The sequence below is a fragment of the Tropicibacter alexandrii genome (genome assembly GCF_003667315.2).
GTDB classification, from domain to species: domain Bacteria; phylum Pseudomonadota; class Alphaproteobacteria; order Rhodobacterales; family Rhodobacteraceae; genus Tropicibacter; species Tropicibacter alexandrii.
Window position 1 is genome coordinate 1 of record NZ_RCTZ02000001.1, and the last position, 111,537, is coordinate 111,537.

The window sequence follows — 111,537 nt, forward strand, 5'->3', positions numbered from 1 at the left end:
CTCCAATCCTGTCAGCAACAGGGGAAGTGTGACACTTCTGATTTGCAGATGTGGGACACTTTAACTTTGCGGCTACACACAAAAGACTTATAATCAGTATTTCGGGGGCTTAAGGCCCCCTTTTAAACCCGGAAAATCATTGAGAAATGGCGCAAAGTTGGCCCCCCTTCGGGCAATCAAGCGCAAACGAAACCACCGGGCAGGGGGGCCGGGTGCAAGCGCACTTGACCCAACATCTAGCGGTATAGCGTCTACAAATCAAGCCCGTTCCGTCCAACATAGGGCGAGAGAATGGCAGCGAATAGCCGACCAAGGGGCGCGGGCAAGGAACGCGGCAAGGGGATCACCCCTGAAGAGCTCCAAACCATCCAGCTACTACACCAGCGCGGGAACACTCCGACCGAGATAGCCAAGGCCATAGGCCGGGGCCGCGCCACCGTTTACCGCCTCATACAGCGCGGGGCCGTCGATCAAATCGCCATGGATTTTGACGGGGACCGGCATGAGTAAGCGAACAAAACCTTTCGACATGACTTACCGCCGCGCGGTCAAGGCGCTTGCGCTGTCTCGCGGGATCAGGGGCGCGACCCTGAACGCGCTGGCCGTTCTGCTCGACCATTGCAACGGTGACAGCGGGCAAGCCCGACCGGGGCGCGCCCGGATCATGCAGCTTGCCGGGATCAGCAGCGAAAGGACCATGGACAAGGCATTGAGCGCGCTACGCGGGGCCGGGATCATCCTGCCTATCGCCTATCCCAACGGGGGCCGGGGGCGCGCCACGGTTTACGCCTTCGGGCTTCCCGCGTGGGCCGATGAAACCACCGCAAAAAATGCGGGGGATTTGGGGCAGGAATGCGAAGAAAACCCCCGCAATATTTGCGCAAAACCCCCGCAAAAAATGCCGAAAACCCCCGCAAAAAATGCGGACCCAACAGAAGAGGACAGAAAAGAACAGAGAAACGCGGTGCGGGCTGGTCGCCCGCGTGGGGCCTTCAAGCACGTGGCCAGCGTAGCAGCGGAAACGCGCAACGGTGTGACCTTTGGCAAGCTGGTGGATCGGGAAGGATACGCGACCGCCGCGCGCCTGTGGCAAGAGTGGGCATGAAGGGGCGCTTCGCGCCGCTGAGAATGAAGGAAGGCGAAAACCGCGCGCCCCTGCCCAACTGTGGCGCGGGGGGGACGCGGGGGGGACGAAAGAAAGGCCCGCCATGCGCGGGGCAGGGCGGGCAAGGTGGGCCTTCGGGCCAGAGGGATAGGGGAGGGGATCAGGCTCGGGCGCGCCGCCGCATCGGGGGGCGCAGGAGCCACGCCGGGGCGCTGGGGGCCGGGTCGCTGACGATCTGGGGCGCGGGCTGGGGCCGCGCGTCGATGCCGTGACCCTTGAGCCATCCCGCCACGTCGAAGCCGGGGCAACCCTTGGCCGCGTACTCGTTATGGCCGCTGATGATGATTGCCGGATCATCTTCCCGCCACGCCTCGACAAAGGCCAGCAGCGCGCCCGCCTGAGCGTCCGTGAAGTGATCGGGGAACGCATCGTGAGCCGCCGCGCCGTGGCCACCGATCAGACAAACACCGATGGTTTCCAGATTGTGGCCTTTGACGTGCGCGCCGATCTGTTCGACCTCGCGCCCCTGAGCGAAAGCGCCATCACGGTCAATGATCGCGTGATAGCCGATACCGCGCCATCCGCGCGCCTTGTGCCAACGGTCGATTTCGTCGCGCTTTTCGGCGGCGCTGTGGCCTTCCATCCAGTCGGGCCGGGTGGCGCTGCAATGAATCACGATTTGGCTGATTTTCCGCATGACTTGGGTTCCTTTCAGGGGTGGCGGATGTAGTCGCCTGGGGCGAATTGAGGGAGTTTTGCCGCGTTCTCGGGGCCGATAACCTTTCGCGCGGTCTCCAAATCAACATGATCGGTGAGGCGCAGGAAAAACGACGTTTCCGCTTGTGATCGGATTTGAGCCGAAACCGCCGCGATGCGTTGGCCGATCAGACACATTCCGAAAGCCCGGTGCCGCCCCTGAAACATGATCCGGTTAAGGCCGGGGGTGGGCTTGTCCAGATAGGCCGGGGCCTCGTCGCAAATCGCGTAGATCGGGGCCGATTTTGTGGAATGTGCCCAAGCCGCATATAGCGCCGGGATCGCCTCGCCGGGATCGCCCGTGGCCAGCGTCAAGCGCCGCTCGCCGTCATACAGGGCTTGCGCGAAGTCGCGCGCGGTGGTGAAGCCTTCCCCCGCCATGGGGTCGATAACCATGATGCGTTGCGCGGCAAGCTGTTTCAGGAAGGACCGGGCAAGGGTTGTCTTGCCAGAGCCGCGCCCGCCCCAAATGGCCGTGACGCCTGACGGGTTGATCTTTTCGCCGGTCATGCTGCGAATTCCTCTTGAGGCTCGGGAAGGGTTTGGCCGGTGGCGCTGGCCTTGACGATCTGCACGCAGGCGAAGCCGTGAACACCGACCGCCGCAAGCTGGCCGAAAAAGGACGATTCCGGGGAAAGGATCATCCGCGAAAGCGTGGGGCTGGCCGCTATCAGGTTGTAGGCCGCTTCGCAGGCCACGCGCCCGCCTTCGCCGCGCGCCTGATCGCCAAGGGGGCAGGGCGCGCCCGTGCGCATTTGGACCATGCCGCCCAACATATCGTGCAACATGCCCCATTGATCCTGAAACGTGGGCAAGCTGACAAGCTCGACAAGCTCGACACCCGCCGCCGCGTCTGTTTCGTGATCCTCGGGGCCATCGGGGCCGATGATTGCCGGGGGCGGGCCTAGCAGGCTGGCCGGGATTTCGACCGCCTCGCCGTCACTCGGGACGCGGGCCAAGAACTGTTCGAGATCATCGCGCAACCGTCAATCCCCCAAGAACAGGCCAGCAAACCAGCCGCCCGCGCTGTTTTCCGGGGCCTGTGGCGCGATTTCGGGCGATTTTGCGGGGGAGGGTGCGGAAATGGCGGGTTGGGCCTCTACGGGCCGTTTTTGGGCCTGTCTGTTGATTTGCGCAAACTCGCGCAGATACCGTTCCCGGTCGAAAGCCTCGGGGGCCACGTCCAGCGCGCGGGCCAGAGATTGCCAGCGATGGGCCGGGACAAGCCGCCGCCCCTGTTGATAGCTGCGGATCGTGTTTTCCGTCATGCCGACCGCCTCGGCAATTGCCGCCCAAGACTTGCCGCAAGCGTTCCGCGCCTCGTGAATTATCGGGACCATTCCGAAACCTTTCTGCAAATTTGCAAAGTGATTTGTGCAAAATGTGCAAAGTTTAGGGATATAGGCAACCCCAAATCGAAAAATAATCGCCTCTTGATTTGCGGTTGATTTTGCAATCATTGGCCGGAATGTTTTGGACACGTTCGTTCAATGGGCAATGAAAAACAGGAGTTTGCCAAAATGTCGAAAACCATGACCACCGCCATTCTGGGCACCATCATCGGCGTTATCGCCGCCGAATTCATCATCATGAAAACGCCGGTTGGCCAATTCGTGAAATAAGCGCCGCTCTGCGCCGAATTTCGCCGTTCAACTCAATTCCCTGAAAGGATCATCTATGGCACAGGCACAAGCCGCGCCCGCAACGCCCCCGCGCCGGGGGGACCGCACCCGGATTCGCTCTGCGCATCCGGGGGGGGAAGCCACGAAACGCCTCACCCTTCCCCGCCTGACCCGGATTTCGGGCGACTATGTCAACGCGACCTTGGGCAACAAGTCGGGTTTCGCCACCTACTCAATGACGGTTGGCGATGTGACCTACCGGGCGATTACCTTCGGGATCGTCTCGACCGCCGCTGTCGCCGGGGTGACGCAGGAAATCGCGGGCAAGCACTACGTCACGACCGACAAACTCGCGGACTATCTTTCCACCGTCCGTCTGGTCGCCAATGGCGGGACCATGCAAGAACTCGACATGTCGGAACTTGTGATCCGGAACGCCTATCACGGGATCACGTTCGGGCCGGTCATGTCGGGTTTCGCCTTCCCCGGTCAAACCATGTACGCAAATCAGCGCATCGAAGATGCGTTTGCGCTCGGCACCCTCGGGATGCGGTCTCTTTCGCTGGAAATCAAGCTCGGGGCCGCGTTCTCGGAAAGCACCATGGAAGTCGTGGTAATGCCTCACGCCGTCGATATGGGCCGCTCGCCGGGCTACACCTACACGACCGAACGCCTCAACGCGACGTTCTCGGGCGCGGGCAAGCACACATACACGGATTTGCCGGTGGGCGATGATGTGAAAGACGTTTGGATTTTCGGGGCGAATATCCAGCATGTGACGCTGACAATCGACCGCGAAGTCCTGTTCGACTGCGACCGCGCGCAATATGAGGCATGGCTGACCAGCAATGGCCGCAACGTCGATGCGCTCGGCGGGAACTGGCTTCTGGACGCCCACGCGGACGGGATCGCGCGCAGCATTGCCGCGCTCGATGCCGCCGGGGAACGCCGCCGCGATGCGCGCTTCAAACTGGAAATCACGACGCTGGACGCCTCGACGCCGGTGGAATTCCTCGTCACGCACAGCGACATTTACCAGCGCATCCGCTGACCCATTGGGGGGCGGAAACCCGCCCCCCTTGTCTACATTCCAAGGGGCGAAAAATGCCTACCACCGATCCAGACTATTTCGCGCCGGGGCCGCTCGATCCGACCGGGGGCGCGTATGTGAAGCAGCGCGGGGCTTTTGATGGGATCATCGGTTTTTTCGATGGGGTCGCATCGCTCGCCAATTCAACCGGGTATATCGTCGATGAAGTCGCGGACGCCCGCGCCGCGTGGGCCGAAGGTCAAGGCGTGGTGGATGATGTGCGCCTGTCTCGTGAGGAGCGGGAACAGGCCATGGCGCTGGAAGCCCTGAAGGTTTCGCGCGGTGACAACGTGCAACTCTACATGGTCGCGGGGCTTGCCGCCGTGGCGCTGATTATCGTGCTGCGCTGATGCCGCAAGAGAAGGAAAAACAGGAAGTGTCTGGAACGCCCTTTGAACTGTCCCTTGCCTCAAACCCGGTTTCCGGGACCGGCTCGGACCTCCACCAGCAGGACCAGCTTTTCGAGTTTGGGGCCATCAACATGGGCGGGCCTGAGCCTCTGCCGTGGCACCTGAAATTGGCGAAAGATTTGGGCTACGCCGTGATTATCGCCGTCGCCGTGAAAATCATCATGGGCAAGAAAGGCAAGCTGTTCTGATGTTTAAAATTCGGATCACACAAAACCCGCTCGGGCCTGAAATCTTGGCCGCGCTCGATGCCGACGAAGCAGCCGGGGCGCTGGCCGTCTCTGAGCGTGAGGACACCTTGTCGCTTACCGTTCTCGGGGCAGGGGGCGCGCCCATGGGCTATTGCGTTTTTGGCCGGGACGCTGGCGACATGATCGCGATTTACTACACCCGCTCGCTTGTTCCGGGCCTCGGGGCCGCGATGATGAAGCAGCTTTTCGGGGTGGCGCAGGTGCTCGGGACGCCTCTCCGGGTTCACGTTGAAAGCGTGCGCGGGATCGCAACGCGCGCGCGCATGTTTGGGGCCAAGGTGGCCACCGAAGGCGTTGACGCTGACGGGATCATGCAGGGGATTTTCAGGTGAGCAGCAGCAGCAGCGAAGCGGTCGCAACGGACACGACGAATGTGGCCATGGATGAACGGACCGTGGTTGAGGAAGGCAACGCGATTGTTGAAAGCCTCATCGTGTCCAATGATGCCGCCGTGATTTCATCGGCCTTGCAGCCGATAATTGCAGCATGGCAAGGCATGGTATCCGCCAACAACCTGAACTTGGTGGAACTCACCAATATGGGCGGCTCGCTCATCGAAATGATTGACAAATCACAAGTCAAGATTTCGGACACCGCCGCCAATATGCTGCGCGAAAGCATGGACGGGTTTGAAAGCCTGTTGAGCCAAAACAAGCTGAACGTCGAATTGGTCGATGGGATTTCAAATCGCTCTTTCGACATGGGAGAGCGCGCGCTTGATTTGGTCGCATCGGTCAAGACTGGCGATTTTGCCGACCTGTCCAAGTCAGTGATGGTTTTCGCGCTGGTGGCGCTCGCAATTTCGGCTTGGGTCGTGAAGGAGAACTAAGAAAATGCAATTCGAGATTGGCCGCTTTGATAGCCGCACCCATTGCCTTGAATATGAGATTGGGCCATATGGCCGGGTTTCGCTCGGGCATGGCATCAGCAACGTTGCGCTAGTGGACTGTGACGCCGCCGCGCTGCAAATGGTCTGCGATGGGCGGGCAACCCGCCTCGACGTGGGGGCCAGCCTTCCCGCCAATGGTCATCAAAGGTTTCTGCGCAACCCCTACGCCGCGCCGGTTATCGCGCGGGTGCTGGTCGATCTGCCGACGCAGCTTTCCAGCACGCCGCGCCGGGAAACTGACGTGGAAATCTCTGCCGTTCATCGCCATTTTGCTTTCGTATCTGTTCCGGGGGTCGCGGATCGCCGCGCCGGGATCGCGTTCCTACCGCGCCGGGGGCGCTGGTCTATCTCTGCGACGATTAGCGGAAGCACGTTCCGCATCGTGAACCTGCCGCGCGCAAAGCTGGATTATATCCAGCAAATGCCGCTCGGGATGTTGCAGGCGAATGAAAATGACGCGCTGTTCGCGGCTCGCGGGACCGCGACCAAGCCTGTCGTGATCCGGGGAGGCACCTATAACGACGCGGAAACGGCTCAATGGATTGCCGACACCGGATGGAATGAAACCCCGCAAACGCTCGCGCATTTCAAGGATTCCTTCACCGGGTATGCAGACGCGGAAACCGCGCTTTGGTTCTCTGCCGTGGCAACCGACCGCTCTTTGTCCCTTAGCTTTGAACTGGTCGATATGGGCGATTGGTCGCCGGAGTGGACCGGGTGAGCGCGCGCGGGCTGGTGAAACTGGCCGTGATCGGCGGGGCGCTCTATTGGGCGGCTCGCTCGGGCTATCTCACGCAAGCCACCGATGCCGTAAACGACGCGACCGGGCTGGAACTGCCGGACCTGTCCGACCTGTTCCAAGCCCACGCGGGAACCTCGACCGCCGTGGCCGTTCTGCCGACCGCCTCACAAGACTTGCTTGCGGATTACTACGACACCGCCGAACCAGAACCAGAACCCGCCGCCGTGGCCGTTCCGACCGGATCGGGGGCCGTGTCCAAGGAAGAACAATGGCTGTTGGATCACTGGGGCGATGTGCAACCGTGGGCGCGCCGCAATCATGTTTGGGTCGCCGCGATGATGTGGCAGGAAAGCCGGGGCAACCCGCAAGCGACAAGTGTAGACGACGCGCGCGGGCTTATGCAGGTGATACCGGGAACGCAAAAGTGGATGTACGACATCGGATACAGACGGTATCCGGCAAATCCGGGGAACCTCTACACGCCGAATATCTCGATCTACTTTGGCACCTCGTTCCTTGAATTCTTGAGCAGCAAGAGCAGCGACCGAGATTGGATCACGCGGGCCTATAACGCGGGGCCGGGTGGCCAGCGTTCCAACGGGTCGTGGCCCGCAGAAACCGTCGATTACTTGGCGAAAATCAAGGCACGTTACCGCGTGCTAATGCAGCAGAAAGGGGAAGCCTGATGCCAATACCTATCGCATTGATCCTTGTGACCGCCGGGGCCGGGGCAATCGGCCTTGGGGGATATGAGGCCGGGAAGCAATTCGGGGAAGCCGCGGGGAAGTCCGTGCCATGGCTGGCCGGGTCTTTCCTCGCATATCTGGCCTATCAAGCCGCCGTGAAAAGGTAGTCCAGGGCGATGCCATATCAGGACCTATACACCGGGTTTCAGGGCAGCACAGAGCCGCCCATGTGGGCCGACCTGCCGCCCGCCGATGGGCTAGAGGAAGGCGACGGGGGCGGGCTGTTCTCGGGCCTCACGGGCTTTCTTTCCGACACCAAGGAAAGCATCAATGAAACCGTGCAAGGCGCTTTGCGCGCGCCGACCGCCTCGGGATCGCCCGACGCGGGGCAGGGCATCAGGATCGCGGAATTCGGGCTTGATGGGGTGACGCTCGCGCCAGGTGGTCAACGCCTTCTGTTGATCGGGGCCGCGCTGGTGGTGGCGCTGGTGGTGTTTCAGAAATGACCCTTGAAGCCGCCTTGCTCGCGCTGGTTTCCGCGCTGTTTTTCGTGCTGGTGGCGCTTCTGGGCTGGATCGGATCGCGGTTCTTTCGCCGCCTTGACGACCTGTCGGGATGCGTAACCAGCTTGGAAAAGTCTGTCGCCGTGATCCTGCATAAGTTGGAGTTGTGAAGATGCTGAAAATCCTAGACCTTATCGGCCTCGGGCGCGATGTGATCCAAGCCCGATCGGATCTGAAAAAGGCCGAACTGCAAGCCAGGGCCAGCATGATCCTTACCGCCGCCGATAAGGAAGGCGCATGGGAAGCCGCCGCCGTTCAAAATGCCGCAACAAGCTGGCTCGATGAATGGTGGACGGTGGTTCTTTCCTTGCCGCTCATCATGGGTTTCGTTCCGGGCTTTGATAGCATCGTCTCGCAAGGATTTGAAAACATGGGCCAAACGCCGGATTGGTATCAATGGTGCGTTGGGGCCTCGATCAGCTTTGCATTCGGGCGAAAGGCGCTTCCCGCCGTTCTGCGCAAGGGCCGCGCCGGGGCCTGACGCCTTGCAGCGTAAATAGGCCGTTAAAAACCCGTTGACGCTATATTTTGTAGACACTACAAGAGAAGGCGCAAACGAAATCACAACGGCAACGGGCAAAAGGCGCATAATCAGTATTATGTAACTAAGATAGCTATGCGCACTGCCTGCCGCGCGTCCCCCGGGCCACGTCAGCAGAGGATTGTAGGAATTTGGTACAAAAGGAAATTTCCGCAAGACACCAAACGGTGTTACAAACATGCATCCTGCCCGACGGCTTTGTATTTTAGAGGATGCGTCGTGAATACCGATATGCGCGATTACATGATCGAATTGACCAACCAGAACAGCGTCGAGTCGCTTTGGGCGATGCATTGCGCGCGCATGAAGGATTATGGGTTTGACCGGCTGATCTACGGGTTCACGCGCTTCCTGACAGCAACCTCCTTTGGCGATCCCAACGATTTCGTCGTCTTGACGAACCACACGCCCGCCTATCGCAAGGGCTTTGTCGAAGATGGCCTGTACCGCAACGCCCCCATGGTACGCTGGGCGCTGGAAAACGAGGGCCATTGCAGCTGGCGCGCGCTGGCCGAGCAGATCAACAAGGGCACGCTCGACGAAAAGGCGCAAAAGGTCGTGGCGTTCAACCTCACGCACAAGGTGCATGCAGGCTATACGATCAGCTTCAAATCCGTGTCCAGCCGCACCAAGGGTGCGATTTCGTTGACCACGCGCGCCGACATGAACCAGGATCAGGCGGATGAGGTCTGGGCCGACCATGGGCAGGACATCATCCTGCTGAACAACCTCGTCCATCTCAAGATCCTGACCCTGCCGCTGCCGCTGCCGAACCAGAACCTGACCCCGCGCCAGCGCGAAGCATTGGAATGGGTTGGCGACGGCAAGACGATGCAGGATATCGCGCAGATCATGGGCCTGACCCAGGCCACGATCGAAAAGCACCTGCGACTCGCCCGCGAGACACTGAACGTCGAAACGACCGCGCAGGCCGTCGCAAAAGCTGCATTTCACAACCAGATGTATATCATTGAGGCGTAAATACCCCAAAAATGCTTGTCACACTGGCATTGATGCCAGGGTTCACGATTCGGAAGACATGAAATTTCCGTGAACTTTGGCTCCGGGATGGCACGGTCGGGAAAACCCTACTTCCTTTACCATGGGTAAATTGGCAATGTGTCACTGTTCCGTGAGTGGTGGCTTTAGCCATTGGAGCGAAGAGGCCGCACCCTGATGATTTTCAGGCCCTGCTGTTTCTGCGCTGGGTTCGGTGGGGACATTTCTGCCCTGCCCCCAGCATTCTACCCGGGGTCCCTGCGTTTCATCCCCAATGTCTCAACCAGGGACCCCGGGCTTTCTTTCCGCTCTGGGCGCAACGAAAAAGGCCGCCCCGAAAGGCGGCCTACGTCATGTCATGTCAGGCAGATCAGCCCTGAGCGGCCTTGGCCACCTCGGCGGCGAAATCCTCCTGCACCTTCTCGATGCCTTCGCCAACCTGCATGCGGATGAAGCCGGTGATCTCGGCGCCCGCTTCCTTGGCGGCCTGAGCCACGGTGACGTCCGGGTTGATGACGAACTGCTGACCGGTCAGGGTGACTTCGGCGAGGAACTTGTTCATGCGGCCAACGATCATCTTTTCGATGACGGCGTCGGGCTTGCCGGATTCCTTGGCGATGTCGATCTGAACCTGACGCTCTTTCTCGACAACCGCCGGGTCCAGTTCGGATTCGTTCAGAGCCGCCGGGTTGGCCGCAGCCACGTGCATCGCGACCTGCTTGGCAAACGCCTCGTCGCCGCCCTTCAGCGCAACCAGCACGCCGATCTGGCCCATGCCGTCGGTGGCAGCGTTGTGCACGTAGGTGCCGATTACGTCGCCTTCGATCTTGGCCATGCGGCGCAGCGACATGTTCTCGCCGATGGTGGCGATCTTGTCGGTGATGGTCGCCTCGACGGACTTGCCGTTAACGTCAGCGGATTTCAGCGCCTCGACATCGTCGACGCCCAGAGCGGCTTCGGCAATGCCGGCCACCATGGCTTGGAAATCGGCGTTCTTGGCGACGAAGTCGGTTTCCGAGTTCACCTCGACGGCGACACCGGTGCCACCGGCGACCTTGACGGCCACGAGGCCCTCGGCAGCGGTGCGGTCGGCTTTCTTGGCGGCCTTGGCGAGGCCCTTGGTGCGCAGCCAGTCAACGGCGGCTTCCATGTCGCCATCGGTTTCCACCAGCGCCTTCTTGGCATCCATCATGCCTGCGCCGGTCATTTCGCGCAGTTCTTTTACCTGTGCAGCAGTGATCGCCATGGTTTGGCTCTCCTATCTTCGAAAAACGGGTCCGGGTGGCCCGGACAGCCACCCGTCAATGTCACGCCTTCATGTCGCTTTCGCGACAGCAGGATTACTCCTGCGCGCCTTCCAGCAGTTCCTCGGCGGGCGCTTCGTCGAGCGCGCCAAGGTCGACGCCTGCCGCTTCCATCTGGCCGGTCATGCCGTCCAGAGCCGCGCGCGAGACGAGGTCGCAATACAGCGCGATGGCGCGGGCCGCGTCATCGTTGCCGGGGATGATGTAATCCACGCCTGCGGGCGAGCAGTTGGTGTCGACGATGGCGACGACCGGGATGCCCAGCTTGTTGGCTTCGGCGACGGCCAGCGCCTCTTTCTTGACGTCGATGACGAACAGCATGTCCGGCACGCCGCCCATTTCACGGATGCCGCCCAGCGAAGCCTGCAGCTTTGCCTGATCGCGTTCCATGTTCAGACGCTCTTTCTTGGTGAGGCCCTCGGCGCCACCTTCCATCTGCTCGTCGATCTGCTTGAGGCGGTTGATCGACTGGGACACGGTCTGCCAGTTGGTCAGCGTGCCACCGAGCCAGCGGTGGTTCATGTAATACTGAGCGCATTTCTCGGCAGCGTCGGCGATCGGCTGAGCCGCCTGACGCTTGGTGCCGACGAACAGCACGCGGCCGCCCTTGGCGACGCAATCACGGATCGCAACCAGCGCCGCGTCCAGCATCGGAACGGTTTGCGTCAGGTCCATGATGTGGATGCCGTTGCGCGCGCCATAGATGAACTCGCCCATGCGGGGGTTCCAACGCTGCGTCTGGTGGCCAAAGTGAACGCCAGCTTCCAGCAGCTGACGCATGGTGAACTCGGGAAGAGCCATGCTTCTATCCTTTTCCGGTTTATCCTCAGCGAGGCTGCGACACGGATGTGCCAACCGGTGGACCGTCGGGGGCTGTCTGTCCCGGGGCCCGACCTCGCTTGCGGGTTTCGTGAGGGTGCCTTTAGGCGGTCGCGGTCCGGACGTCAAGAGGGGGCTTTGCCCCCGTCTCCCTCCGGTCGACTCCCCCAAGGTATTTCAGGACCAAAGAAGCGTTGGCCTACAGGAACACGCGCTCGACGAACCAATACGCGCCGATGCTGGCGATGAACAGCGAGGCCGGGGTGGCGACCACGCGGCGGTAGGCGTGACGGTGGTCGATCAGGGTGGCGGAGGCGAGACAGAGCAGGCTCAGCCCAGCGAGCGGCCAGAGGAAGACCGTCGCGCCTGCCCCCATGGTTTCGACGAAGCCGGGGCCGTCCATCAGCCAGCCGAGCGCGACGAAGCACAATGCCAGCACGCCATAGACCACCTGCCCCGTGCGCATGTCGACCAGACCCTTGTCGACGCGCTGTGCCAGCACGACAAGCAGGAAGGCAATGGCGATGACAGTCAACTGGCCGAATTCCACGCCGACATTGAAGCCGATCAGCCCGGCGATGAACTGGTCCTGCGGCAGGCCGAATTCCTGCAGGACAGAAGCAAAGCCCAGCCCGTGCAGCAAGCCGAAGACGAAGATCACCAGCGGCCGCCACTGGTGCAGCTTGTCCGAGACGATGTTTTCGATGGCAACGTAGACGATGGAGGCGGCGATGATCGGCTCGACGATGCTGCCGGGGATGTTCACATACCCCAGAGCGCCGAGCGCCAGCGTCACCGTATGCGCCAGCGTGAAGGCGCTGATCTGCCACAGGAGTGGCCGCCAGTGCGTCGACAGGAAGAACAGGCCCAGCACGAACAGGATATGGTCGAGCCCCATGGGCAGGATATGCTCAAACCCCACGGGGATATAGGTAAGGAAGGTCTGCAAGCCGTTCAGGGCGCTGCCGCCTGAAATGGCAATCGGGCCGGAGCTGCCTCCGTCGAGATAGCCGGTATAGCCGTCCTCGACGCCCATCTGGCGCAGGATCAGGCTGCCATAGGCGCGCGGCCACGTGATTTCGAGGGTCTGCGCGTCCTGTGGCAGGTCGGCGGTCAAGTGCAGCGTGGTTTCGCGCGGGAGATCGACATTGCCCACGGGCGGCACCTGCGTGTCGGCGACCGTCAACGCAACCGGCTGGCCATCCGCGGTGACGCCGATCTTTGCCAGCAGGTCCGGCAAGGCCGAGTCGAGACGGTCGGTCAGCGCCTCGGGGTCCAAGGCGCGCAAGGCGTCGACTTGGTCTGCTTTGTCGGTCTCGTTCGTGTTGGTTACGCCGTCCAGATCGATACCGGCCAGCAAGGGCTCGATACCGATCTGCATTTCGACCTTCAACAGGCCCTCTTCGGTCACGAAATCGGCAATGGCCGATTGGACCTCGTGCGCCTTTGCGCCCAAGGCCAGCAGCGAAAACAGTGTCGCGAACACGATGCGGATCATGCCATCCCCCGAAAATCTTTCGGAACAAGATGATACAGCGGCACCGGGCGTCAAGGGGGCACGGTGCCCGCGTCAGTCATCCAAGCGCGTACCCTGCCCCGCGCACGGTGCGCAGCGGGTCGGCACCGCCATGCTGGCTGAGCGCCTTGCGCAAACGGCCGATATGGACGTCCACGGTGCGGCTGTCGACATAGATGTCGCGCCCCCAGACACGGTCCAGCAACTGTTCGCGCGTGAACACGCGGCCCGGCTTTTCCATGAAGGTGGTGAGCAGGCGGAACTCGGTCGGGCCGAGCTTCAACTCGGCGCCAGAGCGCGTGACCCGGTGGGTTTCCGGGTCCAGCGTGATGTCCTCGTATTCGAGGGAAATCCCCACCGACGAGGGCCGCGCGCGGCGCAACTGGGCCCGCACGCGGGCCATCAGTTCCAGCACCGAGTAGGGCTTGACCACGTAGTCATCCGCCCCGGTTTCGAGGCCCCGCACACGGTCCACCTCTTCGGAGCGCGCCGAGAGCATGATGACCGGGGTGTTGCGCGTCTCTGGCCGGGTCTTGATCTGGCGGCAGACCTCGATCCCCGACAGGTTCGGCAGCATCCAGTCCAGCACCACGATATCGGGGTTTTCCTCGGCCAGAAGGATCAGCGCCTCTTCGCCGTTTTCGGCGCGGGCGACGCGAAAGCCTTCGGCCTCCAGATTGTAGGACAGGACCTCGCGCTGTGCGAGTTCATCCTCGACCAACAGAACGGTCGGCTGACCCAAGGACATGGTTTACCCCCCCTGCCCCGAAGGTGCGCTCAGCCCCGGATCGACCGAGGTCACATCCGCCTTCACGCGCCCCTCTTCGGGCTTTTCGCCGGTCACGAGGAACACGACCTGTTCGCAGATCGAGGTCACGTGGTCGCCCATGCGCTCGATGTTCTTGGCGATGAAATGCAGGTGCATGCAGGTGGTGATGTTGCGCGGGTCTTCCAACATGAAGGTCAGGAATTCGCGGAACAGCGTGTTGTACATCTGGTCGATGTCCTCGTCGCGCGCGATCACGTCCAGCGCCAGCGCCTCGTCGCGCTGGATATAGGCGTCGAGCGCGTCCTTGAGCATCAGCTGCACGTCCCGCGACATGCGCCGCAGCGACGACGCGGTGCCGCCGATCTGCGGCAGATCCGCAAGGACCGAGGTCCGCTTGGCCATGTTCTTGGACAGGTCGCCGATCCGTTCGAGATTGCCGGACATGCGCATCACCGACAGGATCACCCGCAGGTCCATCGCGGTGGGGGCACGCAGCGCGATCACGCGGGCGGCCTCGTCGTTGATCGTCTCTTCGAGCGCGTCGATGACCTTGTCCCCGGCGCGGGTCTTTTCGGCCAGTTCCACGTCGCGGGTTTCCAGCGACTGCGCGGCGTCCAGAATGGCGGCCTCGACGAGGCCCCCCATCTTCATGATCCGGGCCTGAATGCCTTCGAGATCGCGGTCGAACGCCGAGGAGATGTGTTTGTTCAATTCGTCACTCATCAGCCGATCCGCCCCGTGATGTAGGATTCCGTTCTGGGATCTTCGGGATTGGTGAAGATCTTCGATGTGTCGTCGTATTCCACGAGGTTGCCGAGGTGGAAAAACGCGGTCTTCTGGCTGACCCGCGCGGCCTGCTGCATCGAGTGCGTGACGATCACCACCGAATAGTCGCGGCGCAGCTCGTCGATCAGTTCCTCGACCTGCGCGGTGGCGATGGGGTCAAGCGCCGAGCACGGCTCGTCCATCAGCAGGACCTCGGGCTCGGTCGCGACGGCGCGGGCGATGCACAGGCGCTGTTGCTGACCACCCGAAAGGCCGGTGCCGGGCGCCTGCAGGCGGTCCTTGACCTCGTCCCAGATCGCGCCACGGCGCAGGGATTTCTCAACGATCACGTCCAGATCGGCCTTGTTCTTGGCCAGACCGTGGATGCGCGGGCCGTAGGCGATATTGTCATAGATCGACTTCGGGAAGGGGTTGGGCTTCTGAAAGACCATCCCCACCTTGGCGCGCAGCTGCACCGGGTCGACGCGGCGGTCATAGATGTCCTCGCCGTCGAGCAGGATGTCGCCCTGCACCCGGCAGATGTCGATCGTGTCGTTCATCCGGTTCAGGCAGCGCAGGAAGGTCGACTTGCCGCAGCCCGACGGCCCGATGAAGGCGGTCACGGTCTTGTCGGCGATCTCCACATCCACATCCTTGATGGCATGGGTGTCGCCGTAATAAACCTGAACGCCCTTCGCGCTGATCTTGGTGTCGGTCTGAGCCACGTCTCTCTCCGTATAATGTGGTGCGTCGTACATGTAGTCTACTCCCTTACCAGCGACGCTCAAAGCGGCGGCGGAGAATGATGGCAATGATGTTCATGGTCAGCAGGAAGACCAGCAGGACGATGATCCCGCCCCAGGCCTTGTCGTAGAACGAGGCATCGGCGCGCGCAGCCCAGGTATAGATCTGCGCCGGCATGGCCGAGTTCGGCTCGACAAAGCCGCCAACGAAGCCGTCGGGATAGCCCCGGGCGACGAAGCCCACCATACCGATCAGCAAGAGCGGCGCGGTTTCGCCCAAAGCCTGCGCCAGACCGATGATCGTCCCCGTCAGGATGCCCGGCATGGCCAGCGGCAGGACATGGTGGAACACCGCCTGCATCTTGGACGCACCCACGCCGAGGGCCGCATCGCGGATCGACGGCGGCACCGACTTCAGCGAGGCGCGCGTCGAGATGATGATCGTCGGCAGGGTCATCAGCGTCAGCACGAGGCCACCGACCAGCGGTGCCGATTGCGGCAGGTGCATGAACTGGATGAACACCGCCAGACCAAGGATACCGAACACGATGGACGGCACCGCGGCGAGGTTCGAGATGTTCACCTCGATCAGGTCGGTCCAGCGGTTCTTCGGCGCGAATTCCTCTAGGTAGATGGAGGCCGCGACGCCGATGGGCAGCGACAGCACCAGCACCACCAGCATCATGAAGAACGATCCCACCACCGACACGCCGATGCCAGCCCCGCCGGGATTGTCCACGCCGCTATCCGCGCCGGTGATAAAGCCCCAGTTGAACGCCGACTTGATGATCCCGGCCTCGAACAACGCGTCGACCAGATCGAGGTCGCTGGCTTGCAGGAAGCGCGAGTCGACCAGCGTCTCACGGGTCACACGCCCGTTGAAGTAGCCGTCCACCCGCGATGAGGCGGACAGGCCGAAGACATGCGGCTCGCCGACCATACCGGGGTTCTCGCTGTAGAACGCGCGGATGTCGCCGCCAATCTTGCCCAGCAGGCGTTCCAGCGCCGCCGGATCGGCCTGCACGTCGATATTGCGCGCGTCGAGCTGGCTTTGGATGCCTGCGATGAACAGGTCCTGATAAGCGCCGGTCTTCATCAGCTGGCTCTCGGCCTGCTCGAACTGCTCTTGCGTCAGGGTGAATTCCACCTCGACCACGGTCTTGGTAAAGGCAGGCAGGCCCGAGCGGACGATGCTGACGAACAGCACAACGAGGAAGAACAGACCCAGAGCGATGGCCGCGATCCCGTAAGCCTTGAACCGGCTTTCGGAGGCGTTGCGCTGTTTCGTGCGGGCGTCGATCGTGTGGATCGAGGACTTGCGCGGTGTCTCGTGCATGGATGCGTCGGTCATTCGTACTGCTCCCGGTATTTGCGCACGATGTAGAGGGCAAAGATGTTGAGCCCCAGCGTGATGACGAAGAGCGTCATGCCAAGGGCGAAGGCCACCAGCGCCTCGGGCGAGGCAAAGTCGGCATCGCCGGTCAGCTGGCTGACGATCTTTGCGGTGACGGTGGTCATCGCCTCGAAGGGGTTCAGCGACAGGCGCGCGGCGGCACCGGCCCCCAGCACCACGATCATCGTCTCGCCGATGGCGCGGCTGGCGGCCAGCAGGATCGCGCCCACGATGCCCGGCAGGGCGGCAGGCAGGACCACCTGCTTGATCGTTTCCGATTTGGTCGCGCCAAGGCCATAGGACCCGTCGCGCATCGCCTGCGGAACCGCGTTGATGATGTCATCGGACAGCGACGACACGAAGGGGATCAGCATGATGCCCATCACCAGACCGGCGGTCATGACGGCGGTGCCGGACTGCATGATGCCCAAGCCCTCCTTGCCGAAAACGCTGACCAGCATCGGGCCGACCGTCAGCAGGGCAAACAGACCGTAGACGATGGTGGGGATGCCGGCCAGCACCTCCAGCAGGGGTTTGGCCACGGCGCGCACCTTGGGCCCGGCATATTCGGACAGATAGATGGCGGCGAACAGCCCGATCGGCACCGCAACGGCCAGCGCCACGATCGAGATATACAGCGTCCCCCAAAGCAGCGGGATGATCCCCAGCTCCGACGAGCCACCGCGCCCAGAAAAGCTCGGCGACCAAGTGGTGCCGAAGAAGAATTCGTACCACGGATAGAGCTTGAAGAACTCGTAGGTATTGAAGATCAGGCTGAGTACGATCCCGACGGTGGTCAGCACCGCGATGGAGGCCGCCGCGATCAGCAGCGCCTTGACGCCCTGTTCGACGGTGTTGCGGGCGCGGAAATCCTTCTCGCTTTCCTTCAGCCCCCAGAGCAGACCGCCAATCGCCAGAAGGGTCACCACGATGGCCATGGCAATCGCGCCGGTGGCGTTCATCGCGCGGAACTGCTGGGCCGCGTTCAGGATCGGCTGCGTCACCTCGGAGGTCACGATCTGCCCGGCATCCTTCAGACGCTGGGTCACGTCGGTGAAATCGGCGCGCATGTCGCGGGCCTCTTCATCGGTCATGATGCCTTGGGCGACAGCGTTGTTCAGGCCGTCCGCGGTGCGGCGCACCTCGGCCATGACCAGATCGCGCGACGACCCGTCGGCAATCGCCCGATCGGGCAAGGCCCCCGAGACCACGCTGCCGACATAGATCGGCTGCACGATCAACCAGACCAGCAGCACCAGCACCGATGGCACGACGACCTTCATCGCGACGTTGGAGCCGTAGTAGGAGGGCAGAGAATGCAAATTACGCGGGTCGCCGCCCGCGCTGTCCAGCGCCCGTTTGCGCCCGATCACGTAGCCCGCCACCGCAATGGCAAGCACGATCCCGATAAGCCAGAGTAAAGGCATGCGCCCCCCGTCGTAGATTTGGAAATGACCAAAAAGGAAAAAGGGGCGGCGGAATATGCCGCCCCTTCTATCAGGCGTGACGCCTGATTACATGCCTTCACCCATGGTGACTTCGTCGGCAACGGTCTGCTGAACCTTGGCCAGCTCCGGGTCGGAGACGAGGCCGTAGTTGGCGAGCGGGCCGTTCGGGCCTGCCAGTTCGTCAGCCACGAAGAACTGAGCGTACTCTTTCAGGCCGGGGATCACGCCGATATGGGCTTTCTTCACGTAGAAGTACAGCGGGCGGGACACCGGGTACTCGCCCGACGCAATGGTCTCGGTCGAGGGGGCAACGCCGGACATGGTGGCGACCTTCAGCTTGTCCTGGTTGTTCTCGTAGAACGCCAGGCCGAACACGCCGATGCCGTTCGGGTTGGCGTCGATGCGCGCCAGTGTCTCGGTGTAGTCGCCGTCGATGTCGACCGACTTGCCGTCGGTGCGCACTGCAAGGCAGGCATCCTCGGCGTCGTCCTCGGACATGCCGCCGTCGATCATCGCCTGCATGGCACCGGTTTCTTCACAACCGATCAGCAGAACCTTCTCTTCGAAGACTTCGCGGGTGCCGTGCTTGGTGCCCGGGATGAAGGCCGCGATTTCGGCATCCGGCAGGTCGCCGTTGAACTCGGCCCAGGTGTTGTGGGGGTTGTCGACCACTTCACCGTCCTTCAGGACCTTCGCGCCAAGCGCGTTGAAGATGTCGGAGGGGGTGAAGGCGGTGAAGGCCGGGCCGGACTGCTGCGACGCGAACACGATGCCGTCATAGCCGATGCGGACTTCGATGATGTCGGTCACGCCGTTCTCGGCACAGGCCTTGATTTCTTTTTCACGGATGGCGCGCGAGGCGTTGGCCACGTCGATGGTGTTCTCGCCCACGCCCTCGCAGAAGCGCTTCAGGCCAGCGGAGGAGCCGCCCGATTCGACGACCGGCGTCGGGAAGTCGGTGTTCTCGCCGAAAGCTTCGGCCACGATCGAGGCATAGGGCAGAACGGTGGACGAACCGGCGACCTGCACGTTGTCACGTGCATAGGCGGAGGTGGCAGCGGCGGCGATGGCCAGTGCGGAAACGGTGAGTTTGACGGTCATGTCAGGCTCCTGAGTGTCTAGGATTGGTCACCAGCGTGATGACCTTGGGCCCGTTCCTATGGGCGGCACACAATGGTTTTGTGACAGCAACGTAACAGTTTGATGACAAGCCACGCGCTGCACATTTTTCGCCCAATAGGTCAACAACACATTGATAATAGGCTATTTTGCAGATGGACGGGACACGAGGTCGAATTGTCAGCTGACAATCCCCCCCGGATTTCGGCCGGTGACAGGCCGTTTCATGACAGATTTGCCGCGAATCCCCGGCTCAGCTGACCGGCAGCACCACCGAAAAGCACGACCCCTGCCCCGGCGCGCTGTCGATGCGCATCCGTCCGCGATGGCGGTTGACGATGTGCTTGACGATGGCGAGGCCAAGCCCGGTGCCGCCCTTCTCGCGCGAGCGATGGCTGTCGACGCGGTAAAACCGTTCCGTCAGGCGCGGGATATGGTGTGGCTCCATGCCCGGCCCCGTGTCGCGCACCGACAAGGTCACCGCCTGCACCCGCAGGCGCGGTTCGTAGGCGGGCGGGCTCAGCGCCACCGTGACCGTTGCATCCCGCCCCGAATACTTGATCGCGTTCTCGATCAGGTTGGTCAGAACCTGCCGCAACTGGTCGTCGTCCCCCAAAATGCGGAACGGCTCTTGCGGAAGGGACTTGACCACCGTCACGCCAGCCTCCTGGGCCAGAAGCGTCAGACCGTGCACCGTCGAGTTCACCAGCTGGATCGGGTCGATCCATTCCGTCGGACGCACCCGTTCCTGCGATTCGACCCGGCTCAGCGACAGCAGGTCACCCACGAGGCGGTTCATGCGCTGCGCCTCGGTCGACATGATGCCAAGAAAGCGTTCCTGCCCCTTGGGGTCGTTGCGCGCCGGGCCTTGCAGGGTTTCGATGAAGCCCATGATGGCGGTCAGCGGGGTGCGCAACTCGTGGCTGACATTGGCCACGAAATCGCGCCGCATGGTCCCGGCCTGCGCCAGATGGGTGATGTCCTCGAAGCAGACCAGAACGGCGCGGCCCCGCTCCAGCGGCATGGCGCGCGTCGACACCTTATAGGTGACGTCCTGCTGGCCTTCGCTGGTCAGGAAATCACTCTGGCGGGGCTGTCCATCCCGCAGGGTCGATTCGATGGAGTCCAGCAGGGTCGGCGCGCGCAGGGCGGTGATGAAATGCCGCCCCGCGATGCCCTGCCCCAACAAGCTGCGCGCCGCCTCGTTCGCCGCCTCGATCCGCTCGTCCAGCCGGATGATCAGGGCGGGCAGCGGGATCGCTTCGACGAAGGAGGCGGCGTCGGTTTGCATGTCACATCCCTTGAGAGGCGGTCAGGCCATCGTTGAAACAGGCGATCAGCGCATCGGGGTCCTCAAGGCCCACCGACACGCGGAAGAACCCCTCGGACACGCCCATCGCGGCGCGCCCTTCGGGCGTCAGCGCGCGGTGGCTGGACGAGGCCGGGTGCGAGAGGGTCGTGCCCACATCGCCCAAGGTCGGGGCAAAGGCGATGCCGGAGGCCGCCTGCGCAAAGGCATCGGCGGCGGCGCGCCCACCCTCGATCTCGAAGCTCACCATGTTGCACCCCTGCCCTTGCAGCAGCGACTGCGCGCGGCTGGCTTCGGGGTGGTCAGGGCGCGTGGGGTACAGCACCTTGGTCACGCTCTTCTGCGCGCCCAGCCAATCGGCCAGCCGCTGCGCGGTGGCCTGCGTCCGGTCGAACCGCAGGTCGAAAGTGGCAAGGCCGCGCTCGGCCAGCCAGCAATCGAAGGGGCTGGCGGTCAGGCCCATGGTCACGGCAAAGACGCGCATCCGCTCGTTCAGCGCAGGGTCCGTCGCCGCGACCCAGCCCAAAGTCGCATCGCTATGCCCAGCCAGCAGCTTGGTCACGGACTGAATGACGATGTCGGCGCCATGATCCACCGGGCGGATGGCGCGCGGCGTGGTGAAGGTGCTGTCGACCACCAGCAGAACGCCCTTTTCACGGCACAGCTCGGCAATGCCGGTCAGGTCTGCGATGCGGATGGTCGGATTGGAGACGACCTCGATCAGGACCATCTTCGTGTTCGGTTTCAGGGCCTTGGCCACCTCGCTTGCATCGGTCGCATCGCACAGCGATGTCTCGACACCGAGCCGCGGCAAGTCTTCGGCCATCAGCCGCAGCGACCGACCGTATAGCTGGTTACCACCCACCACGTGGTCGCCGGTCTGCGTCAGCCCCAACAGCACGGCCGCGACGGCGGACATGCCCGAACCGGTCACGATGCCGCCCTGCATGCCTTCGAGCGCGTCGATGCGCTGGGCCAGCACGGTTGCGTTCGGATGCCCCTCGCGCGCGTAGGTGTAACCCTGTGTACGGCCCTCGTATTGCGCATCCAACGCCGTCGGAGACTGCGAGGCATAGACGACCGACGGCTGGATCGGCGTGACGACCGGGGTGGAAACGCCAGTGATCGGGGCGACCGGGCGCTGCAAAGTGGGCTTCATCGAAGGGTCCTTTCTGAGTGCGAGTGTCTCGCGGACCCCTGTAACAGTTTCATGACAAATGCATGACAAAGGCCCGTTTGCGCCTGTCATGCTCTGTTTTGATCATGTGGTCAAACGTTCAGACCGCTTGCAGCCCCTTTGCATACCGGCTGGCGTTGTTCTGATAATGCAATGCCGAGAACCGCAGCTTTTGGATCGCGGCTTCGTCCAATTGCCGCACCACCTTGCCGGGGGCACCCATGACCAGCGAGCCATCGGGAATCTCTTTGCCCTCGGTGATCAGGGCCCCTGCCCCGATCAGGCAGTTCTTGCCGATCTTCGCCCCGTTCAGGATGGTCGCGCCCATGCCGATCAGGGTGTTTTCGCCGATGGTGCAGCCATGCAGCATGACCTTGTGCCCGATGGTGCAGCCCGCGCCGATCACCAGCGGATAGCCCATATCGGTGTGGCAGACGACGTTTTCCTGCACGTTGGTGCCCGCGCCCACATGGATCACCTCGTTGTCACCGCGCAAGGTGCAGCCGAACCAGACCGACGCGCCGGGCTCCAGCACGACCTTGCCGATGACATTCGCGTCGGGCGCGATCCAGACGTCTTCGGCGATTTCGGGGGCGACCCCGTCCAGCGTGTAGATTGTCATATCTCCCCCTCCTCGAATTCGGCCTGCAGCCCGCGCACATGTTCCAGCAAACCCGGTTGCTGGGTGCGGCGCAGGCGCGTGGCGGTGATGATGGATTTCAGCCGCGCCTCGGTCTCGTCCAGATCTTCGTTCACGAGGACAAAATCATACGAGCCCCAATGAGAGATCTCGTCCCAGCTTTTCTGCATGCGCTTGGCAATCACGTCCGCGCCATCCTGCCCGCGGCTTTCCAGACGGCGTTTGAGTTCCGCGATCGAGGGGGGCAGCAGGAAGATCGACAAGGTGTGCAGCGCCAGTTCGGAATTGGTCATCTGCTGCGCGCCCTGCCAGTCGATGTCAAAGAGAACGTCCTTGCCGTCGATGATCGCGTCGCGCACCGGGCCCTTGGGCGAGCCGTAGAAATTGCCGAAGACATGCGCATGCTCCAGCATGCCACCGTTGTTGACCGCTTTCTTGAAGTCGGTATCGGTCATGAAGTGGTAATCCTCGCCATCGACCTCGCCCGGGCGCGGCGGACGTGTGGTGGCGGATACCGAAAAGATGATCGACGGGTCCCAGGCGCGCAGACGCTTGGCCAAGGTGGATTTGCCCGCGCCCGAAGGGGACGACAGGATGATGAGAAGGCCGCGCCTGTTCATGTCTTACTCCACATTCTGAACCTGCTCGCGCATCTGGTCGATGGTGGTCTTGAGCGCAAGCCCCACCTGCGTCAGCGCCGCATCGCCCGACTTGGAACACAAGGTGTTTGCCTCCCGGTTAAATTCCTGCATCAGGAAGTCGAGCTTTCGGCCGATGGGGCCGGTTTCCGTCAGAAGAGCGCGCGCGGCGTCCACATGGGCGCGCAGCCGGTCGAGTTCCTCGGTCACGTCGGATTTCACCGCGATCAGGGCCAATTCCTGTGCGATGCGTGCCGGATCGACAGTGTCGACTGTGTCGGTGACGCGCGACAGTTGCGCGCGCAGCCGCTCGGCCTGCTGCGCCTCGCGGGCCTTGGCCAGCGCCTCGGACCGCGCGGTCAGATCGGCGATCTCGTCCAGTTGCCGGGTCAGGATCGTGGTTAAGGCAGCCCCCTCCGCGCGGCGCATCTCGGTGAATTGAGACAAGGCTGCCTTAAATCCGTCTAAAATCGTGGCTTTAAAAGTGGCCTGATCGACCTCGGCGGCCTCGCTGGTCATGAGGCCCCTGAGACCGACGATTTCGGCGGCGGTCGAGGGCGCCAGCGACAGGCCACGCTCCATCGCCTGCGCCTCGATTTCGGACATGGCCTCTAGCACGGCGGATAGCTGCGCGTGGTCCAGCCGCAGCGTGCCCTCGGCACCGTCAGAACCAATTTTCAGACTGATCTGGACATTGCCGCGCGCCAGAGATTCATGAGCCATGACGCGCACTTGCGGCTCCAAGCCCTCGATCCAGTCCGGCAGGCGCAGGCGCAGGTCCAACCCCTTGCCATTGACGCCGCGCAGCTCCCAGAGCCATTGCAGCCCCTGCCCCTGTCCGGCTACACTGGCAAAGCCCGTCATCGATTGGCGCATGTTCCCCTCCGTGCTTGCAAAGGGGGTAACGGTCCCGTCCGGGATAGGCAAGGTTTGAGAGAAGTCGTTAACCTTTGGGTCACAATTTAGGCGAAATTCAGACATGGATTTGCTAGTAAGGACTCAGCAATAAAAGTTAAGCTGGCAGGGTGGCCGTGGGGGCCCGTCCGGCCGCTACCGGAGAACCAAGGAGCGGACCGATGTTTGGCAAAGGTGGGAATGACAAGGACGTGGTGTCCATGACCGATCGCGAAAAGGCAAAGCGGATGGCACCGCTGCGGCTGGTCGAATCCTATTGGCATGGGCTGGCGGGCGAGGACATGGTGCCTTTGCGCAGCCAGATCGACCCGCGCGGCATGGAGAATGCGCTGGAAAATGCCTTTTTGATGGAGCGGATCGCCCCGTCGATGGCAAAGATTCGTGTGGCGGGCACGCATCTGAACGACCTGATGGGCATGCAGGTGGCGGGCATGCCGCTGTCGAGCCTGATCGCACCGTCGGATCGCGAGGCCTTTGGGGCTGCCGTCACCCGGCTGTTCGCCGACCCGGCGATCATCAAGATCGAACTGGAGGCCGAAGGCGGTTTCGGAAAGCCCGAGCTCGATGCCTCGATGATCCTGATGCCGTTGCGGTCCGATTTCGGCGATATGAGCCGGGCGCTCGGCGCTTTGGTCAGCCATGGCCGCGTGGGGCGCACGCCGCGCCGGTTCAAGGTGAAATCGGTGGAGGCGACACCGGCCGTGCAAAAGGGCATCGTGTCGCGCCGCCCCGTCGATATCGTCGAAGACGAACTGCCGCCGTTGCTGCGCCCCTTGACCGGGATGAGCGAGGCGAAAGCCGACTACACCCCGCGCAAGGTCGCACCGGAGGTCAAGCGCGGGCATCTGCGGCTGGTGATTTCCAACGACTGACCCTGACGCGGGCCGGGGTCAGCCTCGACCCGCGATAACGGGCGCGTGTCGCATAGGGCATGTGCGGCGCGAAGCCCGAAACACGCCAGTCTGGCTGGGACCCGGAACCAATAGGTTCCGGGCTTTTTTCTTCCCGGCCTTCATGTGAAAAATGAAAAACGCCCCGTATCTATTTGATACGGGGCGTTAAATCACACTTTGGGTGCGATCTTAACCGTTGGCGACCGCGGCCGCGTGTTCGCGGCGTGCCACCAGTTCCTCGGCCACGAGGAACGCCAGTTCAAGCGATTGCGACGCGTTCAAGCGCGGATCGCAGGCGGTGTGGTAGCGGTCGGACAGGTCCTCGTCGGTGACTTCGCGGACACCGCCGGTGCATTCGGTCACGTCCAGACCGGTCATCTCGAAATGCACGCCTCCGGGAATGGTGCCCTCGGCCTCGTGAACGGCAAAGAATTCGCGAACCTCGCGCAGCACGCTGTCGAAGGGCCGGGTCTTGTAGCCCGAGGCGGACTTGATCGTGTTGCCATGCATCGGGTCGCAGACCCATGTCACCTTGGCGCCCTCTTCCTGCACGGCCTTGATCAGGCGCGGCAGGTTTTCCGCGACCTTGCCCGCCCCGAAGCGCGCGATCAGCGTCAGCTTGCCCTCTTCGTTCGCGGGGTTCAGCTTGGCCATCAGCACCTTGAGATCCTCGGCGGTGGTGGTGGGGCCGCATTTCAGGCCGACCGGGTTCAGCACGCCGCGCGCGAATTCAACATGCGCGCCATCGGGCTGGCGGGTGCGGTCGCCGATCCAGATCATGTGACCCGAGCCTGCCAACCACTTGCCGGAGGTGCTGTCCTGACGGCACAGCGCCTCTTCATATTCCAGCAGCAGCGATTCGTGGCTGGTGTAGAATTCCACCGTGTGCAGCGTATGCGCCTGATCCCCGGTCACACCCGCCGCCTTGATGAAATCGAGCGCGTCTTGGATGCGGTTCGACATGTCACGGTACTTGGCGGCCTTTTCCCCTTCGGTGAAGCCAAGGGTCCACTGGTGCACCTGATGCACGTCGGCATAGCCGCCGGTCGAGAAGGCGCGCAGCAGGTTCAGCGTGGCCGCTGCCTGCGTATAGGCCTGCAACATCTTGTTCGGATTGGGAATCCGCGCCTCGGGGGTGAAGGCGAGATCGTTGATGATGTCGCCCCGGTAGCTGGGCAGCTCCAGCCCGTCGATCACCTCGGTCGGTGCCGAGCGCGGCTTTGCGAACTGGCCTGCCATGCGGCCGACCTTCACCACCGGCACCTTGGCGCCAAAGGTCAGGACCATCGCCATCTGCAGCATGACCTTGAACGTGTCGCGGATCGCGTTGGCGCTGAACTGGTCGAACGCCTCGGCGCAATCGCCGCCCTGAAGCATGAAGGCCTCGCCACGTCCGGCGGCGGCCAGCTGGGATTTCAGGCGGCGCGCCTCGCCGGCAAAAACCAGCGGCGGATACTTGGACAGCTGGGCCTCGACGGCATTCAGCGCCGACGCGTCCGTATAGTCCGGCATTTGAACCCGCGGCAGGCTGCGCCAGTTCGATTTCTGCCATTCCGTCATCTGTCTTCTCCGCATTTGACCTAGTGAGCGTTAACGGTGGCTCTATATCGTGAAGGAACGCCCGAGGCCAGACAGGTTTTTCGCGACATGTCTTGACGCTGACAGGCAGTTCTGACCATGTGATCCGATACCCTTCAAAGGGACCAGACCGGAGAAAGATACCCGAATATGCTGCCGCCGACCCAACGCCAGATCGTGGAAATCGACACCGTCCCAGCCAAGCCGCGACGGTTCGTCTTTCTGCTGCTGGAGAACTTTACGCTGCTGTCCTTTGCCGCAGCCATGGATTGCCTGCGGCTTGCGAACCGGATGTCGAACAAGAAGCTGTATCAATGGATGGTGGTCGGCGAAGGCGGCCAGACCATCAGCTGTTCGACCGGGACGGTGTTCCAGCTCGATGACGATCTGGGCGAATTGCATCGCGACGACACGGTCGTGGTGTGCGGCGGGGCCGACGTGCAGGCGGCCTCGACCAAGCGCATCATTTCGTGGCTGCGCCGCGAGGCACGCAAGGGCATCGCCGTGGGCGGGCTGTGCACCGCCGCGCATACCCTTGCCCGGGCCGGGCTGCTGGACGGCAAGAAGGCGACCATCCACTGGGAAAATCAGGACAGCTTTGCCGAAGAGTTCGAAGAGGTGCTTTTGACCAAATCGGTCTTCACCATCGACGGCAACCGGCTGACCACCGCGGGCGGGACATCGTCGATCGACCTCTTCCTGCAGGTCATCGCCAATGATCATGGCGAGGAACTGGCCAGCGCCGTGGCCGACCAGCAGATCTACAGCTCGATCCGCACCGATCAGGACACCCAGCGCCTGTCCGTGCCGACCCGCATCGGTGTGCGCCATCCCAAGCTGAGCCAAGTCATCCAGATGATGGAGCAGCATATCGAGGAGCCGATCAGCCCCGCCACGCTGGCCAAGCAGGTCGGCATGTCGACCCGGCAACTGGAACGGCTGTTCCGTCGCTACCTGTCGCGCTCGCCGAAGCGGTATTACATGGAGTTGCGTCTGCAAAAGGCGCGCAACCTGCTGATGCAGACCGATATGAGCGTGATCAACGTGGCCTTGGCCTGTGGCTTTGCCTCGCCCTCGCATTTCTCGAAATGCTACCGCGCGCATTACGAGACGACGCCCTATCGCGAACGCGGCGCGCATGCCTCCCGGCTGTCCGTCTGAGCCATGGCTCTGGGGCCCTACACGGCCGTGGTCGGGCCGGCGCGCAGCGGGACAACGTGGCTTTATCGCTATCTCAAGACCCACAGCACAATCGGCACCGGCTGGATCAAGGAAAACGACTGGTTCAGCGCCAAGTTCGGCCTGACTGACCAGAAGGCGGGCGACAAGCAAGACCGCGCATGGCGTCATGTGCGCGACAAGGCCGCCGCCGAAGGCCGCGCCTTGCGCCCGTGGGAAATCGCCCGCAAGGAACGCGCTGCGCTGCAAACCACCGCCGAGTTCCGCGCCTTTCTGGAACGTTGGAGCAACCCCGGCCAGCCCGTGGTCGACGTGACGCCGCGCTATGCGGGGCTGGGTGTCGAGGGGTTCCGCGATATGCTGGAGCATTTTCCAGATGCCCGCATCGTGATCCTGATGCGCAACCCGCCCGACCGCGCATGGTCGGGTGCCGCGCATCACAAGAAGCGGTTCGCGCCCGATCTGACCACCGAGGACTGCTACCAGCACCGCTTTGACGCCATGGCCGAGCATGCGGATGCGTTCAATGCCACTTTGAACCTGCTGCCCAGCCTGTATATGACGCTGCTTCAGGTCTTTCCGGTGGATCGCATCCTGCCCGTCTTCACAGAGGATCTGTTCGGCCCGGAGCAGGAACAGGTTCTGGACGAGATGACGGGCTTCATGGGCGGCACGCACAGCTACGACCCGAATTTCGAATTCACCACCAATATGGGTGAGTACCACCCGATGCCCGACGCGCTGCGTCGCGACTGCGTGCGCCACTACGCGCAGACCTACGCCTTTGCCCGCGCGCTCAAGGGGCGGCTGCCGGACAAATGGCAGCGCGACTGGGACAGGTTCATGGCACCCGAACTGACCCGTACCTACCAGCTTTAGGTGCCGTCCGCCGGGGCCAGCCGATACAGCGCGCCGTTCAGCACCGACAGGAACCAGATCGCCCCGTCCGGGCCGATCTCGACATCGCGCACGCGCTCTGTCTGCGGGCCCTTGATCTGTTCAACCTCGCTCAGCGGATCGCCGGAAAGCCTTGAGATATAGTCGAATTTCAACGAACCGACCAGCGCATCGCCCTGCCAGTCGGCGAAGATCTCACCATCGACGAAGGCCATGCCAGAGGGCGCGATGCTGGGGTCCCAGTAGTGGACAGGCTGCGCCATGCCATCGGCCTCGGTGCCCTGTCCGATCTGCGAGCCGTCATAGTTCACCCCGTAGGAAATGACCGGCCAGCCATAGTTCACACCCTTTTCGATCCGGTTGACCTCGTCCCCGCCGCGCGCGCCGTGTTCGGCCACCCAAAGCTGGCCCGCCCCATCCAGCGCCGCGCCTTGCGGGTTGCGATGGCCCCAGGACCAGATTTCCGGCAGCGCGCCGCGCTGGTCGGCAAACGGGTTGTCATCGGGCGCATCGCCGTCACGGGTGATCCGCAGGACCGAGCCATTGTGCATCGACAGGTCCTGCGCCAGATCGCCGTTGCCCCGGTCGCCGATCGTGACGAAGAGATGCCCATCGGGCGCCTCGACCAGCCGCGAACCAAAGTGGAACCCGCCCCCCGTACCCCGCGCGATTTCAAAGATCGTCTCGCCATCCTCCAGCCGCGTGCCATCCTCCGACAGGCGCGCGCGGTAGACGGCGGTCCCGGATTTGCGCCAGAACTGCGCCTTGGCATAGGTGAAGAACAGCTCGCGGCTCTGCGCGAAATCGCGCGGCACCAAGATGTCGAGCAAGCCGCCCTGCCCGTCCACCTCGATCTCGGGCAGGCCCGCGATTTCAACGCTTTGGCCATCGCGGACCGCCAGCAGACGGCCCTCGCGTTCGGTGATCAGCACGCTGCCGTCGGGCAGGAACCCAAAGGCCCACGGCTCTTCCAGACCCTCCGCGATCGGCGTTGCCTGCAAGGGGCCAAGACTCGATTCGAGCGTCTGGGCCTGCACGGGCAGAAGCGGAATGGACGCAAGGCTCAGGGCGGCGAACATTGTTTTCACGGAAGGCACCTCCTTTTTGTCAGGAATTGGGGTGAAATCCGCAGCTTGCAAGCGCCTGACCCAACGTTTCCACCTATCGACGCCCCTTTTCTTTTCCGTAACGCGGCCTTACCCTTTCGCCCGAGAACGTTAACGTTCCGAACCAGGGAGACAAAAATGAAAAAGCTGCTTCTGGCCACCACGGCCACCCTTTTCGCTGGCGCGGCCTTTGCTGCCGGTCATGGCACCGAGGCCAAAGTTGGCGTGATCCTCGGCTTTACCGGCCCGCTGGAATCGATCACCCCGATGATGGGCGACGGTGCCGAGCTGGCGCTGAAGGAAGCCAATGACAGCGGCAAGTTCCTCGATGGCGTGATGCTGTCGCCGGTGCGTGGCGATTCCACCTGCATCGACGCCGCCGCCGCCACCGCCGCGGCCGAACGTCTGGTCACCACCGATGGCGTCGTCGCCATCATGGGCGCCGACTGTTCCGGCGTGACCGGTGCCGTGCTGTCGAACGTGGCCGTGCCGAACGGCGTGCCGATGATTTCGCCCTCGGCGACGTCGCCCGCGCTGTCCACCGCCGAGGATAACGGCCTGTTCTTCCGCACCGCGCCGTCCGATGCGCGTCAGGGGCAGGTTCTGGCCGAGATCCTGACCGAGAAGGAAATCACCGAGGTCGCCGTCACCTACACCAACAACGACTATGGCAAGGGTCTGGCCGACAGCTTCCAGGCGGCGTTCGAAGAGGCCGGTGGCACCGTGACCCTCTCCGCCCCGCACGAGGACGGCAAGGCCGATTACTCGGCCGAGATCGGCGCGCTGGCCTCCGCCGGTGGCGAGGCGCTGGCCGTGTTCGGCTATACCGACCAAGGCGGCAAGGGCATGATCCAGGCCTCCATCGATACCGGCGCGTTCGACACCTACATCATGGGTGACGGCATGTATGGCGACCAGCTTCTGGCCGACCTTGGCGCCGATATGGAAGGGTCGTTCGGCACCGTGCCGTGGTCCGAGGGCGAAGGCACCGACATGTTCAACAAGCTGGCAACCGACAGCGGCCTGAACCCCGACAGCTCGTATACCCGCGAAAGCTATGACGCGGCGGCGCTGATCGCGCTGGCGATGATGGCAGGCGGCGAGGCAACGTCCAAGGCCGTGGCCGAGAACGTGCTGAACGTCGCCAACGCTCCGGGCGAGCAGATCCTGCCGGGCGAGCTGGGCAAGGCCTTTGAAATCCTCGCCAATGGCGGCGAGATCGACTATGTCGGCGCAACCGGCGTTGAACTGATCGGCCCCGGCGAGGCGGCTGGCTCCTACCGTCACTTCACCGTCAAGGACGGCAAGTACGAAACCGTCGAGTTCAAGTAATCGCTTGGACATTCGAGAGCAGCCCGGGTGTATTCCCGGGCTGTTTCAATAACTTGAAGGGCGCAGTTGAAGTGTCACATCAGGAGGGTCGCCTTTGATCCGGGTAGAGAACCTGCACCGCCATTTCGGCGGTTTCCGCGCGGTCGATGGCGCCTCGCTGGAGATCGCCAAAGGCTCGATCACCGGGCTCGTCGGCCCCAACGGCGCGGGAAAGACCACGCTTTTCAACGTCATAGCGGGCGAGTTGCCACCGACCTCCGGACAGGTCTTCATGGATGGCGAGGACATCACCGGTCTGCCGCCGCATGAATTGTTCCACAAGGGGCTGCTGCGCACCTTTCAGATCGCGCATGAATTCGGCTCGATGTCGTGCCGCGAGAACCTGATGATGGTGCCCGGCGGGCAGTCTGGTGAAAAGCTGTGGAATACGTGGTTTGGCCGCAAGCGCATCGCAGACGAGGAACGCGCGCTGCGCGCCAAGGCCGACGAAGTGCTTGATTTCCTGACGATTTCGCACCTGTCCGATCACCCGGCCGGGGCCATTTCCGGCGGTCAGAAGAAGTTGCTGGAACTCGGGCGCACCATGATGGTCGATGCCAAAATCGTGTTTCTGGACGAGGTCGGCGCCGGCGTGAACCGCACGCTGTTGATGACCATCGCCGACACGATCCTCCGCCTCAACAAAGAGCGCGGCTATACCTTCTGCGTGATCGAGCATGACATGGATTTCATTGGAAAAATCTGCGATCCGGTGATCGTCATGGCCGAGGGCAAGAAGCTGGCCGAAGGCACGCTGACCGAGATCAAGGCCAACGAACAGGTGATCGAGGCCTATCTGGGCACCGGTCTAAAGAACAAGGAACAGGTGGGATGAGCGGCAATCCCTATCAGGACGACCGGGGCAACCATGATGCCTCGGTCACCCGGCGCGGCGGCGAGGGCACGGTGGACACGACCAAGGCGAGCGGCCCGGTCACGGAGGCGCCGGGCGGGCCGTTCCTGATCGGCGACAGCATGACCGGCGGCTATGGCAAGGGGCCGGACATCCTGCATGACTGCACCATCGCCGTCGACAAGGGCGAGATCGCGGTGATCGTCGGACCGAACGGCGCGGGCAAATCCACCGCGATGAAGGCGGTCTTTGGCATGCTGGACGTGCGGCAGGGGGCCGTGCGGCTAGACGGCAAGGACATCACCAGACTGACCCCGCAGGACCGGGTCAAGGCGGGCATGGGGTTCGTGCCGCAGACCTCCAACATCTTCACCACGATGACGGTCGAGGAAAACCTTGAGATGGGCGCGTTCATCCGCACCGACGATTTCCGGGACACGATGGCACAGGTCTTTGACTTGTTCCCGATCCTCAAGGAAAAGCGCCGCCAGCCTGCGGGCGAATTGTCGGGCGGGCAGCGTCAGCAGGTCGCCGTGGGGCGCGCGCTGATGACCCAGCCGCAGGTTCTGATGCTGGACGAACCGACCGCGGGCGTCAGCCCCATCGTCATGGACGAGCTGTTCGACCGGATCATCGAGGTGGCCCGCACCGGCATTTCCATCCTGATGGTGGAACAGAACGCCCGGCAGGCGCTGGAGATCGCCGACAAGGGGTATGTTCTGGTGCAGGGGGCGAATGCCTTTACCGGCACGGGCAAGGAGCTTCTGGCCGATCCAGAGGTTCGCAAAAGCTTTCTGGGAGGATGACCGCATGAAATTCGTTTTGGCACTGGGATTTGCCCTGATGGCGGGGGGCGCGCAGGCTGGCATGTTCGTCTGCAGTTTCACCAGCGAATGTTACGAGGCCGAAGCCTGTCAGGGCAGCGCCTTTTCCATGGATGTCGACCTGCCGGACGAGGAGTCGGGACCGGCGGCCTTCTTGCTGGACACCGGCGTGGCAAATGGCGGGGCAAAGCAGATGCGCGGCACCGTCTTTGTGGGCGGCGAGGACAGCGAGGCGGTCTATCTGCTGGGGGTCGAAGGCGGTGGCAAGGCGAAGTTCGCCGTACACTACGCCGATCCGCTGATCATGGTGACCTATCACGGCACGTGCATGCGACCGGAATGACCAAGCAAATGCGAAACGCGCAACAGACGCGTGACAGCAAAGGAACAGTGACCCGATGGACTTTCTAAACGCATTGGTGACGCTCGCCAATTTCGTGCTGATCCCCGGCATCGCCTATGGCAGCCAGTTGGCGCTGGGGGCGTTGGGGGTGACGCTGGTATACGGCATCCTGCGCTTCTCGAACTTTGCCCATGGCGACACGATGGCCTTTGGCACGATGTCGGTGATCCTGTTCACATGGCTGTTCCAAAGCTGGGGGCTGAGCCTTGGCCCGCTGCCGACTGCCCTTTTGGCGATCCCCTTCGGCATCGTCGCCACGGCGGCGCTGATGCTGGGCACGGACCGGGTTGTGTACCGTTTCTACCGCGCGCAGAAGGCCAAGCCGATCATCTTCGTCATGGTCTCGATCGGGGTGATGTTCATCTATAACGGCATCACGCGGTTCATTCTGGGCGCCGATGAGCAGCGGTTCGACGATGGCGAACGCTTCATCATCCGCGCCCGGGACTTCAAGGAGATGACCGGGCTGGACGAGGGGCTGACGCTGAAGACGACCCAAGGGCTGACGGTGGTGACGGCGGTGATCGTCGTGGCGGCGCTGTTCTGGTTCCTCAACAACACCCGCACGGGCAAGTCGATGCGCGCCTTTTCCGACAACGAGGATCTGGCGCTGTTGTCGGGCATCAGCCCGGAACACGTGGTGCGGGTCACATGGCTGATCGTGGCGGCGCTGGTGGTGGTTGCGGGGACGCTGTACGGGCTCGACAAGACCTACAAGCCCTTCACCTATTTCCAGTTGCTGCTGCCGATCTTTGCCTCGGCCATCGTCGGAGGGCTCGGCTCGCCCTTGGGGGCCATCGCAGGCGGGTTTGTCGTGGCGTTTTCCGAGGTCGGCATCACCTATGCGTGGAAGAAGGTGCTGGGCTATGCGCTGCCCGATAGCCTTGCGCCCGACGGGTTGGTGCAGCTTCTGGCGACCGATTACAAATTCGCGGTCAGCTTCATGATCCTCGTGGTCGTGCTGCTGTTCAAACCCACCGGACTGTTCAGGGGGAAATCGGTATGAGCCTGACCTTGCGCACATATGTGATGTTCGCCGTCGTCATTGTATTGATCGTCGGCACGGGCTTTGTCCAAAGCTGGAACTCGGCGCTGCTGATCCTGAACATGGGGCTGGTGAGCGCGGTGATGGCGCTCGGCGTGAACCTGCAATGGGGCATCGCCGGGCTGTTCAACGTGGGTGTCATGGGCTTTGTCGCGCTTGGCGGGCTGGCCGTGGTGCTGACCTCCGTCGCCCCGGTGCCCGAGGCGTGGGCCGCGGGCGGTGTCCGGGCATGGGTGGCGGTGCTGATCGGCGCGGCCACCGTGACGGCGTCGGTGCTGGTGTGGAAGCGGATGCGCAATGCGTGGATCATGATCGCCGTGCTGATCGTCGGTTTCGTCATCTACCGCTATGTGCGGGACGCGGGCGTCGATGCGATCGAGTCGGTGAACCCGGCGGCGACAGGTTTCCTTGGCGGGCTTGGCCTGCCGGTGATCCTCGCCTGGCCCGTAGGTGGCCTGCTGGCGGCGGGGGCTGCGTGGATCATCGGAAAGACGGCCTTGGGCCTGCGGTCCGACTATCTGGCGATTGCGACCTTGGGCATTTCCGAGATCATCATCGCCATCCTCAAGAACGAAGAATGGCTGTCGCGCGGCGTCAAGAACGTCAACGGTCTGCCCCGCCCGGTCCCGAACGAGATCGATCTGCAAAACGATCCCGGCTTCGTCGAGGCGGCTGCGGGCTGGGGATTGGACCCGACCACAGCCTCGACCCTGTACGTGAAGCTCGGCTATTCGATCCTGTTTGCGGTGGTGCTGGTGATCCTGCTGGTGCTGGCGCAACTGGCGCTGAACTCGCCTTGGGGCCGGATGATGCGGGCGATCCGCGACAACGAGGTGTCCTCGCGCGCGATGGGCAAAGACGTGACCTTCCGGCATTTGCAGGTCTTCATCCTCGGCTCGGCGATCTGCGGCATTGCGGGCGCGATGATGACCACGCTGGACGGGCAGTTGACGCCGTCGAGCTACCAGCCGCTGCGCTACACCTTCCTGATCTGGGTGATGGTGATCGTCGGCGGCTCGGGCAACAACCTTGGCGCGGTGCTGGGCGGCTTCCTGATCTGGTTCCTCTGGGTGCAGGTGGAGCCGATGGGTCAGGCTTTGATGAACGTCATCACCATGGGCCTGCCCGAAGGCTCGGGCCTCAAGGCGCACCTGCTCGACTCGGTCCAGCACATGCGGCTGTTGACCATGGGGGTGGTGCTGCTCTTGGTGCTGCGCTTCTCGCCCAAGGGGCTGTTGCCGGAACGCTGAGCCGGTCCCGGGCGTGACCCGGGACCTCGGATCGAACCTGCGACACGGCCCCGGGTCACGTCCGGGGCTGCGTTGCGCCGCCGGTCATGTCGAGATGGACCCAGACCATGCGGTCCAACAGCCACAGCTTTGACAACATGGCCGTGACCAGCCCCGCCAAGGTCAGCGGCAGGCTCAGCAGGCCCAGACCGATCAACCAGACCATCGCCCCGACGCCGCTTAGCCCGGACAAGACGCGCACAACCGCGCGATGATGGGCCAGGGCAGGGTCCTTGGCGTGGGCCAGCCACAGCTTTTCGCCCAGCACACCGCGCGACATCCAGTTGTCGGTGCGGGCGGGCGGGCCGAACAGGCGCGGGTTGATCCACGTCCATAGCAGCACCAGCGCCAGCGGCAGCAGCGCCCACCACCCGATCCACACCCGCGACCAGATGGCAAGCGACAGGAGCGGCAGCACCGACAGCCGGGACCACCCCGAAAGCGGATTGCTGTGGCGCGCCCATGTGGCGTCATCCATGGCCATCAGGTGCTCGGCCCAGCGAAAACTGCGCATCAGGTCACCCCAGCGTCACATCCAGAAACATCATCAGGATCAACCCGATCATGAAGCCCACGGTTGCCCGATCCTGATGGCCGTGGCGGTGAGTCTCGGGCACGATCTCGTGGCTGATGATGAACAACATCGCCCCAGCGGCAAAAGTCAGTCCCAAGGGCAGAACCGCCGCGCTGAGGGTGATGGCAAAGGCGCCGATCACCGCGCCGACGATCTCGACCGCGCCGGTCAGGGCCGTGACCAGCAACGCTTTCCATTTCGAATAGCCAAGCCCGGTCAGGGCCACGGCCACGGCCAGCCCCTCGGGGATGTCTTGCAGGGAAATGCCCGTCATCACCGACAGCCCCTTGGCCTGATCGACGCCAAAAGCCACGCCGATGGACAGGCCTTCGGGCAGGTTGTGGATGGTGATGGCAAAGACGAACAGCCAGATCCGCGCCAGCGTCGCCTGATCGGCCCCGCCCTCTGGCCCGGATTTGAAGTGTTCATGCGGGATCTTGGCGTTGAGCAGCGCGACAAAGCCCGCGCCAAGCGCGATCCCGATGGCGGCCATGGCGGCGGCGATCCAGACCGATCCGTATTGCTCTTGCGCGCGGTCGATCCCCGGCAGGATCAACGAGAAATACGCCGCCGACAGCATCACGCCCGCGGCAAAGCCCAGCATCAGGTCGGAAGTGGCGCGGCTCATCCTCTTGCCGACCAGCGCGGGCAAGGCCCCGGCAGTGGTGGCAACGGCAGCGACGGTGCCGCCCAAGGCGGCGGTCAGAACGGGCATGGCGGCTCCTTGTCAACGGGCCGACAAGAAACCCTTAACCTGCGAAGGTCAAGCCAGCGACGTCACCCACAGGATCGTCGCATCCTCGGGCGAGACGCTGACCACGTTATGGCCCATCGTGGCGTCGTAATAGGCGCTGTCGCCGCGCTTCATCTCGATCGGTTCGTAGAATTCGGTATAGAGCCGCACGACCCCGGTCAGGACATACAGGAATTCCTCGCCGTCATGGCGTACCCAGCCGTCGAATTCCTCCATGCTGCGGGCGCGCACGCGGGCACGATAGGGCAGCATCTTCTTGCGGGTCAGGGTCTCGGCCAGAAGGTCGTGTTCATAGGTGGCCGTGGCGTGGCTTTGCCCTTCGCCGGCGCGGGTCACGGTCATGCGCCCGTTGACCTTGTCCTGCTGCGGCGGTGTGAACAGCTGCGGCACGCTGATATCCAGCCCGACGGCCAGCTTTTTCAGCGCGTCATAGGTGGGCGACATCTGGCCGTTCTCGATCTTGGACAAGGTGGACCGGGCCAGACCGGCCTGCTTCGCCGCCTGTTCCAGCGTCCAGTTGCGTTCCTTGCGCAGGTCACGCACGCGCTGCCCGAGGTCAAGCGGCTCTGCGACGGTCTCTTCGCCGCTGTCGCGGGCAATGCGGATCAGTGATTTCGGGTCCGTGGTCATGGGGGTTTGCTATAAGGGGCGGCCCTGTCTCTTGCAAGCGGGCGCTGCGGCGCCTAATCCGGGCGCATGCTGTCCGTCTTTGATCATGGGCGATGTGCGCCCTGCCCTTCACGCTTCAACATGGCCGCCCACGTGCTGGCGGCGGGCGAGGCCGTACCTGACAAGATCGCGCTGGCCGTGGTCAAGCCCACCGGCGCCGAACGCTGGAGCTATGCGCGCCTGATTGCCGCCGTGCGCGGTACGGCGGCGGGGCTGTTGTCCAGCGGGTTGCAGCCCGGTGACATCGTGCTGATGCGGCTCGGCAATACGGTGGATTTCCCGATCGCTTATCTGGGGGCGATAGCGGCGGGGCTGGTGCCGGTGCCCAGTTCGGCGCAGCTGACCGTGCATGAAGTGACCCGTATTCTGGACGATCTTGCACCAAAGGCCGTGCTTCGTGCGGAAAACGTCCCCTGTCCCGACACGGAGATCCCGGTTTACGGGCCCGCACAGTTCCGCGCTTGGCGCGACCTGCCGGGGGCGGACTATCATTTGGGCGATCCCGAACGGCTGGGCTATATCGTTTATACCTCTGGCACATCCGGCGTGCCGCGCGCCGTGGGCCATGCCCATCGCGCGATCTGGGCGCGGCAGATGATGTTCGAGGACTGGTACGGGCTGCGCGCCGATGACCGCTTGCTGCATGCAGGCGCGTTCAACTGGACCTTCACGCTGGGCACCGGGTTGATGGACCCTTGGACCAAAGGGGCCACGGCGCTGATCCCGGTGGCGGGCACCGATCCGGGGCAACTGCCCTTGTTGCTCAAACGCAATGACGCGACGCTGTTCGCTGCCGCGCCCGGCGTCTACCGACAGGTTCTGAAATCGCCGATCCTGCCCATGCCAAAACTGCGCCACGGGCTGGCGGCGGGCGAAAAGCTGTCCGAGACGATCCGCGAGGGCTGGCGCACAGCCACCGACACCGAAATCTACGAAGCCTTCGGCATGTCGGAATGCTCGACCTTCATTTCCAATGCGCCGGGGTGGGCCTCCGCCCCCGGCACGCTGGGCCGTCCACAGGTCGGGCGGCACCTTGCGATCCTGTCCGAGGGCGCCCCCGTGCCGCGTGGAGTCGAAGGCACCATCGCCATCCATCGCGACGATCCTGGCCTGATGCTGGGCTATATCGGCGCGCCCAAGGCCACGGCGGCGAAATTCGACGGCGACTGGTTCCTGACCGGCGATCAAGGCGCAATGGATGAGGACGACCAGATCACCTATCTCGGGCGCAGCGACGACATGATGAACGCGGGTGGCTATCGCGTGTCCCCGGCCGAGGTCGAGGCGGCGCTGGCCACCCTGCCCGGCATCATCGAGATCGCCGTCACCGATCTGGCCATCAAGGAAGACGTGCGCATCATCGCCGCCTTCTACACCGCCGAGACCGATCTCGACGAGGACAGTCTGAAACAGCAGGCCGCCGACCGGCTCGCCCGGTACAAATGCCCGCGCAGTTTCGTGCGGATCGACGTCTTGCCGCGCAATCCCAACGGAAAGATCCTGCGCAAGGCGCTGAAAGACCTTACCTGACGGTCTCGCACAGATCGCGCGGCTCTGATATGAGGGGCGGAAAGAGGACACAATGATTCAACTCGACATCTTTTCCGACCCGATCTGCCCGTGGTGCTATATCGGCAAGGCCTATCTCGACCGCGCGCTTGAGGCGACCCCCGATCACCCGTTTGCGATCCGCTGGTTGCCCTTCATGCTTAATCCGACGATGCCTGCGGGCGGCATGAACCGCCGCACCTATCTGGAGGACAAGTTCGGCGGCAAGGAGGGCGCGGTGCAGGCCTATCTGCCGGTCGAGGAGCACGCGAAGCATGCTGGGCTGACGCTTAATCTCGACCAGATCGAGGTGACGCCCAACACCGTCGACGCACACCGCCTGATCCATTGGGCCGGGATCGAAGGGGTCCAGACCCCGATCGTCTCGGCGCTGTTCCGGGCCTATTTCGTCGACGGGCGCGATATCGGCGACCGCGAGACGCTGGCCGATATTGCCGACAGCAACGGACTGGATGCCGCCGTCGTCTTGCGCCTGCTCGATTCCGAGGAAGACCGCCGCGAGATCGTCGAACGCGATGCCGCCGCGCGCGGCATGGGCGTGACCTCGGTCCCGACCTTTATCGTGGCCGGGCAACATGCGGTGCCCGGCGCCCAGCCTCCCGAATTGTGGGCGCGCGTGATCGCGGAATTGCGCAACGGCGCCGACCCGGCCAAATGAAGCGGCTGCGGGCCGTGACGCTGCTTGCGACGCTGGCGGTCATCATTGCCAGCGGCACGGTCTTCTTCCGCCATGCCGAGGGGTGGAGCTGGCTCGACAGCTATTTCTTCACCGTCGTGACGCTGTCGACGGTGGGCTATGGCAACCTCGTTCCGGTCACGGCGCTGGGCAAGATCGGCACGACGGTGTTCATCCTGCTGGGGCTGGGCGTCTTTGCGGTGGCGATCCAGCAATTCGGCACGTTCGCCATGCGCAAACGCGAAGAGCACACCGAATGGTTGATCGGCCGTCTGGGCAGCGAAGAGGATCATGCCGCCAACGAGGACGACCCGCCGCATCGCGCCGATCGCTCGACCTGACGCCGGGGCGGGGTTTCCCTCGCGTCCGCCCGGTGATAGCGCTGGCCCGTCGCAACCCCGGACGGTCCCATGAAAAACGCCCCTTCCCGCGTCGAATTCATCGCGATGATCGCGATGTTGTTCGCCACCATCGCCTTTTCCATCGATGCGATGCTGCCCGCACTGCCGCGTCTGGCCGAGGAATTCTCTCCCGATGCGCCGAACCGCGCGCAGTTGGTGGTGACGAGTTTCGTCATGGGCATGGGGCTCGGGACCTTGTTCACCGGCCCGCTATCCGACACGTTCGGTCGCAAGCCCGTGATCCTGTGGGGAGCGGTGCTGTATATCGCATCGGCCGCGGTGGCGAGCTTTGCGCCAGATCTGGAAACGCTGTTGGGCGCGCGCTTCGTTCAGGGGATCGCAGCGGCCGCGCCGCGCGTGGTGGCGCTGGCCATCGTGCGCGACCTTTATGCAGGGCGAGGCATGGCGCGGATCATGTCCTTCGTGATGATGGTCTTTACCGTGGTGCCCGCGCTGGCGCCCTCGGTCGGGGCCGCGTTCATCGCGTGGTCGGGTTGGCAGGCGGTGTTCTATGCCTTCATCACGTTTTGCACCGTGGCGACGACTTGGCTTTGGGTCCGCCTGCCGGAAACGCTGGCGCCGGAAGCCCGCCGCCCCTTTCGCGCCCGCGCCCTGCGCAGCGCCATGGTCGAAGTGGTCACCCATCCGGTCGTGCGCCTGTCGATCGCGGTTCAGGGGCTGAGCTTCGGGGCGCTCTTCGCGGTGATTTCCTCGATCCAGCCGATCTACGAGGTGACCTTTGACAAGGCCGACAGCTTTCCGCTGTGGTTTGCGCTGGTTGCATTGCTGGCCATGTCGTCAAGCTATCTGAACGCGCGGCTGGTGATGCAGGTGGGCATGCGGCGGCTGGTCACGCTGATGCTGAGCTTTCAATGCGTCGCCACGGCGATCTTGCTGGCAGTCCTGCTGGGCGGGCTGCGCGGCGACGCGCTGTTCCCGCTGTTCCTCGTTTGGCAACTTGGCCTGTTCTTTCAGGCCGGGATGACCCTGGGCAATCTCAACGCCATCGCGATGGAGCCGATGGGGCATATCGCGGGGCTGGCGGCGTCGATAACCGGGGCGATATCGACGGTCGTTTCGGTGCTTCTGGCGGCACCGATCGGGCTCGCCTTCGACGGGACGCCGGTGCCGCTCGCCGTCGGGGTGCTGGTGTTGTGCCTTGCGGCGCTTGGCCTGATGCGCCGGATGACACGGGTGGAGGCGCAACAGGCAACCTGACCGGCCTCAGGAGGCGGCGCGCTGCGCCTCGTCGTCGTAGACGGTGAAGGCGGCCATGTCGCAGGACAGCTTTTTCGACGCGACCGTCAGCTTTCGGGCCCGCGAGGCCATCCTGTCGCTGTTCTGCGCGGAAAGTTGCATATCCTCATCGGTGCGTTGCAGTTTCTCGTCGATGCCGGTCAACACCCCGGCGTGGTCGTCATTGTGCTCTGCAATCGCCTGCGTGAGACGTGTGGCAAGATCGATCTGCGCGGTGATGGCCTGTAACTGTTCGCCCACCGTATTGACCAGTTCCGCGCCCGCCTGCACCTGCCGGGTACTGTCGGAGATCAGCTGCTTGATGCCGTTCGCCGCCTCGGAGGTGCTTTGCGCAAGTTGCCGCACCTCGGCTGCGACCACGGCAAAGCCCTTGCCCGCCTCGCCGGCGCGCGCGGCCTCGACCCCGGCATTCAGCGCCAGCAGGTTGGTCTGGAAGGACACGTCATCAATCAGGTCGATGATCTTGGAAATCTCGGCCGAGCTTGCCTCGATGCCTTGCATGGCCTCGATCGCCTGAGCGGTCGTCGCGCCGCCAAGGTTCGCACTTTCCCGGGCGTCGCCAGCCGCACGCGCCGCCTCCTTGACCTGTTTGACGGTGCTGCCCACCGTCCCCATCAGCGAGGCCAGCGTGCCTGAAATCTCGTTCAGCGATTTCGCACGGGATTGTGTCGCCTGGCTCAGGGCCTGCATGTCGGCGGCAAGATCTTGCGTCTCGACAGAGAAGGCATTGGACACGGAATTCGCCTCCCGAAATGCCTCCCGCAGGGTGACGATCATCAGGTTGAAGTCCTCGCGGACCGAGTCGTATTGCGGTGGAAACGGCTCATGCAACTCGCAATTCAGGTCGCGCCCGGCAAGGCGGGTCAGCACCTCGCGCAGGCGACCGATGACCACGGTGGCGCTTTCTTTCGCGGATTCGAACTCGGCGCGGGCATCGGCGGACATCTGGCTTTCCAGTTCCAGTCGGCGACCGGCCTTTTCCATCTCGGCGCGGGCGTGATTGCGTTGCTGCATCGCGATCGCCAGAACCACCCCTTCGAGGACGACCAGCGCACCGTGCAGCGCCGTGCGCTCGATGTTCACCAGCAGGTCGCCGCCGGGATAGACCAGCCGCGGCATCAGCACGGTCAGGCCAAGGTGATGCACCGCGGTGATGGCACAGCCCCAGACCAGCACCGAAATGCGCCCGCCGGTCGAGACGATGGCCAGCAGGGCAAAGAACAGCATATGCGTGTCCATCTGCCACGGATGGCCCGCAAAAACCGCCGTCAGAACCATGGCTTGCGCCAGAACGGTCGTGGCCACGGCGAACTCTGCCAGGACGGAGTCGATCCGCGCCGCCAGCACCCCGAGCCCGGACAAGACGAGGCTGACGGCCAGAACCGTCGGCACCTCTGCCCCGATCAGATAGGCCGCAACCGGTGCCACCGGGGTCAGCAGCACGCTGACCATGCGCATCAGGTGCATGCCGCTGATCGGGTTGCGCGTCTTATCTTGGATCGTCATTCCCGTACACTCCACACAGAAGGGCCAAACGCGTCCCGTCCACCACCGACCAAGCCCCGGCCCGTTTCAAATCGTCCACCGGCACGACCCCCTCGAACCGGGTCAGGACCGCAAAGGGCGCCTGCACCGGACCGACAGCACGCCCGCCTGCCCGTTCCGTCATCCGGCCAGCATCGACCCAAGGCGGCACGATGACCAAGGCAAGGTCGGATGTCGGGGCCGGGGCCGCGATGACCGGCAGGACAAGGCCACCGCCCAGCCCAAGCAGCACCGACAGCCCCAACAGGGCGAACGCGAACACGTCATGTTTCTTGACTTCCATGGCATCGGGATACCCTTTGTTTCGTTGGCAGGCCGTTAATGGCCGCGGTCGAAATGTATTGCTTTAGAAAGGCTTCCCCGGCTTGGCAGACTTGGTATACAATGGTATGCTAAACCAAATCTTCATCCTCCCGTGCCACATCTGCGCGGGCCGAGGCATGCGAAAGGCTCAGACATGACGAAAATCAAGGTCGACAACCCCATCGTCGAGATGGACGGCGACGAGATGACCCGCATCATGTGGGATTTCATCAAGCAGAAGCTGATCCTGCCCTATCTCGATATCGACCTGCTCTATTACGATCTGGGCATCGAAGAGCGCGACCGGACCGAGGATCAGATCACCATCGATGCCGCTGAAAAGACGAAGGAAATCGGCGTTGCGGTGAAATGCGCCACGATCACGCCCGACGAGGCCCGGGTCGAGGAATTCAGCCTGAAGAAGATGTGGAAAAGCCCCAACGGCACGATCCGCAACATCCTTGGCGGTGTTGTCTTTCGCCAGCCGATCATCTGCCGCAACGTGCCACGCCTTGTGCCGGGCTGGACGAAACCGATCGTCGTCGGGCGCCATGCCTTTGGTGATCAATACAAGGCGACGGATTTTCACTTCCCCGGCAAGGGGCAGCTGACGATGAAGTTCGTGGGCGAGGACGGGACCGAGATCGAGAAGGTCGTGTACGACGCGCCCTCGGCCGGGGTCTATATGGGCATGTACAACCTCGACGACTCGATCCGGGACTTCGCGCGGGCCTCGTTGAACTACGGGCTGAACCTTGGTTGGCCGGTCTACCTGTCGACCAAGAACACCATCCTCAAGGCCTATGATGGCCGGTTCAAGGACATCTTCGAGGAGGTGTTCGAGGCCGAATTCGCCGAAGCCTACAAGGAAAAGGGCATCTGGTACGAGCATCGCCTGATCGATGACATGGTCGCCTGCGCGCTGAAATGGAATGGCGGTTTTGTCTGGGCGTGCAAGAACTACGATGGCGACGTGCAGTCCGACACCGTGGCGCAGGGCTTTGGCTCGCTCGGGATGATGGCCAGCCAGTTGATGACCCCCGATGGCAAGATCGTCGAGGCGGAGGCCGCGCATGGCACCGTCACCCGCCACTATCGCCAACATCAAAAGGGCGAAGCGACCTCGACTAACTCGATTGCCTCGATCTATGCGTGGACTGGCGGGCTGAAGCATCGCGCCAAGCTGGATGAAAACGTGGCGCTGCGTGCCTTTGCGGAAACGCTGGAGCGGGTGATCGTCGAGACCGTCGAGGCCGGGCACATGACCAAGGACCTCGCGCTGCTGGTCGGTCCGGATCAAAGCTGGCTGACGACGATGGGGTTCCTCGAAAAGATCGACGAGAACCTGAACAAGGCGCTGGCGGGCTAACCCTGCTGCGCGAACCTGTCGGGCAGGACCGTGCGGTGACGCAGTTTCAACGCGCGGGCCTTGACGACGTTGTGCCGGTCCAGCCGCGCGGGTTTGACCGACACGGTCTCGTAGGCATGTGCCTCTGACTCTGTCCAAGGCACGGGCGTCTTGGCCGCGAACGTGGCAAGGAACTGGCGCGTGTCCTCGCTGGCCTCGCGCCAGCCACCACCGGGCAGCCCTTTGCCCGCGCCGCGCGCGACCGTTTCGCGCACCGCGTTGGCGTCGGTCAGGGCCTCTGGATTGGCGAATTTCAGATGCGCGAGGTACAGCCCGCGCGGCATGTGAAACGGAAATGTCTCCAGCCGCTTGGGCGCCACCATGACGCCGTGCAGGCGGAACGGGATTGCGCGCCGTGCGGCGATGGCCTTGGAATAATGGCCGGAAAAGGCGATGTCACGCACCTGCCCCAGCACCGGCCCGGAGCCGGGCACCGCCTGCCCGACCACGTCGAAGCCGAGCGCGGTCAGAACCGGCGCCTCTTGCGCCTCGATGGCCTCGGACAGGGAGCCGTAGAGGTCCGGATCGAAACAGATCAGCTCATCTGCGTCGGTGCGGATCACCCAATCATGCACCTTGGCCAGCGCGATGTGGAACCCGTCCAGCATCTCGGCCCGCGCCCGGTCGAAGCCCGACAGATCGCCACGCGGCACGGTGATGATCGAGGCCCCAGGACACAGGCGCGCGATGTCGGGATCAGCGCCATGGGCAACGATGTAAAGGTTCGCGGCGCCAAGCTGTCGGGCATGATGTGCATACCAGCGCGACAGGGCCCAGTGGTCGCGGTAAACCATTGTCAGCGCACAGATCGACATCACGCCCCCCTTTTCCAGCCGACTATCACCGGTCGGCTTTTCCCTTGGCAAGGGGGTGCCCCGATTTCACGAGAACATTGTTCACCACGACGGGTGAGCGCGCGCATTATCGCCAGTGCCCAAGATAGCACAGCCCAGAATATGGCGCAATTTCAGAGGAGTAAGGCGCAACGGTTGCCGACTATTGAAGGACAGCGCTAACGCCTTCTCAAAGCGAAGCGCGGGGCGGTCATGCTGTGCCCGTAGATGGTTCAGAGACCGACGGCGATGACACCTTTCTTGCCAGCGCCGCGCAGGGTCGCGCGGCCCGGCCGCCCGCCCTGTCGGGAGCGCATGAAAAAAGGCCCCCGAAACCGGGGGCCCTTTCCGCAATTGCGAGGCGACCTATTAGTCGTTGCCGTCGGACAGCGGGAACCATGCATTGGCTTCTGCTGCCGCGATCTCGCTCGACTGCAGCACGCCGTCGTTGCTGGTGTCGATGTTGTCGAAGTTGTTCTCGACGAAGGTGCTGTAATATGCGGTTGCTTCGTCGCGCGAAATCATGCCGTCACCATCGGTGTCCATGATCACGACGTCCTGTGCGACGACGGGAAGGGCAAAACCTGCAGCGGCGATGGCGGTGGCGATAAACTTGGTCATATTTCAATCTCCTGTAGTTGACGAGCGTTGCTCGCTTCATGCCTTTCCAACAACCGCGAAAGGGTTTGGTTTCATCGACTTACCAGAAAAATAATGGCAAAAACTTTCGCGTGATGACGCAACCAATCGGCGGCTGGATCGTTCGCGCCCTTGGGCGCGTCACGCGTCAGAAAAGACGGGCCGGAGAACGAAAAAAGGCCCCCGCGAGGGGGACCTGAGTTTCGTCGACAAGGCTCACTGTTTTCACCGCCCGAGATTTTTGCCTGCGGCCTTGTCCACGCTCAGGGCCAGCGCACCGGCCCCAGAAGGGATGGGGTCCAAGATCCCCACCCAACCGTTCGATCCCCCTGCCCCGATCGGGCAAAGCACGGGGACCGATCACCCCCCCAGGGGCTCAACTACAACCCGAGGTTCCGCCGCAGGTGTTGCACTTCATGCAGGTGCCGTTGCGCACCAGCGTGTAGTTGCCGCATTCGCCACAGGCTTCGCCCTCGTAGCCCTGCATCTTGGCCTTGGTGCGTTCGTCCATCGTCATGACACCCGACGACACCGCCACGGAGGAGGTCGACATCTGGGTCACCGTGCCCGAAGACACTGGATCGGTGCCGGTCATCACACCGCCCTGAAGCACCATCAGTTCCTGCGGCAGACGCTTGCGCAGGTAGCCGGTGGAGCTGATCTGCTTGAGCACTTCCAGCGACCGCGATGCGGCGGTTTCCGACAGTTCCTTGACGTTGCTCACGCCCTCTTCCTCGCCGCGACCCAGATCGTCGAAGGATGCGCCTTCGGGTTTGACATGGGCCAGATCGGTGCGGTCCAGATAGGACACGGCCAGTTCGCGGAAGATGTAGTCGAGGATCGAGGTCGCGTTCTTGATCGAGTCATTGCCCTGCACCATGCCCGCGGGCTCGAACTTGGTGAAGGTGAAGGCGTCGACGAATTCCTCCAGCGGGACACCGTATTGCAGGCCCACGGACACGGCGATCGCAAAGTTGTTCATCATCGCGCGGAAGCCAGCGCCTTCCTTGTGCATGTCGATGAAGATCTCGCCAAGGCTGCCGTCGCTGTATTCGCCGGTGCGCAGATAGACCTTGTGCCCGCCGACGATGGCCTTTTGGGTATAGCCCTTGCGGCGTTCCGGCATCTTCGAGCGTTGCGATTTCACGATCTCCTTGATGACCACCTTCTCGACGATCTTCTCGGCCAGAACGGCGGCCTTTTCCGGCATCGAGCCGCTTTCCAACACCTCGGCGGCGTCCTCGTCATCCTCGACCAGCGCAGAGGCCAGCGGCTGGGACAGCTTGGAGCCGTCGCGGTAGATCGCGTTCGCCTTCAGCCCCAGCGAATGGGACAGCTCATAGGCGGCAAGGCAATCCTCGATCGTGGCGGCGTTCGACATGTTGATGGTCTTGGAAATCGCCCCCGACAGGAAGGGCTGCGCGGCGGCCATCATGTAGATATGCGCATCGACCGACAGGAAGCGCTTGCCCTTCTTGCCGCAGGGATTGGCGCAGTCGAAGACCTTGAGATGCTCTTCCTTCAGATGCGGCGCACCCTCCAGCGTCATGGTCCCGCAGACATGGTCATTGGCGGCGTCGATTTCGGACTTGGTGTAGCCCAGATGGCGCAGCAGGTCGAAGGTCGGGTCGTTGAGCTTGGCTTGCGGGATGCCCAGCACCTCGCGGCAGAATTCCTCGCCCAGCGTCCACTGGTTGAAGACGAAGCGGATGTCGAAGGCGGTGGCCAGCGCGGCCTCGACCTTTTCGATCTGCGCCGGGCCGAAACCATGGCCGATCAGCGAGGTGTGGTTGATGCCGGGCGCGTTGCCAAGGGTCTGGTGGCCGACGGCGTAACCGATGATCTCCTCGATCTGGGCGGAGCCGTAGCCCAGTTTCGCCAGCGCGGCGGGCACCGAGCGGTTGATGATCTTGAAGTAGCCGCCCCCGGCGAGCTTCTTGAACTTCACCAGCGCAAAGTCCGGCTCGATCCCCGTGGTGTCGCAATCCATGACCAGACCGATCGTGCCGGTGGGCGCGATGACGGTGGTCTGGGCGTTGCGATAGCCGTGCATCTCGCCAAGGCGCACCGCCTCGTCCCATGTGGCCATGGCCAGCTCGACCAGCATCGGGTCGGGGCAGTTGGCGTGGTCCAGCGGCAGCGGGTTGACGTTCAGCCCCTCGTAGCCGGTGGTATTGCCATGCGCCGCGTTGCGGTGGTTGCGCATGACCCGCAGCATGTGCTCGCGGTTGGCGGCATAGTAGTTGAAGGCACCTTGTTCGGCGGCCATCTCGGCAGAGGTGGTGTAGGCAGTGCCCGCCATGATCGCGGTGATCGCACCGCACAGCGCGCGGCCCTCGGCGCTGTCATAGCCGTAGCCCATGTTCATCAGCAAGCCGCCGACATTGGCATAGCCAAGGCCAAGCGTGCGGCTGTCATAGCTGCGCTGGGCGATCTCGGCCGACGGAAACTGCGCCATCATCACCGAGATTTCCAGCGTCACCGACCAGATGCGGGTGGCGTGCATGAAGGCCTCGGCGTCGAACTTGCCCTCCTTGAGGAAGGTCAGCAGGTTCATCGAGGCAAGGTTGCAGGCGGTATCGTCGAGATACATGTATTCCGAGCAGGGGTTCGAGCCACGGATTTCGCCATGTTCGGGGCTGGTGTGCCACGCGTTCACGGTGTCGTGGAACTGGATGCCCGGATCGGCGCAGGCCCATGCGGCATGGCCAACATCCTGCCACAGGTCGCGCGCCTTGATGGTCTTGGCGGTCTTGCCATCGGTGCGGTTGATCAGCGCCCAGTCCGCATCGTCCTTGACCGCCTTGAGGAAGGCATCGGTGACGCGGATCGAGTTGTTGGAGTTCTGGCCGGAGACCGACGCATAGGCTTCGCTGTCCCAGTCGGTGTCATAGGTCGGGAATTCGATGCTGGCATAGCCCTGCTTGGCGTAATCCAGCACGCGTTTGATATAGGTTTCCGGGATCATCACCGATTTCGCGGCGCGCACGGCGGATTTCAGCGCGGTGTTGACCGACGGGTCATAGGCGGCTTCTTCAGCCCCGTCCCAAGCCTTGATCGCGTCAAAGATGCCGTTGAGCATCTTTTCATGCATCTTCGATCCGGCGACGATCGACGCCACCTTTTGCTCTTCGATCACCTTCCAGTTGACGAATTCCTCGATATCGGGGTGGTCGACATCGCAGATCACCATCTTGGCGGCGCGGCGCGTGGTGCCGCCCGACTTGATCGCACCGGCAGCGCGGTCGCCTATCTTGAGGAAGCCCATCAGACCCGAGGACCGACCGCCGCCCGACAGGGATTCGCCCTCGGCGCGCAGCGACGAGAAGTTGGTGCCGGTGCCAGAGCCGTATTTGAACAGGCGCGCCTCGCGCACCCAAAGGTCCATGATCCCGCCCGCATTCACCAGATCGTCGCTGACCGACTGGATGAAGCAAGCATGCGGCTGGGGATGCTCGTAGGAGGATTTCGATTTGACCAGCTTGCCGGTCTTGTAATCGACGTAGAAGTGACCCTGACCGGGGCCGTCGATGCCATAGGCCCAATGCAGGCCGGTGTTGAACCACTGCGGGCTGTTCGGCGCGCCCATCTGCATGGCCAGCGTATAGCGCATCTCGTCGTAATAGGCGCGGGCGTCTTCTTCGTCCGAGAAATAGCCGCCCTTCCAGCCCCAATAAGCCCAAGCGCCTGCCAGACGGTCAAAGACCTGCTTGGCCGAGGTTTCCGAGGTGGTGGCCACGCCCTTGCGCGCGGGTTCCGAACGCCACAGGAATTCCGGCACGTCCTCTTCGGGGACCTTCACCAGTTCGACCGGCACGCCAGCCTTGCGGAAGTATTTCTGGGCCAGCACGTCGGACGCCACCTGGCTCCACTTGGCGGGCACGTCCATCTCTTCGAGGCAGAAGACGACCGTGCCATCCGGATTGCGGATTTCCGAACTGGTGGTGACGAATTCGATGCCTGCATAGGCATCTTGACCTGCCTTGGTGAAATGTCTCTCGATCTTCATCCTGCTGCCCCGTTTTTTTCAGCGTGTCCCAAACCTGTGCGCCATGCGGCAAGACAAAGAAGAGAGGCTGCGCGAGTGGCGCGCAGGTGGGCGGTTTCTGCCCGGTTCCGTTGCTCTGCTTGTCTGTTCCCGCTCGGTCTGCCCACTACATATAGTGGCGATCCCGGTTGGCCTGCACAAATTGGCTAAAAATGGCCGGCCTCGTCAACGGGTTTTTTAGACTGGTAACCATAAATCTGGTGTTGACCCCGGTGCGACCCACAAGTGTCTGTATTTGTTCTCGATTCACCCACAGAAGGTTAATGATACGTTAACTCGGCTACCGCCTTGTTTTCCTAGAAACCTCGGGTGGTTATCCACATCTGGGGACAAAAACCGGGCATTTCCCACATGTGGGCGCGCATTCTGACGCACCCCCAGATATTGTGGCCGATAGGGCACGCTCAAGCCGCAAACGCAGAATCACCAAGACCCATTCCGCTGTGCTGAACGGCTGTGCAAACCCCATATCTGGTGGTTGGCGCCTAGATCGGCACCTCGCGCGTGTGCTTGATCCGGCGCAGCGCGAAGATCGTCGAGGTGCCTGCCACGCAGTCGAGTTCCAGCAGGCGGCGCATCAGGATCGCCTCGAAATCGGCGATGTCGCGCACGACCATATGCAACATGTAGTCCCAGTCGCCGGTGACGGAATAGACCTCCATGATCGCGGGTTCGTCGTCGACCGCACGCTGAAACGCCGCGCGCGCCTCGGCATCCTGCGATTTCATCCGCACCTGGCAATAGACATCCATGCCGCGCCCGACCTTGGCCGGGTCGACCAATCGTACCGGCGGTCCGATCACGCCGCGCTCTTCGAGCGCGCGGATGCGCCGCCAGACGGTGGCTGGCGAGGTGTGCGTCGCCTCAGCCAGATCGGCGGTGCTGGCAGAGGCGTCGCGTTGCAGGATCGAAAGAAGCTTGGCCTCTGCCGCGTCGAGATGATCACTTTCTTTCGGCATTTCCCAATCCGTGAATGAAGTCGATCAAATCATGGGATAAATCCGCCAAGGTTGAAAGCCCTTTTCAGCCGGTTTCTGGCAAGATGCATCCAAAGGACATGTTCCCGAAAGGAGCCGCCCCGTGACCGATCAGACCCCGATCCTGCGCGATTACGCACTCGAAGACCGTTACACCAAGACCTCTGGCCGTGTATTCATGACCGGCACACAGGCCATCGTGCGCATCGCTTTGGATCAGGCGCGGCGCGACCGGGCACGGGGGCTGGATACGCGCGGTTTCGTTTCGGGCTATCGCGGCTCGCCCGTGGGCGGGATCGATCTGGAGATCGGCCAGAATGCCAAGCTGGTCGAGGAGGCCGGTGTCACCTTCCTGCCCGCGATCAACGAGGAGTTCGGCGCGACGCAGATGATCGGCACCCAACAGGTCGAGACCGATCCGCACAAGACTTGCGAGGCGGTCTTTGGCCTGTGGTATGGCAAGGGGCCGGGCGTGGACCGCGCGGGCGACGCGCTGAAACATGGCAACGCCTATGGCGCCTCCCCGCAGGGTGGCGTGCTCGTGGTGGCCGGGGATGACCACGGTTGCGTGTCCTCATCCATGTCGCACCAGTCCGACGTGGCCTTCATGAACTTTTTCATGCCGGTGCTGAACCCCGCCAACGTGGCCGAGTTCCTGCCCTTTGCCGAATGGGGCTACGCGCTGTCGCGGTTCTCCGGCATGTGGGTGGGGTTCAAGGCGATTTCAGAGACGGTGGAATCCGGCATGGCCTTTGACCTGCCGCCGGACCGGGATTTCGTGACGCCGGACTTCACCCCGCCCGAGGACGGGTTGCACTATCGCTGGCCCGACCTGCCCGGCCCCCAGATCGAGGCGCGGCTGGAATTCAAGAAGAACGCCGTCATGGCCTTTGCCCGTGCCAACCCGATCGACCGGGCGGAATGGGGGCATGTCGCGCGCTTCGGCATCGTCACCACGGGCAAATCGCATCTCGACGTGCTGGAGGCGCTGCGCCTTTTGGGCATCGATCAGGCGCGCGCCGCCGATCTGGGGATCGACCTCTATAAGGTCGGCATGGTCTGGCCGCTGGAACATGAGGGCGCACTGGATTTCGCCCATGAAAAGGACGAATTGCTGATCGTCGAGGAAAAGCGCGGTATCATCGAAAGCCAGCTCAAGGAATATTTCTACGACTTTCCGGGCCGCAAACCGCGCCGCATGGTCGGCAAGCGGGACGAGACCGGCGCGCGGCTGATCCCGTGGACGGCAGAGCTTGGCCCGGTGATGCTGGCCCGGCACATCGCCGACCGGCTGGCGCGCAACGGGATCGTCGATCTGACCGATCGCGCCGCGCATGTGGTGGACACGCCCCAGCCGATCACCGTGCCGGGCGCCACCCGCACGCCCTATTTCTGCTCGGGCTGCCCGCATAACAGCTCGACCAAGGTGCCCGAGGGCTCTCAGGCCTTTGCCGGGATCGGCTGTCATTTCATGGCGTCGTGGATGAACCGCAACACGACCTCGCTGATCCAGATGGGCGGCGAAGGCGTGAACTGGGTGGCGCGCTCGCGCTTCAACGGCAACCGGCATGTGTTCCAGAACCTTGGCGAGGGAACGTATTACCATTCCGGGTCGCTGGCCATTCGTCAGGCGATTGCCGCAGGCACCAACATCACCTTCAAGATCCTGTTCAACGACGCCGTCGCCATGACCGGCGGGCAGGATGTGGACGGGCCGATCAGCGTCGAGGCGATCGCCCGCTCGGTGCTGGCCGAGGGGGCCAAGCGCGTGGTCATGGTCTCCGACCAGCCGGACGCCCTGCCCCGCGTGCCCGGCGTGCAGGTCTATGACCGCAGCCAGATGGACCGCGTGCAGCGCGACTTGCGCGAGATCCCCGGCACCACGGTGCTGATCTATCAACAAACCTGTGCCACGGAAAAACGCCGCTTGCGCAAGCGCGGCAAGATGGACGACCCCAAACGCTTTGCCGTGATCAACCCGCTTGTCTGCGAGGGCTGCGGCGATTGCTCCGTGGAAAGCAACTGCCTCAGCGTCGAGCCGCTGGAGACGGAATTTGGCCGAAAGCGCCGCATCAACCTCAACACCTGCAACAAGGATTTCACCTGCCTGAACGGCTTCTGCCCCAGCTTTGTCACCGTCGAGGGCGCGACCCTGAAAAAGGCCGCCGCCACCGGCGATGCGGCTTTCCGACGGCTATCGAAGGGGCTGACCCCGCCCGATCTGCCATCGCTCGATACACCTTGGGATATCGTCGTGACGGGCGTCGGCGGTACGGGCGTGGTGACGGTCGGCCAGTTGATCGCCATGGCCGCCAACCTGGAAAACAAGGGCGCGAGCGTGCTGGATTTCATGGGCTTTGCCCAGAAATTCGGCCCCGTCATCAGCTATATCCGCTTGGCCCGCGACGGCGCGCAGGTCAATCAGGTGCGGGTGGAGCCCGCCAGCGCCGATGCGCTGATCGGCTGCGATATTGTGGTCTCCTCCTCGCCCAAGGCGTCGCAGACCTACCACGCAGGCACGCGCGGCGTGGTGAACACCTCCGTCATGCCCACCGGTGATCTGGTGCAGAACCGCGATGCCGACCTGAAGGCGGGAACCCGTTTGCAGGCCATCGCCGAGGCCACGGGCGATCTGCGCGCGCTCGATGCCAATGCCCTGTCCGAGGCGCTCTTGGGCGATACCGTCTTTGCCAATGTGCTGTTGCTGGGCGCGGCATGGCAGGCGGGACTGGTGCCCCTGTCCTACGAGGCGCTGATGCGCGCCATCGAGTTGAACGGCGTCAAGCCCGACCTGAACAGGCGCGCCTTCGATTGGGGGCGGCTGGTGGTGGCAGACCCCGCAGGCGTCGAGAGCGCCGCCGGGCTGAGCACCCCGCCTCTCCAGACGCTGGACGAGCAGATCGCGCGGCGCGCGGCCTTCCTGACCGATTATCAGGACAAGGCTTGGGCCGATGCCTATCGCGGCGCCATTGCCCGGCTGCGCGAGGCCGAGACGCGCACCCATGGCAGCGCCGGGCCGCTGACCGAGGCGGCGATGAAGGGGCTGTTCAAGCTGATGTCCTACAAGGACGAATACGAGGTCGCCCGGCTGCACACGCAAACCGGCTTCGTCGACGGGCTGAAGGACCGCTTTGACGGGGATTTCACACTCCGCCACCACCTCGCTCCGCCGATGCTGCCCGGTCGGGACGCGCGCGGTCGCCCGGTCAAGCGCAGCTTTGGCCCGTGGATCAGGCCCGCGATGTCTGTCCTTGCGCGCGCCAAGCGGTTGCGCGGCGGCTGGTTCGATCCGTTCGGCCACAGCCATGAACGCCGGGTCGAACGCGCCCTGATCGCCGAATACCGCAAGGCGCTGGACAGAATGTGCAACGACCTGTCGGACCGGGACGCGGCGCTGGGCCTTCTGACCTCGGTGATGGAGGTGCGCGGCTTTGGTCCGGTCAAGCTGCCGGTTGCCGAAGCCGTGTTGGATCGGCTGAAGGCGTACAACGCCACCTCGGGCTGACAAAACGATCACTTCCGCGTGCGGCCCTGTCCCGAGGTGCTTTCGCGGCGCAGTTTTGCGCTAGGGTTCCGGCAAAGGACACCTTCGACCAAGGGAGACAGCCACATGACCCAATCCCGGATCGACCGCCGGACCTTTGTCGCAACCGGGGCCGCGTCCCTGCTGACCTGCGCGACCGGCCTCGTCTCGCCGCTGCACGCGCAGGGCGTTGCCCCGACCCGATCGATGCGCGGCGGCGCGAACAACTATCGCCCCGGCGCGCCTGTCGTCGAGCGGATCGGCGGCGGCGGCTTTGTGATGTCGGGCACCGTGCGCCGCGCGGGCGATGGCGCGCCGCTCGAAGGGATCCGCATCCAGATCTGGGCGCACACTACCGAAGGTCGCGAACGCGACCCGCACAGCCATGGTGCGACGCTGACCAATGCCGATGGCGTGTTCCAGCTGGAGATGCCGCAGATCGTACCGGCCTTCGGCCAGCCGCACGGCCACCTCGCCTATGACAGCGGCGCGTTCAAGACGGTGTTCCTGCGCCCCGTCATGCCAAGCGCCCGCGACACCAGCCTGCAGGCGCATTTCGTGCTGGAACCCGCCTGACCTTGGGCCGTCTGCGCGCGCCCCTTGCGTGGCTGGCGCTGGTGGCGACGATTGCCGTGCCGCTGGGCGTCGCCGCAGGCAGCGACTACCTCGCCTATCGCGGCCCCGTCTACATCGTCGCAGGCTTTGCCGGGATCTTGGCGCTGGCTTGTCTGCTGGTGCAGCCCCTGCTCGTGGCGGGGGTCATGCCGGGCGTGCCAAGGCGCATCGGGCGGCGCTGGCACCGCTGGAGCGGCGCGCTGTTGATGGCGGCCGTTGCGGTGCATGTGGGCGGTCTGTGGATCACAAGTCCGCCGGACATGATCGACGCCCTGACCTTCGGCGCGCCGACGGCCTTTTCGGCCTTTGGCGTCGTGGCGATGTGGGCGCTGGTGATGGCGGCCCTGCTCGCCGTGGCGCGCAGGTCGCCGGGCCTGCGCCCGCAGGTCTGGCGGCTGGCGCATGGCGCTGCCGTGGCAGTGGCGGTGGCTGCAAGCGTGCCGCATGCCCTCTTGATCGAGGGCACGATGGGCACCCTGTCCAAGGCGGCCCTGTGTGTTGCGGTCGTCGCCGCGCTGGTCTGGGTACTGGCCCGGCTGAAACCATGGACAGGAGTGATACGCAGCCGTTCCGGCCCGACAGGCCGGTGATCGCGCCGTGTGCCCTCAGGCCTGCGCCTGCCAGCGGCCCCGTTCCGCGCGCACGATGCCATGCCGGTCCACCTGCAACTGCGCGGTGTGTCCGGCCTTGGTATCGATACAGTCATAGGCATCGGGCGCGGTGTGCCGAAAGGTGACGTACCGCGGGACGAGCCGCTGGTTCGCAACATCCAGCCGTGCCACCGTCAACTCGGCGTCCTGACCGACCGCCAGCCCAAGGCGGCGGATCGGCAAGGTAAACCACGCGGGCGTGAAGCCGAGGTCGATGTCATGCGCCCCGGTCACCTCGGGCATTGCGGTTCCGTTCAGGGTCCAGCTGTCATCGGGCGCGCGCCGCACGAACAGGCGCGAGCGTGCGCCGATGCGGACGCGCCGCGTGGTGCCGTCGCCGCGCGCGCGCAAGCGGTAGCGCAGGACATCCCAGCCAGCATCGGTCGAGGACCCGTCGATCAGATAGCCGCCCTCGGCATCGGCAAAGCGGCAGGCATCGTTGCCCTGCCCATCCTGTTTCACCCACAAGACGGCATGTGTTCCCGCGATCATGGCATTCCCCTTTTGCACCAGACTAGCATGGCGCAAACGCCGCGCACCGGAAAATGTTGCGCGGGCGGTCCGGCGGGGACCACCCTTGGCCGCCCGAACAAAAAACGCGGCCCCCTTTCGGAGGCCGCGCCTGCGCCGGACAGAACCGGGCTGTTTACATCTTGCCGATCGTCCAGAAGAACGTCTCGCCCGAGCTGTCATCGACACCGTCATTGTCGGTCGAGACCCAGCCGTTGCCGTCCGCGTCGATGGCAAAGCCTTCGACCTTGTCGACGATATAGCCGTTCCATGCTGCCAGATCGGGGATCAGGTCGCGCACGACTTCCTTTTCGACCATGGGCAGCTCGCCACCCAGCGGCGCGGGCGTCAGGCCGTCCAGCGACACGCGGGTCAGTTGCTTGACCTTGGCATTGGCGCCGATCTGATTGTCGCGCTCGACGATATACAGGTAGCCCTCATGCGCCGTGATCTCCGACAGGCCGACCCACCCGGTTTCCGGGTCTTCGGTCGGGTAGGTCACCGCGCCCCAGTCACCGGTTTCGGTGTTGTAGGCCACCAGCTTCACGTCATTGCCCGCATCGTCGCCCCAGTTGCGCTGGATGGCGATCCACAGCGTGTCACCGACGCGGGTCACGCCCTCGGCGCCGAACCGCTTTTCGACGGCCAGCAATTCGGCCGGAAAGGCGACCTCTTGCTTGATCTCGCCCTTGGCATTCACATGGTACAGGCCATGCGGCACCATGCGGTCGGTGCGGCCTTCGGAGGCGATCCAGAAACCGCCCTCGCCATCGGTGGTGATGCCTTCCATGTCCAGCTTTTGCGCCGGATGACCGCCACGGGTGACGTCGATGGCGCGGGTGATGCGCGCAGGCGTCTGGCTGGGATCGATGACGAAGATGCGCGGCTGATAGCCGTAGAAGCTGTCATTGACCGCGTAGATCAGGCCCTGATCGGCAACCATGCCGGAAATCGCACCCCAACCGATCAGCTCATCCGCGCCTTCGGAGGTCAGCGTCGGATAGGCGGCGGGCGCCTGCTGGTATTCGAAGATCATGACATGCGAGCGCACGCCGCCATCCTCGATCAGGTCGGCCTCGTTCGCGACGGCCAGCAGGTTGCGCTCCGGGATGGCGATGGCGCCTTCGGGCGCGATGCCCGAGGGCAGCAACTGGGTGAAGACCGGGTTGGCCGGGTCGGTCACGTCATAGACCGAAATCGTCGAGGACCGCTCGCCCAGAACGAAGGCATAGGTGGTGTCACCGAAGGTGGCGACCTCCATGCCCTCGGGTTCCACACCCTTGGCATCCGACCGCTTGTCCGGGTAGTGGCCCGCCTGAATCACCGGCGTTTCAAACGCGTTGGTCGATTCCCAGACCAGCGTGCCATCCTTGTGGAACACGGTCGCCCCGCGCGAGCCACCGTCCATGTCGCCCTCGTTGGCGATCATGAAGTGATTGTCGTCGATCCATTGCAGGCCATCGGGCTCACGCAGGCGGCCCGGCTGGCTTTCGGTGAAAAGCAGCGCAGCGCGCTCGTCGGTGGCGTCGATGCCGTCGAGATCGACAGCCCCGGCCGAGAACTGGTTCATCACCGTGCCGTCGGCACCGATGATGACGATGGCGTTGTTTTCCTGAAGCGTCACGGCGATCTCGCCCAGCCCGTTGATGTCGACGAATTCAGGCTCGGGGTCTTCGGGGGCGATCTCGGTCAGGCCGGTCACGTCGATCGTCTTGAGCGTGTCGCAGGCCAGCGCCTCGTCCTGGACACCGACGGTGACCATGAAGCCCGCGGGCATTTGGCCGACGCGGCCATCGCCCAGATCTTCGTCGCGCTCGTTTTCGATGGCGACGGCGATCAGGTCACCGGCATCAGTATGATCGGTCGAATCCGGCTGACCGCCGAGGTCGCATTCGCCGGTGATTTCGAGGCTGCCCATATCCACGGCCAACAGCTTGCCCGACGGCTCGACATAGGAGGCCGAGGTGTTCACGGCGACGAAGGCCGTGTTGCCGATCACCGTGACCGAGGTCGGCTCGCCGCCCACATCCACGTTGCCCTTGGGCTGCGGGTTGGCCGGGTCGGTGATGTCGATCAGGCCGATGACGCCAAGCGGGCTGTCGGTATAGACCAGCGTCATGCCATCGGCAGACGCACCGATGATCTCGGCCGAGCTTTCCTCGGCTGCGCGCGCGCCATTGTTCAGCGGCGTCGCAAAGCTGGAAACGCGGTTGAAGTTCATCTCCTGCGCCTGTGCCGCGGCAGCGGTCAGGGCAAGCATGGAGACCATCGGAAGGGAGATCTTTGCCATTGGGTCAGCTTTCTGGGTTTCGAACGTGTCGCGCCGGTCTTGCCCGGGCCTGTAACGGCGACGTGACATATCGGTGAAACTTTGCTGACACCGCGTCACCCAGTATGCGAACCCGCGCCGGGGATTCTCGGAAAAATTGTCGAAAACACGTTGTTTCCAAATAGGTTAGAGGATTGTTGCGGCGACAGTCGAGACGGCATGTTACAGCGGTCGCGACAGGTTTCGACCCTCCGGCTGACGCGCGGGCCACGCCATGTGGCCCTGCGCCTTCCCCGCGGCCAGATGCCGGCCTGTCGCGCAGCCGGTTCGATCCGGCGCGCAAAGGTGTTTGCGACGGGGGCTTGTCTTGCCAATTCAATCGACGATCGGGCTGACGGATCCGGCGGTATCGCTGGGTTTGACCGCAGCGACGGACTATACCACCAACCTGCCCTTCATCGACCTGATGAAGACCGCGCGCGATCCGTTCTTCGGGTACGAGAACGCGCAGTATTTCGGCGACTATCTCGACGCGGACGGCTGGGCGCATACCGTGCCCGATACCGGGCCGATCACCTATCACTTCGACTGGGGCAGCTTTGCCGAAACCGACCCCTCCGGCGCGCTGCTTTACCCGCAACTGGTGGCGAACCAGTCCGGCACCTATGTGCTGGAATTCCACGGGCAGGGCGCCATCGAGATCCGCACCCCGACCGAGACCTTTCGCGATGACGATGGCGACGGTCGGATCGAATTCACGATCCAACCCGAAGAGATCGACGAATCCGGCACATCCACGACCTATTTCGGCTTTGACATCGTCATCGGCGCCACTGGCGCACCGGGCAATTACGACCCCGCCAACCCCACCCATCTGCGCGATATCAGCCTTGTGCGCGCCGAACATGAGGATCTGTTTCACGCGGGCGCCGTGTTCAACCCGGAATGGCTGGAGGTGGTCGACGACGTCCGGCAGGTGCGGTTCATGGACTGGGCGCAGACCAACGACTCGACGGTCGAGACCGCCGCCGACCTGCCCCGCCTGAGCGATGCCAGTTGGGCAGGCGGCGTGCCCATCGAGGTACAGGTGCACCTGGCCAACCAGATCGGCGCCGATCCGTGGTTCACCATTCCGCATGGTCTGGACGCGGCAGGTACACGCGCGCTGGTCACCTATGTGCGGGACACGCTCGACCCGGCGCTGGTCCCGACGTTCGAGTATTCCAACGAGGTCTGGAACCCGATCTTTGCCCAGAACGCCTTTGTTCAGGACCGCGCGGTCGAGTGGTTCGGCGACGATGCCTATCTGGCCGACCCCGCGACCGGGCAATACGTGCTGGACGGGAGTGGCGCGCCGCTCGTGTCCTATTACGCTACGATCAACGCCCAGATGATCCTTGCCACGCAAACCGCGCAGATCGTGTCGGAGGTCTATGCCGACACGCCGGAACTGGATTACATCAACACCATCGGCCTGAATACCGGGCTTGGTGGCAGCGCCGACGTGATGGCGCAGTACCTGTTCGCCCCGCTCTGGCAAAGCGCGCAGATGTCGGACCTGCCCGCCTATGTGCCACCGCACACGGTGTTCGACACGGTGGCCGCGACCTCGTATTTCGGCGGTGGCCTGCTGGATCAGGACCTCGAAGCGTTCCGCGCCGCCATCGACGACCCCGACACCGACATCCAGACATGGCTGGCCGATTACGTCATGGGGCGCAACGCCGATTTCGCCGATCCCGAAACCGGCGAAATCGCGATCACCGGATCGGTCCCGCATCTCGTCGGCACTCTGCAGGCCATCGCCGACAGCATCGCCGCCGAGGGGCTGGACCTTGGCCTGACCCTGTACGAGGGCGGCCAGCACCTGATCCATGAAACCCCCGGCCTGTGGGAAACCGGCGTGGACGCCGCCGGAAACACGGTCATCGCCCCGATCCCCCAATACGACGCCCTTCAGGCGGCGCTGCTGGACTTCGTCCGGGGCGCGCGCATCGTCGAGGCCTTTGATGCCTTGGCCGAAAGCTGGTTCCAGATCGGCAGCGGCGCCTTCGTGCAATACGGCGATGTCAAGCTGCCGGGTGAAAGCGGGGCTTATGACCTGCTCGCCCATCACGACGACGCGACCCCCCGGTCCGAGGCGATCCTCGACCTCAACGCAACGCAGCCGGTGCTGTGGGAGGACCGCGCGGGAGCGCATTTCCAGCACGGCCTGCAACCGGATCTGGACGGGGCCGAGGTCTATCCCGGACTGACCGACCTGTCGGGCAGCGACCTGATCGAGGGCACCTGGGCCGAAGACCTCCTGTATGGCGGGGCTGGTGACGATACCCTGATCGGGCATGACGGCACCGACACCCTCGCAGGTGGCGCGGGCGACGACCAGCTACAAGGCGGAACCGGCGACGACCTGCTGCATGGCGGGGCGGGCAATGACCTGCTGCGGGGTGGCAGCGGGCGCGATGCCTTCCGTTTCGACGGTGGCTTCGGGCAGGACACGGTCGCTGATTTCGACATGACTGCGGATAGCCTGTTTCTCGATGGCACCGCGCTGGACCTGTCCGCCCTGCCCGAGGGGCTGACCCTCGCGCAAACCGATGCCGGGACCTTGCTGTCTGGCGCGGGCGGCACGATCCTGCTGCAACCGGCCGACCTGCCCGCGCCGGACCTGACCTACGGCCTTACGGGGCCGGATGCGCAACTGTTCGAGGTCGATCCCCACACCGGTGCGATCCGCTTTCAGGACTGGTTCACGCCCGACGCCTCCGACCCGTGGGACAGCGACGAGGACAACCAGTACGAGGTCATCGTGCTGGGTTTCGACGCCGATGGCAGGCAGGTCGATGAAAGCGCGCGGACCATGACGGTCTCGACCGATGGCATCCGCTGGCAGGACGCGCCGGATGCACAGCCGCCGACCGAGGTGACCTATGCGCTGACCGGGCCGGACGCGCAGTTGTTCACCGTGGACCCGGCCACCGGAGAGATCGCCCTGCAAGACTGGTTCAGCCCCTCGCTGGACGATCCGTGGGATGCGGATGGCGATCATACCTACGAGCTTGCACGCGTTGCGACCGCAGCGGATGGCAGCGCCACCGACGTACCGCTGCGCATGGTCGTGACCGAGGCCGGGCTGGACTGGCGCGACGCCGCGCCCGAGCCAACGCCCGAGGCCAGCTATGCGCTCTCGGGTCCGGATGCCCACCTGTTCACGGTCGATCTGCGCGGCGGCGAGATCGGCCTTCAGGATTGGTTCATCCCCTCGCCCACCGACGCATGGGACAGCGACGAGGACCACGTCTATCAGGTCACCCGCCTGCACCTTTCGGGGGACGGCACCGAAACCGGTCGCGATGACCTCGAAATGGCGGTGACGGCAGAGGGCACCCTGTGGCGCGACGCGGGCGCCGCGCCCATGACCGCCAGTTCAGACGATCTGCTGGACAGCATGACCGCGATCGAGGACCCGCCCGAGGAGGAGGAGGCCGAGATCACCGAACCGCTTTTGTTCTGACAGGTGCGACCAGCGTCACACCCGGTCGACCGGGACGGATGCCGCTCAGGCACCGCCGCCCATGACATCCGGCAGGGCCCGGCGAAGGTGGGCTGCAAGCGCATCGACTTGCGGCGGGTTGCCCCGCCTTGCATGCATCAAAAGGCTGATCTCGGCCAGTCCAGCGGTCCAGTCGGGCAGAAGTCGGCTCAGCCGCCCCGATGCGACATCCTCGGCGCAGACATAGGCGGGCAAAGCCACCACACCCAGCCCGTCGGCGGCGGCCTGCTTCAGCGTGACCATGTCATCGCTGCGCAAACGCACCGCGAACGGAATTTCGGCGCTGCGCCCATCGGGTCCCTGAAGCGACCACGACTCGCCACCCGGGCGCCAGCCAAGGACAAGGCCCGGCACCCCTTCGAGGTCCGCCGGAGCGGCCTGCGCCCCGAATTCCCGCACGAGGCCGGGCGAACCGAACAGGTGCCACGCGACCTCGCCGATGCGCCGCTGGATCAGGCCGGAATCCGGCAGCAGCCTCGCATGCCCCCGGATGGCCAGATCGATGCCATCGCCGATCATGTCGGCATAATCGTTCGACGCCTGCACCCGCAGGACGACGCGCGGATGGTCGGCCAGAAAGCCGGGCAGAACCCGGGCGAGCGCGAACTGCGCCACCCCGACCGAACAGGACAAGGTCACGCTTCCCTCCAACACGCCGCTGTCGCGCCGCACCGCCGCCTCGGCGGCCCGCATGCTGTCCAGCGCCGCCCGGGCGTGCCGATAATAGGCCGCCCCTGCCTCGGTCAGGGCAAGCCTACGTGAATCGCGGTTCAAAAGCCGCGTGCCAAGCGCCTCTTCGAGCGCCTTCACCTGACGGCTGATCCGCGATTTGGGGATGCCCAAAGCCCGGGCCGCCGCCGAAAATCCCTGCTGCTCGACAACATGCACAAGGTAGCTCGCTTGGTTGAGGTCCATGTTCTTGCCCCTCCCGCAAGGCGTGTCGTTCCAATTATGGAACGTTGGGTTCCGAAAGGCACGGATTTTCGGCTGATCGTTGCACACGTAAGTTCGGAGGCAGCACAGGAGGCCCATATGACCATTCAACGCAGCAACATGACCCAAGCGGACGGAACGGCGATCACCGCCATCCAGCATGCCGAAAGGCTGACCCGTGGCACCGGCTTCGAGGCGCAAAGCTTCGTCCATCGCCAATTGGACGGGCTGATGGACCCGCTGATCATGGTCGATCACTTCACCATGACCGAACCGACCTTCGCACCGCATGCCCATGCCGGGTTGTCGGCGGTGAGCGTGCTGTTCGAGGACAGCACCGGAACCTTCCGCAACCGGGATTCGCTGGGCAATGACATCGAACTTGCCCCCGGCGACCTCTACTGGCTCAAGGCCGCGCGCGGTGCCGTGCATGACGAAGCCCCAACCCCGGGGTCGCGCACCCACGCGCTGCAGATCTTCGTCAACCTGCCCGCCGAGCAAAAGCTGGACGCGCCCGCATCGCGCCACGTCCCCGCCGCCGAGATGCCGCTGATCGAAGGCCCCGACCACCGGGTGCGGGTGATGACCGGCCACAGCAACGGCGTCATCGGTGCCGCCCCGCCTGCCCTGCCGCTGACCATCCTCGACATCGCCCTGCATCCGGGCGGAAGCTTCGCCCATCGGGCCGATCCGGAGGACGCCACATGGCTACACCTGATCCGGGGCGAGGTCGAGGTCGAGCTCGACGGAACCCGCCACCGGCTGGGCCATGACATGGCGCTGGCGACGCATGGGGCGACGGATATCCGCCTGCACAGCGGCCATGGCGGTCAGGCTGTCCTGCTGGGCGGGCAGCCTCTGCGTGAACCCTTCGTGCAGAAAGGTCCCTATGCCATGCGCGATGCGGACCAGCTGGCTTGGGTGATCGCCGCCCATGCCGCGGGCGAACTCGGCACGCTCGACTGAACCGCCGCGCAGCTGCCCCCCACGCAACCCCTTCCCCTGACCCGGAGACCCACCATGAAAATCCTCGCCTTCGCCGCAAGCAATTCCGCGACCTCGATCAACAAGGCGCTGGCGGAATTTGCCGCCACGCTGGTCCCGCGCGCCGAGATCGAGATCCTCGACCTGCGCGATTTCGACCTGCCGCTCTACAGCGTGGATCTTGAGACAGAGATCGGCATCCCGCCCGCCGCCAAAAGGTTCCTTGACCGGATCGGCACCGCCGACGCGATCATCGTGTCCTTCGCAGAGCATAACGGATCCTATACCGCCGCCTACAAGAACCTCTTCGACTGGGCGAGCCGCCTCGACCAGAGGGTGTTTCAGGGCAAGCCCGCCTTGTATCTTTCGACCTCCCCCGGCCCCGGTGGCGCGGCCAGCGTTCTGGCGCAGGCCAAGGGATCGGCCCGGTTCTTTGGCGCAGACGTGAAGGCAGCGGTGTCCATCGGCAGCTTTCATCAGGTCTTTGATCTGACATCCGGGCGCGTCACCGATCCCGCCATCTTGGCCAAGTTGACGGAGGCGGCCGAAGCCCTGACCCTACAGGCCGTCGCCTAAGTTGCGCCATTGCGGACGGATCACCCAAGGGGTGGTCCGACCGGTTCAGCGCACAAGAGCCGGGACGATCAGGTCGGCGATGCGCGCCGAGCCACGCGGTGACGGGTGGATGCGGTCTGCGGCAAACAGCGACGCATCGTCGGGCGTGAACACGTCGTCCATGTCGACCAGCGTGACGCCGTCATCCGCGTCCGCCATCCGGCCCAGCCGCTGTTCGAGGATCTGGTAGGGTCGTTCGCATGGCCCACCCGCATAGCGCGGCGAGGTGTAGTAATCGGCCCAGACCACCCGCGCGCCCCGGCTGCGCAGATCGGCCACCAGCGCGGGGATCGCGCCTTGCCGGCCATCCTCCGAGATCAGCCGGTCCACCACCGGCCCGCAATCGGAGCAATCGCAAGCGTCGCTCAGGTCATTGGCCCCACCGTTCAGCACGATCCAAGGCGCCTGCACCCCGCGCAGCTGTGCCGGGATATTCAGCGGTCCGCGCCCGCCAGTCAGTTGCGCAAGCGGCAGCGACACGTCGCCCACCGGCTCGCCCAGACGATCCGCCAGCACATCCGCGACCGAGGCCCCAGCGATCCGGTTCCATGCCATGACCGAGTCCCCGGCGACGACGATCCGCGCATCGTCGGGCACGCCGCGCCCGCAGGCCGCAAGGATCAGGTAGATGAGGATGAGACAGCGTTTCATGCTCAGGAACTAAGCCGGGCGCGACCGGTATCAACAGATAGGTGCGCGGCGCGGCAGGCCGGGCATCGGAACATGGAAACGGTGATGCGTCTTCCAGACGTTGCGAACCGCCCGGGCCGGATTGGGACCCGCGACGAAGATGCATCGGCTAAGTGATTGATCTTGGTGGGTGATGAGGGACTCGAACCCCCGACATCTTCGGTGTAAACGAAGCGCTCTACCAACTGAGCTAATCACCCGTGGCGGTCCATTTAGCCGAGCCGCGCGCCGCTGGCAAGTCGCTTTGGACCGGATTTCATCCGATCCGGATCACCCAAACGGGCCCCGCCAAAAGCAAACAAGGCGCGCCATGGTGGGCGCGCCTTGCGGGAATTCTGGTGGGTGATAAGGGATTTGAACCCCTGACATCTTCGATGTGAACGAAGCGCTCTACCACTGAGCTAATCACCCGGTGGAGCGGCTTCTAGACTCACTCTGCGGCGTGTGCAAGAGGGTCGTCGCCAGAATTTTCATCTTCCTGCGGCTGACGCACGCGGGCGTTGATGATCTGGCCGTGATCGCCCTTTTTCATGCGCGTCACCTTGAGCTTGCCGAAGGGGCGCAGGTTCAGTTCGCGCCCCTCGGACAGCGCCTCGCCCAAGATGGCCAGCGCGGCCTCGATGGCGGGCTTGGCGTCGCGTTTCTTGACGCCGCTGCGCTCGACCGCCAGATCGACCAGCTCGCGCTTCTTCAATTCCGGCTGGTCTTCGATTTCGAGAAACTCGACCGGAGCCGGTGCCTCGGGGGTCTCGGGTTCTGCGGTCTCCGTCACCGGTTCTGCAAGCGCCGCCTCGGCCAGTGCCTCGGCCAAGACCAGATCGGCTTCGCTCGGCGTGCTGCTCTTGCGCGCAGGTTTGCGGGGGGATGTGGTACGGGTCGACGTGCCGGTCCGGCGCGTCGTCTTGGGTGCGGTAGCCATGGCTTGCCTCTGCTTTTGCCTCGATGTGCCGTCTGTTGAACGCGGCGTGGTGTTTTCACCTGACCTCTTGCGTAAACCAAAACGCGACAGATTTCCAGCCACTTGCTTGACTCCCCCGGATTTCCGGCAAAAATTGTGCTGCATCAAACAAAACTGGGGACATAAATGAAAAAGATTGCTGCTGCCGCATGCATTTCCGTTCTGAGCAGCCCGGCGCTTGCCGGCGGCTATCCGGACCTGAACGTGGAGCCGCCCGTCATCGTGCAAGACGCCGCCGCAAGCTCGGCCCCGTCGGCGATGACCGTGCTGCTGCTGACCACGCTGGTCGTTTTCGGGGCTGCCGCCTCGCAATAAGCCAACGCCGTCGCGGGCCATGGGACCGGCGCCAAGCGTCGGCTGAACAAAGTCCAGCGAGGCACGTTTGCCCGGAATGAAAAAGCGCCGCGCTCCCTTGGGAACGCGGCGCCTGTTTTTTGGGCAAAGGGCCTTTTGTCGGCAAGGCCTTAATGCGCGGTGGCGCTGGCCTCTGCCCCGTCCCGTTTGGCTGCTGCCGCGGCGGCGGCGGCTTCCTCTGCCTCTTCGTCCCATTCGATGGGCTCGGGCTTGCCGACAAGGGCCAGTTCCAGCACCTCCGAGACGTGCTTGACGGGGATGATCTTCAGCCCCTCCTTCACGTTGTCGGGCAGTTCGGCCAGATCCTTTTCGTTCTCTTCAGGGATGAGAACGGTGGTGATCCCGCCGCGCAGCGCCGCCAGCAGCTTTTCCTTGAGCCCGCCGATGGCAGACGCGTTGCCCCGCAGGGTGACCTCGCCGGTCATGGCGATGTCCTTGCGCACCGGCAGCCCGGTCAGGACCGACACGATGGCCGTGACCATGGCCAGACCCGCCGAAGGGCCATCCTTGGGCGTCGCGCCATCGGGCACGTGCACGTGGATGTCCATCCGGTCAAAGCGTGGCGGCTTGACCCCGATCTGCGGCGCGATGGAGCGCACATAGGACGAGGCCGCGTCGATCGACTCCTTCATGACGTCGCCGAGCTTGCCGGTGGTCTTCATCCGACCCTTGCCCGGCAGGCGCAGCGCCTCGATATGCAGCAGATCGCCGCCGACCGAGGTATAGGCCAGCCCGGTCACGACACCGACCTGGTTCTCGTCCTCGGCCAGACCGTAGCGGTGCTTTTTCACGCCAAGGAAGTCGTCGAGGTTCTCGGGCGTCACTTCGACCTGCTTGTCCTCACCCTTGACGATCTTGGTCACGGCTTTCCGCGCCAGCTTGGCGATGTCGCGTTCGAGGTTCCGAACGCCCGCCTCGCGGGTGTAGTAGCGGATCACATCGGTCAGGGCCTCGTCGGTGACCTTGAACTCGCCCTTCTTCAGGCCGTGGTTCTTGACCTGCTTGCCGACGAGGTGCCGCTTGGCGATCTCCAGCTTCTCATCCTCGGTGTAGCCCGACAGCGGAATGATCTCCATCCGGTCGAGCAACGGCCCGGGCATGTTGTAGCTGTTCGAGGTCGTCACGAACATCACGTTGCTGAGGTCGTATTCCACCTCAAGATAGTGGTCCACGAAGGTCGAGTTCTGTTCCGGATCCAGAACCTCCAGCATGGCCGAAGCCGGGTCGCCACGAAAGTCCTGCCCCATCTTGTCGATCTCGTCGAGCAGGATGAGCGGGTTCGTGGTCTTCGCCTTTTTCAGCGACTGGATGATCTTGCCCGGCATCGAACCGATATAGGTCCGGCGGTGGCCGCGAATTTCGGACTCGTCACGCACGCCGCCAAGGCTGATGCGGATGAATTCGCGCCCCGTGGCCTTGGCCATCGACTTGCCCAGCGAGGTCTTGCCCACGCCCGGAGGGCCAACGAGGCACAGGATCGGCCCCTTCAGCTTGGCCGAGCGCGCCTGCACGGCAAGGTATTCGACGATGCGTTCCTTGACCTTGTCGAGGCTGTAGTGATCGTGATCGAGGATCTCCTGCGCCTTATTCAGGTCCTTCTTGACGCGGGACTTGGTGCCCCACGGGATCGACAGCATCCAGTCGAGATAGTTGCGCACCACGGTGGCCTCGGCCGACATGGGTGACATGTTCTTGAGCTTCTTCAGCTCGGCCTCGGCCTTTTCCTTGGCCTCTTTCGACAGCTTGGTCTCGGCGATCTTTTCCTCAAGCTCGGCGATTTCGCCCTCGCCATCCTCGCCATCGCCAAGTTCCTTCTGAATGGCCTTCATCTGCTCATTCAGGTAATACTCGCGCTGCGTCTTCTCCATCTGGGTCTTGACGCGGGTCTTGATCTTTTTCTCGACCTGAAGAACCGACATCTCGCCCTGCATCAGGCCATAGACCTTCTCCAGCCGCTCGCTGATGCTGAGCGTCTCAAGCAGGTCCTGCTTTTGCGGCACTTCGATGCCCAGATGCCCGGCCACGAGGTCGGCCAGTTGCGCGGGCTCGGTCGCCTCGCCCACGGCAGACAGCGCCTCTTCGGGGATGTTCTTCTTGACCTTGGCGTAGCGTTCGAATTCCTCGGCCACGGTGTGGACAAGCGCCTCGATCGCGGCTTGATCGCCGGGCATCTCGGTCAGATACTCGGCCTTCGCCTCGAAGAAGCGGTCATTGGGCAGGTATTCGCTGATGCGCACACGGCTTTGCCCCTCGACCAGCACCTTGACGGTGCCATCGGGCAGCTTCAGCAGTTGCAGCACGTTGGCCAGCACACCGGCCTTGTAGATGCCGCCGGTGTCCGGATCGTCCACGGACGGGTCGATCTGGCTGGCCAGCAGGATCTGTTTGTCGTCGTTCATCACCTCCTCGAGGGCGCGCACGGATTTCTCGCGGCCCACGAAAAGGGGCACGATCATGTGCGGGAACACCACGATGTCGCGCAGGGGCAGCACCGGGTAAGAGGGGTTGAGAGGCTGTTTCATGCTCGCGTTTCCTTGGTCTTGGCAAGACGGTCACGCCCCGCTTTGCGGCAGCGACACACCGTCTCCGGTCATGAAGGCTTGAGATGGGGTCTTTGCCGCGCATTTCAAGCGCAGAACCCATGGCCTGATCGACAGAATGGCGAGGTTCCCGGGGCTTCGCAAGTGCGCTTTTCGTCCCTTTTGAGACAGGGTGAACGCCACGAAAACCTATTGCCGCGGCAGCGCATTGATACACAATTGATTGTATCAATATGGCTGCGAAAGGCATAAATTCTCCTGTATTTCTGGAATTATCCGAAATCACTGTATATCAATTGTCACAAAGACTACACAGAACGGGCTTACACGCCCCGCATGACGCCCGCCAGAAACGGAGCCCAGGATGCACACAGCCCGCCAAAGCGCCAGCCGCCCGATCCGCGCAACCCGCGCTTTCGTGACCCTCGTCACGAACTCGGATTTCGCCCGCGGGGCGCGGGTGCTGATGAAATCGCTGATCCGCACCGGCACGCGCGCCGATCTGGTGGTCATGCATACCGACGCCGTCACCGAGGCCGACCTCGCGCCCCTGCGCGCGCTTGGCGTGCGGCTGGTCCGGGCCGAACACCTGCCGCTGTCCGCCGCCTTCAATGCCGCCCATGCCCGCGACCGGCTGCATGGCGCGGCGCCGTTTACCAAGGGCACCAAACCCGCCTTTCACACGCCGCTCGACAACTTCATCAAGCTGCGCCTGTGGCAGCTGGATTACGACACCTGCGTGTTTCTCGACAGCGATACGCTGGTCGTGCAGAACATCGACCGGCTGTTCGACTACCCTCAGTTCAGCGCCGCGCCCAACGTGTATGAAAGCCTTGCCGATTTTCATCGCATGAATTCCGGTGTCTTCGTCGCGAGCCCCTGCGAACGCACCTTTCGCGACATGCTCGACCGGCTCGAAGGCCGGTTCTGGAAGCGCACCGACCAGACCTTTCTGCAAGAGATGTTCCCCGACTGGCACGGCCTGCCGATCTTCTACAACATGCTGCAATACAGCTGGATCAACCTGCCCGATCTCTGGGATTGGGATCACGTGAAGATCGTCCACTACCAATATGAAAAGCCATGGGAAAAAGGACATGCGCGTGCTCAGCAACTGCGCCCGTTGATCGACCTTTGGCACGCCTATGAACAAGATCGTGCGCCCAATCTGCCGCGCGCCGCATGAGGATCGCCTTGACCGGCGCGGCCGGCCTTGTCGGGCGGTTTCTGGTGGGCGGCCTTGATGGCCACGTCGTCACGCTTGGCCGACGCGGAGATATCGCATGGGACCTGACCGGCCCGGCCCCGGACCTGCGCGGCTTCGATGCGCTGGTGCATGCGGCCTTTGCCCATGTGCCCGGTCGCTATCGCGGCGGCGAAGGCGATGACCCAGACGGCTTCCTGCGCGCCAATCTCGACGGGACCCGCCGCCTGTTCGACGCCGCCGCGCGGGACGGCGTGACCAAAGTCCTCTTCCTGTCCTCTCGCGCCGTGTTCGACGGCTGGCCCGACGACCTCCCCTTGACCGAAGACCGCGCCCCTCGGGCCGCCTCGCTTTACGGACAGGTCAAGGCGCAGGCCGAGGCGCATTTGCTGGCGCTACCGGTCCAAGGCATCGCCCTGCGCGCCACCGGCATCTACGGGCCGGGGGCGGATCACAAATGGGCCAGCCTGATCCGCGATTTCCTGAGTGGCAGGGACGTCCCGCCAAGGCGCGGCACCGAAGTCCATGGGCAAGACGTGGCAACGGCCTGCAACCTGCTGTTGGACAGAGATTTTTCCGGCGCGGCGCACGCCTCTGACTTGCTGCTGGACCGCCGCGACCTGCTCGCCGAGATCAAGACCCTCACCGCGTCGACATCAGCCTTGCCGGAGCGATCAAACAAGGCGGTCAACCCGTTGATATGCCAAACGCTTCCCGAACTGGGCTGGCGCCCCGGCGGCTTCGCGAGGCTGCGCGCCGACGCACCGGCACTGCTTCAGGCGGCCTTGGACTGACTTTCGGCGATTGCGTCCAGCATGGCCCGGATCAAGGCTTGCTGTTCGTCCGAGAACCCCTCGGCGACATGACCTTCGCCTTGGATATCGCCAAGATCGAACAGCTGCGCATCCTGCGGAAAGAACGCCCTGCGCACCGCCTCGTTGCTGTCCTCGTAATAGCGGACAATCTCGCGCGCATAATCGTTGGGCATCAGCCGCGCGCGCGACCCGGAGACGTCGCAACGCGACTGGATCGCCTGACGCATCTTGCCCACGTCAAAGGCGCCGGTCTTCTTCATCAGCTTGAGCACGGTCAGCAACTCGACCCCGGGCGAGACGTTGGACTGCGCCGCCCCCTCTTGATCCGGCAGATCAAGAACGCCAAGCAAGCTCATGAAATCGCTCACAACATCGCCATCCTTCAGGCGATTTTTCTCAAACCGGCGCACGTGAAAGGTCGCGTCCGGAAAGGCCGACTGCCAAGCGGTCAGGATGCGGTTGTAGTCGCCATAGGCATCGCGCGTCTTCTCGAAGAAACTGACGAAAGACCCGCCATACCGGCCGGTCTTCACGCGCTGGCGGTAATGGCTTTCATGCCATTTGTCTTGCCGCCGCAGGTAGATCACGATGTTCAGGGGCATGCGTGTCAGGCTGGGCACCACCTCCTTCAAGAGGTCCAGATCGACACCGTTGGACACGAACATCTCGGAGGACAGCACCACGTGCCGCGCGGTCGCGGCGGCAATGCCCGCCTCGGCCCAAGCCCCCAATTGACGCACCGCGTCTGGCTTGCGCTGCCGCATCGCCTTGGGGAGGCGGTTCAGGGAGGATCGCTTGCCCAGCCCGATGAAGGACACGCCCTGCTCCGCCAAAAAGCTCGCATGGTTGCGCCCGAAATGCTGAACAGAGGTCGAACCGGTTTTTTGTGTCCCGATATGCAACCAGATTTCCGCCATGTGCCTGCCCCGATCTGCCGCCGTTTCGCAGGCAAGTTTAACGAGAAAAATGGCGGTTTCCGGTACAATATTAAGGATACGTGAAGATTTCCGCCTAAAGTGGCAAAATATCCCCGTCCGCACGCCGCGCGTGGAATTCCGCCTCGAACGCGGCAAAGCGCCCCTTTGCGATCGCCTCGCGCATGGACTGCATCAACTCCTGGTAGTAATGCAGGTTGTGCCATGTCAGCAACATGCCGGCGATCATCTCTCCGGCGCGATAGACGTGATGCAGGTAGGCGCGGCTGTAGCTGCGGCAGGCCGGACAAGTGCAGGTTTCGTCCAAGGGGCGCGGATCATCCGCATGGCGGGCATTCTTGATATTGACCTGCCCGCGCCGCGTCCACGCCTGCCCGGTCCGCCCCGACCGCGAGGGCAGCACGCAATCCATCATGTCGACGCCGCGCTTGACCGCTCCGACGATGTCGTCGGGCTTGCCCACCCCCATCAGGTAACGCGGCTTGTCCTCCGGCAGCTGGCCCGGCGCGAAATCGAGGCAGCCGAACATCGCCTCCTGTCCCTCGCCGACAGCCAACCCACCAATCGCATAGCCGTCAAAGCCGATCGCCCGCAGCGCCTCCGCGCTCTCGGCGCGCAGATCCTCTTCGAGCCCGCCCTGCTGGATGCCGAACAGCATGTGCCCCGGTCTGTCGCCAAAGGCATCGCGCGACCGCTGCGCCCACCGCATGGACAGGCGCATGCTCTCCTCCAGCCGTCTGCGATCCGCAGGCAGTGCCGGGCATTCGTCGAAGGCCATGACGATATCCGAGCCCAGCAAACGCTGGATCTCCATCGACCGCTCCGGGCTGAGCATGTGCTTCGAGCCATCCACATGGCTGCGAAACGTCACCCCCTCCTCGGTCAGCTTACGCAGGGAGGACAGGCTCATCACCTGAAAACCACCGGAATCCGTCAGGATCGGCCGCTCCCAGTTCATGAAGCGGTGCAAGCCCCCCAGCCGCGCCACCCGCTCGGCCCCGGGCCGCAGCATCAGGTGATAGGTGTTGCCCAGCAGGATGTCGGCGCCGGTCTCGCGCACGCTTTCGGGCATCATGCCCTTCACGGTCGCAGCCGTCCCCACCGGCATGAAGGCCGGGGTCCGGATCTCACCACGCGGGGTCGAGATCACCCCGCAACGCGCACGCCCATCCCGGGCCTTCAGGTCAAACGATGTCAAAGCCATGCGCCGCCAATACCCCCCGCCCGACGCCAAGAAAAGCCCCCAGTTTCTTCTTGGCCAAAATACCCTCGCCGAAGGCGTCCTTCCCCGCAACAGGCGCAGCCCCCGGACCGGATCACAACCGCGCCACAAGCGCCCACCCGAGGCCGCAAGGCCGAGATGTCTGCGCGCGTGAAACGCGCACAATTGGATCACCCCCCGCTTGCTCCCGCCGCGCGCCCGCGCCACTGTAGCGCCATGAGCAGAACCCCAACCTACAAGGGCGGAATCGCCGCCGTTCTCGCCCAGTACGAGGGCCGCCGCGACGCCTTTTCCTATGCCAAGGGCGAAGCCCTGCCGCCGCTGGACACCGACCTCGCCGCTCTCTCGCACGCTACGGTCGCCGACCCGGACACGGACCCGGCGTTCAAGCCGCCATTCCGGTCGTCCTTTCACCGCAAATGCCACGCCTTGCGCAGCGAACTTCAGGGCAATAGCGAACTGACAGTCCTGCATGGCCTGCTGATCGCCCATCTGCGCAAGCGCACCTTCCCCGATCACGCCCCCGCGCTGTTCCAGCGTCTGTGGGCCGAACAGGGCGATCACCTGCTCACACAGCTCGATCAGCGCTGGCTGGTCTCGGCCATCACCACCTTCGGCGATCACGGCACCACCACCACCCAGCGCAGCGTCGGTCTGGCGCTGACCACGTTTTTCGGGATGATGAAGCTGTATGAATCCGAGCGGCTGCATTCCGGCCTGACCCCGGACAAGCCCTATACGCTCGACAAGGTCCGCGCGCCCCTGCCGATGGAAATGGACGCCTATTCGCTGACCAATGGCGGGCTGGACGTCAACATGATCGGCAGGCTCTGGCAGGAGGCCGAGGATGACCCCGTCATCGCCCCCCTCGCCCATCACCTGCTCGACCTGCTGATCCATGACGACCGGACCCTGTTTCGCCGCTTGATGACCATGCGCGCGCGCAAGCAACGCCAGATCGACGCCAAGGCGCACGGGGCCAACATCGCACCCGTGCCCGCCGACAGGCTCAACTTGAGCAAGGACACCCTGCGCTGGGGCCTTGTCAGCACGATCAAGGCGCCCCTGCCCGCCATCGCCCGCTGGGCCGCCCACCACATCGATGCGGGCGCCCATGCGCTGCATATCCATCTCGACGAGCCCGACGCAGCAACCGCCGCCTTCCTCAGCCGCCACCCGAAAATCCACGTCACCCAATGCGATGACGCCTATTGGAGCGCGCAGAAAAAGCGCCGGATGGACCAGCACCAGCTGCGCCAAGCCTTCAACGCCACGCGCACCTTGCACCGTGTCACCGAAGACCTCGACTGGCTCGGCCATATCGACGTGGATGAATTCCTGTTCGGGACCCCGATCACGCCCGCTCTGGCCAGCGTCCAGCCCGCCATCGCCATGGCCCGCGTGCCCCCGGCCGAGGCGCTCGCCACCGACGGCACGCCCACGCATTTCAAGCTGACCCACAAGCAGGCCGAGGTGAAGAAATCCCTGCTGCAAGAGGTCTACCCCACCTTCGGGCTGCATCTTTATGGCGGGTTCCTGTCGCATACGGCGGGCAAGGTCTTTGCCCGCACCGGCATTCCCGACACGCGGCTTGGCATCCACGGGCTGAAATACGCGGGCGAGGATGTCACCAACCGCGCCAAGCCCGCAGGCCTGTATCTGGCGCATTTCCATGCGCCCAGCTGGGAACATTTCCGCGCCCATCTGGATTTCCGCCGCGAGCGTGGATCGTATCGCGCGCGCTCCGAACGGCCCGAACTGGGACAGGGGGAACTCTTCACCTTCCTGCTGGGGGAAGGCGAGGACGCGCTGCGGGAGTTCTTCGACGAGGTGGTGGCCGACAGCCCCAAGCTTCGCGCGCGCCTCGACGCGCATGGCATGTTGCTGACCCACGACTTCGATTTCGACGCCACGACGCGCCGTGTCTTTGGGGAACTGCCATGACCCTGTGGGGCACCGTCACGACGACCAATGCGCCCTTGCGCGACGTGCTGGACTTTTCTGCCTGGCATCTCGAACTCGGCGCGCATCGCGTCTACCTCTATCTCGATCACGACGACCCCGGCGCCTGCGCGGCGCTCGACCACCCCAAGCTGCGCATCGTCCACACCGACGCCGCATGGTGGGCCAAACGCAACGGGCGGCCCGACAAGCATCAGGCCCGCCAATCCGCCAATGCCCGCCACGCCAACAACCGCAAGCCCGAGGTCGACTGGCTGACCCATATCGACACCGACGAATTCCTGCTGCCTGCGTCACCCGTGGCCGAGCAACTCGGCCAATTGCCCGCCGAAGCACTTTGCGCCCGCATCCGCCCGGTCGAGGCGCTTGCCCAAGGCGATGCCAGCCCACCGGGCGAGACGTTGTTCAAGGCCTTCCATCTTGATCCCAAAGCCCGGCAAGAGGCGGCGCAGGACTGCTTTCCCACCTTCGGCGCGCATCTGTCCGGTGGATTCCTGAGCCACGTCGCGGGCAAGCTGTTCTTTCGCCCGACCAAGGGGCTGCAGATCAAGATCCACAATGTCATCCTCGATGGCGAACAGAACCCCGGCCAGCAGGACTTGCCCGGCATCGAACTGGGCCATTTCCACGCCGCCGACTGGGATCATTTCCTGCGCGCCTATCGCTTTCGGCTGGCGCGGGGATCGTACCGGGCGGAGCTGAAATCGCAGGTGCGCCAGCCCGGCGCGCTCAACCTGCACGACCTCTTCGCCATGATCGAGGAGGAGGACGCCCTGCGCGCTTTCTTCGACGAAGTCTGCATGGCGAACCGCCCGCTGGTCGACCGGCTGCACGCCCATGGTCTGCTGCGCCGTCACCAGATGCCGCTCGATCTGCTGCGGCGAAAACACTTTCCCGGCATCAATCCGGATTGAATCCGCGAATTGTCGCCGAAAAGGAAACCCTACGCCGCAACAATTGCCGCAGCCCGACCACCCTTGATTGACTTTTCACGGTTTTTTCCGTAAAGGCGGCCCACGGGGATGTAAGCGGCGGGACGCCGGGCCAGACGGGCCACCCCGAACCAGACGCGCGGGCCAGGTACAGTGTCCGCATCGAACGGATACATATGACAAAATTCTCTGATCTGAATCTCAGCCCGAAAGTCCTGAAAGCCATCGAGGAGGCCGGTTACGAAACGCCGACCCCGATTCAGGCGGGTGCGATTCCCCATGCGCTCGAGGGCAAGGATGTCCTTGGCATCGCGCAGACCGGCACCGGAAAGACCGCGTCCTTCACCCTTCCGATGATCACGAAGCTCGCCCGGGGCCGCGCCCGCGCCCGGATGCCGCGCAGCCTCGTTCTGTGCCCGACGCGCGAACTGGCCGCACAGGTGGCCGAGAACTTCGACACCTATTCCAAGCATGTCAAACTGACCAAGGCGCTGCTGATCGGCGGCGTCTCGTTCAAGGAACAGGACATGCTGATCGACAAGGGCGTCGATGTTCTGATCGCCACGCCGGGCCGCCTTCTGGATCATTTCGAGCGTGGCAAGCTGCTGCTGACCGGGATCGAGATCATGGTGGTCGATGAGGCCGACCGGATGCTCGACATGGGCTTCATCCCCGATATCGAGCGGATCTTTGGCCTTGTGCCCTTCACCCGCCAGACGCTGTTCTTCTCGGCCACCATGGCGCCGGAAATCGAGCGTATCACCAATACCTTCCTGTCGGCCCCCGCCCGGATCGAGGTGGCGCGTCAGGCTTCCGCATCGGAAACGATCACCCAAGGGGCCGTCGTCTTCAAACCGTCGCGCCGCGACCGTGAGGGCAGCGAAAAGCGCGCGGTTCTGCGCGCCCTGATCGATTCCGAGGGCGAGGGATGCGACCGTGCCATCGTCTTCTGCAACCGCAAGGTGGATGTGGACATCGTAGCCAAGTCGCTGAAACAGCACGGCTATAACGCCGCGCCGATCCATGGCGATCTGGACCAGAGCCAACGGACCAAGACGCTGGATTCGTTCCGCGAGAGCGAGCTGAAGATCCTCGTGGCCTCGGACGTGGCCGCGCGCGGTCTGGACATTCCCGCCGTCAGCCACGTCTTCAACTTCGACGTGCCCAGCCATGCCGAGGATTACATCCACCGCATCGGCCGTACGGGGCGCGCGGGCAGGTCGGGCAAGGCCTATACGATCTGCGTGCCGCGCGACGAGAAGTATTTCGACGCCGTCGAAAAGCTGCTTCAGAAAGAGATTCCGCGCCTCGACAACCCGGCGGCCATCTCGGCGCCCTCTGCCTCCGAGGATGAGGTGGAAAAGAAGCCGACCCGCACGCGCAGTTCCTCGCGCCGCTCCGACAAGTCCGAGAAATCCGACAAGACGGAAAAGGCCGACAAGCCCGAAGCCCGCAAGCCCGACGCGCCCAAAAGCGACACCCGCAAGAGCGACAGCCGCAACGAACCGCGCCGCGACAGCAATCGCGACCGTGGCGGGCGCGACAGCAACGTGGTCGGCATGGGCGACCACCTGCCCGATTTCATCGCGCTCAGCTTCGAGCAGCGGCGCGCCGGCTGACAGCCCCACATGACAAAGGCCGCCATGCGTAATGCATGGCGGCCTTTTTAGTTCGGCATGAAACTGCGCTCAGACGAGCCGCGCATCCATGGTGATTTCGCAGGACAGCAGCTTGGAAATCGGGCAGTTGTCCTTCGCGGTCTGCGCCGCTGCAAGGAATGCGTCCTCGCTGGCATTCGGCACTTTCGCGGCCACGGTCAGATGGACCTTCTGCACCGCAAACCCGTCGTTTTCCTTGTCCAGATAGACCTTGGACGTGGTCGAAATCTCGTCAGGCACCAGATCGCTGTCGCCCAGAATCATGCTCAGCGCCATCGAGAAACAACTGGCATGCGCCGCGCCGATCAACTCTTCGGGGTTCGTGCCGGGCTGGTCCTCGAAACGAGTGTTGAAGCCGTAGGGTTGATCCTTGAGGGCGGTGGACTCGGTCGAGACCGTCCCCTTGCCAGATTTCAAATCGCCGCGCCATTTTGCGGAACCGGCCTTCTTGATCATGGATGCGCTCCTTTCGTGAACGTAAAGTCTTCATCACCGGGTCAACGTTTACGCGGGCGTCATGTTCCATTAGGCGAATATTCATACCCCCTTCCCTAAAGTCACATCCAGCACGCGGGCTGGATCTGTCATGGTATGGGCAATGGACAACAAATGGCAGGACACGCGACAACACCGGCGTTTCTACGTCGCTCTGCCCGCCATGGCGATTCAGGACGGCTATGCTGTGCCGGGAACGGTCAGCAATATTTCAGGCGGCGGGGCGCTGTTCGCGCTGAATCCGATTTCCAATGCGGCGGTCCGAACCGGTCCGCTGGAACTGGATATCGCGGGTGTCGCCCGCGTGCCGTGCCGTATCCGATGGCGCGCGGCCTATCGGTGCGGGGTCGAATTCACCGTTTCCGAGCAGATGCACCATTTCGTCGAGACGCGGCTGAACCGCTTGGCCAAGTCGCTGGGCCAAACCGCGCCCAGTGACGCGCAACCAGCGGCGGTCGATCCTGTCCCGCCGGTGGACCCTGTCATCGCATTGGCCGAGCCTGATCCTGGCCTGCGGCGCAGCAGGCAGCGCCACGCGGTCCGGATACAAGGGCGCCTGCATCAGGACGGCTATGCCATGCCCTGCACAATCACCGACATTTCTGCCGGCGGTCTCCGCGTCCGGTTCGATTCGGCCATCGCCCGCGCGCTCCGGGACAAGCGGTCGCGCGTGGACGTGACCGAATTCGGCACCTTTCAGGCAGAGTTCCGGTGGCGCAAGTCGGATGAGGCTGGATTGAGCTTCGTCCTGACCGACCGGCAGGCCCACCAATTGTCGGAAACCTTGGCCAAACGCTTTGCCAAGGGGCGGGCCCCTATGACAGACGGCTGATGACCACGGTGACCTCGGGCTTCTTGCCGATCTCGTTCAGGGAACTGTTGCGGACGATGCGGCGCAGCCCCTCTTCGAGCTTGTCATCATCGGCCAGCGTCCGTTTGTCGGCGCGACCGATGAACTGGGCCAGATCCTCCTCCAGCACATCGACAAGCGGTGCGTTGCTGCGACCGATCTCGGCCAGCCCCATCACTTCGCACCACGGCTCACCCAAGGCCTCGTCATCCTCGTCAAGGATCACCGTCACCACGACATGGCCGTTCAGAGCCATGCGGATGCGGTCGCGCACGATGCCGTCCAGCGCACCAATTTGCACCGAGCCATCCAGATAGGTGCGCCCGGTCTCGATATACTCGGCCACCTTCGGTTCGTTGCCCGTCAGGTCGATCATCATGCCATTGACCGCCAGCACACCCGCGCGCCCCTTGGACTGCGCCAGCTTCACATGCTCGCGCAAGTGGCGGTGTTCGCCATGCATGGGCACGACGATCTGCGGCTGCACCACGTCCTGCATGGTTTCCAGATCGGGACGGTTGGCATGGCCCGACACGTGATAGGCATCGCTGTCGGCGACCACGTCCACACCCTTTTCCGAGAACTGGTTGACGATGCGGATCACGCCCCGCTCGTTGCCCGGAATGGTCTTGGAGGAGAACAGGAACAGATCGCCCTCTTTCAACTCGATCCCGTGGAACTTGCCGCGCGCCAGCTGCGCCGTCGCCGCGCGCCGTTCGCCTTGGGAGCCGGTGACGATCAGCATCAGGTTGTCGCGCGGCACGCTGCCCGCATCCTCGACGCTGATGGTCTTGGGGAAGTCGGTCAGCACGCCGGTTTCCACCGCCGCCTCGATCATCCGCCGCATCGCCCGCCCCAAAAGGCAGATCGAGCGCCCGGCCCGCGCGCCCGCCTCGGCCAAGGTGCGCACCCGCGCCACGTTCGAGGCAAAGGTGGTCGCCACGACCATCTGCGGCGCATTGGCCACCAGCTCGGTCACGTTCGCGCCGATGCTCGACTCCGACCGGCCCGCATGCGGGGAAAAGATGTTGGTGGAATCGCAGACCAGCGCCTTGACCCCCGGTTTCGCAACCTCGGCCCAAAGCGCCGGGTCCCACGGCTCGCCCACAAGCGGCGTCTCGTCCAGCTTGAAGTCGCCGGTATGGATCACGCGGCCCGCAGGGCTGTCGATGACCAGCGCACTGCTTTCCGGGATCGAATGCGAAATCGGCAGGAAGCCCAGCGTGAACGGCCCCAGCTTGACCGTCTCGGGCCAGGGCGAGCAGGTCTTCACCGACTTGCCGTCGACACCGTATTCGTTCAGCTTGTGCCGCGCGATATTGGCGGTGAAGGCCCGCGCATAGATCGGCGCGCCCAGCTGTTCGAAGGTATGGCCAACCGCGCCCACGTGATCCTCGTGCGCGTGGGTGATGACCACCGCCTCGATCCGGTTGCGGTTCTCCTTGAGCCAGGTGATGTCCGGCAGGATCAGGTCCACGCCGGGCGTGCCGTCCATATCCGGAAAGGTCACGCCCAGATCGACGACGATCAGACGCTCTTGCCCCGGTTTGCCGTAGCCGTAGACGTAGCAATTCATGCCGATCTCACCGGCCCCGCCCAGGGGAAGATAAATCAGTCTTTCGCCGCTCATTCGCTCAACCTCTTGTTATAGTTATAAATCACGGTCAGGCCGTGCATCGTCAGGTCATCCTCGACCTTATCAAATAGCTCGCTTTGTGTATCGAACAAAGGTGCAAGCCCCCCCGTCCCGACAACTTTCATCGGGCGACCGTACTCGGCCTTGATCTTTTCGGTGATGCCGCCGATCAGCCCGACATAGCCCCAGAACACGCCGGACTGGATGCAGCCCACCGTGTTGGTGCCGATCACCTTGTCGGGCTGGGTGATATCCACATGCGGCAGCGCAGCGGCGCCTTGGTGCAGCGCCTCAAGCGACAGGTTCACCCCCGGCGCGATCACGCCTCCGACATAGGCGCCATCCTCGGCAACCACGTCGAAATTCGTGGCCGTGCCGAAATCCACCACGACCACATCCCCGCCATGGCGGTCGAACGCCCCGGCCGCATTGGCCAGACGATCCGGTCCCACACCCGTCCCGGCATCGACCCGCGACGGATGCGGCAGGACGCATTCCGGCTTGCCCACCACGAGGGGACGGCAGCCAAAGAACCGATCCGCAAAGACGCGAAGGTTCCAGACCACGCGCGGCACGGTCGACGAGATGATCACGTCACTGATCTCGGCATTGATGCCGTAATGGCCGACAAGCGTCGAGTACCACGTGAAATAGGCATCCGCCGTGCGCGAATGATGGGTCGACGTGCGCAGGGTGCAGAGAAACTTCTCCCCATCCCAGATGGAAAAGACCGTATTGGTGTTCCCGCAATCGATGCACAGCAGCATGGTCGGCGCCTTTCAGAAATACACGTCCGCGGCGGCGATGGCACGCGGACCTTCCGGGGTCTTTATGACAAGATTCCCCGCCGCGTCCACCGTCTCGAAGGTCCCCACGGTCTCCTCCCGGGCGGTGCGGGCGGTGATGACCTCGCCCAGTCGCGCAGCCCGCGCCAGCCACGCCTCGCGGATCGGCACGAACCCATAGGTGACGAACGCCTGCTCGCGCGCGGCATAGGCCTCGGCCAGACGGTCAAGAAAGGCTTCGGGCGTCACCCGGACACCCAACTCTTCGAGCACCGAGACGGGGCGCACCGCGCCCGCCTCCACCTGACCGGCCTCCGGGGCTGAAATCAGGTTGACCCCGATGCCGATGCACAGATGCCCCGCGCCCCCCTCCAGAAGAATGCCCGCCACCTTGCCACCATTCAGCAACACGTCATTCGGCCATTTCAACGCCAGTCCCGCCTCGGTTCCACCGATAGCGGCCAGCGCGTCGCCCAAAGCCAGCGACGCCACGAAGCTCCGCAAGGCCACCACCGGAGGCGCCTCAGCCGGACGCATCACCAAGGTTGCCGCGAAATTCCCCTCGGGCATGACCCAAGCCCGCCCGCGCCGTCCGCGCCCCGACGTCTGGCGCAGCCCGAGAATCCATTCCGGCCCCGCCAAATCCCCGGCGATCCGCGCCGCTTCGGCATTGGTGCTGTCCACCTCGCGCAACACGCGCCGTCCATATCCCTCGGGCCACATGCTTCTTTGGTCCTCAAATACCTCGGGGTTTGGGGCAGAGCCCCAACGCGCCGAAGGCGCAAACAAAAAAGCGACGCGCCCGAAGGCGCGTCACCGTCAGATCAATCCGGCGCAGCCTCAGTTGACCAGCGCCACGGCAGCCGCTTGGGCAGCCCCCTCGACACCGAACATGTTGACGATGCCCACCAGCATGATCACCGCCGACCCCATGAGGAAGCCCATCAGCACCGGCGACCGACCGCCATCCAGCGCCTCGTCGGGCTCCTCGCCGAAATACATGTAGTAGACGATCCGCAGGTAGTAATAGGCCCCGATCACCGAGGCGACCACACCCGCCACCGCCAGCCAGGCCAGACCCGCATCATAGGCCGCGCGCAGCACTGCCAGCTTGGCAAAGAAGCCAAGGAACGGCGGCACACCGGCGAGCGAGAATAGCAGCACCAGCATGGCCAGCGCCTTGCCCGGCTCCTTGGCCCCATACTGACCCAGCGCATCGATGCGTGTCACCGGCTGGCCATCGCGCTCCATCGACATGATGAAGGCAAAGGTGCCGACATTCATCGTCACGTAGATCGCCATGTAGACCAGCATCGCGTTGACACCCAGCTCGGTCCCCGAGGCAAGGCCCATCAGCGCATAGCCCATATGCGCGATCGAGGAATAGGCCATCAGGCGCTTGATGTCGGTCTGGCCGATGGCGGCGATGGCACCGATGAACATCGACAGCACCGACAGCAGCGCCACGACCTGCGACCAATCGCTGACCGCATTGCCAAAGGCGTCATGCATCACGCGGGCGAACAGGCCCATCGCAGCGACCTTGGGCGCGGTGGCGAAGAAGGCCGTGACCGGGGTCGGCGAGCCTTCATAGACGTCCGGGGTCCACATGTGGAACGGCACCGCCGAAACCTTGAACGCAAGGCCCGAGGTCAGCAGCACGAGGCCGATCAGCAACCCGACCGAGATGTTCTCTTCGGTCGCGGCGGCGATGATGCCCGAGAACTGTGTGGTGCCCGCAAAGCCGTAGATCAGCGAGGCACCGTACAGCAGCAGACCCGAGGACAGCGCGCCCAGCACGAAATACTTCAGGCCAGCTTCCGTCGATTTTGCGCTGTCGCGGCGCAGCGAGGCGACGACATACAGCGACAGCGATTGCAGTTCGAGGCCCATGTAAAGCGACATCAGGTCGCCCGCCGACACCATCATCATCATGCCGACCGAGGCCAGCGCAATCAGCACCGGGAACTCGAACCGCAAGAGGCCGCGGCGCTGCATGTAGCCCTCGCTCATGACCATGACCGCGGCGGCGGACACAAGGATCACCACCTTGGCAAAGCGCGAGAACGGGTCGTCGTTGAACATGCCGTAGAAGGCGGCGTTCGACCCTTCTCCGGTCGTTCCGATCCAGAAGGCCAGCACCAGCATCAGCGCCGAGGTGGCCCAGACCATGGTGCCCGCCAGCTTGTCCTTGCCGGAATAGACCGCGAGGATCAGCGCCGCCATGGCATACACGGCCAGTACGATTTCCGGCAGGATGATATTCAGATCAGCCGAGATCATAACCCCGCCCCCTTAATGTTCTGCTTCGGCGGTCTGCACGCCAGCGGACAGGTCCGCCGCGGCAACAGCCGTGTCAACGTGTTCCACCAGCGCCGCAACGCTCGGCCCGATCCGGTCGAGGATCGGCGCCGGGTAGACGCCCATCCAGATCGTCATGACCACCAGCGGCGCAAAGATCGCCTTTTCGCGGGTCGTCATGTCCTTGATCGTCTTGAGGCTTTCCTTGATCAGGTCGCCCATGACCACCCGGCGATACAGCCACAGCGCATAGGCCGCCGACAGGATCACACCCAGCGCAGCACCCGCCGCGACCCACGTATTCACCTGGAAGACACCCATCAGCGTCAGGAATTCCCCGACAAAGCCCGAGGTGCCCGGCAGGCCGACATTGGCCATGGTGAACAGCATGAAGATCAGCGCATAGGCAGGCATCCGGTTGACCAGACCGCCATAGGCGTCGATTTCGCGCGTGTGCATCCGGTCATAGATCACCCCGACACAGAGGAAGAGCGCGCCGGAGATGAAGCCGTGCGAGATCATCTGGAAGATCGCGCCATCGACACCCTGCTGGTTGGCCGCGAAGATGCCCATGGTCACGTAGCCCATATGGGCGACGGAGGAATAGGCAATCAGCTTCTTCATGTCCTCTTGGACCAGCGCGACGAGCGAGGTGTAGACGATGGCGATGACGCTCATCCAGAACACCAGCGGGGCCAGCAGGTCGGAGGCAACCGGGAACATCGGCAGCGAGAAGCGCAGGAAGCCGTAGCCGCCCATCTTCAACAGGATGGCGGCCAGCACGACCGAACCCGCCGTCGGCGCTTGCACGTGCGCGTCCGGCAACCAAGTGTGCACCGGCCACATCGGCATCTTGACCGCGAAGGAGGCAAAGAAGGCGATCCAAAGCATAGTCTGCAAGCCGCCCAGCACGTGCACGCCCAGCACGGTGATCCCGGCGGTCGAGAACTCATGCGTCAACAGTGTCGGGATGTCGGTGGTGCCCGCATCCGCATACATCGCCACCATCGCCACCAGCATCAGCACCGAGCCGAGGAAGGTGTAGAGGAAGAACTTGAACGAAGCATAGATGCGGTTCGCGCCGCCCCAGATGCCGATGATCAGGAACATCGGGATCAGGCCAGCCTCGAAGAACAGGTAGAACAGCACCAGATCCAGCGCCATGAACACGCCCAGCATCAGCGTTTCCAAGAGCAGGAAGGCGATCATGTATTCCTTGACCCGCTTCTTCACGTCCCAGCTGGCAGCGATGGTCAGCGGCATCATGAAGGTGGTCAGCATGACGAACAGGACGGAAATCCCGTCGACGCCCATCTTGTAGTTCAGGCCCATGATCCATTCGCCCTCTTCCACCATCTGGAAGCCGGTGTTCGCGGCATCGAACTGGAACAGGATGAAGAGCGAGATCACGAAAGTCGCGCCCGTGGCGATCAGCGCCAGCCATTTCGCATTGCGATCGGCGGCCGCATCCCCCCCGCGCAGGAACAGCGCGAGGATCAGGGCTGCCAGCGCGGGCAGGAAGGTGACGATGGAAAGCAGGTTGCTCATTAGTGCGCCCCTCCGCTGAGCGTCATCCAGGTGATGAGCACGGCGATGCCGATGACCATCGCGAATGCATAGGTAAAGATGTAGCCGGACTGTGCCTTGCCCGCGAGCCGGGTGAAGAACGGAACGATCCCCATGGCGACACCATTGATCGAGCCGTCGATCACGTTGGTATCACCCTTCTTCCACAGGATGCGCCCCAGCGCCTTGGACGGCTGGACGAAGAGGAAGTCGTAGATCTCGTCGAAATACCACTTGTTCAGCAGGAACAGGTAGAGCGGGCGCTGTTGTTCGGCGAGACGCTTGGGCAGGGCCGGGTTGACGATGTAGAACCAGTAGGCCGTGGCCAGACCGATCAGCATCGCAACGAAGGGGCTGACCTTGACCCAGACCGGCGCGTGGTGCGCATCGTCCATGACGGTGTTGTCCGGCGCCATGAAGATCGCGCCCTGCGGGGCCATGCCGTGATCGGCTGCGGCAACCGCCTCGCCGTGGTCGGAGGCCTCGCCGTGATCGGCGGCGGCTTCCTCGCCATGGCCCGCGTCGGCGGCACCGTGACCTGCATCCGCCTCGGCGTGATGCGCCGGGATGCCGAAGAAGCTGTTGACCTTGTTATGGTCGCCGAAGAACGAACCATACCAGACCATGCCGGAGAAAACCGCACCGAGTGCCAGCACACCCAGCGGCACCAGCATGACCATCGGGCTTTCATGCGCGTGGTCATGTGTATGCTTGTCGCCGCGCGCCTTGCCGAAGAAGGTCATGAAGATCAGGCGCCACGAGTAGAACGAGGTGAACAGCGCCGCGATGACCAGCATCCAGAAGGCATAGCCGCCTGCGGTGCCCGCCCATGCGCTTTCGATCACGGCGTCCTTGGACAGGAAGCCGGCGAAGCCGATATGGGTCAGCGGGATGCCGACACCGGTGATGGCCAGAGTGCCGATCATCATCGCCCAGAAGGTATAGGGGATCTTTTTCCGCAAGCCGCCATAGTTCCGCATATCCTGTTCATGGTGCATCGCGTGGATCACCGAACCGGCGCCAAGGAACAGCATCGCCTTGAAGAAGGCATGCGTGAACAGGTGGAACATGGCGACCGAATAGACGCCGACGCCTGCGGCCACGAACATGTAGCCCAGCTGCGAACAGGTCGAATAGGCGATCACGCGCTTGATGTCGTTCTGAACCAGACCGACCGTGGCGGCAAAGAACGCCGTCGTCGCGCCAAGGAAGGTCACGAACATCATGGCGTTCGGCGCGTATTCCATCAGCGGCGACATGCGGCAGACGAGGAAAACACCCGCCGTCACCATGGTCGCGGCGTGGATCAGCGCCGAGACCGGGGTCGGGCCTTCCATCGCGTCGGGCAGCCATGTGTGCAAGATCAACTGTGCCGATTTGCCCATCGCACCGATGAACAGCAGCAGCGCCACCACCTCGGTCGCGGTCCAGTCCGCCCAGAGGAAGGTCAGCGTGCTGTCCGCCAGTTCAGGCGCGGCGGCAAACACGTCGTCGAACTTGATCGAGTCGGTCAGGAAGAACAGCGCAAAGATGCCCAGTGCGAAACCGAAGTCGCCCACGCGGTTGACGATGAACGCCTTCATCGCGGCGGCGTTGGCCGAGGGCTTGCGGTAGTAGAAGCCGATCAGCAGGTAGGAGGCGACCCCCACCCCTTCCCAGCCAAAGAACATCTGGACGAGGTTGTCAGACGTCACCAGCATCAACATGGCGAAGGTGAAGAAGGACAGGTAGGCAAAGAAGCGCGCGCGATAGCTTTCCTCGCCCTCCTTGAAGTTCTCGTCATGCGCCATGTAGCCGAAGCTATACAGGTGCACCAAGGCGGACACCGTGGTCACGACGATCAACATGATCGAGGTCAGGCGATCCAGCCGGATCGACCAGTCGGTGCTCAGCGTGCCGGATTCGATCCAGCGCAGGATCTGGATATGCTGGGTTTCCGGCCCGTGGGACAGGAACACAATCCAGCTCAGCGCGCAGGCCAGGAACAGCAGGCCGGTGGTGATCCACTGGGCGCCCCGGATCGACACGAACCGCCAGCCGAAGCCGGCGATCAGGCTGCCCACGAGGGGCGCGAAAAGGATGATGGATTCCATCGCGTCAGCCTTTCATCACGTTGACGTCTTCCACGGCAATGGTGCCGCGGTTGCGGAAGAAGCAGACGAGAATGGCAAGGCCGATGGCCGCTTCCGCAGCGGCGACGGTCAGCACGAACAGGGTAAAGACCTGCCCCACCAGATCGCCCAGATGGGTCGAGAAGGCCACGAGGTTGATGTTCACCGAAAGCAGCATCAATTCGATGCTCATCAGCAGGATGATCACGTTCTTCCGGTTCAGGAAGAGCCCGAAAATCCCGATGACGAACAGCGCGGCCGCCACCGTCAGGTAATGTTCCAATCCGATCATCTCATCGTCCCTCCGGGTCGTTTGCCCGTTTCAGTTCCGTCTCATCGCGTCCCGGGCGAAGACCCGGGACCTCATGTCTTGTCCCGGCCCGACCGGGAGGTGCCGGGTCAGGCCCGGCACGGGGTCACCAGCGCCGAAGGCGCAGCAGCCCCAGTTTGTGTTCCGCCCAGACCCGGCCCGCATCGGGCAGCAGTGTCAGTGCGCGGCGCAGGACCCAGGCCCCGCAGAGCAGCTTGAGCGCCCAGAAAGCCGCGTAGGCCGCAAGGCCCCAAGGCGAGAGCAAAAGCTCCCACACCGCGGTCATTACAGGCCCTGCCCCGGTTTGACGTCCTTCAGCTCCATCGCCAGTTTCGGGTCGCGCATCATCTGCGCGACGACGTTCTGACGCTTGACATCGGTGCGGTGGCGCAGGGTCAGGACGATCGCGCCGATCATCGCGACCAGCAGGATCAGGCCCGACAGCTGGAACAGCAGGAAGTAGCGGTCATAGAGCAGCATGCCGATGGCCTGTGTGTTCGGCATGTCGCCCGGGATCGGTGCCTGCATCTGCGACGCGGCCATTTCCGAGGCTTCCCAGACACCAAACGCCATGGCCAGCTGCATCAGGATCACGAGGCCGATCAGCAAGGCCAGCGGCATGTAATTGGCCATCTCGGCCTTCAGCTCGGCAAAGTCGACATCCAGCATCATCACGACGAAGAGGAACAGCACCGCAACCGCGCCCACATAGACGATGATCAGCAGCATGGCGACGAATTCCGCCCCCATCAGCACGAACAGCCCCGCCGCCGACAGGAAGGCAAGGATCAGCCACAGCACCGAATGCACCGGGTTGCGGCTGATGACCGTGAACAGGCCCCCCGCGATCACGCCCAAGGCGAACAGGTAGAAGGCAAAGACCATCATGTCTCATCATCCTTTTTGTCGGCCATCACCTCGCGCGCCAGTTCCATGGCGCGGGTCATGGCGGGTATGCCTGCGAACATCGACATCTGGGCGATGGTCTCGGCGATCTCTTCTTCGGTGGCGCCCGCCTCCATGGCGTGGCGCACGGTCATGCGAAACGGCGTTTCCGCCTGCGCGCCCTGCATCGTCATGCCGGCAAGGGTCAACAGCAGGCGCGTCCGGGCGTCCAGACCGTTCTTGGACACGCCTTTGCCGAACCACATCTCCATCATGTCCTTGGACATGGTCGGCCACATCTTCTCAAATCCCTTGGGATCGAACGACGACAAGGCCGGGTTGAAGGCCTTTGCCATCTCCTGCGCCTGTTCCATCATCAGTTCAAAGGGGGTCTTGTCAGCCATTCCCGGTCCCCTTTTCCACGTTATCGGCCCAGCGATCGAGCCGCGCCGAAAGCCGGACAAGCGCCGCTTCGGCGCGGTGTATCCGCGCCGCCACCAGCGTTTCCAGCGCCTCGGCGCGTTTCTCGATACGGTCGATCATCTGTACGGCGCGTCGATTTCAAGGTTGCGGGCGATTTCGGCTTCCCAGCGGTCGCCGTTCTCCAAAAGCTTGGTCTTGTCGTAGAACAGTTCCTCGCGGGTCTCGGTGGCGAATTCGAAATTCGGCCCCTCGACGATGGCATCCACAGGGCAGGCCTCTTGGCAGAAGCCGCAATAGATGCACTTGGTCATGTCGATGTCATAGCGCGTGGTGCGGCGCGAGCCATCGGCGCGCGGTTCCGCGTCGATGGTGATCGCCTGCGCGGGGCAGATCGCCTCGCATAGTTTGCAGGCGATGCAGCGTTCCTCGCCATTGGGATAGCGGCGCAGCGCGTGTTCGCCGCGGAAGCGGGGCGACAGCGGCCCCTTTTCATGCGGGTAGTTGACGGTGGCCTTGGGCGCAAAGAAATACTTCAGCCCCAGCTTCATGCCGACCCAGAAATCCTGCAGAAGGAAATACTTGGCGGCGCGGGTATAGTCGATATTTGCCATGGATCACATCCCTGCCCAGCGAGCCCAGAACCCGCCGAAGATTTCGAATTTCGCGGCGAAGCTCACGAACACCACCCAAGCCAGCGAGAACGGCAGGAAGACTTTCCAGCCCAGCCGCATCAACTGGTCGTAGCGGTAGCGGGGGGTGATCGCCTTCACCATCGCGAAGATGAAGAAGAAGAACGCCATCTTGGCAATCATCCACAGTACGCCATCCGGCAGGCCCGGGATCGGCGACAGCCAACCGCCGAAGAACAGCAGCGAGGTCAGCGCGCACATCAGGAAGATGGCGATGTATTCGCCCGCCATGAACAGCAGGAAGGGCGTCGCCGAATATTCCACCTGATAGCCTGCCACCAGTTCCGATTCCGCTTCCGGCAAGTCGAATGGCGGGCGGTTGGTTTCGGCCAGCGCCGAGATGAAGAACAGGAAGACCATCGGGAAATGCGGCAGCCAGTACCAGCCGAAGAAGCCCCAGCCCGTGTCCTGCGCCTGCACGATGTCGCCAAAGTTCATCGAGCCGGTGGAGATGATCACGCCGATGATGATCAGACCGATGGAGACCTCATAGGAAATCATCTGCGCGGCGGACCGCAAAGACCCGAGGAACGGGTATTTGGAGTTCGACGCCCAGCCGCCCATGATCACGCCGTAGACCTCAAGCGACGACATGGCGAAGACATAGAGGATCGCGACGTTGATGTCCGAAAGGACCCAGCCATCGTTGAACGGGATCACCGCCCAGGCGATCACCGCCAGCACGAAGGACGTCATCGGCGCCAACATGAAGACCGGGCGGTCCGCGCCTGCGGGCACGACGACCTCTTTGACGACGTATTTCAGCGCGTCCGCCACCGATTGCAGGATCCCGAAGGTCCCCACCACGTTCGGCCCCCGGCGCATCTGCACCGCGGCCCAGATCTTGCGGTCCCCGTAGACGAGGAACAGCAGCGAAATCATCACGAAACCAAGCACAGCCAGACACTGAGCCAGGATTATGACGAAAGTGCCCAGGGGCGTTGAAAGGAATTCGGCCATCAGATCCTCACACCATCGGTATTCCGTTCTCGGCACAGGACAACGCGACGACTTCGGCGTCGATGGTCTTGAGCCCGCGGGGCAGCGCCGGTGAGATGGTGTAAACCGCATCTCCCCGCCAGAGGCCACCCTCTTCGTATACATTTGTGCGCAAATGACGCGCAAAGCCGTAGCCGCGGATCAGCGCATATTGCGCCGCCGCACACTCGGCATAGTCATTCACGTCCGCATTGCTGCGCGCGCCGCGCATTTCCACGTCGAATTGCACGAGATCACCTTCGAGCAACTTCGTCTTGATGCCCTGATAGACCGGCGTGAACGGCTGTTTCGCCTGCCCGGTGTCCGAGCAGGCGGCCAGACCGGCGGTCAGGGCCAACATGGATATGAGCGCGCGTGCGGTCACTTACTCGGCAGCCATCGGGGCGTTGGCGCGGTCCTTCATGCCACGCGAGAGTTCCGCCATCAGTTCCGACGCGCGTGCGACCGGGTTCGTCAGGTAGAAATCCTTGACCGCGTAGCGGAAATCGGCGTCGCCCAGTTTCCCGGCCTCCAGCGGCCGCCAGTCGTTTTCCGGCACCTCGTCGATATTGGCCAGATGCGGCACGTCCTTGATCAGGGCGGTGCGCAGTTGTGCGAGGCTGTCCCACGGCTGTTGCGCGCCGATCTCGGCCGACAGCGCCCGCAGGATCGCCCAGTTTTCCTTGGCCTCACCCGGTGCAAAGCCAGCGCGCAGCGCCAGTTGCGGACGGCCTTCGGTGTTCACGAACAGGCCGTTTTCCTCGGTATAGGCGGCGGCGGGCAGGATCACGTCGGCGCGGTGTGCCCCCCGGTCGCCATGCGAGCCCTGATAGATCACGAACGCACCCTCGCCGATCTCGACCTCATCCGCGCCGAGATTGTAGATCACGTCGGCCTCTTGCACGGCCTCCATGCCACGGTCGTTGACAGCGCCCACGTCCAGAGCACCCACGCGCGACGCGGCGGTGTGCAGCACCATGAATTTCGACGACCCGGCAGCGGCGGTCTGCATCGCGGTGCCCAGAACGGCGGCGCCATCTGCCTCGTTCAGGGCGCCTTGGCCCACGATCATCACGCCCCGGACACCGTCCTTGTCGGAATGATCCATCTTGGCCAGCTCGGCCAAAGCGGCGCGGCCCGTGCCCAGTTCGATCACGTCATAAGACAGATCGACCGGGGTGCCGATGCGCGCGACCTTGGCCCCTGCGGCCCAAGCCTTGCGGATGCGGGCATTCAGCACAGGCGCTTCCTCGCGCGGGTTGGTGCCGATCAGCAGGATCATCTGCGCATCGTCGATATCCTCGACCGCAGCCGTCCCGACATAGGCCGAGCGGTTGTCCGCAGGCAGCTTGGCCCCGTCGGTGCGCGATTCGACGACACCACCCTGCCCCTCGACCAACTGTTTCAGCGCATACGCCGCCTCGACCGGGGCGAGATCGCCGACCAGACCGGCCAGCTTGGACGCGCCCTTGATCTTGTCGGCGGCCACCGACAGCGCCTCGGGCCAAGTGGCGGGGCGCAGCTTGCCATTCTCGCGCACATAGGGGCGATCCAGACGCTGGCGGCGCAGCCCGTCCCAGACAAAGCGCGTCTTGTCGGAAATCCATTCCTCGTTCACGCCGTCATGGTTGCGCGGCAGGATGCGCATGACTTCGCGCCCCTTGGTGTCCACGCGGATGTTCGACCCAAGCGCGTCCATCACGTCGATGGTCTCGGTCTTGGTCAGCTCCCAAGGACGGGCGGTGAAGGCGTAGGGTTTCGAGACCAGCGCGCCCACCGGGCACAGGTCGATGATGTTGCCCTGCATGTTCGAGTTCAGCGTCTCGTTCAGATACGAGGTGATCTCGGCATCCTCGCCCCGGCCCGTCTGGCCCATCTGGTGGATGCCCGCGACCTCGGTCGTGAAGCGCACGCAGCGGGTGCAGGAAATGCAGCGGGTCATGTGGGTCTCGACCAGCGGGCCCAGATCCAGATCCTCGGTGGCGCGCTTCGGCTCGCGGTAGCGCGAGAAATCCACGCCATAGGCCATCGCCTGATCCTGAAGGTCGCATTCGCCGCCCTGATCGCAGATCGGGCAGTCGAGCGGGTGGTTGATGAGCAGGAACTCCATCACCCCTTCGCGGGCCTTCTTGACCATGGGCGAGTTGGTTTTCACCACCGGCGGCTGGCCTTCGGGGCCGGGGCGCAGGTCGCGGACCTGCATCGCGCAGGACGCGGCCGGTTTCGGCGGGCCACCGACGACCTCGACGAGGCACATCCGGCAGTTCCCGGCGATCGACAGCCGTTCGTGATAGCAGAACCGAGGCACCTCGACCCCGGCCTCTTCGCAGGCCTGGATCAGGGTCATTGCCCCGTCGACTTCGATTTCGTTGCCATCGATGATGATCTTGCGCGTATCGGACATGCCCGAGCCTTTCCAGTTCATTGGCTGGCAGCGCCCATCCGCAGATGGGCCGCGGTCGCGTGCGTTCTATCGCGACAGTTCCGCCAAGGCCAGAGCAATGGGACCCGAAAACATGGAAAAATCGACGCGGGGCCAAACTGAAATATGCCACCGTCTGAATATCAGGCAAATTGGAAAGCCAAGCGTTTCCCGACACTTGCCGGAAAACGCAAGATTATTACCAAGGTAATTTGGTCGGGATTAGTGCAAAAGCCGTCCGATCGCGCTGCCCTTGGCGATTTCGCCCTGCCCGAAGGCGCACAATTCGGGCGTCTTCGCCGCGTCGACCCCTTGGGTCCGCAACCAGCTTTCGGCCTTGGCGCGCATCCGCTTCTTTTCCGATTTCGAGCCGGTATAGGCGTCGATTTCCGCATTGGTGTAGCCGAGCGCCCGCGCCCGCGCGCGCAGGTCATTGATGGTCGACCACGCACGGATCATCCGCGCGTCGATTCCGTCGCATTCCTCGCGAATCTCGTTCGCGATGGCGATCATCATCAGGGCGTTGTCGATCTCGGCCACATCCCGCAGCGGTGGTTTGGCGAGGGCCGGGCCCGCGAGCGCGACGCTCAGGGCCAGGGTCAGAATCAGGCGCATGCTCGGCCTCCTTCAGGTTTTCGATTGCGCCGATCTGGCGTCGCAGCCCCCGGATATTCAATATCAGGACGCAAACCGTGCCGGGATGGGCGGAAATCCACGGATCGCTGCGCCCGGAAACGCGAAAGCCCGCCGATCGCGGCGGGCCCACAAGGCGGATCGGGCCGCGGTTCAGCGGTCGCGGCAGGTGCCCATGAAGGTCACGGAGTCATTTTCCAGCCCCAGCGCCTCGCGCGGGGTGTCGGGGCCGACCTCCCAGTCGATGTCCGAGGTGCCGTAATACTTGATGCAGTGGATCTTGCCCTGATGTTCGGCGGCGGCAACCGCCCCGTCGAGCGATTTTGACACGCCGTTGACGGTCGAGACGAAATGCACCGGCTCCTTGCCGGTGGTCGCCCGTGCCTTGCCGCGGAAACGCTGCCCGTCAAACGTGGTGCGCTCGGCCTTGGCGAACGACCCGAGACCCAGCCGACTGCACCCCGAAACGCTGCTGACGGAAACGGCCAAGGCCGCGATCAAGACAAATCTGAGCATCGAAATCCCTTTCCTGCAGTTCGGACATTCTCTGCCCTCCCCGGCACGAGGTCAAGTCGCCCCGCCTCATGCGCCGAACAAGAAACGCATCACCATCGCAAACAAGAACAGGAATGTGAGCCAGACCAGCTTGTTTGGCTTTTTCGCCGGGGGTGCTGGCGGCGTCTCGCGCACCATGCGCTCCAACGATGTCTCCTCGATCTGGCGCGCGCCCCAGTCGCCGGCCACCGGAACGGCTTCGGGCGCGGTCTCGTCCATGTCGGGCCTCGCCCACGGGCCCTCGACGGTGTCGGCCACCGGGTGATCCGTCGCGGTCTGCCACGGCGCCTTGCGCGCGGGGGCGGATTTCGGGCGGTCAGGAACCTGCGCACGTTCGGGGGCGGCCTGCCACGGCGCGGCCTCCGGGGCGATGTCATCCTCGATCAATCGAGCGGATTCAGCATCATAGGCGACCGGCTCCGGATCGGGCCGGTGCGCGACCGCGCGGCCCGGATCGAACCCGCAATAGGGGCAGGCATCGCTGCCCGCGCGAAGCGGTGTCCGGCACCGCTGACATTTGCGTCGCCCGAAGAACCCCATGGACGGCCTCACCCTTTGTGCCGAACCATGTTATCCGCCTGCGGTCCAGAAGCAAGAAAAGACCTTTGCGGCCCGCCCGGCCCGGCACGACTTGGTCCCCGGCCAAGACCGTGGGCCGCCCCGCGTCGCGGAACAACCCGGCAGGTCTCATGGTTTGCTCCATAACCAAAGGAGGATTTTACCATGGCCGACAACATCAAAAGCCGCCCGCTTTCCGAACGCGAGAAGATCGCCGAGGAGCAGACCGAGAAATTCGAGCAAAAGGATCAGGTCGGGCGCAAGAAGCATCCCGAAACGCATGAGGACATCTCCGAAGGGATGCCCGAGGCAGATCAAGAGAACCTGAAGGACGTGACCAAGACCGAGTGACACGTCCCTGCGGGACCGCGCCGGACATGGCGTGGTCCCGTTTTGTTTGGCGTCATTTGACCCAGCGGAAGACCGTCTCGCCCCGGCTTTCGAACTGCGTGCGCCCCTGCACCACGATCCCGGTCGTATAGGCCGTCATGTCGTTGGGGTCCTTGGGCATGTAGATCGTGTAAGAGATCGGCGTGCGGAACGAGGTGTAATTGACGAGGTAGGAATTCGACTCACGCACGCGACCATTGGCCTGCGTGCAGACGATCTTCGTCCCCGCGATATTGCCATCGATGCGGAACGTATCAGCCCCGAGGAAACGCCCCTTTTTGATGGTGGCGCTGCCGTCGCTGACGACGGTGCAGGATTCGCTCTTGGCGGAGTGGATCGCAAGGCCGAGACGCGAGTCGCCGGCCCCATCATGCGAGACGGAGCCATCGGAACAACCAGCCAGCACGGTGACCAGAATAAAGGCGGAAGGGATGAGACGCATGCGGAGGCCTTTCAACGTTTGATTGAGTGCCTCGTATCGCGGTTGTGCGATGGCCGCGAGAAAGTCGTGGAAATTCAACAGAAGTGATGCTGTTCGGCATCACATGCTGGTATCAACGGCTTTTCGAAAATGCCTAACCGCCGGTGCCCGTCTTGCGCAGATGGGCGGGGTCTGGGGGCCGGGCTCAGGCGGCATGCCGCAGCCCGGATCAGCGTCCGGACCGCGCATCGCGCCGCCTGCCCGTGTCGTCTGTCTTATTCAGCGGCAACCGCGCTGACGCGTCCGGTTTTCTGCGCCTTGATCCGATCCTCGATCTCGTCGCGGAAATTGCGGATCAGACCTTGGATCGGCCAAGCCGCCGCGTCGCCAAGCGCACAGATCGTGTGGCCCTCGACCTGCTTGGTCACGTCCCACAGCATATCGATTTCCTCGGGGTCGGCGTTGCCGTTCACAAGGCGCTCCATCACGCGCATCATCCAGCCGGTGCCCTCGCGGCAGGGCGTACACTGGCCACAGCTTTCGTGCTTGTAGAACTTGGCCAGACGCCAGATGCCCTTGATGATGTCGGTTTGCTTGTCCATCACGATCACCGCCGCCGTGCCAAGGCCAGAGCCCAGCTCGCCGCGCAGATAATCGAAATCCATCACCGCATCGCGCATCTTTTCACCGCGCACACACGGCACGGACGAGCCGCCGGGGATCACCGCCTTGAGGTTGTCCCAGCCGCCGCGAATGCCGCCGCAATGCTTTTCGATCAGCTCCTCGAAGGTGATCGACATGGCCTCTTCGACGACGCAGGGCCGGTTCACATGGCCGGAGATCGCGAACAGTTTCGTGCCCGCGTTGTTCTGACGGCCAAAGCCCGCGAACCACGACGCGCCGCGGCGCAGGATGGTCGGGACCACTGCGATGGATTCGACGTTGTTCACCGTGGTCGGGCAACCATACAGGCCCGCGCCCGCCGGGAAGGGCGGTTTCATCCGGGGCATGCCCTTCTTGCCTTCGAGGCTTTCGAGCAGCGCGGTTTCCTCGCCGCAGATATAAGCGCCCGCGCCGTGATGCAGGTACAGGTCGAAATCCCAACCCGAGCCAGCGGCATTCTTGCCCAGAAGGCCCGCATCATAGGCCTCGTCGATGGCGGCCTGAAGCGCCTCTTTCTCGCGGATGTATTCGCCGCGAATGTAGATGTAGCAGGCATGCGCCTGCATCGCGAAGGACGCGATCAGGCAGCCCTCGATCAGCGTGTGCGGATCGTGGCGCATGATCTCGCGGTCCTTGCAGGTGCCCGGCTCGGATTCGTCGGCGTTCACGACCAGATAGGACGGGCGACCGTCGCTTTCCTTCGGCATGAAGGACCATTTCAGACCGGTGGGGAAGCCCGCACCGCCCCGGCCCCGCAGACCGGAGGCCTTCATCTCGTCGATGATCCAGTCGCGGCCCTTCTGGATCAGACCAGCGGTGCCGTCCCAGTGTCCGCGCTTCTTCGCGCCGTCCAGGGTGCGGTCATGCATCCCGTAAATGTTGGTAAAGATCCGGTCCTGGTCAGCAAGCATCTCTCAGTCCTTGTTCTTCTGGCTGGCACGCCAGAGCCCGTACATCATCCAGAAGGCCCACAGAAACCCGGCGCCAGCCGCCAGATCAAAGAAGGCCCGCGCGCGCTGGCTCCAGTCCAGCGCTGCGCCCAGGGCATTGGCGATGACCCAGACGATGCCCGTCCCGGCGATCACCAGCGCGATGGCGCGCTTGCGCCGGTCGAGGTCGTCAGAATCCGCCATGCCCTGCCTCCGCCCTTATTTACCCAATTCCACGGCCTGCGCCACCCATCCGTTGCCGGATGCACGGCCTTTGACGCCGGGAAGGTTCTCATCCATCCACGCGACGTTCTGATCGGTCCATTTTGCGATCTGGTCAAGGTGGAAGATACCCATTTCATTGAGCGTTTGAGCCAATTTCGGGCCAACGCCGGTCAGCACGGTCAGATCGTCCGCCGTGCCTTGCGCCGCCTTCAGCATGGCGGGCTGGACGGGGCCACCCTCTGCCGCGGCGGTCGCGACCTCTTGGGCCGGTTCGGCCACTGCGTCGACCGTTTCAGCGGCGGCTTCTGCGACCGGTTCGGCAACCGATGTCTCGACATGGCTCACGTCATAGGCGATCTCCTTCGCCACGACCTGCGCCGCCTCGATTTCCTCTTCGAGGTGCTTTGCGGAAATCTCGGCCACCTCTTCGGCGGTCTCGCCGCTTTCCACGGCCACCTTCACCGCGGCCACGCCGAACGGTGTGCAGATGGAGCCATAGGCAGGCGCCATGCCCTGAAGGCCCTGCCACGGCATCATGGCCAGCTTCATCATGCCCTGGGTCGCCTGCATGGCGAATTCCGTCTGGAAGGCCACCATCTTGATAAACGGCGAAAAGTCCGGGGTCATTGCGAAATACGGGGATTTGGTTGTCACGTCATTGCTCCATAGCTTGACAGGGCGTGGCCCACCCACGCCCGGAACAGCCCCGTTCCTCCCCAACAGTGCTGCCTCAGGCCTGACACAGCCTGCGCGGGCATGCAAGCCAAAGCGATGTCGCAGGGACCTTCGGCGGTTCCCTGCGACCATTCATGCCTGACACTTGGTAAAATCAGTAGACTTTGCCGTCCTCGACGCGTTGCGAAAACTCGGTCTCCGCCCCGGTCATCAGGATCTTGGCCTGACCGACCCAGTCATCGCGGGTCACGCGGCCCTTGAAGCCGGTCAGGTTGGCATTGACCCAAGCGATTTCCTGATCGGTCCAAGCGGCGATCTGGTCAAAGTGATAGATCCCCATGCTGTGGCACAGCTTTTCCAGCTTGGGGCCGATCCCCTTGATTTCCTTCAGGTTATCCGGACCACCTTCACGCGGAGCGTCCATCATGGCGGGCTTTTCGCCCTCGCCCGTGCCCTCAAGCTTGCCATCCTTGTCGAAATCCTCGGAAGTGTCGCCGGTCGTGGCCGCCGCATCACCGCCCTCGTATTTCCAGCTGCCCTTGCGCGACGCGAGGTCCGCCTCTCCGGCCAGCGGTTTCGAGGGCTTCAGGCCAGAGCCGCCTTCGGGCGCCTCAGAACTGGGCTTGGCGTCGGTGGGTTCAGCGGGTTCCGTGGTCTCAGCAGCCGGTTCCGCAGGCTCGGATTTGGCGGCTTCCGGTTCGGCCGGCTCGGCTTTTGCCGCATCCGGTTCCGCACTTTCGTCCGCGCCGTCGCCCTCATATCGCCACGAGCCTTTGCGCGAGGACAGCTCGGCTTGCCCGGCCAAGGCCTTGGACGGCTTCACCTTGTACTCCCCATCGCTTGAGGCCTGCGGCGTCTCGGCCTCGGCGGTTTCCCCGTCATCCGAGGTCTCCGCCGGTTCGATATCGCTGTCATCCGCGCTGGCCTCGGCCTCGACCTCGGCGCTTTGCGCTTCGGCCTCCTCCGCCTGCTTCGCAACCTCGGCGCGGGCTGCCTGCGCTTCACCGGCGGCCGCACCCGGCTTGACCTCATCGGGCACAAGCGCGCCCATGCCGCCTGCGCTGCCGGGCACTGCCGTTTCGCGCGGGGCTGGCTTGGGCAGTGGCGCGCAGAACAGCCAGTTGAAAAGCAGCCCCAGAAGGGCAAAGGCCAATCCGCCGAGGATGATCGCCGTCAGCACCGATTTCTGCCCCGCCACGACCAGCATCACGATGGTGAACAACCCCATCAGCGCCGCTGCGCCCCAGCACTTGGCCGAACATCCGCTGTTCATGTCATTCATCCCTCATCCCTCCCAATGAATTGACTTTTCGTTGAGTCAACTATTGCGTGGTGAAGGCCAAAGGGCAAATGCGGAAATCGCCCCTGCCCCGACACTTTAGGCGTAAAACAAAAGGCCCGGGCAAAACCCGGGCCTTCGTTGCACAATTTGCGACCGATCAATAGACGTCGCCATCCTTGACCCGGTTCGAGAAGTCGGTCTCGCCGCCCCCGGCGAGGACCTTGGCCTGCGCGACCCATTCGTCGCGGCTGGCACGGCCCCGGAAGCCTTCGAGATTGGCATCGACCCACGCCAGTTCCGCCTCGGTCCAAGCCGCGATCTGGTCGAAATGATAGAAGCCAAGGCTGTTGAGCAGCTTTTCCAGCTTCGGGCCGACGCCCTTGATCTGCTTGAGATCGTCGGGTTTGCCGTCGCGCGCTTCGGTCAAGCCAGCGGGCTTTTCGCCCACATCGTCCGCCTCGGCCGCAGGGGCCGTGGTTTCGCCGGACGGCGTCGACTTGCTGTCGGGTTTCGCCTTGGGCTGGGCCTTGGCCTCGCGCTCGTCGATGCCGGTCTTGTCGACGGGTTCACCGGCAGACGGCTTGATCTTGACCTCGCCGCCATCCTCGGCGCGGGAGCCGGACTGGTCACCCCAAGGCGCGCGCAGCGGCACCTCGGTGCCGTCGATGCGCTTGACCGTGTCGCCGATGTCATGTGCCAACTGGGCGCTGGCGTTCAGCGTGATGTTGGCGTTGACGAATTCCGTCAGCGAGGTCAGGCCGCCCTCGGGCTCGGCACCAAAGCGGCTGTTCTGCGGGCCGACCTGCGGCACCTCGCCCTTGGCCAGACGGTCGAGCAGGTCGCGCAACCCGTCGGCGGTCAAATCCTCGTAGTAATCCTTGCCGATCTGGGCCATCGGCGCGTTCGTGCAGGCCCCGAGGCATTCCACCTCTTCCCACGAGAACTTGCCATCGGCGGACAGGGCATGCGGCTTGTCGGCGATCTTTTCGCGGCAGACGGCGATCAGGTCCTCGGCGCCGCAGATCATGCAGGACAGGGTGCCGCAGATCTGCACATGCGCGACCGAGCCGACCGGCTGCAACTGGAACATGAAGTAAAAGGTCGCAACCTCGAGGGCGCGGATATAGGCCAGATCGAGCATGTCGGCGACGTGTTCGATGGCGGGACGGGTCAACCAGCCCTCCTGCTCCTGCGCGCGCCACAAGAGCGGGATGATGGCGCTGGCCTGACGCCCCGCCGGGTACTTGGTGATCTGCTCCTTGGCCCAGGCGAGGTTGGCCGGGGTGAATTCGAAGCTCTCGGGTTGCTCGTGATGCAGCCTGCGCAGCATGCCGTCTCTCCGTCTTACGTCAGGGACAGCCGCCCCCGGTTCATCCAATCGCCCGTATCGGGGGCTGTCCGCAAGTAGGATGGGTGATCACCCATCCTACCTCATGTCACACGTCCTTGGGGGCACAAGCGCCGGTGATCAGGCGCACGCCGCCATTCTCCAGCCCGACGGCCTGCTCTTGGGCGACGCGGTATTGCGCCACTTCGACGACCTTCTCGCGGGGCAACCCGGTTTGCAGTTCCACCGGCAGGTAATCGCTTTCGCCGACGAGATCGCAGCCGATCGAGGCCACCGCCGCGTCGAAATTCGCCAGATCCGCCTCGGTCACGTCCTTGGGCGCCATGACACACCCGGCAGTCACCGCGAGGGCCGCCATTCCGCACACGATCTTCTTCATGGTCATCCCTCCTGCCCGTCCGCGCTCAGCGGTCGATCTCGCCGAACACCACGTCCATGGTGCCGATGATCGCCGCAACGTCCGCCAGTTGGTGGCCAGTCGCCACATGGTCCATCGCCTGCAAATGCAGGAAGCCGGGCGCGCGCAGCTTGGCGCGATACGGCTTGTTGGTGCCATCGGCCACCAGATACACGCCGAACTCGCCCTTGGGCGCCTCGACCGCGCAATAGACCTCGCCCGCCGGAACGTGGAAGCCCTCGGTATACAGCTTGAAGTGGTGGATCAGCGCTTCCATCGAGGTCTTCATCTCGCCGCGCTTCGGGGGGGTGAACTTGCCGCGGGCCAGCACATCGCCTTGGCCCTCGGGCGCGCGCAGCTTGGCAATCGCCTGATGGATGATCTTGATGCTCTCGCGCATCTCGGCCATGCGGCAGAGATACCGATCGTAGCAATCGCCATTCTTGCCCACCGGGATCTGGAAGTCGAACTCGTCGTAGCATTCATAGGGCTGCGCGCGGCGCAGGTCCCAAGCCAGCCCCGACCCGCGCACCATCACGCCGGAGAAGCCCCAGTCGTTGATCTCTTCTTCGGTGACCACACCGATATCGCAGTTACGCTGCTTGAAGATTCGGTTCTCGGTCAGCAGGTCGTCGATGTCCTGAAGCCGCGCCGGGAATTCATTCGCCCAGGTCTCGATATCGTCGATCAGCTTCGGGGACAGATCCTGATGGACGCCACCGGGGCGGAAATAGGCCGCGTGCAGACGCGCACCGCAGGCCCGCTCGTAGAATTCCATCAGCTTTTCGCGTTCCTCGAAGCCCCAGAGCGGCGGCGTCAGCGCACCCACATCCATGGCCTGCGTCGTGACGTTCAGCAGGTGGTTCAGAATACGCCCGATTTCCGAATACAGAACCCGGATCAGCGAGCCACGGCGCGGCACCTCGATGCCGGTCAGCTTTTCGATGGCCAGACACCAGGCATGTTCCTGGTTCATCGGTGCGACGTAATCGAGCCGGTCGAAATAGGGCAGGTTCTGCAGGTAGGTCCGGCTCTCCATGAGCTTTTCCGTACCGCGATGCAGCAGGCCGATATGCGGGTCGCAGCGTTCCACGATCTCGCCATCCAGCTCCAGCACCAGACGCAGCACGCCGTGCGCCGCGGGGTGTTGAGGCCCGAAATTGATGTTGAAGTTGCGGATCTTCTGCTCGCCCGTCAGGGCGTCTTCGAAACCTTTGGAGCCGTCCATCATTTGGATTTTTCTCCGTCTGAGAGTGCTATTAGCCACAGAAAGACAATTATAGCAATGTTGCCGACCCACAGGAAAAAGCAAAGTAAGCTGAGGTACTTGCTATATCCATAACGGGGCATAATCTTCCAGAATGCGGCAACAGCCAACAAATTAAGAGCGAGCAGAATCACACCCGGGAGAAGAAGTGATAGGAGACCTATCCATCCAATTTCTCCTTGGCTCATCATTTCGCCTCTTTTTCGTCACCCGGCAGCACGTATTTTGCGCCTTCCCACGGGGACATGAAATCGAACTGGCGGTATTCCTGAACGAGGCTCACCGGCTCGTAGACGACGCGCTTCTGCTCTTCGTCATAGCGCACTTCGGTGTAGCCGGTCGTCGGGAAGTCCTTGCGCAGCGGATAGCCGCGAAAGCCGTAATCCGTCAGGATGCGGCGCAGGTCCGGGTGCCCCGAGAACAGGATGCCGAACATGTCGAACACCTCGCGCTCGAACCAGTTCGCGCTGGGATGCACCGACACGATCGACGGCACCATCTCATCCTCGCGAACAGACACCCGCAGGCGGATGCGCTGGTTCTGGTACATCGACAGGAAGTGGTAGACCACGTCGAACCGCTTGGCCCGCTCGGGGTAGTCGACGCCGGTGATATCCACCAGCGAGGTGAAGCGGCAGGTCGGATCGGTTTTCAGGAACTCGACGAAACCGGCGATGTTCTGCGGGGCGACATCGACGTTCAGCTCGTCATGGGTCACGTCCCAGGCGATCACGCAATCCGGGCGCTTCATCTCGATATGGGTGCCAAGTTCGTTCATCGTGTGATCGTCCCCGTGCGGCGGATCTTGCGTTGCAGCGCCATGATGCCATAGACCAGCGCCTCCGCCGTGGGCGGGCAGCCCGGCACGTAGACGTCGACCGGCACGATGCGGTCACAACCGCGCACCACCGAGTAGCTGTAGTGATAATAGCCGCCGCCATTGGCGCAGGACCCCATCGAGATCACATAGCGCGGTTCCGGCATCTGGTCATAGACCTTGCGCAGCGCCGGGGCCATCTTGTTGGTCAGCGTGCCTGCCACGATCATCAGGTCGGACTGGCGCGGCGAGGCGCGCGGCGCGGTGCCGAACCGTTCCAGATCGTAACGCGGCATCGAGGAATGCATCATCTCGACCGCGCAGCAGGCCAGACCAAAGGTCATCCAGTGCAGCGAGCCGGTGCGCGCCCAGTTGATGATGTCCTCGGTCGAGGTCAGCAGAAAGCCCTTGTCCTGCAACTCGCGGTTCAGCGTCTGGGTCGCAACCTCACGGTCAGGCCCGGCGGTGTTCGCCCCGGTCATCACTCCCATTCCAGTGCCCCCTTCTTCCATTCATAGGCAAAGCCCGCGGTCAGCACCGCAAGGAACACCATCATCGACCAGAAGCTGACCATCGACATGTCTGCAAAGGTCACGGCCCATGGGAACAGGAACGCGATTTCCAGATCGAAGATGATGAACAGGATCGACACCAGGTAAAAGCGCACGTCGAACTTCATCCGTGCGTCGTCAAAGGCGTTGAACCCGCATTCATAGGCGGACACCTTCTCCGGGTCGGGGTTGCGCACCGCCAGAACGACGGCCGCGAGGATCAGAACGATCCCGAGGCCGATGGCGACGGCCAGGAAAATGAGGATGGGAAGGTATTCCCGCAGCATCTCTTCCACGAGGCGGCTCCTTCGGAGTGAGGGCGCGGGCGCGCCCGGATCGCAAGTCTGCGCCTGACTTATCCCCGGTACGTGTCAGGGTCAACACGGCGCGCACCTGTTCAATGGATTGATTTCGGTGACAGTCCCGGCGGGTCTTCGGGCATTTTTTCTTTGCGCACAAGGGTATAGGGCGACAATGCCTTGATTTCGCGCAAAATGCCGCGCGGATGCGTCGCGGTCAGCCCTTCAGCGTGACGATCATGACATAGGCCGCGAGTCCCGCCATCACCAAGGTGATCGGAAACCACAGCGCCCGTTCGCGGGGGGATGGCGTGATCCCGTTGAGGATACAGGTCACCACGCTGACCGCCAGCGCCGCCCAGCCTGTCCAGCGCGGCCAGCCGAGCCCGGGAAACCCCGCCGCGCTGAGCATCGCCAGCCCTTGGAACAGCAGCACCGGGATCGACACCGCCGCCACGATCCGGCCCCTGACCGGCAAGGCCCCCTCGTGCTGGCCGCCTTGCGTATAGGCGCCCAAAGGCGCGCCCGCGATCAGCGCGACCTGAAAGAAGGCAATCGCCAGACAGCCCGTCGCATATAGATGTGCGATCTGGATCAGCACGCGCGCAAGGCCCGCGCCATCTGCGCCGCCTCCGCGATCAGGGCGCGGTCCAACCCGGTGTCAAAGCCCTTGTCGGTCAGCAGGTCATACACCTTTTCCGTGGCCACATTGCCCGCCGCGCCGGGCGCGTAGGGACAACCGCCCAAGCCCCCCACGGCGGCGTCGAAGACCCGCACCCCCTTGTCCAGCGCCACCTCGATATTGGCCAGCGCCATGCCGCCCGTGTCGTGGAAATGCCCGGCCAACTGCGCGGCGGGCATCTCTTCCAGCACCGCGTCCAGCATGGCCGCGACCGCCTCGGGCGTGCCGCGCCCGATCGTGTCGCCAAGGCTCACTTCGTAGCAGCCCATGTCGCGCAGGGCCGCCACGACCCCGGCCACTTCGAATGGGTCCACCGCCCCGTCATAAGGACACTCGACCACGCAGGACACATAGCCCCGCACCGGCAGGTTCGCGGCACGCGCCGCCTCGACCACCGGCTTGAACCGGTCGAGCGCCTCGGCGCGGGTGGCGTTGATATTGGCCTTCGAAAACCCTTCGGAGGCCGAGCCGAACACCGCGACCTCATCGGCGCCCGCCTCAAGAGCGCGCTCCAACCCCTTGAGATTCGGCGTCAAAGCGGCATAGCGCACGCCCGGCGCACGGGTGATGCCCGCCAAGACATCACCGCTATCGGCCATTTGCGGCACCCATTTCGGGCTGACGAAGCTGGCGCATTCGATCCGCCGAAACCCGGCCCGCGACAGCAGGTTGACCAGAGCGATCTTGTCCGCCGTGGCGATCTGCGCGGTTTCGTTCTGCAAACCGTCACGCGGCCCGACTTCGAAGATCTCGACCCGCTCGCTCATGCCTCGGGCACCGGATAAAAATCCTGCGCGTAGAACCGCTGTGCGCCTTCGCGCGCCACACAGCGCTGAAAAGAGGGCCGGTCCTGAATGCGCGCCCAATAGGCTTCGAGCTTGGGAAATTGTGTCATGTCAACGTAATAGCGCGTGGCGAACAGGTTGAAGCCGAACATGATATCCGCCGCCGAAAAGCCCGATTTCAGCAGCCAGTCATGTTCCATCCGCGCTTCCATCCCGGCCAGCGTCTGGCGCAGCCGCGCCACGTTCAGCTTGACCACGATGGGCGAGGGTTTCGCCGGGGGCCGCAGGAACACCATTTGCAGGTTCAACTGCTCGATCAGGCTGGCCATCGTTTCCGCATAGTGCAGCCATTGCAGGAATTCGGGCCGTTCCGGGCTGTTCACGGGGCGGTTCAAGGCCGGGGCGTAAACCTCTGTCAGGTATTCGATAATCGCGCCGGATTCGGACATCTCCAAGCCGTCGAACTCGATCGCCGGAATGCGCGTCGCGGGCGAGACGCGGCGCAGGTCGCTTTGCGCCATCTCCTTGGTGCCGATGCGGTGCTCGATCACTTCGAGCCCGCCAAAAACCTCCTCGCCGATCTCCTCGATCAGCCAAAGCACCCGGAAAGAGCGCCCATATTGAACGTGATGCAGCTTGATCATGCCTCTTCCTCCAACCGGACCAGCGGCGCGCCCGCCTCGACCTGATCTGCCTCTTGCACCAGCACCTCGGCAATCACCCCGTCGCGGGCCGCCACCATGGTGTGTTCCATCTTCATCGCCTCCAGCACGGCGAGCCGGTCGCCCGCGCTGACCTGTTGCCCGGCATGGACATGGACAGAGACAACCCGCCCCGGCATGGGCGCAAGGGTCAGGTCATCGCCGGCCATCGCCGCCGCGTCGCGGCTGAGCGGGTCGATGATGTCGAACCTGCGGCTCTGCGCGCCGAACAGCGTCACCGACGCGCCATCGGTGAACACCTCCGCCCCCGGTTGCCCGTCGAACCACCAGCGGGTGCCGACGCGGCGCGCCTGCACGTCGGTCCCATCGACGACAACCGTTGCCTCATCCGGCCCGAGGCTGCGCAGGATCAAGGCGGTCTCCTGCCCGTCATGACCCAACGCGACCTGCCGATTGAGCGGCGCCCACAGGCTGAACCCGGTCTCCCACCCGGTCGCCCGGTCCAGCCCCAGCGCCACCAGCCCGGCTTGCGCGATTGCCTGCACCGAAACCGGCTCCACCGCCGTCAGCGCCTCGATATCCCGCGCGATCAGCCCGGTATCGACCGCGCCCTTGGCAAAACCCGCATGCCGCGCCAAGGCCCCCAGAAAGCCAAGGTTCGTCACCGTCCCCGCCACCTGCGTTTCCGAAAGCCCGCGCACCAGCCGTTGCAAGGCCACCTCCCGCGTGGGCCCATGCACGATCACCTTGGCAATCATCGGGTCATAATGCGGGCTGATCTCGTCGCCCGTGCGCACGCCGCTATCTGCCCGCACGCCTTCGGGGAAGGCCAGATGCGCCAGCCGACCCGTCGCGGGCAGGAAGCCTGCGGGCACGTCCTCGGCATAGAGCCGCGCCTCGAAGGCATGGCCGGTGATGGTCAGGTCCTCCTGCCGCATGGGTAGGCTTTCGCCCGCCGCGACCCGGATCTGCCATTCCACCAGATCGACGCCGGTGATGGCTTCCGTCACCGGGTGTTCCACCTGAAGGCGCGTGTTCATCTCCATGAACCAAAAGCCGTCCGTCCGCAGCCCATCCGAGCCATCCACGATGAACTCGATCGTGCCCGCGCCCTTGTAACCGATCGCCTCGGCGGCGCGCACGGCCGCCGCGCCCATGGCCTCGCGCATCTCGGGCGTCATGCCCGGCGCGGGGGCCTCCTCGATGACCTTCTGGTGACGGCGCTGAAGCGAACAATCCCGTTCGAACAGATGCACGGCACGGGTGCCATCGCCAAAGACCTGCACCTCGATATGGCGCGGCTGGGTGATGAATTTCTCGATCAAGACGGCGTCATTGCCAAAGGCTGTGCGCGCCTCGGCCTTGGCCCGTTCCAGCGCGTCGATGAAATCTTCGGGCCGTTCGACCAGCCGCATCCCCTTGCCGCCGCCGCCCGCCACGGCCTTGATCAGCACCGGGTAGCCGATCCGGTCCGCCTCGACCTCTAGCCGCGACGGTTCCTGATCCTCGCCCAGATAGCCAGGGACAATCGGTACGCCCGCCTCGTCCATCAGGCGCTTGGCCGCGTCCTTCAGCCCCATCGCCCGGATCGCCTTGGCAGACGGGCCGACAAAGGTCAGCCCCGCCGCCTCGACCGCATCGACGAAATCGGGGTTCTCCGACAAGAAGCCATAGCCCGGATGGATCGCCTGCGCGCCGGTGGCCTTGGCGGCGGCGATGATCGCATCGCCCCGCAGATAGCTTTCAGCAGGCGACGCCCCGCCCAGCGACACCGCCAGATCGGCCATCTCGACGTGTTTCGCCGCCGCATCCACATCGGAATGCACCGCCACCGTCCGCAGGCCCATGGCCCGCGCTGTCTCGATCACCCGGCAGGCAATCTCGCCCCGGTTGGCAATCAGGATCGTGTCAAACATGGGTCTTTTCCTTCTTGCGCCTTGCATTCGTCAAGTGGCGTTGCGTGCGCACATCCAGCGCCACCAACGTCACATCCAGTTCAGTGTCCGCAACAGCGTCGACGGCAATCTGTGCTGCCAGATCGTGCGGAAACCCGTAGGCCCCGGTGGAAATCGCCGGAAAGGCAATGCTGCGACACCCCGCCTGCGCCGCCAATTCAAGGCTACTGGCATAGCAGCGCGCCAGCACTTCAACCTCGCCATCATCGCCACCGCGCCAGATCGGTCCAACCGTGTGAATGACGTAACGCGCAGGCAGATCATACGCCCCGGTCAATTTCGCCTCCCCCGGCGTGCAACCGCCAAGCGTCCGACACTCTGCCAAAAGCCCCGGCCCCGCCGCGCGATGGATCGCCCCGTCCACGCCGCCCCCGCCCAAGAGCGACCGGTTCGCAGCATTAACAATGGCATCCACCGACAGCGTCGTGATATCCGCCCTGATGATGTCAAACGGCATATTATTCTCTCCTCGCCCCGGCTTCTTTGGTCCAGAAATACCTCGGGGGTGAATGCGCGTCAGCGCAGAGGGGGCAGCGCCCCCAAATTACATCCGGAACACGCCAAAGCGCGTTTCCTCAACGGGTGCGTTCAACGCCGCCCGCAGGCTCAGCGCCAGCACGTCGCGCGTCTTGCGCGGGTCCACGATCCCGTCATCCCACAGCCGCGCCGAGGCATACAGCGGATGCGACTGGCGCTCGAACATCTCGATGGTCGGGCGTTTGAACTCGGCCTCGTCTTCCGCCGACCACGCCTGCCCCGCGCGCTCCAGCGCGTCGCGTTTCACCGTCGCCAGCACCCCCGCCGCCTGCGCGCCGCCCATCACGCTGATGCGCGAGTTGGGCCATGTCCACAGGAAACGCGGCTGATAGGCCCGCCCGGCCATGCCGTAATTCCCCGCGCCGAAGGACCCACCCACCAGCATCGTCACCTTCGGCACCGACGTCGTGGCCACCGCCGTGACCATCTTCGCCCCGTGGCGCGCGATGCCTTCGTTCTCGTATTTCCGGCCAACCATGAAGCCGGTGATGTTCTGGAGGAAGATCAACGGGATGCGCCGCTGCGAGCACAGTTCAACGAAATGCGCGCCCTTGGACGCCGCCTCGGAAAACAGCACGCCATTATTGGCGATAATCCCGCAATCCATGCCGCAGATCTTGGCGAACCCCGTCACCAGAGTCTCCCCGAACCGCGGCTTGAACTCGTCGAAATAAGAGCCATCCACCACCCGCGCGATCACCTCGCGGATGTCATAGGGCGTGCGCAGATCGGCGGGGACGACGCCGAGCATGTCATCCGGGTCATAGCTGGGCGCTTCGCCGGAAAGTAGGATGGGTCCCGACCCATCCCCCCCCAAGGACAAGACCGCGCGCCGGGCCAGTGCCAGCGCATGCGCGTCATCCTCGGCGAGGTAATCCGCCACGCCCGACAGGCGCGTATGCACATCGCCGCCGCCCAGATCCTCGGCTGTCACCACCTCGCCCGTCGCGGCCTTGACCAAGGGCGGACCGGCCAGAAAGATCGTCCCCTGCTCCTTCACGATGATCGTCACGTCCGACATGGCAGGCACATAGGCGCCCCCCGCCGTACAAGACCCCATAACCACGGCGATTTGCGCGATGCCCTTCGCGCTCATCCGCGCCTGATTGTAGAAGATCCGGCCAAAGTGATCGCGATCTGGGAAAACCTCGTCCTGATTGGGCAGGTTCGCGCCGCCGCTATCGACCAGATAGATGCAAGGCAGCCGGTTCTCCTCGGCGATCTCCTGCGCGCGCAGGTGTTTCTTGACCGAGATCGGGTAATAGGTCCCGCCCTTCACCGTCGCGTCGTTGCACACGACCATGACCTGACGGCCCTGCACCAGACCGATCCCGGCGATCACGCCGCCACAGGGCGCGGCCCCGTCATACATCCCGTGACCGGCAAAGGCCCCGACCTCCAGAAACGGCGAGCCCGCATCCAGCAGGTTCGCCACCCGGTCGCGCGGCAGCATCTTGCCCCGGCTCAGATGCCGGTCCCTCGCACGCGCCCCGCCCCCTTCGGCAGCGGCTTCGGCCGCCTCCTGCACCATGCGCAACGCCTCCAGATGGGCGTCGCGATTGGCCTTGAACGCCTCGGAAGACGGGATCGCCTGCGAATTCAGTCTCATTCCTTGGATAACTCCTCCAGTTGCGCGCGCAATGCCCGCGCCTCGACCCAGCGTTCCGTCACCGTCATGAAGGTGCATTGGCTCAGGTCCATGTCGTCCGGGCAGCCCGGCCAGCGGATGCCCGCCTTGAGCCCCCGCTTCAGGCTGCGATATTCGGATTGCTCCAGCATCAGTTCCTTGGGCGCGCGCGCTGGCAGCGCCTCGATCACCGCGTCGACCTCGCCGCGCAGGCGCGCTTGCAGCGGATCGAGGCATTCGGCCAGCACGCCCTCGGCGGCCACGCAGGTGAAATACGCCGTCTCGGCGCAGGTATATTCCGCAAAGCTCTGCCCCGTGCCGCGTTTCTCGAGGCAGGTTTCCAGCGTGGCAAGCCCACTCTCGGCCCATGCCCCCTGCCCGATCAGCAGCGCAAATCCCAAAGAGGCCCCAAACAGTCGGATCATGATTGTCTCTCCAAAGCTCGGACGCGCCGAAGGCGCATAGGCCCCGGTCCGTCCCATCCCCCGGATCGCGGCCCTGGCAGGGGTCACGCGATCCACCATCGGGGCAGGCTCTGGTCGTGTCGCCGAATCCCGCCCCGTCATGGCAGGCAGGATTGCCTTACGAGCCGGGATGGTAAAGGCTCTG

At 63.7% G+C, this 111,537-nt stretch carries 115 protein-coding genes and 2 tRNA genes; 41 read left to right on the plus strand and 76 right to left on the minus strand.

Annotated features, from left to right (window positions below; translation table 11 throughout):
* The first annotated feature begins 291 nt into the window (after positions 1-291).
* A complete protein-coding gene (locus D8Z78_RS25340; RefSeq protein ID WP_121630103.1) occupies positions 292-510 on the plus strand; it encodes a helix-turn-helix domain-containing protein in 219 nt (72 codons plus the stop codon).
* A complete protein-coding gene (locus tag D8Z78_RS00010; protein WP_128910540.1) occupies positions 488-1,105 on the plus strand; it encodes a hypothetical protein in 618 nt (205 codons plus the stop codon). The genes D8Z78_RS25340 and D8Z78_RS00010 overlap by 23 nt, the downstream gene beginning before the upstream one ends.
* A gap of 160 nt (positions 1,106-1,265) precedes the next feature.
* On the opposite strand, the gene D8Z78_RS00015 is transcribed toward D8Z78_RS00010, so the two are convergent.
* From D8Z78_RS00015 to D8Z78_RS00030, 4 genes are read right to left on the minus strand one after another with little or no spacing between them, the layout of a single operon-like run.
* Positions 1,266-1,802 carry an N-acetylmuramoyl-L-alanine amidase gene (locus tag D8Z78_RS00015; protein ID WP_121630101.1) on the minus strand — a complete coding sequence of 179 codons (537 nt, stop codon included), beginning with the start codon at positions 1,800-1,802 and terminating at the stop codon, positions 1,266-1,268.
* Between the two features lie 14 nt (positions 1,803-1,816).
* Positions 1,817-2,371 (minus strand): AAA family ATPase, encoded by a 555-nt coding sequence (locus D8Z78_RS00020; RefSeq protein WP_121630100.1) that lies wholly within the window; start codon positions 2,369-2,371, stop codon positions 1,817-1,819.
* Entirely contained in the window at positions 2,368-2,844 is a 477-nt protein-coding gene (locus tag D8Z78_RS00025) for a hypothetical protein (protein WP_121630099.1), read from the minus strand. The genes D8Z78_RS00020 and D8Z78_RS00025 overlap by 4 nt, the downstream gene beginning before the upstream one ends.
* Positions 2,845-2,847: 3 nt before the next feature.
* A complete protein-coding gene (locus D8Z78_RS00030) occupies positions 2,848-3,342 on the minus strand; it encodes a helix-turn-helix domain-containing protein (protein WP_128910541.1) in 495 nt (164 codons plus the stop codon).
* Between the two features lie 196 nt (positions 3,343-3,538).
* Here D8Z78_RS00030 and D8Z78_RS00035 point away from each other — a divergent pair, with 196 nt between their 5' ends.
* The 11 genes from D8Z78_RS00035 to D8Z78_RS00080 all read left to right on the plus strand — a co-directional run bounded on the left by D8Z78_RS00035 (position 3,539) and on the right by D8Z78_RS00080 (position 9,633).
* Positions 3,539-4,534, plus strand: a complete 996-nt coding sequence (locus D8Z78_RS00035) for a hypothetical protein (RefSeq protein ID WP_121630097.1) — start codon at positions 3,539-3,541, stop codon at positions 4,532-4,534.
* Between the two features lie 53 nt (positions 4,535-4,587).
* Positions 4,588-4,923, plus strand: coding sequence for a hypothetical protein (locus tag D8Z78_RS00040; RefSeq protein ID WP_121630096.1), 336 nt, complete (start codon positions 4,588-4,590; stop codon positions 4,921-4,923).
* Entirely contained in the window at positions 4,923-5,171 is a 249-nt protein-coding gene (locus D8Z78_RS00045) for a hypothetical protein (protein WP_121630095.1), read from the plus strand. Before D8Z78_RS00040 ends, D8Z78_RS00045 begins: the two co-directional genes overlap by 1 nt.
* A gap of 44 nt (positions 5,172-5,215) precedes the next feature.
* Positions 5,216-5,563 (plus strand): hypothetical protein, encoded by a 348-nt coding sequence (locus D8Z78_RS00050; RefSeq protein ID WP_128910542.1) that lies wholly within the window; start codon positions 5,216-5,218, stop codon positions 5,561-5,563.
* Positions 5,560-6,060 (plus strand): hypothetical protein, encoded by a 501-nt coding sequence (locus D8Z78_RS00055; RefSeq protein WP_121630093.1) that lies wholly within the window; start codon positions 5,560-5,562, stop codon positions 6,058-6,060. Before D8Z78_RS00050 ends, D8Z78_RS00055 begins: the two co-directional genes overlap by 4 nt.
* Positions 6,061-6,064: 4 nt before the next feature.
* Entirely contained in the window at positions 6,065-6,841 is a 777-nt protein-coding gene (locus tag D8Z78_RS00060; protein WP_121630092.1) for a hypothetical protein, read from the plus strand.
* The gene (locus tag D8Z78_RS00065) at positions 6,829-7,548 is read left to right on the plus strand and encodes a lytic transglycosylase domain-containing protein (RefSeq protein WP_128910543.1); all 720 of its coding nucleotides are present in this window, start codon (positions 6,829-6,831) and stop codon (positions 7,546-7,548) included. Before D8Z78_RS00060 ends, D8Z78_RS00065 begins: the two co-directional genes overlap by 13 nt.
* A 176-nt stretch (positions 7,549-7,724) precedes the next feature.
* The gene (locus D8Z78_RS00070) at positions 7,725-8,054 is read left to right on the plus strand and encodes a hypothetical protein (protein WP_121630090.1); all 330 of its coding nucleotides are present in this window, start codon (positions 7,725-7,727) and stop codon (positions 8,052-8,054) included.
* Complete coding sequence (locus tag D8Z78_RS24455) at positions 8,051-8,221, plus strand: hypothetical protein (RefSeq protein WP_164932847.1); 171 nt, start codon at positions 8,051-8,053, stop codon at positions 8,219-8,221. Before D8Z78_RS00070 ends, D8Z78_RS24455 begins: the two co-directional genes overlap by 4 nt.
* Before the next feature lie 2 nt (positions 8,222-8,223).
* Positions 8,224-8,592, plus strand: coding sequence for a hypothetical protein (locus tag D8Z78_RS00075; RefSeq protein WP_128910544.1), 369 nt, complete (start codon positions 8,224-8,226; stop codon positions 8,590-8,592).
* A gap of 291 nt (positions 8,593-8,883) precedes the next feature.
* The gene (locus D8Z78_RS00080) at positions 8,884-9,633 is read left to right on the plus strand and encodes a helix-turn-helix transcriptional regulator (RefSeq protein ID WP_121630122.1); all 750 of its coding nucleotides are present in this window, start codon (positions 8,884-8,886) and stop codon (positions 9,631-9,633) included.
* A gap of 388 nt (positions 9,634-10,021) precedes the next feature.
* On the opposite strand, the gene tsf is transcribed toward D8Z78_RS00080, so the two are convergent.
* From tsf to D8Z78_RS00150, 14 genes are all read right to left on the minus strand, one after another.
* Positions 10,022-10,897 carry a translation elongation factor Ts gene (gene tsf / locus D8Z78_RS00085; RefSeq protein WP_121630088.1) on the minus strand — a complete coding sequence of 292 codons (876 nt, stop codon included), beginning with the start codon at positions 10,895-10,897 and terminating at the stop codon, positions 10,022-10,024.
* A gap of 94 nt (positions 10,898-10,991) precedes the next feature.
* Complete coding sequence (gene rpsB, locus D8Z78_RS00090; protein ID WP_121630087.1) at positions 10,992-11,756, minus strand: 30S ribosomal protein S2; 765 nt, start codon at positions 11,754-11,756, stop codon at positions 10,992-10,994.
* A 217-nt stretch (positions 11,757-11,973) separates the two neighbouring features.
* Entirely contained in the window at positions 11,974-13,272 is a 1,299-nt protein-coding gene (locus D8Z78_RS00095; RefSeq protein ID WP_121630086.1) for a HupE/UreJ family protein, read from the minus strand.
* A 76-nt stretch (positions 13,273-13,348) separates the two neighbouring features.
* Positions 13,349-14,038, minus strand: a complete 690-nt coding sequence (gene phoB / locus D8Z78_RS00100) for a phosphate regulon transcriptional regulator PhoB (protein ID WP_121630085.1) — start codon at positions 14,036-14,038, stop codon at positions 13,349-13,351.
* Positions 14,039-14,041: 3 nt separating this feature from the next.
* Positions 14,042-14,782 (minus strand): phosphate signaling complex protein PhoU, encoded by a 741-nt coding sequence (phoU, locus tag D8Z78_RS00105; protein ID WP_121630084.1) that lies wholly within the window; start codon positions 14,780-14,782, stop codon positions 14,042-14,044.
* A complete protein-coding gene (gene pstB / locus D8Z78_RS00110; RefSeq protein WP_121630083.1) occupies positions 14,782-15,582 on the minus strand; it encodes a phosphate ABC transporter ATP-binding protein PstB in 801 nt (266 codons plus the stop codon). The genes phoU and pstB overlap by 1 nt, the downstream gene beginning before the upstream one ends.
* Positions 15,583-15,595: 13 nt before the next feature.
* Positions 15,596-16,918, minus strand: a complete 1,323-nt coding sequence (pstA, locus tag D8Z78_RS00115) for a phosphate ABC transporter permease PstA (protein WP_121630082.1) — start codon at positions 16,916-16,918, stop codon at positions 15,596-15,598.
* On the minus strand, positions 16,915-18,387 hold the full coding sequence (gene pstC / locus D8Z78_RS00120) for a phosphate ABC transporter permease subunit PstC (RefSeq protein ID WP_121630081.1): 1,473 nt from the start codon (positions 18,385-18,387) through the stop codon (positions 16,915-16,917). Before pstC ends, pstA begins: the two co-directional genes overlap by 4 nt.
* 87 nt (positions 18,388-18,474) lie before the next feature.
* Positions 18,475-19,509: a PstS family phosphate ABC transporter substrate-binding protein gene (locus D8Z78_RS00125; protein WP_121630080.1), complete on the minus strand. Its 1,035-nt coding sequence runs from the start codon at positions 19,507-19,509 to the stop codon at positions 18,475-18,477.
* A 271-nt stretch (positions 19,510-19,780) separates the two neighbouring features.
* Entirely contained in the window at positions 19,781-20,818 is a 1,038-nt protein-coding gene (locus D8Z78_RS00130; protein ID WP_121630079.1) for a sensor histidine kinase, read from the minus strand.
* 1 nt (position 20,819) lies between these two features.
* Positions 20,820-21,995 carry a trans-sulfuration enzyme family protein gene (locus D8Z78_RS00135; protein WP_121630078.1) on the minus strand — a complete coding sequence of 392 codons (1,176 nt, stop codon included), beginning with the start codon at positions 21,993-21,995 and terminating at the stop codon, positions 20,820-20,822.
* A gap of 118 nt (positions 21,996-22,113) precedes the next feature.
* Positions 22,114-22,635, minus strand: coding sequence for a gamma carbonic anhydrase family protein (locus D8Z78_RS00140; protein WP_121630077.1), 522 nt, complete (start codon positions 22,633-22,635; stop codon positions 22,114-22,116).
* Positions 22,632-23,273 carry a guanylate kinase gene (gene gmk / locus D8Z78_RS00145; RefSeq protein WP_121630076.1) on the minus strand — a complete coding sequence of 214 codons (642 nt, stop codon included), beginning with the start codon at positions 23,271-23,273 and terminating at the stop codon, positions 22,632-22,634. Before gmk ends, D8Z78_RS00140 begins: the two co-directional genes overlap by 4 nt.
* 3 nt (positions 23,274-23,276) lie before the next feature.
* Positions 23,277-24,167, minus strand: coding sequence for a YicC/YloC family endoribonuclease (locus D8Z78_RS00150; protein WP_121630075.1), 891 nt, complete (start codon positions 24,165-24,167; stop codon positions 23,277-23,279).
* Between the two features lie 239 nt (positions 24,168-24,406).
* Between D8Z78_RS00150 and D8Z78_RS00155 the strand changes: the two genes are divergently transcribed.
* Positions 24,407-25,078 (plus strand): PAS domain-containing protein, encoded by a 672-nt coding sequence (locus tag D8Z78_RS00155; protein ID WP_240671955.1) that lies wholly within the window; start codon positions 24,407-24,409, stop codon positions 25,076-25,078.
* Between the two features lie 210 nt (positions 25,079-25,288).
* Here the strand turns inward: D8Z78_RS00155 and D8Z78_RS00160 are convergent, their stop codons facing one another.
* Complete coding sequence (locus D8Z78_RS00160; protein ID WP_121630073.1) at positions 25,289-26,659, minus strand: class II 3-deoxy-7-phosphoheptulonate synthase; 1,371 nt, start codon at positions 26,657-26,659, stop codon at positions 25,289-25,291.
* A gap of 168 nt (positions 26,660-26,827) precedes the next feature.
* Between D8Z78_RS00160 and D8Z78_RS00165 the strand changes: the two genes are divergently transcribed.
* Complete coding sequence (locus D8Z78_RS00165) at positions 26,828-27,838, plus strand: GlxA family transcriptional regulator (protein ID WP_121630072.1); 1,011 nt, start codon at positions 26,828-26,830, stop codon at positions 27,836-27,838.
* A 3-nt stretch (positions 27,839-27,841) separates the two neighbouring features.
* A complete protein-coding gene (locus tag D8Z78_RS00170) occupies positions 27,842-28,735 on the plus strand; it encodes a sulfotransferase (protein ID WP_121630071.1) in 894 nt (297 codons plus the stop codon).
* Here D8Z78_RS00170 and D8Z78_RS00175 read toward each other — a convergent pair.
* Positions 28,732-29,832, minus strand: coding sequence for a PQQ-dependent sugar dehydrogenase (locus D8Z78_RS00175; protein ID WP_121630070.1), 1,101 nt, complete (start codon positions 29,830-29,832; stop codon positions 28,732-28,734). The two genes, D8Z78_RS00170 and D8Z78_RS00175, sit on opposite strands and share 4 nt — an antisense overlap.
* Positions 29,833-29,997: 165 nt before the next feature.
* Here D8Z78_RS00175 and D8Z78_RS00180 point away from each other — a divergent pair, with 165 nt between their 5' ends.
* The 6 genes from D8Z78_RS00180 to D8Z78_RS00205 all read left to right on the plus strand — a co-directional run bounded on the left by D8Z78_RS00180 (position 29,998) and on the right by D8Z78_RS00205 (position 35,605).
* Positions 29,998-31,191: an ABC transporter substrate-binding protein gene (locus tag D8Z78_RS00180; protein WP_121630069.1), complete on the plus strand. Its 1,194-nt coding sequence runs from the start codon at positions 29,998-30,000 to the stop codon at positions 31,189-31,191.
* 94 nt (positions 31,192-31,285) lie between these two features.
* Entirely contained in the window at positions 31,286-32,065 is a 780-nt protein-coding gene (locus D8Z78_RS00185; protein ID WP_121630068.1) for an ABC transporter ATP-binding protein, read from the plus strand.
* The gene (locus tag D8Z78_RS00190) at positions 32,062-32,889 is read left to right on the plus strand and encodes an ABC transporter ATP-binding protein (RefSeq protein WP_121630067.1); all 828 of its coding nucleotides are present in this window, start codon (positions 32,062-32,064) and stop codon (positions 32,887-32,889) included. Before D8Z78_RS00185 ends, D8Z78_RS00190 begins: the two co-directional genes overlap by 4 nt.
* A 4-nt stretch (positions 32,890-32,893) precedes the next feature.
* On the plus strand, positions 32,894-33,250 hold the full coding sequence (locus D8Z78_RS00195) for a hypothetical protein (RefSeq protein ID WP_121630066.1): 357 nt from the start codon (positions 32,894-32,896) through the stop codon (positions 33,248-33,250).
* Positions 33,251-33,305: 55 nt separating this feature from the next.
* Entirely contained in the window at positions 33,306-34,316 is a 1,011-nt protein-coding gene (locus D8Z78_RS00200) for a branched-chain amino acid ABC transporter permease (protein ID WP_121630065.1), read from the plus strand.
* Positions 34,313-35,605, plus strand: coding sequence for a branched-chain amino acid ABC transporter permease (locus D8Z78_RS00205; RefSeq protein ID WP_206169610.1), 1,293 nt, complete (start codon positions 34,313-34,315; stop codon positions 35,603-35,605). Before D8Z78_RS00200 ends, D8Z78_RS00205 begins: the two co-directional genes overlap by 4 nt.
* Positions 35,606-35,660: 55 nt before the next feature.
* Here D8Z78_RS00205 and D8Z78_RS00210 read toward each other — a convergent pair whose 3' ends face one another.
* From D8Z78_RS00210 to D8Z78_RS00220, 3 genes are read right to left on the minus strand one after another with little or no spacing between them, the layout of a single operon-like run.
* On the minus strand, positions 35,661-36,158 hold the full coding sequence (locus D8Z78_RS00210; protein ID WP_164932848.1) for a DUF6653 family protein: 498 nt from the start codon (positions 36,156-36,158) through the stop codon (positions 35,661-35,663).
* Positions 36,159-36,162: 4 nt separating this feature from the next.
* The gene (locus tag D8Z78_RS00215) at positions 36,163-36,933 is read right to left on the minus strand and encodes a ZIP family metal transporter (protein ID WP_121630064.1); all 771 of its coding nucleotides are present in this window, start codon (positions 36,931-36,933) and stop codon (positions 36,163-36,165) included.
* A 48-nt stretch (positions 36,934-36,981) separates the two neighbouring features.
* Entirely contained in the window at positions 36,982-37,602 is a 621-nt protein-coding gene (locus D8Z78_RS00220) for a helix-turn-helix domain-containing protein (protein ID WP_121630063.1), read from the minus strand.
* 66 nt (positions 37,603-37,668) lie between these two features.
* Between D8Z78_RS00220 and D8Z78_RS00225 the strand changes: the two genes are divergently transcribed.
* The 4 genes from D8Z78_RS00225 (at position 37,669) to D8Z78_RS00240 (ending at position 41,505) form a co-directional block, all read left to right on the plus strand.
* A complete protein-coding gene (locus tag D8Z78_RS00225) occupies positions 37,669-39,171 on the plus strand; it encodes a class I adenylate-forming enzyme family protein (protein ID WP_121630062.1) in 1,503 nt (500 codons plus the stop codon).
* Between the two features lie 52 nt (positions 39,172-39,223).
* On the plus strand, positions 39,224-39,868 hold the full coding sequence (locus tag D8Z78_RS00230) for a DsbA family oxidoreductase (protein WP_121630061.1): 645 nt from the start codon (positions 39,224-39,226) through the stop codon (positions 39,866-39,868).
* On the plus strand, positions 39,865-40,227 hold the full coding sequence (locus D8Z78_RS00235; protein WP_121630060.1) for a potassium channel family protein: 363 nt from the start codon (positions 39,865-39,867) through the stop codon (positions 40,225-40,227). Before D8Z78_RS00230 ends, D8Z78_RS00235 begins: the two co-directional genes overlap by 4 nt.
* Before the next feature lie 69 nt (positions 40,228-40,296).
* Positions 40,297-41,505: a multidrug effflux MFS transporter gene (locus D8Z78_RS00240; protein WP_121630059.1), complete on the plus strand. Its 1,209-nt coding sequence runs from the start codon at positions 40,297-40,299 to the stop codon at positions 41,503-41,505.
* 6 nt (positions 41,506-41,511) lie between these two features.
* Here the strand turns inward: D8Z78_RS00240 and D8Z78_RS00245 are convergent, their stop codons facing one another.
* Entirely contained in the window at positions 41,512-43,050 is a 1,539-nt protein-coding gene (locus tag D8Z78_RS00245) for a methyl-accepting chemotaxis protein (protein WP_121630058.1), read from the minus strand.
* Entirely contained in the window at positions 43,034-43,372 is a 339-nt protein-coding gene (locus tag D8Z78_RS00250) for a hypothetical protein (RefSeq protein ID WP_121630057.1), read from the minus strand. Before D8Z78_RS00250 ends, D8Z78_RS00245 begins: the two co-directional genes overlap by 17 nt.
* 174 nt (positions 43,373-43,546) lie before the next feature.
* On the opposite strand from D8Z78_RS00250, the gene D8Z78_RS00255 reads away from it, so the two are divergent.
* A complete protein-coding gene (locus D8Z78_RS00255; protein WP_121630056.1) occupies positions 43,547-44,761 on the plus strand; it encodes an NADP-dependent isocitrate dehydrogenase in 1,215 nt (404 codons plus the stop codon).
* Here the strand turns inward: D8Z78_RS00255 and D8Z78_RS00260 are convergent.
* The 4 genes from D8Z78_RS00260 to D8Z78_RS00275 form a co-directional block, all read right to left on the minus strand.
* Positions 44,758-45,615 carry a glycosyltransferase family 2 protein gene (locus D8Z78_RS00260; RefSeq protein ID WP_121630055.1) on the minus strand — a complete coding sequence of 286 codons (858 nt, stop codon included), beginning with the start codon at positions 45,613-45,615 and terminating at the stop codon, positions 44,758-44,760. The two genes, D8Z78_RS00255 and D8Z78_RS00260, sit on opposite strands and share 4 nt — an antisense overlap.
* A 387-nt stretch (positions 45,616-46,002) precedes the next feature.
* Positions 46,003-46,254 carry an EF-hand domain-containing protein gene (locus D8Z78_RS00265; RefSeq protein WP_121630054.1) on the minus strand — a complete coding sequence of 84 codons (252 nt, stop codon included), beginning with the start codon at positions 46,252-46,254 and terminating at the stop codon, positions 46,003-46,005.
* A 394-nt stretch (positions 46,255-46,648) separates the two neighbouring features.
* Positions 46,649-50,281 carry a vitamin B12-dependent ribonucleotide reductase gene (locus D8Z78_RS00270; protein WP_121630053.1) on the minus strand — a complete coding sequence of 1,211 codons (3,633 nt, stop codon included), beginning with the start codon at positions 50,279-50,281 and terminating at the stop codon, positions 46,649-46,651.
* A gap of 524 nt (positions 50,282-50,805) precedes the next feature.
* The gene (locus D8Z78_RS00275; RefSeq protein ID WP_121630052.1) at positions 50,806-51,279 is read right to left on the minus strand and encodes an Lrp/AsnC family transcriptional regulator; all 474 of its coding nucleotides are present in this window, start codon (positions 51,277-51,279) and stop codon (positions 50,806-50,808) included.
* Positions 51,280-51,400: 121 nt separating this feature from the next.
* On the opposite strand from D8Z78_RS00275, the gene D8Z78_RS00280 reads away from it, so the two are divergent.
* The 3 genes from D8Z78_RS00280 to D8Z78_RS00290 all read left to right on the plus strand — a co-directional run bounded on the left by D8Z78_RS00280 (position 51,401) and on the right by D8Z78_RS00290 (position 56,025).
* Positions 51,401-54,802, plus strand: coding sequence for an indolepyruvate ferredoxin oxidoreductase family protein (locus tag D8Z78_RS00280; protein WP_121630051.1), 3,402 nt, complete (start codon positions 51,401-51,403; stop codon positions 54,800-54,802).
* 105 nt (positions 54,803-54,907) lie between these two features.
* On the plus strand, positions 54,908-55,396 hold the full coding sequence (locus D8Z78_RS00285) for a peptidase associated/transthyretin-like domain-containing protein (RefSeq protein WP_121630050.1): 489 nt from the start codon (positions 54,908-54,910) through the stop codon (positions 55,394-55,396).
* Between the two features lie 2 nt (positions 55,397-55,398).
* Positions 55,399-56,025, plus strand: a complete 627-nt coding sequence (locus D8Z78_RS00290; RefSeq protein WP_206169611.1) for a ferric reductase-like transmembrane domain-containing protein — start codon at positions 55,399-55,401, stop codon at positions 56,023-56,025.
* Positions 56,026-56,040: 15 nt separating this feature from the next.
* On the opposite strand, the gene D8Z78_RS00295 is transcribed toward D8Z78_RS00290, so the two are convergent.
* Together D8Z78_RS00295 and D8Z78_RS00300 are read right to left on the minus strand one after the other, a co-directional pair.
* A complete protein-coding gene (locus D8Z78_RS00295) occupies positions 56,041-56,577 on the minus strand; it encodes a putative glycolipid-binding domain-containing protein (protein WP_164932849.1) in 537 nt (178 codons plus the stop codon).
* A 154-nt stretch (positions 56,578-56,731) separates the two neighbouring features.
* Entirely contained in the window at positions 56,732-58,864 is a 2,133-nt protein-coding gene (locus D8Z78_RS00300) for an esterase-like activity of phytase family protein (protein ID WP_420824296.1), read from the minus strand.
* Positions 58,865-59,231: 367 nt separating this feature from the next.
* On the opposite strand from D8Z78_RS00300, the gene D8Z78_RS25290 reads away from it, so the two are divergent.
* Complete coding sequence (locus D8Z78_RS25290) at positions 59,232-62,378, plus strand: calcium-binding protein (RefSeq protein WP_275114967.1); 3,147 nt, start codon at positions 59,232-59,234, stop codon at positions 62,376-62,378.
* A gap of 45 nt (positions 62,379-62,423) precedes the next feature.
* Here the strand turns inward: D8Z78_RS25290 and D8Z78_RS00310 are convergent, their stop codons facing one another.
* A complete protein-coding gene (locus tag D8Z78_RS00310; protein WP_121630045.1) occupies positions 62,424-63,332 on the minus strand; it encodes a LysR substrate-binding domain-containing protein in 909 nt (302 codons plus the stop codon).
* Between the two features lie 117 nt (positions 63,333-63,449).
* Between D8Z78_RS00310 and D8Z78_RS00315 the strand changes: the two genes are divergently transcribed.
* Entirely contained in the window at positions 63,450-64,316 is an 867-nt protein-coding gene (locus D8Z78_RS00315; protein ID WP_240671956.1) for a pirin family protein, read from the plus strand.
* A 54-nt stretch (positions 64,317-64,370) separates the two neighbouring features.
* Positions 64,371-64,910, plus strand: coding sequence for an NADPH-dependent FMN reductase (locus tag D8Z78_RS00320; RefSeq protein ID WP_121630043.1), 540 nt, complete (start codon positions 64,371-64,373; stop codon positions 64,908-64,910).
* Positions 64,911-64,955: 45 nt separating this feature from the next.
* Here D8Z78_RS00320 and D8Z78_RS00325 read toward each other — a convergent pair whose 3' ends face one another.
* From D8Z78_RS00325 to D8Z78_RS00340, 4 genes are all read right to left on the minus strand, one after another.
* The gene (locus D8Z78_RS00325) at positions 64,956-65,600 is read right to left on the minus strand and encodes an SGNH/GDSL hydrolase family protein (RefSeq protein ID WP_121630042.1); all 645 of its coding nucleotides are present in this window, start codon (positions 65,598-65,600) and stop codon (positions 64,956-64,958) included.
* 163 nt (positions 65,601-65,763) lie between these two features.
* Positions 65,764-65,839, minus strand: a tRNA-Val gene (locus D8Z78_RS00330).
* A 136-nt stretch (positions 65,840-65,975) separates the two neighbouring features.
* Positions 65,976-66,050: transfer RNA gene (locus D8Z78_RS00335), tRNA-Val, on the minus strand.
* Between the two features lie 19 nt (positions 66,051-66,069).
* On the minus strand, positions 66,070-66,558 hold the full coding sequence (locus D8Z78_RS00340) for an HU family DNA-binding protein (RefSeq protein WP_121630041.1): 489 nt from the start codon (positions 66,556-66,558) through the stop codon (positions 66,070-66,072).
* Between the two features lie 165 nt (positions 66,559-66,723).
* Here D8Z78_RS00340 and D8Z78_RS00345 point away from each other — a divergent pair, with 165 nt between their 5' ends.
* Positions 66,724-66,912, plus strand: a complete 189-nt coding sequence (locus D8Z78_RS00345; RefSeq protein ID WP_121630040.1) for a hypothetical protein — start codon at positions 66,724-66,726, stop codon at positions 66,910-66,912.
* Between the two features lie 149 nt (positions 66,913-67,061).
* Here D8Z78_RS00345 and lon read toward each other — a convergent pair whose 3' ends face one another.
* Positions 67,062-69,473, minus strand: coding sequence for an endopeptidase La (gene lon / locus D8Z78_RS00350; RefSeq protein WP_121630039.1), 2,412 nt, complete (start codon positions 69,471-69,473; stop codon positions 67,062-67,064).
* A gap of 382 nt (positions 69,474-69,855) precedes the next feature.
* Here lon and D8Z78_RS00355 point away from each other — a divergent pair, with 382 nt between their 5' ends.
* Complete coding sequence (locus D8Z78_RS00355; RefSeq protein ID WP_121630038.1) at positions 69,856-70,677, plus strand: glycosyltransferase; 822 nt, start codon at positions 69,856-69,858, stop codon at positions 70,675-70,677.
* Positions 70,674-71,489 (plus strand): NAD-dependent epimerase/dehydratase family protein, encoded by an 816-nt coding sequence (locus D8Z78_RS00360; RefSeq protein ID WP_121630037.1) that lies wholly within the window; start codon positions 70,674-70,676, stop codon positions 71,487-71,489. The genes D8Z78_RS00355 and D8Z78_RS00360 overlap by 4 nt, the downstream gene beginning before the upstream one ends.
* Here the strand turns inward: D8Z78_RS00360 and D8Z78_RS00365 are convergent.
* Both D8Z78_RS00365 and tgt read right to left on the minus strand, forming a co-directional pair.
* Complete coding sequence (locus D8Z78_RS00365) at positions 71,471-72,427, minus strand: hypothetical protein (RefSeq protein ID WP_121630036.1); 957 nt, start codon at positions 72,425-72,427, stop codon at positions 71,471-71,473. The genes D8Z78_RS00360 and D8Z78_RS00365 overlap by 19 nt on opposite strands.
* A 94-nt stretch (positions 72,428-72,521) precedes the next feature.
* Positions 72,522-73,649, minus strand: a complete 1,128-nt coding sequence (gene tgt / locus D8Z78_RS00370) for a tRNA guanosine(34) transglycosylase Tgt (protein ID WP_121630119.1) — start codon at positions 73,647-73,649, stop codon at positions 72,522-72,524.
* 234 nt (positions 73,650-73,883) lie between these two features.
* On the opposite strand from tgt, the gene D8Z78_RS00375 reads away from it, so the two are divergent.
* From D8Z78_RS00375 to D8Z78_RS00385, 3 genes are all read left to right on the plus strand, one after another.
* Positions 73,884-75,611, plus strand: a complete 1,728-nt coding sequence (locus D8Z78_RS00375; protein ID WP_121630035.1) for a glycosyltransferase family 2 protein — start codon at positions 73,884-73,886, stop codon at positions 75,609-75,611.
* Entirely contained in the window at positions 75,608-76,543 is a 936-nt protein-coding gene (locus tag D8Z78_RS00380; RefSeq protein WP_121630034.1) for a glycosyltransferase family 2 protein, read from the plus strand. The genes D8Z78_RS00375 and D8Z78_RS00380 overlap by 4 nt, the downstream gene beginning before the upstream one ends.
* Positions 76,544-76,737: 194 nt before the next feature.
* Positions 76,738-78,180: a DEAD/DEAH box helicase gene (locus D8Z78_RS00385; protein ID WP_121630033.1), complete on the plus strand. Its 1,443-nt coding sequence runs from the start codon at positions 76,738-76,740 to the stop codon at positions 78,178-78,180.
* Positions 78,181-78,249: 69 nt separating this feature from the next.
* On the opposite strand, the gene D8Z78_RS00390 is transcribed toward D8Z78_RS00385, so the two are convergent.
* Positions 78,250-78,675 (minus strand): OsmC family protein, encoded by a 426-nt coding sequence (locus D8Z78_RS00390; protein ID WP_121630032.1) that lies wholly within the window; start codon positions 78,673-78,675, stop codon positions 78,250-78,252.
* 130 nt (positions 78,676-78,805) lie between these two features.
* On the opposite strand from D8Z78_RS00390, the gene D8Z78_RS00395 reads away from it, so the two are divergent.
* Positions 78,806-79,546: a PilZ domain-containing protein gene (locus D8Z78_RS00395; protein WP_121630031.1), complete on the plus strand. Its 741-nt coding sequence runs from the start codon at positions 78,806-78,808 to the stop codon at positions 79,544-79,546.
* Here D8Z78_RS00395 and D8Z78_RS00400 read toward each other — a convergent pair.
* The 18 genes from D8Z78_RS00400 to D8Z78_RS00480 all read right to left on the minus strand — a co-directional run bounded on the left by D8Z78_RS00400 (position 79,530) and on the right by D8Z78_RS00480 (position 95,398).
* Positions 79,530-81,194, minus strand: coding sequence for a ribonuclease J (locus D8Z78_RS00400; RefSeq protein ID WP_121630030.1), 1,665 nt, complete (start codon positions 81,192-81,194; stop codon positions 79,530-79,532). The two genes, D8Z78_RS00395 and D8Z78_RS00400, sit on opposite strands and share 17 nt — an antisense overlap.
* A complete protein-coding gene (locus tag D8Z78_RS00405) occupies positions 81,191-81,967 on the minus strand; it encodes a type III pantothenate kinase (RefSeq protein WP_121630029.1) in 777 nt (258 codons plus the stop codon). The genes D8Z78_RS00400 and D8Z78_RS00405 overlap by 4 nt, the downstream gene beginning before the upstream one ends.
* A gap of 12 nt (positions 81,968-81,979) precedes the next feature.
* Positions 81,980-82,708 carry a biotin--[acetyl-CoA-carboxylase] ligase gene (locus tag D8Z78_RS00410; protein WP_121630028.1) on the minus strand — a complete coding sequence of 243 codons (729 nt, stop codon included), beginning with the start codon at positions 82,706-82,708 and terminating at the stop codon, positions 81,980-81,982.
* Between the two features lie 117 nt (positions 82,709-82,825).
* On the minus strand, positions 82,826-84,268 hold the full coding sequence (gene nuoN / locus D8Z78_RS00415) for an NADH-quinone oxidoreductase subunit NuoN (protein WP_121630027.1): 1,443 nt from the start codon (positions 84,266-84,268) through the stop codon (positions 82,826-82,828).
* 12 nt (positions 84,269-84,280) lie between these two features.
* Complete coding sequence (locus D8Z78_RS00420) at positions 84,281-85,834, minus strand: NADH-quinone oxidoreductase subunit M (RefSeq protein WP_121630026.1); 1,554 nt, start codon at positions 85,832-85,834, stop codon at positions 84,281-84,283.
* The gene (gene nuoL / locus D8Z78_RS00425) at positions 85,834-87,945 is read right to left on the minus strand and encodes an NADH-quinone oxidoreductase subunit L (protein WP_121630025.1); all 2,112 of its coding nucleotides are present in this window, start codon (positions 87,943-87,945) and stop codon (positions 85,834-85,836) included. Before nuoL ends, D8Z78_RS00420 begins: the two co-directional genes overlap by 1 nt.
* Before the next feature lie 4 nt (positions 87,946-87,949).
* Positions 87,950-88,255 (minus strand): NADH-quinone oxidoreductase subunit NuoK, encoded by a 306-nt coding sequence (nuoK, locus tag D8Z78_RS00430; protein WP_121630024.1) that lies wholly within the window; start codon positions 88,253-88,255, stop codon positions 87,950-87,952.
* Between the two features lie 124 nt (positions 88,256-88,379).
* Positions 88,380-88,559, minus strand: a complete 180-nt coding sequence (locus tag D8Z78_RS00435) for a hypothetical protein (protein ID WP_121630023.1) — start codon at positions 88,557-88,559, stop codon at positions 88,380-88,382.
* Complete coding sequence (locus tag D8Z78_RS00440; protein ID WP_121630022.1) at positions 88,559-89,161, minus strand: NADH-quinone oxidoreductase subunit J; 603 nt, start codon at positions 89,159-89,161, stop codon at positions 88,559-88,561. Before D8Z78_RS00440 ends, D8Z78_RS00435 begins: the two co-directional genes overlap by 1 nt.
* Positions 89,158-89,562 (minus strand): carboxymuconolactone decarboxylase family protein, encoded by a 405-nt coding sequence (locus D8Z78_RS00445; RefSeq protein ID WP_121630021.1) that lies wholly within the window; start codon positions 89,560-89,562, stop codon positions 89,158-89,160. Before D8Z78_RS00445 ends, D8Z78_RS00440 begins: the two co-directional genes overlap by 4 nt.
* Positions 89,555-89,701, minus strand: coding sequence for a hypothetical protein (locus tag D8Z78_RS24460; protein WP_164932851.1), 147 nt, complete (start codon positions 89,699-89,701; stop codon positions 89,555-89,557). The genes D8Z78_RS00445 and D8Z78_RS24460 overlap by 8 nt, the downstream gene beginning before the upstream one ends.
* Positions 89,698-90,192: an NADH-quinone oxidoreductase subunit NuoI gene (gene nuoI, locus D8Z78_RS00450; RefSeq protein ID WP_121630020.1), complete on the minus strand. Its 495-nt coding sequence runs from the start codon at positions 90,190-90,192 to the stop codon at positions 89,698-89,700. Before nuoI ends, D8Z78_RS24460 begins: the two co-directional genes overlap by 4 nt.
* 3 nt (positions 90,193-90,195) lie before the next feature.
* Positions 90,196-91,230 (minus strand): NADH-quinone oxidoreductase subunit NuoH, encoded by a 1,035-nt coding sequence (gene nuoH, locus D8Z78_RS00455; RefSeq protein ID WP_121630019.1) that lies wholly within the window; start codon positions 91,228-91,230, stop codon positions 90,196-90,198.
* 7 nt (positions 91,231-91,237) lie between these two features.
* A complete protein-coding gene (locus tag D8Z78_RS00460) occupies positions 91,238-91,609 on the minus strand; it encodes a hypothetical protein (RefSeq protein WP_121630118.1) in 372 nt (123 codons plus the stop codon).
* Between the two features lie 24 nt (positions 91,610-91,633).
* Entirely contained in the window at positions 91,634-93,652 is a 2,019-nt protein-coding gene (gene nuoG, locus D8Z78_RS00465) for an NADH-quinone oxidoreductase subunit NuoG (RefSeq protein WP_121630018.1), read from the minus strand.
* Positions 93,653-93,892: 240 nt separating this feature from the next.
* On the minus strand, positions 93,893-94,285 hold the full coding sequence (locus tag D8Z78_RS00470; protein WP_121630017.1) for a DUF5333 domain-containing protein: 393 nt from the start codon (positions 94,283-94,285) through the stop codon (positions 93,893-93,895).
* 171 nt (positions 94,286-94,456) lie between these two features.
* Positions 94,457-94,819, minus strand: a complete 363-nt coding sequence (locus D8Z78_RS00475) for a hypothetical protein (protein WP_121630016.1) — start codon at positions 94,817-94,819, stop codon at positions 94,457-94,459.
* Positions 94,820-94,885: 66 nt separating this feature from the next.
* Positions 94,886-95,398, minus strand: a complete 513-nt coding sequence (locus tag D8Z78_RS00480) for a flagellar biosynthesis protein FlhF (protein WP_121630015.1) — start codon at positions 95,396-95,398, stop codon at positions 94,886-94,888.
* Between the two features lie 183 nt (positions 95,399-95,581).
* Between D8Z78_RS00480 and D8Z78_RS00485 the strand changes: the two genes are divergently transcribed.
* Entirely contained in the window at positions 95,582-95,767 is a 186-nt protein-coding gene (locus D8Z78_RS00485; protein ID WP_121630014.1) for a hypothetical protein, read from the plus strand.
* 52 nt (positions 95,768-95,819) lie between these two features.
* Here the strand turns inward: D8Z78_RS00485 and D8Z78_RS00490 are convergent, their stop codons facing one another.
* The 18 genes from D8Z78_RS00490 to D8Z78_RS00575 form a co-directional block, all read right to left on the minus strand.
* Positions 95,820-96,248 (minus strand): hypothetical protein, encoded by a 429-nt coding sequence (locus D8Z78_RS00490; RefSeq protein ID WP_121630013.1) that lies wholly within the window; start codon positions 96,246-96,248, stop codon positions 95,820-95,822.
* Between the two features lie 254 nt (positions 96,249-96,502).
* On the minus strand, positions 96,503-97,801 hold the full coding sequence (nuoF, locus tag D8Z78_RS00495; protein WP_121630012.1) for an NADH-quinone oxidoreductase subunit NuoF: 1,299 nt from the start codon (positions 97,799-97,801) through the stop codon (positions 96,503-96,505).
* 3 nt (positions 97,802-97,804) lie between these two features.
* A complete protein-coding gene (locus D8Z78_RS00500; RefSeq protein ID WP_121630011.1) occupies positions 97,805-98,023 on the minus strand; it encodes a DUF5337 domain-containing protein in 219 nt (72 codons plus the stop codon).
* A gap of 15 nt (positions 98,024-98,038) precedes the next feature.
* A complete protein-coding gene (locus D8Z78_RS00505; protein ID WP_128910545.1) occupies positions 98,039-98,698 on the minus strand; it encodes a helix-hairpin-helix domain-containing protein in 660 nt (219 codons plus the stop codon).
* Positions 98,699-98,873: 175 nt separating this feature from the next.
* Entirely contained in the window at positions 98,874-99,992 is a 1,119-nt protein-coding gene (locus D8Z78_RS00510) for a hypothetical protein (protein WP_128910546.1), read from the minus strand.
* Positions 99,993-100,158: 166 nt separating this feature from the next.
* Positions 100,159-101,331 (minus strand): NADH-quinone oxidoreductase subunit E, encoded by a 1,173-nt coding sequence (locus D8Z78_RS00515; protein ID WP_121630008.1) that lies wholly within the window; start codon positions 101,329-101,331, stop codon positions 100,159-100,161.
* Between the two features lie 106 nt (positions 101,332-101,437).
* Positions 101,438-101,728 carry a hypothetical protein gene (locus D8Z78_RS00520; protein ID WP_240671957.1) on the minus strand — a complete coding sequence of 97 codons (291 nt, stop codon included), beginning with the start codon at positions 101,726-101,728 and terminating at the stop codon, positions 101,438-101,440.
* A gap of 25 nt (positions 101,729-101,753) precedes the next feature.
* On the minus strand, positions 101,754-102,977 hold the full coding sequence (locus D8Z78_RS00525) for an NADH-quinone oxidoreductase subunit D (RefSeq protein WP_121630006.1): 1,224 nt from the start codon (positions 102,975-102,977) through the stop codon (positions 101,754-101,756).
* 223 nt (positions 102,978-103,200) lie between these two features.
* Positions 103,201-103,791 carry an NADH-quinone oxidoreductase subunit C gene (locus D8Z78_RS00530; protein ID WP_121630004.1) on the minus strand — a complete coding sequence of 197 codons (591 nt, stop codon included), beginning with the start codon at positions 103,789-103,791 and terminating at the stop codon, positions 103,201-103,203.
* Positions 103,788-104,321 (minus strand): NuoB/complex I 20 kDa subunit family protein, encoded by a 534-nt coding sequence (locus tag D8Z78_RS00535; RefSeq protein WP_206169614.1) that lies wholly within the window; start codon positions 104,319-104,321, stop codon positions 103,788-103,790. The genes D8Z78_RS00530 and D8Z78_RS00535 overlap by 4 nt, the downstream gene beginning before the upstream one ends.
* Positions 104,312-104,677 (minus strand): NADH-quinone oxidoreductase subunit A, encoded by a 366-nt coding sequence (locus D8Z78_RS00540; RefSeq protein ID WP_121630003.1) that lies wholly within the window; start codon positions 104,675-104,677, stop codon positions 104,312-104,314. Before D8Z78_RS00540 ends, D8Z78_RS00535 begins: the two co-directional genes overlap by 10 nt.
* A gap of 220 nt (positions 104,678-104,897) precedes the next feature.
* Entirely contained in the window at positions 104,898-105,281 is a 384-nt protein-coding gene (locus D8Z78_RS00545; RefSeq protein WP_164932852.1) for a hypothetical protein, read from the minus strand.
* On the minus strand, positions 105,275-106,129 hold the full coding sequence (locus tag D8Z78_RS00550; RefSeq protein WP_121630002.1) for a hydroxymethylglutaryl-CoA lyase: 855 nt from the start codon (positions 106,127-106,129) through the stop codon (positions 105,275-105,277). The genes D8Z78_RS00545 and D8Z78_RS00550 overlap by 7 nt, the downstream gene beginning before the upstream one ends.
* Entirely contained in the window at positions 106,126-106,791 is a 666-nt protein-coding gene (locus D8Z78_RS00555) for a glutathione S-transferase family protein (RefSeq protein ID WP_121630001.1), read from the minus strand. The genes D8Z78_RS00550 and D8Z78_RS00555 overlap by 4 nt, the downstream gene beginning before the upstream one ends.
* Positions 106,788-108,725: an ATP-binding protein gene (locus tag D8Z78_RS00560; RefSeq protein WP_121630000.1), complete on the minus strand. Its 1,938-nt coding sequence runs from the start codon at positions 108,723-108,725 to the stop codon at positions 106,788-106,790. The genes D8Z78_RS00555 and D8Z78_RS00560 overlap by 4 nt, the downstream gene beginning before the upstream one ends.
* Positions 108,718-109,221 carry an O-acetyl-ADP-ribose deacetylase gene (locus D8Z78_RS00565; protein ID WP_121629999.1) on the minus strand — a complete coding sequence of 168 codons (504 nt, stop codon included), beginning with the start codon at positions 109,219-109,221 and terminating at the stop codon, positions 108,718-108,720. The genes D8Z78_RS00560 and D8Z78_RS00565 overlap by 8 nt, the downstream gene beginning before the upstream one ends.
* Positions 109,222-109,308: 87 nt before the next feature.
* Positions 109,309-110,910, minus strand: a complete 1,602-nt coding sequence (locus D8Z78_RS00570; RefSeq protein WP_121629998.1) for a carboxyl transferase domain-containing protein — start codon at positions 110,908-110,910, stop codon at positions 109,309-109,311.
* Positions 110,907-111,353, minus strand: coding sequence for a hypothetical protein (locus D8Z78_RS00575; protein ID WP_128910547.1), 447 nt, complete (start codon positions 111,351-111,353; stop codon positions 110,907-110,909). The genes D8Z78_RS00570 and D8Z78_RS00575 overlap by 4 nt, the downstream gene beginning before the upstream one ends.
* Between the last annotated feature and the right edge of the window lie 184 nt (positions 111,354-111,537).

Bases quoted from the DNA above. Each gene is read 5' to 3' on its own strand.
- D8Z78_RS25340 (WP_121630103.1), top strand. From the start codon at position 292: ATGGCAGCGAATAGCCGACCAAGGGGCGCGGGCAAGGAACGCGGCAAG.
- D8Z78_RS00015 (WP_121630101.1), bottom strand. From the start codon at position 1,802: ATGCGGAAAATCAGCCAAATCGTGATTCATTGCAGCGCCACCCGGCCC.
- D8Z78_RS00020 (WP_121630100.1), bottom strand. From the start codon at position 2,371: ATGACCGGCGAAAAGATCAACCCGTCAGGCGTCACGGCCATTTGGGGC.
- D8Z78_RS00035 (WP_121630097.1), top strand. From the start codon at position 3,539: ATGGCACAGGCACAAGCCGCGCCCGCAACGCCCCCGCGCCGGGGGGAC.
- D8Z78_RS00040 (WP_121630096.1), top strand. From the start codon at position 4,588: ATGCCTACCACCGATCCAGACTATTTCGCGCCGGGGCCGCTCGATCCG.
- D8Z78_RS00045 (WP_121630095.1), top strand. From the start codon at position 4,923: ATGCCGCAAGAGAAGGAAAAACAGGAAGTGTCTGGAACGCCCTTTGAA.
- D8Z78_RS00060 (WP_121630092.1), top strand. From the start codon at position 6,065: ATGCAATTCGAGATTGGCCGCTTTGATAGCCGCACCCATTGCCTTGAA.
- D8Z78_RS00070 (WP_121630090.1), top strand. From the start codon at position 7,725: ATGCCATATCAGGACCTATACACCGGGTTTCAGGGCAGCACAGAGCCG.
- D8Z78_RS24455 (WP_164932847.1), top strand. From the start codon at position 8,051: ATGACCCTTGAAGCCGCCTTGCTCGCGCTGGTTTCCGCGCTGTTTTTC.
- D8Z78_RS00075 (WP_128910544.1), top strand. From the start codon at position 8,224: ATGCTGAAAATCCTAGACCTTATCGGCCTCGGGCGCGATGTGATCCAA.
- D8Z78_RS00080 (WP_121630122.1), top strand. From the start codon at position 8,884: ATGCGCGATTACATGATCGAATTGACCAACCAGAACAGCGTCGAGTCG.
- tsf (WP_121630088.1), bottom strand. From the start codon at position 10,897: ATGGCGATCACTGCTGCACAGGTAAAAGAACTGCGCGAAATGACCGGC.
- rpsB (WP_121630087.1), bottom strand. From the start codon at position 11,756: ATGGCTCTTCCCGAGTTCACCATGCGTCAGCTGCTGGAAGCTGGCGTT.
- D8Z78_RS00095 (WP_121630086.1), bottom strand. From the start codon at position 13,272: ATGATCCGCATCGTGTTCGCGACACTGTTTTCGCTGCTGGCCTTGGGC.
- phoB (WP_121630085.1), bottom strand. From the start codon at position 14,038: ATGTCCTTGGGTCAGCCGACCGTTCTGTTGGTCGAGGATGAACTCGCA.
- phoU (WP_121630084.1), bottom strand. From the start codon at position 14,782: ATGAGTGACGAATTGAACAAACACATCTCCTCGGCGTTCGACCGCGAT.
- pstB (WP_121630083.1), bottom strand. From the start codon at position 15,582: ATGTACGACGCACCACATTATACGGAGAGAGACGTGGCTCAGACCGAC.
- pstA (WP_121630082.1), bottom strand. From the start codon at position 16,918: ATGACCGACGCATCCATGCACGAGACACCGCGCAAGTCCTCGATCCAC.
- pstC (WP_121630081.1), bottom strand. From the start codon at position 18,387: ATGCCTTTACTCTGGCTTATCGGGATCGTGCTTGCCATTGCGGTGGCG.
- D8Z78_RS00125 (WP_121630080.1), bottom strand. From the start codon at position 19,509: ATGACCGTCAAACTCACCGTTTCCGCACTGGCCATCGCCGCCGCTGCC.
- D8Z78_RS00130 (WP_121630079.1), bottom strand. From the start codon at position 20,818: ATGCAAACCGACGCCGCCTCCTTCGTCGAAGCGATCCCGCTGCCCGCC.
- D8Z78_RS00135 (WP_121630078.1), bottom strand. From the start codon at position 21,995: ATGAAGCCCACTTTGCAGCGCCCGGTCGCCCCGATCACTGGCGTTTCC.
- D8Z78_RS00140 (WP_121630077.1), bottom strand. From the start codon at position 22,635: ATGACAATCTACACGCTGGACGGGGTCGCCCCCGAAATCGCCGAAGAC.
- gmk (WP_121630076.1), bottom strand. From the start codon at position 23,273: ATGAACAGGCGCGGCCTTCTCATCATCCTGTCGTCCCCTTCGGGCGCG.
- D8Z78_RS00150 (WP_121630075.1), bottom strand. From the start codon at position 24,167: ATGCGCCAATCGATGACGGGCTTTGCCAGTGTAGCCGGACAGGGGCAG.
- D8Z78_RS00155 (WP_240671955.1), top strand. From the start codon at position 24,407: ATGACCGATCGCGAAAAGGCAAAGCGGATGGCACCGCTGCGGCTGGTC.
- D8Z78_RS00160 (WP_121630073.1), bottom strand. From the start codon at position 26,659: ATGACGGAATGGCAGAAATCGAACTGGCGCAGCCTGCCGCGGGTTCAA.
- D8Z78_RS00165 (WP_121630072.1), top strand. From the start codon at position 26,828: ATGCTGCCGCCGACCCAACGCCAGATCGTGGAAATCGACACCGTCCCA.
- D8Z78_RS00170 (WP_121630071.1), top strand. From the start codon at position 27,842: ATGGCTCTGGGGCCCTACACGGCCGTGGTCGGGCCGGCGCGCAGCGGG.
- D8Z78_RS00175 (WP_121630070.1), bottom strand. From the start codon at position 29,832: ATGTTCGCCGCCCTGAGCCTTGCGTCCATTCCGCTTCTGCCCGTGCAG.
- D8Z78_RS00180 (WP_121630069.1), top strand. From the start codon at position 29,998: ATGAAAAAGCTGCTTCTGGCCACCACGGCCACCCTTTTCGCTGGCGCG.
- D8Z78_RS00190 (WP_121630067.1), top strand. From the start codon at position 32,062: ATGAGCGGCAATCCCTATCAGGACGACCGGGGCAACCATGATGCCTCG.
- D8Z78_RS00195 (WP_121630066.1), top strand. From the start codon at position 32,894: ATGAAATTCGTTTTGGCACTGGGATTTGCCCTGATGGCGGGGGGCGCG.
- D8Z78_RS00200 (WP_121630065.1), top strand. From the start codon at position 33,306: ATGGACTTTCTAAACGCATTGGTGACGCTCGCCAATTTCGTGCTGATC.
- D8Z78_RS00205 (WP_206169610.1), top strand. From the start codon at position 34,313: ATGAGCCTGACCTTGCGCACATATGTGATGTTCGCCGTCGTCATTGTA.
- D8Z78_RS00210 (WP_164932848.1), bottom strand. From the start codon at position 36,158: ATGCGCAGTTTTCGCTGGGCCGAGCACCTGATGGCCATGGATGACGCC.
- D8Z78_RS00215 (WP_121630064.1), bottom strand. From the start codon at position 36,933: ATGCCCGTTCTGACCGCCGCCTTGGGCGGCACCGTCGCTGCCGTTGCC.
- D8Z78_RS00220 (WP_121630063.1), bottom strand. From the start codon at position 37,602: ATGACCACGGACCCGAAATCACTGATCCGCATTGCCCGCGACAGCGGC.
- D8Z78_RS00225 (WP_121630062.1), top strand. From the start codon at position 37,669: ATGCTGTCCGTCTTTGATCATGGGCGATGTGCGCCCTGCCCTTCACGC.
- D8Z78_RS00230 (WP_121630061.1), top strand. From the start codon at position 39,224: ATGATTCAACTCGACATCTTTTCCGACCCGATCTGCCCGTGGTGCTAT.
- D8Z78_RS00235 (WP_121630060.1), top strand. From the start codon at position 39,865: ATGAAGCGGCTGCGGGCCGTGACGCTGCTTGCGACGCTGGCGGTCATC.
- D8Z78_RS00240 (WP_121630059.1), top strand. From the start codon at position 40,297: ATGAAAAACGCCCCTTCCCGCGTCGAATTCATCGCGATGATCGCGATG.
- D8Z78_RS00245 (WP_121630058.1), bottom strand. From the start codon at position 43,050: ATGACGATCCAAGATAAGACGCGCAACCCGATCAGCGGCATGCACCTG.
- D8Z78_RS00250 (WP_121630057.1), bottom strand. From the start codon at position 43,372: ATGGAAGTCAAGAAACATGACGTGTTCGCGTTCGCCCTGTTGGGGCTG.
- D8Z78_RS00255 (WP_121630056.1), top strand. From the start codon at position 43,547: ATGACGAAAATCAAGGTCGACAACCCCATCGTCGAGATGGACGGCGAC.
- D8Z78_RS00260 (WP_121630055.1), bottom strand. From the start codon at position 45,615: ATGTCGATCTGTGCGCTGACAATGGTTTACCGCGACCACTGGGCCCTG.
- D8Z78_RS00265 (WP_121630054.1), bottom strand. From the start codon at position 46,254: ATGACCAAGTTTATCGCCACCGCCATCGCCGCTGCAGGTTTTGCCCTT.
- D8Z78_RS00270 (WP_121630053.1), bottom strand. From the start codon at position 50,281: ATGAAGATCGAGAGACATTTCACCAAGGCAGGTCAAGATGCCTATGCA.
- D8Z78_RS00275 (WP_121630052.1), bottom strand. From the start codon at position 51,279: ATGCCGAAAGAAAGTGATCATCTCGACGCGGCAGAGGCCAAGCTTCTT.
- D8Z78_RS00285 (WP_121630050.1), top strand. From the start codon at position 54,908: ATGACCCAATCCCGGATCGACCGCCGGACCTTTGTCGCAACCGGGGCC.
- D8Z78_RS00295 (WP_164932849.1), bottom strand. From the start codon at position 56,577: ATGATCGCGGGAACACATGCCGTCTTGTGGGTGAAACAGGATGGGCAG.
- D8Z78_RS00300 (WP_420824296.1), bottom strand. From the start codon at position 58,864: ATGGTCTCCATGCTTGCCCTGACCGCTGCCGCGGCACAGGCGCAGGAG.
- D8Z78_RS00310 (WP_121630045.1), bottom strand. From the start codon at position 63,332: ATGGACCTCAACCAAGCGAGCTACCTTGTGCATGTTGTCGAGCAGCAG.
- D8Z78_RS00315 (WP_240671956.1), top strand. From the start codon at position 63,450: ATGACCATTCAACGCAGCAACATGACCCAAGCGGACGGAACGGCGATC.
- D8Z78_RS00320 (WP_121630043.1), top strand. From the start codon at position 64,371: ATGAAAATCCTCGCCTTCGCCGCAAGCAATTCCGCGACCTCGATCAAC.
- D8Z78_RS00325 (WP_121630042.1), bottom strand. From the start codon at position 65,600: ATGAAACGCTGTCTCATCCTCATCTACCTGATCCTTGCGGCCTGCGGG.
- D8Z78_RS00340 (WP_121630041.1), bottom strand. From the start codon at position 66,558: ATGGCTACCGCACCCAAGACGACGCGCCGGACCGGCACGTCGACCCGT.
- D8Z78_RS00345 (WP_121630040.1), top strand. From the start codon at position 66,724: ATGAAAAAGATTGCTGCTGCCGCATGCATTTCCGTTCTGAGCAGCCCG.
- lon (WP_121630039.1), bottom strand. From the start codon at position 69,473: ATGAAACAGCCTCTCAACCCCTCTTACCCGGTGCTGCCCCTGCGCGAC.
- D8Z78_RS00355 (WP_121630038.1), top strand. From the start codon at position 69,856: ATGCACACAGCCCGCCAAAGCGCCAGCCGCCCGATCCGCGCAACCCGC.
- D8Z78_RS00360 (WP_121630037.1), top strand. From the start codon at position 70,674: ATGAGGATCGCCTTGACCGGCGCGGCCGGCCTTGTCGGGCGGTTTCTG.
- D8Z78_RS00365 (WP_121630036.1), bottom strand. From the start codon at position 72,427: ATGGCGGAAATCTGGTTGCATATCGGGACACAAAAAACCGGTTCGACC.
- tgt (WP_121630119.1), bottom strand. From the start codon at position 73,649: ATGGCTTTGACATCGTTTGACCTGAAGGCCCGGGATGGGCGTGCGCGT.
- D8Z78_RS00375 (WP_121630035.1), top strand. From the start codon at position 73,884: ATGAGCAGAACCCCAACCTACAAGGGCGGAATCGCCGCCGTTCTCGCC.
- D8Z78_RS00380 (WP_121630034.1), top strand. From the start codon at position 75,608: ATGACCCTGTGGGGCACCGTCACGACGACCAATGCGCCCTTGCGCGAC.
- D8Z78_RS00385 (WP_121630033.1), top strand. From the start codon at position 76,738: ATGACAAAATTCTCTGATCTGAATCTCAGCCCGAAAGTCCTGAAAGCC.
- D8Z78_RS00390 (WP_121630032.1), bottom strand. From the start codon at position 78,675: ATGATCAAGAAGGCCGGTTCCGCAAAATGGCGCGGCGATTTGAAATCT.
- D8Z78_RS00395 (WP_121630031.1), top strand. From the start codon at position 78,806: ATGGTATGGGCAATGGACAACAAATGGCAGGACACGCGACAACACCGG.
- D8Z78_RS00400 (WP_121630030.1), bottom strand. From the start codon at position 81,194: ATGAGCGGCGAAAGACTGATTTATCTTCCCCTGGGCGGGGCCGGTGAG.
- D8Z78_RS00405 (WP_121630029.1), bottom strand. From the start codon at position 81,967: ATGCTGCTGTGCATCGATTGCGGGAACACCAATACGGTCTTTTCCATC.
- D8Z78_RS00410 (WP_121630028.1), bottom strand. From the start codon at position 82,708: ATGTGGCCCGAGGGATATGGACGGCGCGTGTTGCGCGAGGTGGACAGC.
- nuoN (WP_121630027.1), bottom strand. From the start codon at position 84,268: ATGATCTCGGCTGATCTGAATATCATCCTGCCGGAAATCGTACTGGCC.
- D8Z78_RS00420 (WP_121630026.1), bottom strand. From the start codon at position 85,834: ATGAGCAACCTGCTTTCCATCGTCACCTTCCTGCCCGCGCTGGCAGCC.
- nuoL (WP_121630025.1), bottom strand. From the start codon at position 87,945: ATGGAATCCATCATCCTTTTCGCGCCCCTCGTGGGCAGCCTGATCGCC.
- nuoK (WP_121630024.1), bottom strand. From the start codon at position 88,255: ATGATCGGATTGGAACATTACCTGACGGTGGCGGCCGCGCTGTTCGTC.
- D8Z78_RS00435 (WP_121630023.1), bottom strand. From the start codon at position 88,559: ATGACCGCGGTGTGGGAGCTTTTGCTCTCGCCTTGGGGCCTTGCGGCC.
- D8Z78_RS00440 (WP_121630022.1), bottom strand. From the start codon at position 89,161: ATGATGGTCTTTGCCTTCTACCTGTTCGCCTTGGGCGTGATCGCGGGG.
- D8Z78_RS00445 (WP_121630021.1), bottom strand. From the start codon at position 89,562: ATGGCTGACAAGACCCCCTTTGAACTGATGATGGAACAGGCGCAGGAG.
- D8Z78_RS24460 (WP_164932851.1), bottom strand. From the start codon at position 89,701: ATGATCGACCGTATCGAGAAACGCGCCGAGGCGCTGGAAACGCTGGTG.
- nuoI (WP_121630020.1), bottom strand. From the start codon at position 90,192: ATGGCAAATATCGACTATACCCGCGCCGCCAAGTATTTCCTTCTGCAG.
- nuoH (WP_121630019.1), bottom strand. From the start codon at position 91,230: ATGGCCGAATTCCTTTCAACGCCCCTGGGCACTTTCGTCATAATCCTG.
- D8Z78_RS00460 (WP_121630118.1), bottom strand. From the start codon at position 91,609: ATGTTGGCCCTGACCGCCGGTCTGGCCGCCTGCTCGGACACCGGGCAG.
- nuoG (WP_121630018.1), bottom strand. From the start codon at position 93,652: ATGTCCGATACGCGCAAGATCATCATCGATGGCAACGAAATCGAAGTC.
- D8Z78_RS00470 (WP_121630017.1), bottom strand. From the start codon at position 94,285: ATGCGCCTGATTCTGACCCTGGCCCTGAGCGTCGCGCTCGCGGGCCCG.
- D8Z78_RS00475 (WP_121630016.1), bottom strand. From the start codon at position 94,819: ATGCTCAGATTTGTCTTGATCGCGGCCTTGGCCGTTTCCGTCAGCAGC.
- D8Z78_RS00480 (WP_121630015.1), bottom strand. From the start codon at position 95,398: ATGGGGTTCTTCGGGCGACGCAAATGTCAGCGGTGCCGGACACCGCTT.
- D8Z78_RS00485 (WP_121630014.1), top strand. From the start codon at position 95,582: ATGGCCGACAACATCAAAAGCCGCCCGCTTTCCGAACGCGAGAAGATC.
- D8Z78_RS00490 (WP_121630013.1), bottom strand. From the start codon at position 96,248: ATGCGTCTCATCCCTTCCGCCTTTATTCTGGTCACCGTGCTGGCTGGT.
- nuoF (WP_121630012.1), bottom strand. From the start codon at position 97,801: ATGCTTGCTGACCAGGACCGGATCTTTACCAACATTTACGGGATGCAT.
- D8Z78_RS00500 (WP_121630011.1), bottom strand. From the start codon at position 98,023: ATGGCGGATTCTGACGACCTCGACCGGCGCAAGCGCGCCATCGCGCTG.
- D8Z78_RS00510 (WP_128910546.1), bottom strand. From the start codon at position 99,992: ATGAACAGCGGATGTTCGGCCAAGTGCTGGGGCGCAGCGGCGCTGATG.
- D8Z78_RS00515 (WP_121630008.1), bottom strand. From the start codon at position 101,331: ATGCTGCGCAGGCTGCATCACGAGCAACCCGAGAGCTTCGAATTCACC.
- D8Z78_RS00520 (WP_240671957.1), bottom strand. From the start codon at position 101,728: ATGAAGAAGATCGTGTGCGGAATGGCGGCCCTCGCGGTGACTGCCGGG.
- D8Z78_RS00525 (WP_121630006.1), bottom strand. From the start codon at position 102,977: ATGATGGACGGCTCCAAAGGTTTCGAAGACGCCCTGACGGGCGAGCAG.
- D8Z78_RS00530 (WP_121630004.1), bottom strand. From the start codon at position 103,791: ATGAACGAACTTGGCACCCATATCGAGATGAAGCGCCCGGATTGCGTG.
- D8Z78_RS00535 (WP_206169614.1), bottom strand. From the start codon at position 104,321: ATGGGAGTGATGACCGGGGCGAACACCGCCGGGCCTGACCGTGAGGTT.
- D8Z78_RS00550 (WP_121630002.1), bottom strand. From the start codon at position 106,129: ATGAGCGAGCGGGTCGAGATCTTCGAAGTCGGGCCGCGTGACGGTTTG.
- D8Z78_RS00555 (WP_121630001.1), bottom strand. From the start codon at position 106,791: ATGATCAAGCTGCATCACGTTCAATATGGGCGCTCTTTCCGGGTGCTT.
- D8Z78_RS00560 (WP_121630000.1), bottom strand. From the start codon at position 108,725: ATGTTTGACACGATCCTGATTGCCAACCGGGGCGAGATTGCCTGCCGG.
- D8Z78_RS00565 (WP_121629999.1), bottom strand. From the start codon at position 109,221: ATGCCGTTTGACATCATCAGGGCGGATATCACGACGCTGTCGGTGGAT.
- D8Z78_RS00570 (WP_121629998.1), bottom strand. From the start codon at position 110,910: ATGAGACTGAATTCGCAGGCGATCCCGTCTTCCGAGGCGTTCAAGGCC.
- D8Z78_RS00575 (WP_128910547.1), bottom strand. From the start codon at position 111,353: ATGATCCGACTGTTTGGGGCCTCTTTGGGATTTGCGCTGCTGATCGGG.